General features: G+C 71.0%; 101 protein-coding genes, 2 tRNA genes and 1 riboswitch (1 of these 104 running past the window's edge). Of the genes, 50 read left to right on the top strand and 53 right to left on the bottom strand.

The window, feature by feature from the left end:
• Positions 1-217 precede the first annotated feature (217 nt).
• Together FH608_RS35055 and FH608_RS35050 are read left to right on the top strand one after the other, a co-directional pair.
• Positions 218-598: a DUF5655 domain-containing protein gene (locus FH608_RS35055; RefSeq protein ID WP_139634658.1), complete on the top strand. Its 381-nt coding sequence runs from the start codon at positions 218-220 to the stop codon at positions 596-598.
• A gap of 775 nt (positions 599-1,373) precedes the next feature.
• A complete protein-coding gene (locus FH608_RS35050) occupies positions 1,374-1,715 on the top strand; it encodes a DUF5713 family protein (RefSeq protein ID WP_139634657.1) in 342 nt (113 codons plus the stop codon).
• Here FH608_RS35050 and FH608_RS54520 read toward each other — a convergent pair.
• The 4 genes from FH608_RS54520 to FH608_RS35030 all read right to left on the bottom strand — a co-directional run bounded on the left by FH608_RS54520 (position 1,661) and on the right by FH608_RS35030 (position 5,636).
• Complete coding sequence (locus FH608_RS54520) at positions 1,661-2,101, bottom strand: UTRA domain-containing protein (RefSeq protein ID WP_139634656.1); 441 nt, start codon at positions 2,099-2,101, stop codon at positions 1,661-1,663. The two genes, FH608_RS35050 and FH608_RS54520, sit on opposite strands and share 55 nt — an antisense overlap.
• A gap of 1,860 nt (positions 2,102-3,961) precedes the next feature.
• Positions 3,962-4,375: a type II toxin-antitoxin system VapC family toxin gene (locus FH608_RS35040; RefSeq protein WP_139634655.1), complete on the bottom strand. Its 414-nt coding sequence runs from the start codon at positions 4,373-4,375 to the stop codon at positions 3,962-3,964.
• Positions 4,372-4,632, bottom strand: coding sequence for a CopG family transcriptional regulator (locus FH608_RS35035; protein ID WP_139634654.1), 261 nt, complete (start codon positions 4,630-4,632; stop codon positions 4,372-4,374). The genes FH608_RS35040 and FH608_RS35035 overlap by 4 nt, the downstream gene beginning before the upstream one ends.
• A 407-nt stretch (positions 4,633-5,039) precedes the next feature.
• Complete coding sequence (locus tag FH608_RS35030; RefSeq protein WP_139634653.1) at positions 5,040-5,636, bottom strand: hypothetical protein; 597 nt, start codon at positions 5,634-5,636, stop codon at positions 5,040-5,042.
• 1,139 nt (positions 5,637-6,775) lie between these two features.
• Here FH608_RS35030 and FH608_RS35020 point away from each other — a divergent pair.
• The 3 genes from FH608_RS35020 to FH608_RS35010 all read left to right on the top strand — a co-directional run bounded on the left by FH608_RS35020 (position 6,776) and on the right by FH608_RS35010 (position 11,328).
• On the top strand, positions 6,776-7,486 hold the full coding sequence (locus FH608_RS35020) for a hypothetical protein (protein ID WP_226900165.1): 711 nt from the start codon (positions 6,776-6,778) through the stop codon (positions 7,484-7,486).
• A gap of 744 nt (positions 7,487-8,230) precedes the next feature.
• Positions 8,231-9,709, top strand: coding sequence for a family 43 glycosylhydrolase (locus FH608_RS35015; RefSeq protein ID WP_226900164.1), 1,479 nt, complete (start codon positions 8,231-8,233; stop codon positions 9,707-9,709).
• Between the two features lie 62 nt (positions 9,710-9,771).
• Entirely contained in the window at positions 9,772-11,328 is a 1,557-nt protein-coding gene (locus tag FH608_RS35010) for an alpha-L-arabinofuranosidase B (RefSeq protein WP_139634650.1), read from the top strand.
• A 91-nt stretch (positions 11,329-11,419) separates the two neighbouring features.
• Here FH608_RS35010 and FH608_RS51835 read toward each other — a convergent pair whose 3' ends face one another.
• A complete protein-coding gene (locus FH608_RS51835) occupies positions 11,420-11,560 on the bottom strand; it encodes a hypothetical protein (RefSeq protein ID WP_153260973.1) in 141 nt (46 codons plus the stop codon).
• 239 nt (positions 11,561-11,799) lie between these two features.
• On the opposite strand from FH608_RS51835, the gene FH608_RS35005 reads away from it, so the two are divergent.
• Genes FH608_RS35005 through FH608_RS34985 form a run of 5 tightly spaced genes read left to right on the top strand, consistent with a single transcriptional unit; the run spans position 11,800 to position 18,126 of the window.
• On the top strand, positions 11,800-12,741 hold the full coding sequence (locus FH608_RS35005; RefSeq protein WP_226900163.1) for a carbohydrate ABC transporter permease: 942 nt from the start codon (positions 11,800-11,802) through the stop codon (positions 12,739-12,741).
• Between the two features lie 8 nt (positions 12,742-12,749).
• Positions 12,750-13,559 (top strand): carbohydrate ABC transporter permease, encoded by an 810-nt coding sequence (locus FH608_RS35000; RefSeq protein ID WP_139634649.1) that lies wholly within the window; start codon positions 12,750-12,752, stop codon positions 13,557-13,559.
• 30 nt (positions 13,560-13,589) lie between these two features.
• Positions 13,590-14,933 (top strand): ABC transporter substrate-binding protein, encoded by a 1,344-nt coding sequence (locus FH608_RS34995; RefSeq protein ID WP_139634648.1) that lies wholly within the window; start codon positions 13,590-13,592, stop codon positions 14,931-14,933.
• Between the two features lie 11 nt (positions 14,934-14,944).
• Positions 14,945-15,991, top strand: a complete 1,047-nt coding sequence (locus FH608_RS34990) for a LacI family DNA-binding transcriptional regulator (protein WP_139634647.1) — start codon at positions 14,945-14,947, stop codon at positions 15,989-15,991.
• A gap of 59 nt (positions 15,992-16,050) precedes the next feature.
• A complete protein-coding gene (locus FH608_RS34985) occupies positions 16,051-18,126 on the top strand; it encodes an alpha-galactosidase (protein WP_139634646.1) in 2,076 nt (691 codons plus the stop codon).
• Positions 18,127-18,194: 68 nt separating this feature from the next.
• Here the strand turns inward: FH608_RS34985 and FH608_RS34980 are convergent, their stop codons facing one another.
• A complete protein-coding gene (locus tag FH608_RS34980) occupies positions 18,195-19,886 on the bottom strand; it encodes a lectin (protein ID WP_139634645.1) in 1,692 nt (563 codons plus the stop codon).
• A gap of 234 nt (positions 19,887-20,120) precedes the next feature.
• On the opposite strand from FH608_RS34980, the gene FH608_RS34975 reads away from it, so the two are divergent.
• The 4 genes from FH608_RS34975 (at position 20,121) to FH608_RS34960 (ending at position 22,399) form a co-directional block, all read left to right on the top strand.
• The gene (locus tag FH608_RS34975; protein WP_139634644.1) at positions 20,121-20,432 is read left to right on the top strand and encodes a hypothetical protein; all 312 of its coding nucleotides are present in this window, start codon (positions 20,121-20,123) and stop codon (positions 20,430-20,432) included.
• Positions 20,433-20,496: 64 nt separating this feature from the next.
• Positions 20,497-20,943: a GNAT family N-acetyltransferase gene (locus FH608_RS34970; protein ID WP_139634643.1), complete on the top strand. Its 447-nt coding sequence runs from the start codon at positions 20,497-20,499 to the stop codon at positions 20,941-20,943.
• A 104-nt stretch (positions 20,944-21,047) separates the two neighbouring features.
• Positions 21,048-21,671 carry a DJ-1/PfpI family protein gene (locus FH608_RS34965; RefSeq protein ID WP_139634642.1) on the top strand — a complete coding sequence of 208 codons (624 nt, stop codon included), beginning with the start codon at positions 21,048-21,050 and terminating at the stop codon, positions 21,669-21,671.
• Positions 21,672-21,703: 32 nt separating this feature from the next.
• A complete protein-coding gene (locus tag FH608_RS34960) occupies positions 21,704-22,399 on the top strand; it encodes a class I SAM-dependent methyltransferase (protein ID WP_226900162.1) in 696 nt (231 codons plus the stop codon).
• Between the two features lie 30 nt (positions 22,400-22,429).
• Here the strand turns inward: FH608_RS34960 and FH608_RS34955 are convergent, their stop codons facing one another.
• Both FH608_RS34955 and FH608_RS34950 read right to left on the bottom strand, forming a co-directional pair.
• On the bottom strand, positions 22,430-23,425 hold the full coding sequence (locus FH608_RS34955; protein ID WP_139634641.1) for a DUF418 domain-containing protein: 996 nt from the start codon (positions 23,423-23,425) through the stop codon (positions 22,430-22,432).
• 139 nt (positions 23,426-23,564) lie between these two features.
• Complete coding sequence (locus tag FH608_RS34950) at positions 23,565-24,959, bottom strand: MFS transporter (protein WP_139634640.1); 1,395 nt, start codon at positions 24,957-24,959, stop codon at positions 23,565-23,567.
• A 128-nt stretch (positions 24,960-25,087) separates the two neighbouring features.
• Here FH608_RS34950 and FH608_RS34945 point away from each other — a divergent pair, with 128 nt between their 5' ends.
• Positions 25,088-26,488, top strand: a complete 1,401-nt coding sequence (locus FH608_RS34945; RefSeq protein WP_139634639.1) for a purine-cytosine permease family protein — start codon at positions 25,088-25,090, stop codon at positions 26,486-26,488.
• A gap of 7 nt (positions 26,489-26,495) precedes the next feature.
• Here FH608_RS34945 and FH608_RS34940 read toward each other — a convergent pair whose 3' ends face one another.
• Positions 26,496-28,295, bottom strand: a complete 1,800-nt coding sequence (locus tag FH608_RS34940; RefSeq protein ID WP_139634638.1) for an alkyl/aryl-sulfatase — start codon at positions 28,293-28,295, stop codon at positions 26,496-26,498.
• 108 nt (positions 28,296-28,403) lie between these two features.
• Between FH608_RS34940 and FH608_RS34935 the strand changes: the two genes are divergently transcribed.
• Positions 28,404-29,030 (top strand): HAD family hydrolase, encoded by a 627-nt coding sequence (locus tag FH608_RS34935; RefSeq protein ID WP_139634637.1) that lies wholly within the window; start codon positions 28,404-28,406, stop codon positions 29,028-29,030.
• 124 nt (positions 29,031-29,154) lie between these two features.
• Entirely contained in the window at positions 29,155-30,093 is a 939-nt protein-coding gene (locus tag FH608_RS34930; protein ID WP_139634636.1) for a ribose-phosphate diphosphokinase, read from the top strand.
• A gap of 18 nt (positions 30,094-30,111) precedes the next feature.
• Here FH608_RS34930 and FH608_RS34925 read toward each other — a convergent pair whose 3' ends face one another.
• Positions 30,112-30,927, bottom strand: a complete 816-nt coding sequence (locus tag FH608_RS34925) for an SDR family NAD(P)-dependent oxidoreductase (RefSeq protein WP_139634635.1) — start codon at positions 30,925-30,927, stop codon at positions 30,112-30,114.
• 9 nt (positions 30,928-30,936) lie between these two features.
• Here FH608_RS34925 and FH608_RS34920 point away from each other — a divergent pair, with 9 nt between their 5' ends.
• Both FH608_RS34920 and FH608_RS34915 read left to right on the top strand, forming a co-directional pair.
• Positions 30,937-31,662, top strand: coding sequence for a nucleotidyltransferase domain-containing protein (locus FH608_RS34920; protein ID WP_139634634.1), 726 nt, complete (start codon positions 30,937-30,939; stop codon positions 31,660-31,662).
• A gap of 67 nt (positions 31,663-31,729) precedes the next feature.
• A complete protein-coding gene (locus FH608_RS34915) occupies positions 31,730-32,368 on the top strand; it encodes a maleylpyruvate isomerase N-terminal domain-containing protein (protein WP_139634633.1) in 639 nt (212 codons plus the stop codon).
• Between the two features lie 10 nt (positions 32,369-32,378).
• On the opposite strand, the gene FH608_RS34910 is transcribed toward FH608_RS34915, so the two are convergent.
• Positions 32,379-32,945 (bottom strand): TetR/AcrR family transcriptional regulator, encoded by a 567-nt coding sequence (locus tag FH608_RS34910; protein WP_139634632.1) that lies wholly within the window; start codon positions 32,943-32,945, stop codon positions 32,379-32,381.
• Between the two features lie 60 nt (positions 32,946-33,005).
• Here FH608_RS34910 and FH608_RS34905 point away from each other — a divergent pair, with 60 nt between their 5' ends.
• Positions 33,006-34,211, top strand: coding sequence for an FAD-dependent monooxygenase (locus FH608_RS34905; protein ID WP_139634631.1), 1,206 nt, complete (start codon positions 33,006-33,008; stop codon positions 34,209-34,211).
• Here the strand turns inward: FH608_RS34905 and FH608_RS34900 are convergent.
• Positions 34,169-35,260: an alpha/beta hydrolase family protein gene (locus FH608_RS34900; RefSeq protein WP_139634630.1), complete on the bottom strand. Its 1,092-nt coding sequence runs from the start codon at positions 35,258-35,260 to the stop codon at positions 34,169-34,171. The genes FH608_RS34905 and FH608_RS34900 overlap by 43 nt on opposite strands.
• Positions 35,261-35,369: 109 nt before the next feature.
• Here FH608_RS34900 and FH608_RS34895 point away from each other — a divergent pair, with 109 nt between their 5' ends.
• Together FH608_RS34895 and FH608_RS34890 are read left to right on the top strand one after the other, a co-directional pair.
• A complete protein-coding gene (locus FH608_RS34895; RefSeq protein WP_139634629.1) occupies positions 35,370-36,497 on the top strand; it encodes a sensor histidine kinase in 1,128 nt (375 codons plus the stop codon).
• Positions 36,494-37,141: a response regulator gene (locus FH608_RS34890; protein ID WP_139634628.1), complete on the top strand. Its 648-nt coding sequence runs from the start codon at positions 36,494-36,496 to the stop codon at positions 37,139-37,141. Before FH608_RS34895 ends, FH608_RS34890 begins: the two co-directional genes overlap by 4 nt.
• On the opposite strand, the gene FH608_RS34885 is transcribed toward FH608_RS34890, so the two are convergent.
• Genes FH608_RS34885 through FH608_RS34865 form a run of 5 tightly spaced genes read right to left on the bottom strand, consistent with a single transcriptional unit; the run spans position 37,138 to position 42,854 of the window.
• Positions 37,138-38,142 (bottom strand): ABC transporter ATP-binding protein, encoded by a 1,005-nt coding sequence (locus FH608_RS34885; protein ID WP_139634627.1) that lies wholly within the window; start codon positions 38,140-38,142, stop codon positions 37,138-37,140. The two genes, FH608_RS34890 and FH608_RS34885, sit on opposite strands and share 4 nt — an antisense overlap.
• Positions 38,139-39,113, bottom strand: a complete 975-nt coding sequence (locus tag FH608_RS34880) for an ABC transporter ATP-binding protein (protein ID WP_139634626.1) — start codon at positions 39,111-39,113, stop codon at positions 38,139-38,141. Before FH608_RS34880 ends, FH608_RS34885 begins: the two co-directional genes overlap by 4 nt.
• On the bottom strand, positions 39,110-39,991 hold the full coding sequence (locus FH608_RS34875) for an ABC transporter permease (RefSeq protein ID WP_139634625.1): 882 nt from the start codon (positions 39,989-39,991) through the stop codon (positions 39,110-39,112). The genes FH608_RS34880 and FH608_RS34875 overlap by 4 nt, the downstream gene beginning before the upstream one ends.
• A complete protein-coding gene (locus FH608_RS34870) occupies positions 39,988-41,040 on the bottom strand; it encodes an ABC transporter permease (protein ID WP_139634624.1) in 1,053 nt (350 codons plus the stop codon). The genes FH608_RS34875 and FH608_RS34870 overlap by 4 nt, the downstream gene beginning before the upstream one ends.
• Entirely contained in the window at positions 41,037-42,854 is a 1,818-nt protein-coding gene (locus FH608_RS34865) for an ABC transporter substrate-binding protein (protein ID WP_139634623.1), read from the bottom strand. The genes FH608_RS34870 and FH608_RS34865 overlap by 4 nt, the downstream gene beginning before the upstream one ends.
• Positions 42,855-43,064: 210 nt before the next feature.
• Here FH608_RS34865 and FH608_RS34860 point away from each other — a divergent pair, with 210 nt between their 5' ends.
• Positions 43,065-43,610 (top strand): type 1 glutamine amidotransferase domain-containing protein, encoded by a 546-nt coding sequence (locus FH608_RS34860; RefSeq protein ID WP_139634622.1) that lies wholly within the window; start codon positions 43,065-43,067, stop codon positions 43,608-43,610.
• Positions 43,611-43,768: 158 nt separating this feature from the next.
• Positions 43,769-45,298: an amino acid permease gene (locus FH608_RS34855; protein ID WP_139634621.1), complete on the top strand. Its 1,530-nt coding sequence runs from the start codon at positions 43,769-43,771 to the stop codon at positions 45,296-45,298.
• An 84-nt stretch (positions 45,299-45,382) separates the two neighbouring features.
• Here FH608_RS34855 and lipB read toward each other — a convergent pair whose 3' ends face one another.
• Positions 45,383-46,018, bottom strand: a complete 636-nt coding sequence (gene lipB, locus FH608_RS34850) for a lipoyl(octanoyl) transferase LipB (RefSeq protein ID WP_139634620.1) — start codon at positions 46,016-46,018, stop codon at positions 45,383-45,385.
• 186 nt (positions 46,019-46,204) lie between these two features.
• Between lipB and FH608_RS34845 the strand changes: the two genes are divergently transcribed.
• Together FH608_RS34845 and FH608_RS34840 are read left to right on the top strand one after the other, a co-directional pair.
• Positions 46,205-46,756, top strand: a complete 552-nt coding sequence (locus FH608_RS34845) for an RNA polymerase sigma factor (protein WP_226900160.1) — start codon at positions 46,205-46,207, stop codon at positions 46,754-46,756.
• Entirely contained in the window at positions 46,753-47,346 is a 594-nt protein-coding gene (locus FH608_RS34840) for a hypothetical protein (RefSeq protein WP_139634618.1), read from the top strand. Before FH608_RS34845 ends, FH608_RS34840 begins: the two co-directional genes overlap by 4 nt.
• A gap of 88 nt (positions 47,347-47,434) precedes the next feature.
• On the opposite strand, the gene FH608_RS34835 is transcribed toward FH608_RS34840, so the two are convergent.
• The 3 genes from FH608_RS34835 to FH608_RS34825 all read right to left on the bottom strand — a co-directional run bounded on the left by FH608_RS34835 (position 47,435) and on the right by FH608_RS34825 (position 49,108).
• On the bottom strand, positions 47,435-47,626 hold the full coding sequence (locus FH608_RS34835) for a PspC domain-containing protein (RefSeq protein ID WP_139634617.1): 192 nt from the start codon (positions 47,624-47,626) through the stop codon (positions 47,435-47,437).
• 61 nt (positions 47,627-47,687) lie between these two features.
• Positions 47,688-48,194: an HAD domain-containing protein gene (locus FH608_RS34830; RefSeq protein WP_193318801.1), complete on the bottom strand. Its 507-nt coding sequence runs from the start codon at positions 48,192-48,194 to the stop codon at positions 47,688-47,690.
• Entirely contained in the window at positions 48,191-49,108 is a 918-nt protein-coding gene (locus FH608_RS34825; protein WP_139634616.1) for an AraC family transcriptional regulator, read from the bottom strand. The genes FH608_RS34830 and FH608_RS34825 overlap by 4 nt, the downstream gene beginning before the upstream one ends.
• A gap of 75 nt (positions 49,109-49,183) precedes the next feature.
• Between FH608_RS34825 and FH608_RS34820 the strand changes: the two genes are divergently transcribed.
• Positions 49,184-49,984 carry an NmrA family NAD(P)-binding protein gene (locus tag FH608_RS34820; protein ID WP_139634615.1) on the top strand — a complete coding sequence of 267 codons (801 nt, stop codon included), beginning with the start codon at positions 49,184-49,186 and terminating at the stop codon, positions 49,982-49,984.
• A gap of 95 nt (positions 49,985-50,079) precedes the next feature.
• A complete protein-coding gene (locus FH608_RS34815; protein WP_139634614.1) occupies positions 50,080-50,910 on the top strand; it encodes an undecaprenyl-diphosphate phosphatase in 831 nt (276 codons plus the stop codon).
• Positions 50,911-50,916: 6 nt separating this feature from the next.
• Here the strand turns inward: FH608_RS34815 and FH608_RS34810 are convergent, their stop codons facing one another.
• Complete coding sequence (locus FH608_RS34810; protein ID WP_139634613.1) at positions 50,917-52,065, bottom strand: MFS transporter; 1,149 nt, start codon at positions 52,063-52,065, stop codon at positions 50,917-50,919.
• Between the two features lie 82 nt (positions 52,066-52,147).
• Here FH608_RS34810 and FH608_RS34805 point away from each other — a divergent pair, with 82 nt between their 5' ends.
• The 3 genes from FH608_RS34805 to FH608_RS34795 are packed head-to-tail and all read left to right on the top strand — an operon-like array spanning position 52,148 to position 55,532.
• The gene (locus tag FH608_RS34805) at positions 52,148-52,477 is read left to right on the top strand and encodes an ArsR/SmtB family transcription factor (protein ID WP_139634612.1); all 330 of its coding nucleotides are present in this window, start codon (positions 52,148-52,150) and stop codon (positions 52,475-52,477) included.
• A complete protein-coding gene (gene hrpB, locus FH608_RS34800; RefSeq protein WP_139634611.1) occupies positions 52,477-54,867 on the top strand; it encodes an ATP-dependent helicase HrpB in 2,391 nt (796 codons plus the stop codon). Before FH608_RS34805 ends, hrpB begins: the two co-directional genes overlap by 1 nt.
• The gene (locus FH608_RS34795) at positions 54,864-55,532 is read left to right on the top strand and encodes a hypothetical protein (RefSeq protein WP_139634610.1); all 669 of its coding nucleotides are present in this window, start codon (positions 54,864-54,866) and stop codon (positions 55,530-55,532) included. The genes hrpB and FH608_RS34795 overlap by 4 nt, the downstream gene beginning before the upstream one ends.
• Here the strand turns inward: FH608_RS34795 and FH608_RS34790 are convergent.
• Complete coding sequence (locus FH608_RS34790) at positions 55,506-56,690, bottom strand: threonine synthase (protein WP_139634609.1); 1,185 nt, start codon at positions 56,688-56,690, stop codon at positions 55,506-55,508. The two genes, FH608_RS34795 and FH608_RS34790, sit on opposite strands and share 27 nt — an antisense overlap.
• Positions 56,691-56,737: 47 nt before the next feature.
• On the opposite strand from FH608_RS34790, the gene FH608_RS34785 reads away from it, so the two are divergent.
• A complete protein-coding gene (locus FH608_RS34785) occupies positions 56,738-58,180 on the top strand; it encodes an amidase (RefSeq protein WP_139634608.1) in 1,443 nt (480 codons plus the stop codon).
• A gap of 18 nt (positions 58,181-58,198) precedes the next feature.
• On the opposite strand, the gene FH608_RS34780 is transcribed toward FH608_RS34785, so the two are convergent.
• Genes FH608_RS34780 through deoC form a run of 4 tightly spaced genes read right to left on the bottom strand, consistent with a single transcriptional unit; the run spans position 58,199 to position 61,632 of the window.
• Positions 58,199-59,044, bottom strand: a complete 846-nt coding sequence (locus tag FH608_RS34780; protein ID WP_139634684.1) for an aldehyde dehydrogenase family protein — start codon at positions 59,042-59,044, stop codon at positions 58,199-58,201.
• On the bottom strand, positions 59,041-59,235 hold the full coding sequence (locus FH608_RS34775) for a hypothetical protein (RefSeq protein WP_139634607.1): 195 nt from the start codon (positions 59,233-59,235) through the stop codon (positions 59,041-59,043). The genes FH608_RS34780 and FH608_RS34775 overlap by 4 nt, the downstream gene beginning before the upstream one ends.
• The gene (locus FH608_RS34770) at positions 59,225-60,679 is read right to left on the bottom strand and encodes an aldehyde dehydrogenase family protein (protein WP_139634606.1); all 1,455 of its coding nucleotides are present in this window, start codon (positions 60,677-60,679) and stop codon (positions 59,225-59,227) included. The genes FH608_RS34775 and FH608_RS34770 overlap by 11 nt, the downstream gene beginning before the upstream one ends.
• A complete protein-coding gene (gene deoC / locus FH608_RS34765; protein ID WP_139634605.1) occupies positions 60,679-61,632 on the bottom strand; it encodes a deoxyribose-phosphate aldolase in 954 nt (317 codons plus the stop codon). The genes FH608_RS34770 and deoC overlap by 1 nt, the downstream gene beginning before the upstream one ends.
• 180 nt (positions 61,633-61,812) lie before the next feature.
• Here deoC and FH608_RS51830 point away from each other — a divergent pair, with 180 nt between their 5' ends.
• Together FH608_RS51830 and FH608_RS54235 are read left to right on the top strand one after the other, a co-directional pair.
• Complete coding sequence (locus FH608_RS51830; protein ID WP_153260952.1) at positions 61,813-61,968, top strand: hypothetical protein; 156 nt, start codon at positions 61,813-61,815, stop codon at positions 61,966-61,968.
• 110 nt (positions 61,969-62,078) lie between these two features.
• Complete coding sequence (locus FH608_RS54235; RefSeq protein ID WP_317135598.1) at positions 62,079-64,934, top strand: ATP-binding protein; 2,856 nt, start codon at positions 62,079-62,081, stop codon at positions 64,932-64,934.
• 53 nt (positions 64,935-64,987) lie between these two features.
• On the opposite strand, the gene FH608_RS34755 is transcribed toward FH608_RS54235, so the two are convergent.
• From FH608_RS34755 to FH608_RS34735, 5 genes are all read right to left on the bottom strand, one after another.
• Positions 64,988-65,554 (bottom strand): TMEM165/GDT1 family protein, encoded by a 567-nt coding sequence (locus tag FH608_RS34755; protein WP_139634603.1) that lies wholly within the window; start codon positions 65,552-65,554, stop codon positions 64,988-64,990.
• A 225-nt stretch (positions 65,555-65,779) separates the two neighbouring features.
• A complete protein-coding gene (locus FH608_RS34750) occupies positions 65,780-66,817 on the bottom strand; it encodes a UDP-N-acetylmuramate dehydrogenase (RefSeq protein ID WP_226900159.1) in 1,038 nt (345 codons plus the stop codon).
• An 11-nt stretch (positions 66,818-66,828) separates the two neighbouring features.
• The gene (locus FH608_RS34745) at positions 66,829-68,007 is read right to left on the bottom strand and encodes a hypothetical protein (protein WP_139634602.1); all 1,179 of its coding nucleotides are present in this window, start codon (positions 68,005-68,007) and stop codon (positions 66,829-66,831) included.
• 53 nt (positions 68,008-68,060) lie between these two features.
• Entirely contained in the window at positions 68,061-68,489 is a 429-nt protein-coding gene (locus FH608_RS34740; protein ID WP_139634601.1) for a MaoC family dehydratase, read from the bottom strand.
• Positions 68,489-68,938 (bottom strand): MaoC family dehydratase N-terminal domain-containing protein, encoded by a 450-nt coding sequence (locus FH608_RS34735; protein ID WP_139634600.1) that lies wholly within the window; start codon positions 68,936-68,938, stop codon positions 68,489-68,491. Before FH608_RS34735 ends, FH608_RS34740 begins: the two co-directional genes overlap by 1 nt.
• Positions 68,939-69,279: 341 nt before the next feature.
• On the opposite strand from FH608_RS34735, the gene FH608_RS54515 reads away from it, so the two are divergent.
• On the top strand, positions 69,280-70,350 hold the full coding sequence (locus tag FH608_RS54515; RefSeq protein ID WP_139634599.1) for an AfsR/SARP family transcriptional regulator: 1,071 nt from the start codon (positions 69,280-69,282) through the stop codon (positions 70,348-70,350).
• A 277-nt stretch (positions 70,351-70,627) separates the two neighbouring features.
• Positions 70,628-72,214, top strand: coding sequence for an ATP-binding protein (locus FH608_RS53950; RefSeq protein ID WP_394367721.1), 1,587 nt, complete (start codon positions 70,628-70,630; stop codon positions 72,212-72,214).
• 135 nt (positions 72,215-72,349) lie between these two features.
• Here the strand turns inward: FH608_RS53950 and rpmG are convergent, their stop codons facing one another.
• The 6 genes from rpmG to FH608_RS34695 form a co-directional block, all read right to left on the bottom strand.
• Entirely contained in the window at positions 72,350-72,514 is a 165-nt protein-coding gene (gene rpmG, locus FH608_RS34720) for a 50S ribosomal protein L33 (protein WP_019632658.1), read from the bottom strand.
• Between the two features lie 71 nt (positions 72,515-72,585).
• Positions 72,586-72,659: transfer RNA gene (locus FH608_RS34715), tRNA-Met, on the bottom strand.
• 338 nt (positions 72,660-72,997) lie between these two features.
• Positions 72,998-73,070: transfer RNA gene (locus FH608_RS34710), tRNA-Thr, on the bottom strand.
• 39 nt (positions 73,071-73,109) lie between these two features.
• The gene (locus FH608_RS34705) at positions 73,110-73,340 is read right to left on the bottom strand and encodes a transposase (RefSeq protein WP_139634597.1); all 231 of its coding nucleotides are present in this window, start codon (positions 73,338-73,340) and stop codon (positions 73,110-73,112) included.
• Between the two features lie 100 nt (positions 73,341-73,440).
• A complete protein-coding gene (locus FH608_RS34700; RefSeq protein WP_193318800.1) occupies positions 73,441-74,403 on the bottom strand; it encodes a lysozyme in 963 nt (320 codons plus the stop codon).
• 50 nt (positions 74,404-74,453) lie between these two features.
• Positions 74,454-74,996 (bottom strand): AAA family ATPase, encoded by a 543-nt coding sequence (locus tag FH608_RS34695; protein WP_226900158.1) that lies wholly within the window; start codon positions 74,994-74,996, stop codon positions 74,454-74,456.
• Between the two features lie 238 nt (positions 74,997-75,234).
• Between FH608_RS34695 and FH608_RS34690 the strand changes: the two genes are divergently transcribed.
• From FH608_RS34690 to FH608_RS34680, 3 genes are read left to right on the top strand one after another with little or no spacing between them, the layout of a single operon-like run.
• Positions 75,235-76,176: an ATP-binding cassette domain-containing protein gene (locus FH608_RS34690; protein ID WP_139634595.1), complete on the top strand. Its 942-nt coding sequence runs from the start codon at positions 75,235-75,237 to the stop codon at positions 76,174-76,176.
• Positions 76,157-76,900, top strand: a complete 744-nt coding sequence (locus FH608_RS34685; protein ID WP_139634594.1) for an ABC transporter permease — start codon at positions 76,157-76,159, stop codon at positions 76,898-76,900. Before FH608_RS34690 ends, FH608_RS34685 begins: the two co-directional genes overlap by 20 nt.
• Before the next feature lie 12 nt (positions 76,901-76,912).
• The gene (locus tag FH608_RS34680) at positions 76,913-77,431 is read left to right on the top strand and encodes an NUDIX domain-containing protein (RefSeq protein WP_139634593.1); all 519 of its coding nucleotides are present in this window, start codon (positions 76,913-76,915) and stop codon (positions 77,429-77,431) included.
• On the opposite strand, the gene FH608_RS34675 is transcribed toward FH608_RS34680, so the two are convergent.
• The 4 genes from FH608_RS34675 to FH608_RS34660 all read right to left on the bottom strand — a co-directional run bounded on the left by FH608_RS34675 (position 77,408) and on the right by FH608_RS34660 (position 80,201).
• On the bottom strand, positions 77,408-78,076 hold the full coding sequence (locus FH608_RS34675) for a flavin reductase family protein (RefSeq protein ID WP_139634592.1): 669 nt from the start codon (positions 78,074-78,076) through the stop codon (positions 77,408-77,410). The genes FH608_RS34680 and FH608_RS34675 overlap by 24 nt on opposite strands.
• Before the next feature lie 21 nt (positions 78,077-78,097).
• Entirely contained in the window at positions 78,098-78,733 is a 636-nt protein-coding gene (locus FH608_RS34670) for a GNAT family N-acetyltransferase (RefSeq protein ID WP_139634591.1), read from the bottom strand.
• A gap of 7 nt (positions 78,734-78,740) precedes the next feature.
• Positions 78,741-78,835, bottom strand: a riboswitch (SAM riboswitch).
• A 59-nt stretch (positions 78,836-78,894) separates the two neighbouring features.
• Positions 78,895-79,506 carry a dihydrofolate reductase family protein gene (locus FH608_RS34665; protein ID WP_139634590.1) on the bottom strand — a complete coding sequence of 204 codons (612 nt, stop codon included), beginning with the start codon at positions 79,504-79,506 and terminating at the stop codon, positions 78,895-78,897.
• A 62-nt stretch (positions 79,507-79,568) separates the two neighbouring features.
• Positions 79,569-80,201, bottom strand: coding sequence for a TetR/AcrR family transcriptional regulator (locus FH608_RS34660; RefSeq protein ID WP_139634589.1), 633 nt, complete (start codon positions 80,199-80,201; stop codon positions 79,569-79,571).
• 96 nt (positions 80,202-80,297) lie between these two features.
• On the opposite strand from FH608_RS34660, the gene FH608_RS34655 reads away from it, so the two are divergent.
• Positions 80,298-81,500 carry an FAD-dependent oxidoreductase gene (locus FH608_RS34655; RefSeq protein WP_139634588.1) on the top strand — a complete coding sequence of 401 codons (1,203 nt, stop codon included), beginning with the start codon at positions 80,298-80,300 and terminating at the stop codon, positions 81,498-81,500.
• 39 nt (positions 81,501-81,539) lie between these two features.
• Here FH608_RS34655 and FH608_RS34650 read toward each other — a convergent pair whose 3' ends face one another.
• On the bottom strand, positions 81,540-82,487 hold the full coding sequence (locus FH608_RS34650) for a helix-turn-helix transcriptional regulator (RefSeq protein WP_139634587.1): 948 nt from the start codon (positions 82,485-82,487) through the stop codon (positions 81,540-81,542).
• A 61-nt stretch (positions 82,488-82,548) separates the two neighbouring features.
• Between FH608_RS34650 and FH608_RS34645 the strand changes: the two genes are divergently transcribed.
• Positions 82,549-83,109: a DinB family protein gene (locus FH608_RS34645; protein ID WP_139634586.1), complete on the top strand. Its 561-nt coding sequence runs from the start codon at positions 82,549-82,551 to the stop codon at positions 83,107-83,109.
• Here the strand turns inward: FH608_RS34645 and FH608_RS54510 are convergent.
• Both FH608_RS54510 and FH608_RS34635 read right to left on the bottom strand, forming a co-directional pair.
• The gene (locus FH608_RS54510) at positions 83,036-83,503 is read right to left on the bottom strand and encodes an HIT family protein (RefSeq protein WP_139634585.1); all 468 of its coding nucleotides are present in this window, start codon (positions 83,501-83,503) and stop codon (positions 83,036-83,038) included. The two genes, FH608_RS34645 and FH608_RS54510, sit on opposite strands and share 74 nt — an antisense overlap.
• A 39-nt stretch (positions 83,504-83,542) precedes the next feature.
• Positions 83,543-83,947 carry a DUF7144 family membrane protein gene (locus FH608_RS34635; RefSeq protein ID WP_139634584.1) on the bottom strand — a complete coding sequence of 135 codons (405 nt, stop codon included), beginning with the start codon at positions 83,945-83,947 and terminating at the stop codon, positions 83,543-83,545.
• Positions 83,948-84,065: 118 nt separating this feature from the next.
• On the opposite strand from FH608_RS34635, the gene FH608_RS34630 reads away from it, so the two are divergent.
• The 4 genes from FH608_RS34630 (at position 84,066) to FH608_RS34615 (ending at position 87,435) form a co-directional block, all read left to right on the top strand.
• A complete protein-coding gene (locus FH608_RS34630) occupies positions 84,066-84,248 on the top strand; it encodes a hypothetical protein (RefSeq protein ID WP_139634583.1) in 183 nt (60 codons plus the stop codon).
• 82 nt (positions 84,249-84,330) lie between these two features.
• On the top strand, positions 84,331-86,142 hold the full coding sequence (locus tag FH608_RS34625; RefSeq protein WP_139634582.1) for an alkyl/aryl-sulfatase: 1,812 nt from the start codon (positions 84,331-84,333) through the stop codon (positions 86,140-86,142).
• Between the two features lie 23 nt (positions 86,143-86,165).
• A complete protein-coding gene (locus tag FH608_RS34620; protein ID WP_139634581.1) occupies positions 86,166-86,666 on the top strand; it encodes a DUF1269 domain-containing protein in 501 nt (166 codons plus the stop codon).
• A gap of 169 nt (positions 86,667-86,835) precedes the next feature.
• Positions 86,836-87,435 carry a TetR/AcrR family transcriptional regulator gene (locus FH608_RS34615; RefSeq protein ID WP_193318799.1) on the top strand — a complete coding sequence of 200 codons (600 nt, stop codon included), beginning with the start codon at positions 86,836-86,838 and terminating at the stop codon, positions 87,433-87,435.
• Positions 87,436-87,505: 70 nt separating this feature from the next.
• On the opposite strand, the gene FH608_RS34610 is transcribed toward FH608_RS34615, so the two are convergent.
• Positions 87,506-88,543, bottom strand: coding sequence for a saccharopine dehydrogenase family protein (locus FH608_RS34610; protein WP_139634579.1), 1,038 nt, complete (start codon positions 88,541-88,543; stop codon positions 87,506-87,508).
• Between the two features lie 105 nt (positions 88,544-88,648).
• On the opposite strand from FH608_RS34610, the gene FH608_RS34605 reads away from it, so the two are divergent.
• A complete protein-coding gene (locus FH608_RS34605; protein ID WP_139634578.1) occupies positions 88,649-89,596 on the top strand; it encodes a helix-turn-helix domain-containing protein in 948 nt (315 codons plus the stop codon).
• A 9-nt stretch (positions 89,597-89,605) separates the two neighbouring features.
• Here FH608_RS34605 and FH608_RS34600 read toward each other — a convergent pair whose 3' ends face one another.
• Complete coding sequence (locus FH608_RS34600; RefSeq protein ID WP_139634577.1) at positions 89,606-90,046, bottom strand: hypothetical protein; 441 nt, start codon at positions 90,044-90,046, stop codon at positions 89,606-89,608.
• A gap of 331 nt (positions 90,047-90,377) precedes the next feature.
• Here FH608_RS34600 and FH608_RS34595 point away from each other — a divergent pair, with 331 nt between their 5' ends.
• Both FH608_RS34595 and FH608_RS34590 read left to right on the top strand, forming a co-directional pair.
• Positions 90,378-91,022 carry a TetR/AcrR family transcriptional regulator gene (locus tag FH608_RS34595; protein ID WP_226900157.1) on the top strand — a complete coding sequence of 215 codons (645 nt, stop codon included), beginning with the start codon at positions 90,378-90,380 and terminating at the stop codon, positions 91,020-91,022.
• 253 nt (positions 91,023-91,275) lie between these two features.
• Entirely contained in the window at positions 91,276-93,243 is a 1,968-nt protein-coding gene (locus tag FH608_RS34590; RefSeq protein WP_139634576.1) for a helix-turn-helix domain-containing protein, read from the top strand.
• Here FH608_RS34590 and FH608_RS34585 read toward each other — a convergent pair.
• From FH608_RS34585 to FH608_RS34565, 5 genes are read right to left on the bottom strand one after another with little or no spacing between them, the layout of a single operon-like run.
• Positions 93,125-94,183: a branched-chain amino acid ABC transporter permease gene (locus FH608_RS34585; protein WP_139634680.1), complete on the bottom strand. Its 1,059-nt coding sequence runs from the start codon at positions 94,181-94,183 to the stop codon at positions 93,125-93,127. The two genes, FH608_RS34590 and FH608_RS34585, sit on opposite strands and share 119 nt — an antisense overlap.
• A gap of 2 nt (positions 94,184-94,185) precedes the next feature.
• Positions 94,186-95,049 (bottom strand): branched-chain amino acid ABC transporter permease, encoded by an 864-nt coding sequence (locus FH608_RS34580; protein WP_139634575.1) that lies wholly within the window; start codon positions 95,047-95,049, stop codon positions 94,186-94,188.
• A gap of 9 nt (positions 95,050-95,058) precedes the next feature.
• The gene (locus FH608_RS34575) at positions 95,059-96,297 is read right to left on the bottom strand and encodes an ABC transporter substrate-binding protein (protein ID WP_139634574.1); all 1,239 of its coding nucleotides are present in this window, start codon (positions 96,295-96,297) and stop codon (positions 95,059-95,061) included.
• 36 nt (positions 96,298-96,333) lie between these two features.
• Positions 96,334-97,053 (bottom strand): ABC transporter ATP-binding protein, encoded by a 720-nt coding sequence (locus tag FH608_RS34570; RefSeq protein ID WP_139634573.1) that lies wholly within the window; start codon positions 97,051-97,053, stop codon positions 96,334-96,336.
• Positions 97,040-97,831, bottom strand: coding sequence for an ABC transporter ATP-binding protein (locus FH608_RS34565; RefSeq protein ID WP_139634572.1), 792 nt, complete (start codon positions 97,829-97,831; stop codon positions 97,040-97,042). Before FH608_RS34565 ends, FH608_RS34570 begins: the two co-directional genes overlap by 14 nt.
• Before the next feature lie 314 nt (positions 97,832-98,145).
• Here FH608_RS34565 and FH608_RS34560 point away from each other — a divergent pair, with 314 nt between their 5' ends.
• On the top strand, positions 98,146-99,525 hold the full coding sequence (locus tag FH608_RS34560; protein ID WP_139634571.1) for a tannase/feruloyl esterase family alpha/beta hydrolase: 1,380 nt from the start codon (positions 98,146-98,148) through the stop codon (positions 99,523-99,525).
• Positions 99,526-99,540: 15 nt separating this feature from the next.
• Here the strand turns inward: FH608_RS34560 and FH608_RS34555 are convergent, their stop codons facing one another.
• Positions 99,541-100,473 carry a LysR family transcriptional regulator gene (locus tag FH608_RS34555; protein WP_139634570.1) on the bottom strand — a complete coding sequence of 311 codons (933 nt, stop codon included), beginning with the start codon at positions 100,471-100,473 and terminating at the stop codon, positions 99,541-99,543.
• Positions 100,474-100,552: 79 nt separating this feature from the next.
• Here FH608_RS34555 and FH608_RS34550 point away from each other — a divergent pair, with 79 nt between their 5' ends.
• Positions 100,553-101,641 carry the 5' portion of a CaiB/BaiF CoA transferase family protein gene (locus FH608_RS34550; RefSeq protein WP_139634569.1) on the top strand. Its footprint extends 99 nt past the window's final position, so 1,089 of the gene's 1,188 nt are visible here — the first part of the coding sequence; the start codon lies at positions 100,553-100,555; the stop codon falls past the right edge of the window.

Genomic DNA, 101,641 nt, shown 5'->3' with positions numbered 1-101,641 from the left:
AGAAACGCCGCCACATCCGCCGACTCCAAGCCCTTGGCTACAGCGTCACTGTCGAACCCGCCAACTGACCACGCATCACCCCGAAACGCCCGACCCTGCTGGCGTTCGCTGCCGCTTGCCCACTGAATCACCGATTTTCGGATCAGCGTCAGGCAGGGGAGAACGCACGAGTTCGCAGCCCGAAAACCGTCGCTACCGCCTGCTACTTTCTCGGTCCATGAAACAGAAGACGTGGACGATCGACGATCACCTTGACGGCAAGCCCGACACATCGGTAGCCCTGTACCACGAATTCGTCAGGCTCGTTGAGGCATGCGGACCCTTCACGTATGCGGTGTCCAAGAGCATGATCACCGTCAAAGGGACACGTCGAGGGTTCGCCGGGGCAAAGCCAGACGCGCGAGGGCTCCGAGGGTACTTCGACATCCAGCGCACGATCAGCGACGACGCTCGCATCACCAGCGTGTCTCCGTACACGAAGCGGCTATACGTTCATGCCTTCCGCATCTCTGACCTCGCCGGGCTTGATGAGGAATTCGCTGGTTGGCTCCGCGAGGCGTACGAAGTGGGCCAAGGCGGACACCTAGGAACTTCATGAGAAGGCCGGCCCGACACGAGGTGTGAAGTCCCTGGTCGTTGGCTGATCGTCGTGCAGATAGCGTGCAACTAGACAGGGCAACGAGGGGTCAGCCACGGACACTCACGACCGGCCTTCCGTCCAGCTCAGCGCCCCGACGCCGGGTGATCGATGCAGTTCCCAAGTTGACAGCGCGGGTCCGATTCCCGTTACCCGCTCTCAGCGCGAAAGCCCAGGTAGACCGATGGATTCGGCGCTTGGGTCTTGATCTTGTCTGAGGTTATTGATCTCCGCGTGCCATTGGCGTGCCACTAGGACTCCCCGGGCCGCCCTTGAGCCCGGCGAAGATCAGCGCCCCCGCTTCGGGCTTCACGTACAGTCGCAGGTGTTCTCTTAGAGCCGGGATGATCGCTCGTGGGATGCCGACGATGCGCTTGTCCGCCTTGGACTTGGGTGGACCGAGAACCAACTCCCCGTGGAGGGTCCACGTAGGCCAGGCGCACGCGGACCGTACCCGCGCCGAGGTCGAGATCGGCTCAGGTAAGTGCGGTGATCTCCCCCATCGCAGGCTCGCAAAGGTGGCCAGGAGCACGAAAGCCGGTAGCGCCGATCGTTCGTGCAGTCGGCCTGCCCGTACGATCAGCTGCCACAGCGGCCGCTCGGCTTCTGCTCGCGTCGAGAGGACCTCCAGATAGGTCCGTATGCGACAACCGCCGGACCGATAAGAACGCCTTCGTTGTCGGTGACATGGTGCAGTATCGGCACACCGGGTCACGGTGAGAACAGGGAGATCAGGGTGCCGCCCACCAACCAGCAGATAGTCAGCCACACCTTCCTCAAAGGCATGTACCACGACGGCTACTATCCCGACCACGTCGTTGACAAGGGCAGAGACATCCTGCTGCGTCTGTGCGAACGCATCGAGGATGAGCGCCCGTCGGACCTCGCGGCGTTGTACGCCCTTACCCATACGGCGACGGAGGAGTTCAACGAGCTGGAGGCCGAATTCGATGCGGCCGGCAGCGAGATAGAGACCGTGGCCCGCGAGGTGATCGCCGAGGACTTCTGGTTTGTGGCGTCGGCCTACGGGTTCGCGGACGCGGACGTAGAAGAGTTGATCGCGACTCGCGATTGGTGACACGCTCGCCCTCTGGCCAGTGCACCTTCAGGAGCGGACGCCGAGGGCGCACAGCTCGGCGTGCCCCTCAGCGCCCACAGTCGAGGTCGAACGGGTCGCAGCAGAGCCGACCACGAATGCCGCATACGCAATAGAGCGGATGAGAGTCCTCTGACTCGTGAAGGTCGCCAGGCGGCACCAAGTCCATTCACAACGAGCACGGGTCGCCCTCCGCCGTTGAACACGCTTGCCAGGACCCCGAGGACTGGCGTGGCCTTGCGGATCTTCATGAGCTTGGCCTCGTCCGCTGAAGGATGCCGGGCACCCAGACGTTCGACGGCGTGTTGAAGCCTGAGGTCCTTGCTCGCACGAAGATGCTGCCCGATACCAGCGGTGAGCGGCTGCATCTACAGCTTCCAGACATCCGGCGAGCCTGTCTAGTTCCTCCGCCGCTTCCGAGCTCGCTGGCTCCCGGTGAAGTCCGTAAAGCGCCCTCGTCGGGCTTCGCGTAGAGCCGCAGGCGCTCCTTGAAGGCAGGCATGATCGCTTGCGCGATACCGACCACACGCCTGTCCGCCTTGGACCGGGGGCCTGAGGACGAACTCTCTTGTGGAGTACTCCACGTACGTTAGCCAGGCGCGCTCGCACCGTCCCCCGGCAAACGGCGTCCAACGCGCCCCGTTCGGTGTGCCGCCCGCCCCGCCGGTCGGGCTTGCGCGCCTCCGCACGTTCCGGGGCGGCGTGGGCCTCAGGGCCCCCCTCCGTACTCACGACCCGCCGTGCACACTCATCCCGCCGCACGAAGGCCGCACGGCCGCAGATTCAGCCGCTGTTGTCTCCGAAGTACGGACGGCGCCGCTGTCGCCACCACGGCCAGTCAGGCGAGGCGCGCGGGTCCTGGGACGTTCTGGCGATAAAACTCCGGTCGATCGGAAGCACTAGAGCGTAGAGGTACGGTCTGGCCCAATCAGGGAGTGCGGTGAGTATCCGCTCCAGGTCTCCGCGTGGATCGATCTCCCAAGAGCACCCAGGGCACGAACACGTGGGCGGGAGTTGGGTCGTGGTGCCGGGAATCACGTCCTGGGTCCAGGCCAAGAGCGTCGCCGCCACTTCGCCCGGTTGCAGGATCGTGTGTTCCAGGGCGATCACGGCCGCCATGGTCCGGGCCGTGAGTCCGGGAACCTGATGAACTGAAGGCCTGTGGGTTCCGCACCACAAACGTCGTGGGCGAACCGCGGACGAGCGCCTACGCGGCATGGCCCTTTCTGATCGTCGTCATGGTTGCGATGATCCCACTCCACCAAGCTGCAACGGAACGAAATGGCCTGACTATCCGTGAGATGTCTCCGGGGTCGTAACGGCCAAGGGCGAGCAAGATATGGCGACCGAGGTGACTGCGCCGTGCCACTCCTCGGCATCCGTTACACCGCCGTCGAAGGAGCAGGCCACCATGGTCAACATCGACGGCAGCCGGCACACGACGAACAAGTTCCGCAGCGACAGCCTATGAGTCGCCATCGTCGACCCTGTCCGGCTCATCCACCTCCCTACGCGCCCACCACCGAATGACCAGCATCCCACCGAGCCAGAAAACTCCCAGCACAGCAGGTCGCGCGGTGAGATACGCGGCGGTGATCCTCTCGGGACCCTCGCTGATGAGATCGATGCACAGCATCGCCACGAAAAAGCCCACCACGTAGCAGGTCCAGCCCACCACCATCTTGCGCGACTTCCGAATCCACGCCCCTCGACGACCGGCCACCCGCCCCGCCTCCACCTGAATGCGATCAAACAGCCATCCCGTACGGCTACGAACCGTCGCCTCCAGCAGGGGCCCTCCGGCTCCGAGATGATCGCCCTCCTCTGGCCAGGCCCGAAGGTGAGCTGACGTGGATGCCTGAACACCCCGTCCACCATCGACCCGGGACCAGCCGAGCAGATCAGGGCTAAGGGGTCAAGGTCGTTCGTTCCAGTGAGGCGCTCCATCTCGGCCCCGGGGCTCTGGTCTGCTTCCCCTTACGGGCGGGTCGGCGACAGGCGGGATGATCAATCGGGCGGAATGCGGGTGCCGCGCGAGCACCACAAGGTCATGGGCTGATCACCGGGCAAAGCGTACGACGGGACGGGGTAACAAGGGACCAATCATCATCGCGGACACCTAAGCGGACCGATGGATTCAGTGCGTGCGCTCTGATGTCTGCTTGCTGATCTTCGTGTGATCAGGCCGGGTGATCGGGCTGTGGGAAACAGCAAGCCTGGAGCACAACCTAGATCTTGATAACAGTGACGCGTGGACCGCACAGGGCCGCGACGTCCTCGGGGTCCGAGGTCAGGACCGTGACGGGACCTGGGGCAGCGAGGGCGGTGGCGCTGAGCATGGCATCGATGGCGTACTCATGCCCGTGCAGGCCGGCATCGGACAAGAGTGTGGCGGCGTGGCGGGCGATCGGTTCGGTAACCGGCTCGATGACGAGGCGGGATAGCGTCCACTCCAGGGCCGGACGGTTGACGCGAGGGTGGACCACCTCGACGAGGGTGGCGGCGGAGGTGATGACGCGGAGGTCGTCCGCACGGGCGAGAGCGAGCCAGGCGGTGACCGTACGGTCGCGCAGGACGGCCTTGGCGAGTCCCTCGCTGTCGAGGACGAGGGTGCCGCCGGGAGTCGCGGGGGAACGGGTCACGCAGCCGCCCCACCATCGGCCTGTTCCCGCCGGGCCTGGTGGAGTTGGTCGCGCAGTGCCTGGATCTCGTCGTCGGTGATGGGGCCGTGCTCGGCCTCGGCGACCTGGATGAGTTCGTTGAGATTGTCGCGCTCGATCTGGCGGGCGACAGCTGCGGCGACGTAGGCGGACAGGCCGGAAGGGCCGCTCCGGGAGCGGGCGGCCTCGGCGATGTCACGTGGCATGGTGATCGAATACTTGCCAGTAGGCTCGCTCATGCTCTCTATCCTACCTAGGATCCTCCTGCGTCGCGGTGACCGTCGGGAGGACCGCGGCCTGGTCCGGGTTTCTGCGCCAAGCGGGAAACAGAGATCACTGATGATCATCGGGGCATCACGAGGGGTGGCGAGGGGCCAAGGCGCACGCGGACTGTACGCATGTTGAGGTCGAGATCTGATCGGGTCAGTGTGGTGATCTCATCGGCAGCACGACATTCGCCGCTGCATGGATGGCCACCGTAGTTTGCTGCGGGCGATCGACAGGCCGAGACTCCGTCCATCAGCCTCGGCCCGCCGAAGGAGGTGAGACCTCCTGGGCGCCGCGTGCCAGAACGGGCGCGGTGTCCCGGTCGTTCACGGCTACTCAGAAGGGTGATTGTCACCCGGTCGATCACTCGTGACGTGTGTCAGAACTTGCCCGTCTGGACCTCGATGCGGTGCCCCAGTTGCTTGCTCAGTTCCGCGTGGAAGCCGGTGTTCAGAGGTGGCCATCCCCAGAAGTCGAATGCGAGCGCCCCGAGGGCGAACTCGGAGGCGAACCGCCACTCGGTGACCGGGACGGAGGCTCCGCAGGAAGAGCAGATGACACTGCCTTCACCAGTTTCCTTCCACGTGTCGATGCCGTCGCTGAACGGCTGCCAGACCTCCTGGTCCGCCTCCCACTCCTCCGGATAGTCGATGATCACGGTTCTCGCTTCACATCGCGGGCAGGTCGCGGAGTCCGCCTCGCTCATCCCCTGTCCCCCGACGTGGTAGTCCCGCCCGACGATGACCGCCACCGGGCCCGGCATCCACGTCGGGTCCGACGAATCAGCCACTGCCCGTTCCCAGTTGGGGCCAGGCTTGTACCCATCGTCCACTTGCAGGCTGTACACCCCGTCGCTGGACCTTTCACGCGTGATCAGCCCCTCGGCGACCATCCAGCCGACCACACGCTCTGCGAGCAACCCCGCCTCTTCGCTGGTCGCCTCGACATCCACGATCCGCTCGAAGTAGTCACCCATCGTCCCTCAACTCCTCCTCGATCACTGGCGCCCACTGTGCCACCATCTCCGAGAGCCGGCGACGCCGCCCTCTCGATCGCCCGCGGCCGCCACCTGCGTGCGCTGATACATCAGCACAGCTCAGGGTGGTCGAGTTCGACGCTGACAGCCAGCTATCCGTACTGGCACGGACCTGACGTGCCACACGATGTGTCTCTCGAATGTGGCCGCCAGCCCGGAAAACGGATCGATCGAGGGCCGGTGGCGGATCTAGCCTGGGCGCATGGCTCATGCGAAGACGTCATTCGTCTGCCTGCCTTGCCGCGCCTCATACAAGCAGGCTTACCCGCACCCCGGAAACGGCGACCGGTCGTGCCCGCGCTGCGCCGAGCCGCTCATTCATGTCGGCTCCGCCTTCGCGGCTCCGCGTCGGCGGGACAGCGCGGCCTGGCGAGTGCTCTCGCTGTTGCTGCACGCGGGTGTCCGCTTCCACAAGAGTTGTTGCGGCGGCCCCGGCTACCGGCCGCGTACGCTCAGCGAAGTACGCGCCCGGATGGCGTACGCACGAGCCACCGGAGAGCCGTTCGCCAAAGCGCTGGTGCGCTACGAAGTGCCTTGATACGGCGTTGGCCAAGCTCTGATGGGTTGCGTGGATCACCACGATTGTGGAGTCAGCGGGCTTGGCCTGGTGGTGGCGTCGCCAGGCTGACGCCAGTGGGCGGCGGCAAAAGCGACGAACTGGATCCCAAGGCTCAGCTGATCGCCTATATCGGAGATCGTCGCATGCGACCGTAGCGGAGTACGGGCCTGTCCCAGCTGCGTGCTCGACGAATCCGACCGAATGCTAGTGCGAGGAATTCATGTACGCCCCCCGATAGGACTTACAAAGGCATCACCGGATACGAAATGCCCGAGGCACCGAGGCGTATCCGGGGTGGGACTCCTGAGACGTCGAGGAGAGCGCCGGCGGTACCCGCGCTTGTCGGCACTGCTGGATGAGTGCTGACACGGCCGGCTCGTCGGCTTAGGGGCTGAGCGCAGGGCGATTCGCAGGCGGGCGATTCTGAAAGGATCGGGGTGCCGGGGCGTTACTTTCGGCAGGGGTGTGGGTTGACCATCGGCAGATGATCGGCGCGGCTCGCCTTGGCAGGCTCGCTTACGTGAACTCCCTGTTTCCCGGACGGTGGATCGGCGGCGTGGCGCTCATTCTGGGGCCCGTGGTCATGTGTGCCGGCTACCTGCTGCGTTACGTGAGTACGGTCACCGCCCTCACCTCTCAGCAGCAGGCGTGGGCCGAGCAGCAGCCGTTCGCCGCCTACGGTCAGCTCGTCGCCTACACCTCGGAACCCACCCTGCTCACCGTCTCCTACGCGGTCTTCGCGCTGGGGGCGGTGCTGCTCTTCCCCGCGTTCATCGCCCTGGGCCAACGCGTGGGCGGCGGGCTGGCCTTCTGGGGTGCGGGGCTGCTGGTCGCCGGGCTCTTCGCCCGCCTGTACTTCGCCGGCGCCGACCAGGCCGCGTTCCAGCTCACCGAGGTGCTCGGGGTGGAGCACGCGACGAACGCGGTCATGGAGGAGTATGTCGACATCTCGTACGGGCCGTGGCGCGTGCCGGTCTGGGCCTCGGTCGGTCAGTACGCGGGCTCGCTCCTCCTGGCCATCGCCGCCTGGCGTTCAGGCGTCTTCGGCACCGCCCGCGCCGTGATGGTGCTGTTGGCTGGTGGCACCTGGATGGGCGTGCTGAAGGGGGCCTCCATCCCCGACGTGCTGGTCAGTGGTCTGCTGTGCGTGGCGCTCATCCCGCTGGGCGCGCAGGTGTTGCGTGAGCGGTTGCCGGTCCCGGCAGGGCGGTCGAAGGTGCTGAGCTGGTGAGAGGTGTGGGGTGGCGGCCGCAACCATGGGGCCGAATCCGGGAACGTTGCGTCGAGTACGGCAGGGCCGAGGGCGGTAGCCGGGTGGTGTCCGAGCACCGGCCAGAGGATAAAACATTTCGACATTGCCCCGAAAGTTAACTCAAAGCGTCGGATCGACCTATTTCCGCATGTTATCCCGCCCAGCGAACGGCCGCCTGACAAGCGAAAACGACCAGGCAGTCTTTATCGCCGACATTCGCCGGGCCTGCAATTTTCGCCGACCACCCGAAAGTTACCGGCATCACGCATTTTTGAAAGTTTCACACTCCCCCGCCCCACCAAAGGCCACCGCCCATGAACGAGGATTCGCGAGGCGGCGCCGCCAATCGCGGCCGCGGCCGCCCCCAGCTCAGGGGCCGCTCCGGCCCTGGTCCGCCCCTGAGCCTTGACGCACTTCCGCTCCGGGCTCATAGTGATGGCGATCGCACCGCTCCCCCACTCCGGAGGCTGTCCACCCCGAATCCCGTCGCAAGTGTTAACGCAAACAATCAGTGAGCACGTAACGCCCCGCATGCCCTGTCGTTCGGGCTCATATGCGCATGGGCCGAGATATTCATGCCATCCCATAAAACGGCGCATGAGGTTGACAGTGATTGCAAGGCGGCTTCCAGCATTGACCCCCACCCTGGCAGGCAACGGCCAGGTCGTCAGCCTGCCCGCATGCAAGAGACCGGCAAATTGTTAACGCTCACAGGAGGTATCCGTGCACAGATCCCCCAGCCCGCCCTTACGGCGAATGGGCAGGCGGTCCAGGACGGCCGTCACGCTGGTCGTCGTGGCGCTGCTGGCGCTCTGCCAGGCCCTCGTCTCCGCCGGCCCCGCGGCGGCCGCGACGATCGACACGAACGCGTCGTACGTGCTGGTCAACCGCAACAGCGGCAAGGCGCTGGACGTCTACAACCTGGCCACCGACAACGGCGCCCCGCTGGTGCAGTGGGCCCGCCACGACGGCACCAACCAGCAGTGGCAGTTCGTCGACTCCGGCGGCGGCTACTACCGCCTGAAGTCCCGCCTCAGCGGCAAGGTCGTCGACATCTCCGGCCGCTCCACCGCTGACGGCGCCGACGTCATCCAGTACACCGACCTCAACGGCACCAACCAGCAGTTCCGCGTGGTCGACACCGACAGCGGCCACGTGAAGCTGGTCAACCGCAACAGCGGCAAGGCGTTGGAGGTCTGGGAGTGGTCCACCGCCGACGGCGGCCGGATCTCGCAGTACACCGACCTCAACGGCGCCAACCAGCAGTGGCAGCTCGTCAAGCTCGGCGACTCCGGCGGCGACCCGACCACGCCGCCCGGCTCGTACCCCGACCCGGGCTACGTGACCGGTGACATCAACGTCCACGACCCCGAGGTGACCAAGCGGCCGGACGGCACCTACCTGCTCGCGCACACCGGCAACAACATCGTGCTCAAGACCAGCACCGACCGGACCGCCTGGCGCAACGCGGGGGTGGCGTTCCCCGGCGGGGCCTCCTGGGCGCACGCCTACACCGACGGCAGCGACAACCTTTGGGCGCCGGACATCACGTACGCCAACGGCAAGTACTACATGTACTACTCGGCCTCCACCTTCGGCTCCAACCACTCGGGCATCTTCCTGGCCACCAGCACGACCGGCGCGTCCGGTTCGTGGAGCAACCAGGGCCTGGTCATCGAGTCGCGCACCTCCGACAACTGGAACGCCATCGACCCCAACCTGATCATCGACGACCAGGGCCGCTGGTGGCTCGGCTTCGGCTCGTTCTGGTCGGGCATCAAGATGGTCCAGCTCGACCCGGCGACCGGCAAGCGCCTGGACTCGACGATCCGCAGCATCGCCGGCCGGGGCGGCGGCGCGATCGAGGCGCCGTTCATCTACCGGCACGGCGGCTACTACTACCAGTTCGTCTCCTTCGATCTGTGCTGCAGGGGCGCGTCCAGCACGTACCGGATCATGGTGGGCCGCTCCACCTCCGTCACCGGCCCGTACGTCGACCGGAACGGGACGGCGCTGACGTCGGGAGGCGGCACGCAGGTGCTGGCCGGCCACGGGAGCATCCACGGCCCCGGGCACGAGGCGGTCCTGCAGGACAACGACGGCGACGTCCTCTTCTACCACTGGTACGCCGACGACGGCTCCTCGCGCCTCGGCATCAACAAGCTCGGCTGGGACAGCGCGGGGTGGCCCTTCGTGTACTGACCCCCCTCAGAAAAGGCGCTCTCAGAAAGGCGCTCGACTCACAGAGAGGCACGCAGATCCCGATGACCAAATTACGCCACCTCAAGAGGGCATTAGTGTCCACCGGTGCGGCGGTCGCGCTCGCCGCCGGCCTGCTCGCCGGCTTCTCCGCACCGTCGCAGGCCGCCACGCAGGGCCCGTGTGACATCTATGCCGCCGGCGGCACGCCGTGCGTGGCGGCGCACAGCACGACCCGCGCTCTGTACGCCGGCTACAACGGCCCGCTCTACCAGGTGCGGCGCTCCTCGGACAACGCCACCCGCGACATCGGCGTGCTGAGCACGGGCGGGGTCGCCAACGCCGGCACGCAGGACTCGTTCTGCGCCAACACGACCTGCCTCATCTCGATCATCTACGACCAGTCCGGCCGGAACAACCGCCTCACCCAGGCGCCTCCCGGCGGGTTCTCCGGCCCGGCGCCGGGCGGCTACGACAACCTGGCCGTCGCGACCGCGGCGCCGATCACGGTCGGCGGGCACAAGGCGTACGGCGTCTACGTGGCTCCCGGCACCGGCTACCGCAACAACAACACCAACGGCGTGGCGACCGGGGACCAGCCGGAGGGCATGTACGCCATCTTCGACGGCACCCACTACAACGGCGGCTGCTGCTTCGACTACGGCAACGCCGAGACCAACAGCCGCGACAACGGCAACGGCCGCATGGAGGCCATCTACTTCGGCAACAACAAGGTCTGGGGCTACGGCGCCGGCAATGGCCCCTGGATCATGGCCGACCTCGAGAACGGCCTGTTCTCCGGTGTGAACCAGCACTACAACGCCAACGACCCGAGCATCAGCCACCGCTTCCTGACGGCCATCGTCAAGGGCGAGCCCAACCACTGGGCCATCCGCGGCGGCAACGCCCGGTCGGGCAACCTGTCGACCTTCTACAACGGGCCGCGGCCCAACGTCTCGGGCTACAACCCGATGCGGAAGGAAGGCGCGATCATCCTCGGCATCGGCGGCGACAACAGCGTCGGCGCCCGCGGCACCTTCTACGAGGGCGTGATGACCTCCGGCTATCCGTCGGACGCCACCGAGAACGCGGTGCAGGCCAACATCGTCGCCGCCGGGTACGACACCTCCGGCGACAGCAACCCGGGCGGGACGCTCACCCCCGGGTCGGCCATCTCGCTGCGCGCGACGACGGCCTGCTGCACCGACCGCTACATCCGCCACCAGAACGACAACGCCGTCACGTCGGTGATCACCTCGTCCAGCTCGTCGCTCGACAAGAACGACGCCACCTGGATCGTGCGCAGCGGCCTGGCCAGCAGCTCGTGCGTGTCGTTCGAGTCGAAGAACTACCCCGGCGACTACCTGCGGCACCAGAACTACCAGCTCTACCGGCACCGCGACGACGGCAGCTCGCTGTTCGCCGCGGACGCCACCTTCTGCCCCCAGGCCGGCAAGAACGGCCAGGGCACCTCGTTCGCCTCGTACAACTTCCCGGACCGCTTCATCCGCCACTACGACAACACCGTCTACATCGCCAGCAACGGCGGCTCCCACACGTTCGACAGCTCCAGCCTGTGGAGTGACGACGTGAGCTGGGTCGTCAGCCAGCCCTGGGCATAGACCTCGGGCTGGATCGTCAGCCGGCCCTGGGCGTGGAGCCCGGCATGAACGAGGCCGCCCCCGGTCACGGGGGCGGCCATGTCATGCGGTGTCACGCCACGATGCCGTCGATCCGGAACGTCTGCACCTGATCGGCGCCGCACGGGACGCGCAGCAGCTTTCCGTCGAGCCGGGTGTCCTGGCGCTGGGTGGAGCGGTCGGCGCCGGCGGGGACGGTCGACCAGCGTGGCACCACGCACCGTGCCGTGCTCAGGCCGCTGCCGTGGCCGTCGCCGTGCTCGGAGTTCGCATAGCGCCCCGCAAGCCAGGAGCGGCCCCGCGCCCCCTCCCATGATCTTGCTAGTACGGAACCCCTTGACGGAGGCGATGTTATCGGTAACCCTTCTCTCCATCACATAGGCGGCAACGCCAGATCTCCCCGGGCGGTCCAGCGCTTCCACGGCCATCGGGGCGGGCGTACGGAGTGACAACGTGATCAACCACACAGCCTCTCGCGTTTCCCCGCGAAGGCGGCGGCGAGCCGAGCGCAGGCTCGTGCGGCGCCTGCGCGACACGGCCGAGGCGTACGCGCTGCTCGCGCCGAGCCTGTTCGGGTTCCTGCTGTTCCTGGTCGCGCCCATCTTCGGGGTGGCGGCGCTGAGCCTGTTCGACTGGAACCTGATGGGCGCGCCCTCGTTCGTCGGGCTCGACAACTACCGGGAGCTCTCCGCCGACCCCGAGGTCTGGCGGGCCGTGCTCAACACGGTCTACTACGTGCTGCTGAACATCCCGGCGCAGACCGTGCTGGCGCTGCTGCTGGCCCTCGCCCTGAACCGGCGGATACGGGGCGGCAAGGTGTTCCGCGTGGCCTTCGTCCTGCCCTGGATGGCCATGCCCGTGGCCCTCGGCATCATCTGGTCCTGGGTGTTCGACCCCCGGTACGGCGCGGTCAACCAGGTGCTGGGCATGGTGGGGATCGACGGGCCGAACTGGCTGACCGACCCGGCGTGGGCAATGCCGGTGATCGCCTCGGTGAACGTCTGGCAGTACACCGGCTACACGATGCTGATCCTGCTGGCCGGGCTGCAGGCGATCCCGCACCAGTTGCACGAGGCCGCGATGATCGACGGCACGTCACCGGCGCAGCGGTTCTTCCGGGTCACGCTGCCGCTGCTGCGGCCGTCGCTGTCCTTCGTGCTGGTGACCAACACGATCGGGTCGTTCCAGGTCTTCGACACCGTCTTCGTGATGACCCAGGGCGGCCCGGGAGGGGCCACCGACGTGCTGAACTTCCACATCTACCAGCAGGGCTTCCAGCTCTTCCGCACGGGGTTCGCCTCGGCGCTGGCGATGGTGCTGTTCGGGCTGATCCTGCTGGTCACGGCGGCGCAGCTCGTCTACTTCCGCAAGCGCACCGTCTACGACTTCTCGTGAGGACCCCGATGAAGAAGATCGCGCTCTACCTCGTGCTCCTCGCGGGCGCCGTGGTCTCGGTCGCGCCGTACCTCATGACGTTGAACTCGGCGTTCAAGCAGCCGGCGCAGGTGCTCACCACGCCCGCCTGGGACCCGGCGCTCCCCGTGACGCTGGAGAACATCGCACAGGTGTGGACGGAGTACGACATGGCCCACTTCCTGATGAACTCGCTGATCTACGCGGGGCTCGTCACCCTGGGGCAGGTCGTGTTCAGCACGATGGCCGCGTACGCCTTCGGGCGGATGTCGTTCCCCGGCCGGGACGTGCTGTTCTGGGGCTACCTCGCGACGATGATGGTGCCGCAGATCGTCACGCTCGTCCCGCTCTTCCTGATCATGCGGGAGTTCGGGCTGATCGACAGCTATCTCGGGCTGATCCTGCCGACCGCGTTCGGCACGCCGTACGGGATCTTCCTGGTCCGCCAGTACTTCCGCACCATCCCCAAAGACGTGGAGCTGGCGGCGCGCATCGACGGGGCGGGGACCTGGACGGTGCTGACCCGCGTCGTGCTCCCGCTGAGCCGGCCGATCCTGGCGACCCTCGCGACGATCACGTTCATCACGACCTGGAACACGCTGCTGTGGCCGCTGATCATCACCAACAGCGACGCGACCCGGGTGGTCACGCTCGGCATCTCCGCCCTGAAGGGCCAGTACTCCTCCCAGTACCACCTCATCCTGGCGGCGGCCGCGCTGGCGCTGCTGCCGCTCATCGCGATCTTCCTGCTGTTCCAGCGGCACATCGTCCGCTCCATCGCCCTCACCGGGCTGAAGTAATCACCCCCCACGGAAGAACGGCATGCGCATATGTCTAGAAGAATTGCCATACCTGCCATAGCGGCTGCGGCCCTGCTGTCAATCACCGCGTGCGGCGGCGGAGGGAGCGGCGACTCCGGCTCCTCCGGCGGCACCGTCACGCTCCGCTACGCCCTGTGGGACGAGGTGCAGAAGCCGCCGATCGAGCAGTCGATCCGCGAGTTCGAGAAGGCCCACCCCACCATCAAGGTGCAGATGGAGCTGAACAACTGGAACGACTACTGGAGCAAGCTGCAGACCCAGCTCGCCGGCCGCTCGGCCCCCGACGTCTTCTGGGACCACGTCTCGTACTTCCCCAAGTTCAGCAAGGAAGGCGTGCTCACCGACCTCGCGCCGCTCATCGCCCAGGACAAGGTCGACACCTCCGTCTACGACCCCAAGCTCGCCGAGGGCTGGAAGGTGGACGGCAAGGTGTACGGCCTGCCCAAGGACTGGGACACGATCGGGCTCTTCTACAGCGCCAAGGCCCTGAAGGACGCCGGGCTCACCCCCGCCGACCTCGACGGCCTCACCTGGAACCCGGACGACGGCGGCACGTTCGTCAAGACGCTGCAGAAGCTGACGGTCGACGAGAACGGCAAGCGCGCCGGCGAGCCGGGCTTCGACCCCAAGAAGGTCAAGCAGTACGGCCTGGCCATGCAGGCGCCCACCGGCCAGCAGGACTGGTGGAACTTCGCCCTGCAGAACGGCTGCAAGCTCCAGGACCGGCCATGGGGCCGGTGGACCATCGACCAGCCCGCGTGCGTCCAGGCCATCCAGTTCGTCCAGGACCTGCGGCTGAAGTACCACGTCGCGGTGCCCGCCACGGTCACCAACCCGCCCAACGGCCCGTCCCTGGACCAGGTCGTCGGCCGTGGCGAGGCGGCCACGGCGATGGACGGGAGCTGGATGCTGCGCGCCTTCGACACCGCGCTGCCCGACGGCGGTTTCGGCGTCGCCGACCTCCCGGCGGGCCCGGTCGGCAAGGGCAGCGTCTACAACGGCCTGACCGAGGCCATCTACGCCGGCACCGAGCACCCGAAGGAAGCGTGGGAACTGCTCAAGTGGCTGACCTCCGAACGCCACCAGAGGTCCGTCGCGCAGGCCGGCGCCGTCTGGCCGGGCATCACCTCGCTCAACGGGGTCTTCGCCGAGGCGTGGCAGGCCAAGGGCGTGGACGTCAGCGGGTTCAAGAAGGCGGCCGAGGGCACCACGATGGGCTACCCGCTGACCGAGGCGGCCGACACCTACAACGTGAAGGCGCTCGACATCTTCAACCAGGTGTGGCTGGGCCAGCTCTCGGCGCAGGACGCGGCGAAGAGAATCAACGACGAGGCGAACGCCGCCATCAAGTAGGCTCTGACGTCATGGGGGTTATCGGTCACACACCAGCCGAAGACGCTTCACGCGGCAGGTCCGCGAGCATCTGGGACGTCGCGCGTGTGGCCGGTGTCTCCCAGCAGACCGTCTCTCGCGTCATCAACGGCAAGGGCCGGGTCAGCGAGGCGACCCGGGCCAAGGTCCTCCAGGTCATCGCCGAGCTCGGCTACCGCCCCAACAAGCTGGCGCGGATGCTGGCCGGGGGCCCGGTGCGGTCGGTCACCGTGCTCACCTCCGACACCGCCCTGTACGGCGCGGCCGCCACGCTACGCGGCATGGAGGAGGCGGCCAGGACGGCCGGCTTCTCCGTGGGCATCAGCGTGCTGGAGCGCGACACCGTCCAGCCCGACGTCACCGTGCGGCTCAACCGTCCAGGAGAGGCCGTCATGGTGATCGCCTTCGACGACGCCGGGGTGCGGGCGCTCACGTCGCTGCCCCCCGACGTCCCCGTCGCGGCGGCCGTGGAGCGCCGTCCCGACACGGAGGCCCCCGACCCCTGGCAGGTCTGGCTGGACGACCGGGCGGCCGCCGCCCACGCCACCCGCTACCTGCTGAGCCTCGGTCACCGCACGGTCCACTACGTCGCCATCCCGTCCTCCACCAGCGACCTGCCCCAGCGCACCCAGGGCTGGATGGACGCGCTGAAGGCCGCGGGACGGCCGGTGCCCGAGCCGCTGCAGGGTGGCTGGACCCCGCGCTCCGGCTACCTGGCCGTCCGTGACCAGGTGGCCGACCGCTCGGTCACCGCGATCCTGTGCGGCAACGACGACCTGGCGCTGGGCGTGATGCGGGCCGCCCGCGAGGCCGGACGGGACATCCCCGGCGACCTCAGCGTGGTCGGCTTCGACGACTCGCCGCCCTCGGCCTACCTCAACCCCTCGCTCACCACCGTCCGGCTCGACTTCGAGGGGCTCGGCCGGGCCTGCTTCGACCTGCTCCACCGCAGGCTGGAGCCGCAGACCGCCCCGGCCTTCCCCACCTGGAGCGAGCCCGAGCTCATCGTCAGGGAGAGCAGCGGCCCCGCGCCCGCCTGACCTCCCGCTTCCCGTGATCCTCCCCCGCCCGGCGCGGGCGGAGGAGTCGAAAGGCCGAGATGATCCACCACGACTCCGCGCACCGCCTGTGGGTGCTGTCCGGGCCGTCCTCCTCCTACGTCCTGCACCTCGACGACGGCGACAGACCGCGCGTGCTGCACTGGGGACCGCGGCTCACGCCCGAGCAGGCGGCCTCGCTCCTGCTGCTGCCGCAACCGCCGTTCCGGCCGGTGGAGGACACCGCGGAGGGCACGCTGGACCTGACCGCCGCGGGCGGCCTGCGCTACGGGCAGGCGGGCCTTCAGGTGCGCTTCGCCGACGGCACCCGCGACCTCGAACTCGTCCTCACCGGGCAGCGCCGTACCGATCGGGAGCTGGTGCTGGCGTACGCCGACCGTCACTACCCGCTGGCCGTGGAGTGCCACTACCGGATCCACGAGGACGGCGACGTCATCGAGCGCCACCTGGTCCTGCGCAACGAGGGGGAGCCCGTCACCGTCGTACGGGCCGACTCCGCCACCTGGGTGCTGCCCCGTCTGGGCGGCTACCGGCTCAGCTCCGTACGCGGCCAGTGGGGCGCCGAGACCCGGCTGCACCGCACCGAGCTGCCGTACGGCGAGACCGTCCTGACCAGCCGCAGGGGCGTCACCGGTCACCAGGCCAACCCCTGGGTGATGGTCGACGACGGCACGGCGGGCGAGGAGCACGGCGCGGTCCACTCCTGCGCGCTGGCGTGGAGCGGGAGCTGGCGGCTCACCGCGCAGCGGCTGCCGACCGAACGGGTGACGCTGTCCGCCGGCGCCGGGCACGACCCCGTGACCTGGGAGCTCGGCACCGGCGAGGAACTGGTCACCCCCGTGTGCGCGGGGCTGTACACCGAGGGCGGCTTCGGCGCCGCCAGCCGCGCCTGGCACGACCACCAGCTGCGGCACGTGCTGCCGCACCCCGAGGAGACGCGGCCCGTGCTCTACAACTCCTGGGAGGCCACCGGCTTCGACGTCTCCCTGGAGGGCCAGCTCCGGCTCGCCGGGCAGGCCGCGCGGATGGGCGTCGAGCTGTTCGTGGTGGACGACGGCTGGTTCGGCGCCCGCACCCACGACGCCGCCGGGCTCGGCGACTGGCATCCCAACCCGGACCGGTTCCCCGACGGGCTCGGCCCGCTGATCGACCGGGTCCACGAGCTGGGCATGCGGTTCGGGCTGTGGGTGGAGCCGGAGATGGTCAACCCCGACAGCGACCTGTATCGGGCGCACCCCGACTGGGTGATCCACCGGCCGCACCGCGCCCGCACCGAGCACCGCAACCAGCTCGTGCTCGACCTGAGCAGGCCGGAGGTGGCGGGCTGGCTCTACCGCACCCTCGACGAGCTGCTCTCCAAGAACGACATCGACTTCCTCAAATGGGACATGAACCGCCCCTTCACCGAGGCGGGCCCCGACGAGCGGCTGTGGCTCGGCCACGTCCACACCCTGTACGACGTGCTCGACCGGCTGCGCGCCGCCCACCCCCACGTACGCGTCGAGTCGTGCGGCAGCGGCGGCGGCCGGGTGGACCTCGGCATCCTGCGGCGTACCGACCAGGTGTGGACCTCCGACAACACCGACGCCCTCGACCGGCTGGAGATCCAGCACGGCTTCTCCCAGCTCTACCCGGCCCGCGTCATGGGCGCCTGGGTCACCGACAGCCCCAACCCCTACACCGGCCGGGAGATCCCGCTCGACTTCCGCTTCCACGTGGCCATGGCCGGCGTGCTCGCGATCGGCGGCGCCCTCACCGAGTGGAGCGAGGCCGAGGTGGCGCGGGCGGCGGAGCTGGTCACCGCCTACAAGGAGATCCGCCCGCTCGTCCAGCACGGCCGGCAGTACCGCCTGCTGCCGCCGGACGGGGAGCTGTCGGCCGTGCAGTACCTCGCGCCCGACGGGGGCGAGGCCGCGGTGCTCGTGTTCCGCCGCGCCCGCCGCTTCGGCCACGCCGAGCCGGGGATCCGGCTGCGCGCCCTCGACCCGGACGCCCGCTACCGCGACCGGTCCACCGGCCGGATCCACCACGGCGCCGTCCTGCTCGCCCACGGCCTCTTCCCCGGCCTGGCGCCCGGCGACTACGCCAGCGCCCTGATCCACCTCGTGCGCGAGTAGCGCGCACGACGGCAAGGGCCGCCCGGCGGGACCTCACCTCGGCGAGGTCCCGGCGGGCGGCCCGGTGATCAGCGCGGCGTCAGGACCAGGCGGTAGGCCCCGAAGGGATCCTCGTTCGCGATCGGGACCGTGACGCTGCCGTTGGTGACGGTGTAGGCGTTCGACCACACCCGCGTCACCCCCGACACGTTCGTCGTACGGCCGGAGCCCGGGACGTACTCGAGCGTGGCGGTGACGGAGGAGCCCAGCCCGCCGATCCCGTCCACGCGGACCGAGTTGTTCCCGGCCTGCCCGCCGAAGACCAGGCTGAACGTGCTGCCGTCGTAGGCGGCCACGCCGTCGTTGTTCGCGGTCGGGGTCACCCTGACGACGTTGCCGGTCTGGTCGCCGTACCACTTGTACATCCAGTACGACGCCGTCGGCTGCCCGTTGTGCAGCAGGCCGTTGAGGGTGCCCGCCTCGAACCAGAACGCCCGCTCCGCGTCGCGCACGCCCTCGCGCTCGAACTGCGCGACGTAGTGGTTGACGCTGCTCGGCACGTCGATCTCGTCAGGGGTGGCGTACTCGTTGATCGAGATGGGCAGCGGCGAGATGCCGAGCTCGCGCTCCAGCGCCCGGTAGGCGCGGACGTTGCCGGTCACCTGCTGCCATCCGCTCAGCTCGTGCCACGACACCACCTGCGGCAGCGTGTTCGTCGCCTTCGCGTTGTTCAGGAAGGAGCGCATCGAGTTGACGTCCCAGTGCGAGTAGCTCGGGCCCATGATGGGCTTGTTCGGCTCGCTCTGCCGGATCCGCCGGTAGGTGCGCACCCATCCCTCGTTGAAGGAGACGCCGGCCCCCGAGGGCCAGGTCCAGTCAGGCTCGTTCCACGGCTCCCAGGAGTCGATGTTGGTGACGCCCGCCGACTTGGCCGCGGCGATCATCTTGTCGATCCGGCTGTACCAGTCGTTCCAGTTCGTCCACCAGTACGGGAAGCCGTCGAAGCTGTCGGCCATGTCCACGGTGATCACCCCGCCGACGGCCGCGGCGTTGCGCCAGACGTCCAGCGTGTCGCCGATCGGGGCGGGAACGCCGTTCGGGCGGTGCTCGTGCAGCGGCGGCGGCTGCCTGAACTGGTGCGGCTTCAGCGGCTGCATGATCGACACCGGTGGCGTGTTCTCGTCGGCCAGGCCGTAGAGGGTGCCCGAGCCGACGCGGGTGACCGGCCGCACGACGCTGCCCGCGTCCACGACGAGCGTGCTGCCGCCGCCTCCGGGGGTGGTGCTCCACTTCTGGTTGCTCTGGCCGTTGCAGGTCCACAGGATGACGGCGGTGCCGTTGGCCGTGCCCGCGTGGTCGACGTCCAGGCAGAGCCCTGACTGCGTCCCGGTGATCGAACCGTCGGAGTTCTGCCGCCACTTCTGGTTGCTCTGCCCGTTGCAGGACCAGATGATCACCTGCGTGCCGGGCGAGGTCTGGTTCTCGTACGCGTCCACGCACCGGGTGCCGTTCATCGTCCGCAGCTCACCCGCCGAGGTGAACTCGAACGCCTGGTTGGGCTGGCCGTTGCAGTCCCAGATGTCCAGGATCGTGCCCAGCGTGTCGACGTTCCCCTCGACGTCGAGGCAGCGGCCGGAGGCAGCGCTGACCAGCGGCGCCGCCGCGGCCGAGGCCGGCGGCGCCCAGACGAGCACCGTGGCCAGAAGGGTGGCGAGCACCGTCAGCAGGCTCGCGACGCGAGCGGGCGGGCGCGCGGATAAGCGGGCTGGTGAGTCGTGCATGTGTTCTCCCTCGGGGGGTGTGAGAGGCGGCGAGAACGACCGCGACAGGTGGGATTGTTGTGCGTTACCGATAACATCACGGTTTAGATGCTCCGCCTGGGCCTGTCAAGACCCGCCCGCTCGGGGCGAGTCCGAACTGTGGGTTTCTCCGGCGGCCCGCGTCGCGACCCGGACAGGGCGAGGTGTTATCGCGAACACTCCAGAAACCCGACCCTGAGGATGCATCATGGCCGCATGGTCAATGTCACCTTGGACGAGGCGGGCGGCTCCGTGGCCGTGGTGAAGCTCCAGACGGAAATGTGGGAGCTCAACATCCGGGCACCCGTCGACGACCTGGTACGGCTGCGCGCGATCAGGGATGCGGACTGGGACGCGCGCCGCTCCCTCCCCATCGGCACCTGCGCAGGAGCTCAGGTGTTCTGGGCTACCAGCGAGGGCAGACCGGTGATCCTCGTCGGCCGGGACGACGAGACGTGGGACATCGCGGTCACGATCCCGGTGGCGGCTGTGGACGAGATCGCGCGCCTCGCCGGGGGCCACGGATGATCGCCTTCGGGCGGGCATGGACCAGCCGCCGGTCGGGGCAGTGCTGGGCGATAACATCGCGACCGTGGCGGATTGGGAGCTTCGGCCGGGTTCGGCGGCGGATGTCGAGATCGTCGCCGAGTTGCGGGCCGTGGTGATGCGCCCGGACCTCGAGCGGCTCGGAAGGTACGACGAGCATCGCGTACGGCAGCGCTTCCGCGACGGGTTCACGCCGGCGCACACCTGGATGATCGAGGTGGGCGGCGCCTTCGCCGGCTGCGTGGCGTTGCGGCCCGCCGAGGGCTGCCACTGGCTGGAGCACTTCTACCTCGCCACGGACGTGCAGGGCAGGGGCATCGGTTCGGCCGTGCTGCGCGCGCTGCTGGAGCGGTGCGACCGCGAGGGCGCCGTGGTCCGGCTGAACGTGTTGCAGGGCAGCCCGGCGCGCCGGCTGTACGAGCGGCACGGGTTCACGGTCGAGACCGAGGACGAGGTGGACGTGTTCCTGGTCCGCGCCCCGGCCCCCGCCTGACGGGAGCGGGGCAGCCCGGCGGCATTCCCAGGGCCGGGCCGGTCGGCCGCAGAATGGGGAGCGCCGGAGAACCGGCTTCATCGCGTTCGGTGAGGAGAGCCGCTGTGCGTATCGTCATACCGCTGTTCGACCGATTCACCGCCCTCGACGCGGTCGGCCCGTACGAGGTGCTCAAGTTCCTGCCCGGCGCCGAGATCCTGTTCGTGGCGGCCGAAACGGGAGCCGTACGGGATGTCCCCCGGTCGCTGGCCCTCACCGCCGACGCGACGCTCGACGACGTCGACTCGTGCGACGTGCTGCTCGTTCCCGGGGGCCCGGGCGCCCGCGCGCTGCTGGAGGAGGAGCACCTCCTTGGCTGGATCCGCCGCATGCACGGGGGCAGCACGTGGACGACGTCCGTCTGCACGGGGTCGCTGCTGCTCGCCGCCGCCGGACTGCTGAAGGGGCTCGCCGCGACGACGCACTGGGGGGCGGTCGACGTGCTGGAGTCGTTCGGGGCCTCGTACACGCCGGAGAGAGTCGTCTTCCAGGGGAAGATCGTGACCGCCGCCGGGGTCTCCTCCGGGATCGACATGGCGCTCGCCCTGGCCGCGCGCCTCGCGGATCGGACGACGGCGGAGGCCGTCCAGCTGGCGATCGAGTACGACCCGCAACCGCCGTTCGACGCCGGCTCCCCCGCCAAAGCCCCTCAGGCCGCCAAGGACCTGCTCGCCAGAGGCATCCGCTGACCCGGTGGGGAGCCGTGCGGGATCATGAGGGGATGACGACGTGGGATGAGGGGTTCGCGAACAGGTACGAGGAATGGTCGGCGCACATGGTGGCCGATGTCGTCTTCTACGTGGATCTGGCGCGGGAGGCGGACGGGCCGGTGGTGGAGCTGGCGGTCGGGAACGGGCGCGTGGCGATCCCCGTGGCGCGGGCGACCGGGCGGCGGGTCGTCGGGATCGACGCCTCCCCGGCGATGCTCCGGCAGGCGCGCGAGCAGGCTGCCCGGGCGGGCGTGGAGCTCGACCTCCGCCAGGCCGACCTGCGCGATCTGGCGCTGGACGAGCCCGCGGCGCTGGTCTACTGCCCGTTCCGGTCCCTCCAGCACCTCCCGACCTGGGCCGACTGGCGGCGGGTCTTCGAGCGGGTGGCCGGCGCGCTGCGGCCCGGCGGGCGGTTCGCGTGGAACGCCATCGCCTTCGACCACCATCTCGCCGCCCGCCTCGACGGCGGGCGCGAGGAGGAGCCCGTGCCGCACGTCACGAGGTTCGCCGTGGGCGACAACCGGATCGACATCGTGCTGGACGACGGCGCCACGAGCTCGTCCTGGTGGGCGACGAAGAACGAGTGGCTGGGGCTGATCGACGTCGCGGGGCTGGAGGTCGAGGCGCTGTACGGCGGTTTCGGCCGGGAGCCCTTCACCGAGGACAGCCGTGAGTACGTGTTCGTCGCCCGGCGGCCGACCGGATGACCGGCGGAAACACCGGGTGGACGTCCGGGCTCATGACGTCCTGGCCCGGCTGAGGGGCGGGCGGCGGGCCCAGGTGGCCCAGCGCCAGAGCCACTCGACGGGGCCCTGACGGCAGCGGCGCAGCCAGAGGGTGCAGAACAGCCACTGGGCCGTGAGGATGGCTGCTGCGGTCCAGTACGCCGTCGTCAGGTGCCGGTCGATCGGCAGGCCGAGGATGTGGCCGGCCGCGAGAACGAGGAGTGTGGCGGTCAGATAATTCGTCAGCGCCATCCGGCCCATCGGCGCGAAGACGAACTCCAGCACCGGCCGCAGCGGCGTTCTGAGCAGGAAGATCAGGCCGCACACGTACACGCCGACGAGCAGCAGATCGGCAAGGCTGGACACCGCGGACAGGTACGTCGTGGCACCGACGGCTCGCATGCTGTCCTGTGCCCACAGCGCGGCGGCCAGTCCCGCCGCGAAGACCAGGCCCAGCAGGAGCGGCCCCTGGGTGGAACTCTCGATCTTGTCGACCACTCCGTAGCGGACCAGTGCCGAGCCCAGCAGGAACAGTCCCGCGATCAGGAGGGGACCGCCCCCGCCGAAGATCAGCGCCCCCGGGATGAGTGCGGCGGCGAGGCCGGCCATGGCCCATCGCGGCAGCCAGGTCGAGGGCAGCAGCACCAGCATGCCGACGACGGCGTAGTCGGCCAGGACCTCGCCCGGCCACAGCAGCATGTGCGCGAGGCCGATCCCGAGCAGCGCCCCGAGCCGGCGCAGCAGGACCAGGCGTGGGCGGGGGACGCGGTTCGCGGCGGAGTCCAGCAGCAGCGCGAACCCGATGCCGAACAGCAAGGAGAAGATCGGCAGTCCGAGCCACGGGTCCCAGTCGCCCATGGGCTGCACCGCGACGGCGGAGGTTCCGGTGGCCATGAGCTGGATGTTGGCGAGCAGGATCTCGCACAGCGCGAACCCGCGCAGCACGTCGAGCGCGATGATCCGCGGCCGGCTGGGAGGAGGTTCCTGGTGGCGATCTTCGCTTGGCATGGAGCCTCATCCTGCAGGGCCACCCAGGGGAGAGCACCGGCCGAAAGCAGGATCCGTAGCGCCCGAGATCATACTTTCGGCCTGAATCGCCTCGGCAAGACTCCGGACGGCACTGCGGAGCGTTGGAGCAACCCGCGGATCAGGGCGTGTGGCGGGTACGGACGAGGTCGTAGACGGCCGCCGCCAGGGCCAGGAGGATGAAGAGCAGCACCACCGACAGCCCGTGCCGGAACGCCATCGGCCACCCCTCCCCCAGGCCGGCGAAGAAGGTCGAGCCCGCCGCCGCGATCCCGATGGCGGAGCCCAGCCGCTGCCCCGTCTGCAGCACCCCCGCCGCGCTGCCGCCGCCCGCGGGCGGCACCTCCGACAGGGTGATGGCCTGGTTGGGGGAGATGACGAGGCCGCTGCCCATGCCCGCGACCAGCAGCGGCAGGGCGGTGGCCAGGCCGACGCCGCGGCCGGGCACCAGGACGGTGGCGGCCATCGTCGCGGCGAGGCCGATGATCACGGTGGTCAGGCCGATGGCGACCAGGCGGCGGCCGAGGCGGTGCACGAGCCGCCCGCCGACCACGCTGGCCGAGGCGGAGCCGAGGGCGAAGGGGGTGATCGAGAGGCCGGCCAGCAGGGGGCTGTAGTGCAGGCCGCTCTGCAGGTAGAGGGTGAAGATGAAGAAGATGCCGGTGAATCCGGCGAAGTAGAACAGGGCGAGGGCCGAGCCCATGCTGTACGAGCGCTTCCTGAACAGCGACAGGTCGACCAGGGGCTCGCGCCGGTAGAGGCGTTCCCACGTCACGAACCCCGCCAGGAGGAGCAGCGAGGCGGGGACGAGCAGCCACTTGGTGTTGCCCTCCCACTGGGTGCGCTGGATGAAGGGCAGCAGCAGGCCCGCCACTCCCGTGCCAAGGAGCAGCACGCCGACCGGGTCCATGCTCTCGCGCCGCCCCGTCCGCGGCACGGCGTCGGGGGCCGGCAGCAAGCGCCAGGCGAGGGGCAGCAGGAGCGCCCCGATCGGCAGGTTCACGAGGAACACCCAGCGCCACCCGTGGTCGGGCCCGAAGAGCGCGACGAGGGCGCCGCCGATCAGCGGGCCCGCGGCCGTGGAGACGCCGATGGTGGCGCCGAGCGCGCCGAACGCCCGGCCCCGCTCGTACCCCTGGAACATCTGCTGGATCAGCCCGGAGACCTGCGGGTTCAGCATGCCGGCCGCCAGGCCCTGCACGAGCCGGGCCACGATGAGCACGGTCATGTTCCCGGCGAAGCCGCACGCGGCGCTGGAGAGCGTGAACAGCACCACGCCGCCCATGAACAGCGCCCGGCGGCTCCGCGCGTCGCCGAGCCGGCCGGCCGGGACGAGCAGCAGCCCGAACGTCAGCGCGTAGCCGGACAGGATCCACTGCAGGCCGCCCTCAGAGGCGTGCAGGCCGGCGCGGATCGAGGGCAGCGCCACGTTGACGATGCTCACGTCCAGGCCGGACATGAACGCCGCCACCAGGCACACGGCGAGCGCGCGCCTTCGCGTGTCCGACGCCCCCATCACCGCAACCTCACTGCGCTCATCGTTCCCCGGAGGTCAGGAAATATCGCCACGTGGAGGGTATCGCCGCACGCCCCGGCACCGTTAAGGGGTTCTGTTTCACCCTAAAAGGCGAGTAATGTCCGATCATGGACACGATGACCGTCGAGCAGAACGGCATCAACGCGGTCCCCGAGGCCGAGCGGCGCGGCCGGCCCGGGGATCTCTTCTGGCCCTGGGCGGGCTCGAACCTCTCCCTGTTCGGCGTCGCCTTCGGCGTGTACATCGTCGGCCTCGGCCTGGGCGTGATCCCCGCGATCATCACCGGCGCCGTCGGGTACGCGCTGTCGTTCCTGCTGGTCGGCCTGGTCGCCGTCGGCGGAACGCGGTCCGGCGTGCCGACGATGACGCTGGGCCGGGCGCCGTTCGGCTACCAGGGCAACAAGCTGCCCGCCGTCTTCTCGTACATCTCGAACGTGGGCTGGGAGATCGTGCTCGTCACGCTCTCCGCGCAGAGCGGCGCCGCCATCCTGGCGCGGCTCGCGCCGGGCATCCCCGCCACCACGGCCACCGCCGTGTGCTTCGCCGTCGCCGCCGTCGTGGTGATCGCGGTCGGCGTGTACGGGCACGCGATGATCATGGCGGTGCAGCGCTACCTCACGTACGGGTTCGTCGTGCTGACCGTCGTCTACATGGTCCTCATGGTGCCGCGCCTCGGCGGGTCACTGGAGACGACGGCCGGGCCGGGCGGATGGGTGGGCGGGGTCATCTTCGCCATGACGCTGCTCGGGCTGGGCTGGGTCAACTGCGGCGCCGACTACTCCCGCTACCTGCCGGCGAACTCCCGGCCGAGGTCGGTGGCGCTCTGGACGACGCTGGGCGGGGCGCTGCCGCCGATGGTGCTGCTGGTGTTCGGCGTGCTGCTCGCGGGCGGCGATCCGGAGCTGGCCGAGGCCGCGGGCGCCGATCCGGTGGCGGCGCTGGCCGGGGCTTTGCCGACGTGGTTCCTGCTGCCGTACCTGCTGACCGCGATCGGCGGCTTCCTGGCCGGCGCGATCATGGACATCTACTCGTCGGGGCTGTCGATGCTGGCGCTGGGCGTGCCGGTCAGGCGGCACTACGCGGTGCTGATCGACGGCGTGCTCATGGTGCTCGGCGGCTACTACCTCCTGTTCGTGTCCACCAGCTTCCTCGGCACCTTCCAGGCGTTCCTCGCGATCATCGGGGTGGTGATGGCGGCCTGGGTGGCGATCTTCCTGGTGGACATGTGGCGGCTGCGGGCCGGCGGCAGGGCGTACGACGAGCGGCTGCTGCGGCCGGGCGCGCCCGCGCTCAACTGGGCCGGGCTGGTGTCGCTGGTCGTGGCGTCGATCGTGGGGCTCGGGCTCATCACCTCGGCCGACCAGAACATCGCCAGGGTCGTCGGCTTCCTCATGAGCGACGAGCTGGAGTCCAGCACGTTCGGGGCGGCGAACATCGGCGTGGTCATCGCCCTGGTGCTGGCCGGCGTCCTGTACTACCTGCTCACCGCCGCTCGCCGCCGTACCTAGGGGGTGACTACGCGGTCACGATGGCGAAGTCCGGCGCCGGGCGGTCGAGCACGGCCACCAGGCGCTGGAGCGCCGCCGTGTCGCCCTCGCGCTCCACGCCCCCGACTCCCTTGCCCGCCACCAGCCCCACGAGCTGCTCCTTCGTCAGCCGGAGCGTCAGGTCCGCGCTCTCGTCCGCGGGCTCGCGCTGGTGGATGAGCGCGCCGTTGGACAGCGTCGTACGGTGCCGCTCCCCCAGGTCGCTCAGGTGCCAGTCGATCGAGAGCCGCTCGTGCCAGGCACGCGGCCCGTCCACGCGGATGGCCAGCGAGTCGAAGATCTGCTCCACGGACAGGACGGAGAGCAGGTCGAACGAGGATGTCTCCACGCTCGCCGGCACGATGCCCTCCGACAGCTCCAGCGCGCCCATGAGGTAGAAGTTGCGCCACGCGGCGTTCTCGGCGCCGTGGCCGAGCCGCGTGTAGACCTCGGCGAGCAGGTCGCGGGCCTCCTTGTTGCCCTCGTCGGCGAAGACGGCGTGGTTGAGCAGCTGGGCGGCGAAGCGCAGGTCGTTCTCGTCGATGTAGCGCCTGGCGAACGCGACCACGGCCGAGCCGCCGCCCAGGCAGTCGACGTAGCGCAGCGCGCTCTCGCGCGGCGGGTGCTCCCACAGGTGGGCCGGGTTCCCGTCGAACCACCCCAGGTAGCGCTGGTAGACGGCCTTGGCGTTGTGGCTGAGCGAGCCGTAGTAGCCGCGCGCGTGCCATGACTGCTCCAGCTCGGGCGGCAGGTGCAGCACCTCGGCGATCTCCGCTCCGGTCAGGCCCTTGTTGAGCAGCCGCACGGTCTGGTCGTGCAGGTAGGCGTACAGGTCCCGCTGCTGCCCGAGGAACCGTACGATGCCGTCGCGGCCCCAGGTGGGCCAGTGGTGCGAGGCGAACGCGACGTCGGCGCGGTCGGCGAAGAGCGCGAGCGCCTCGTCCAGGTAGCGCGCCCAGGCGCGGGCGTCGCGGACCGTGGCGCCGCGCAGCGTGAGCACGTTGTGCTGGTTGTGGGTGGCGTTCTCGGCCAGGCACAGGGCGCGGTGGTCGGGAAAGAGGAAGGTCATCTCGGCGGGGGCCTCCGCGCCGGGGGTGAGCTGGAAGACCATGCGGATCCCGTCGACGGTCTCCTCCTGGCCGGTACGGGTGACGTCCAGCGTGGGAGACAGGAGCGACACGGTGCCCGTCGAGGTGGTCAGGCCGAGGCCGCAGCCGATCTGGCCCTCGGGGGCGCGGGGCAGCGCGAAGCCGTACATGTAGACCGCCCGGCGGGTCATGGCGGGGCCGGCGTAGACGTTCTCCGCCACGGCGTGGTCCATGAAGCCGGCGGGGGCCAGGATCGGCACGTCTCCGTCGGTGACGCCGCGCACGCCGCCGAAGTGGTCGACGTGCGAGTGCGTGTAGACGACGCCGGTGACGGGGCGGTCGCCGCGGTGGGCGCGGTAGAGCTTCAGCGCGGCGGCGGCGCACTCGGTGGAGATCAGCGGGTCGATCACGAGGACGCCGCGCTCGCCCTCGACCAGGGTCATGTTCGACAGGTCCAGGCCGCGTACCTGGTAGATGCCCTCGGCGACCTCGTACAGACCCTGCCTGGCGCACAGCTGGCTCTGCCGCCAGAGGCTCGGATGGGCGCTGTCAGGGCACTCTCCCTGGAGGAAGTCGTAGGAGTCGTTGTCCCAGATGACCCGGCCGTCCGCCGTCTTGATCACTGCCGGGCTGAGCTTCGCGACGAACCCGCGGTCCGCATCCACGAAGTCGCCCTTGTCGTGAAATGGAAGGTCTGCCATGCCAAGCGGAATGCCCGGGAATCGAGGGATATAGCTCAACAAACTTCCCTAATCGGGCAATATGGACACTTGTCGGTCGTGTGATTGGCTTGCCGGGTGGATGCGTGCGTGTTCGACCTCGATGGCGTGCTGGTGGACTCCGAGCCGGTGTGGGAGGAGGTGCGGCGGGCCTTCGTCGCCGAGCACGGCGGCACCTGGCAGCCCGACACGCAGTCCAGGCTCATGGGCATGAGCACCGCCGAGTGGGCCTCCTACCTGCACTCCCTCGGGGTGTCCCTGCCCCCCGCCGAGATCGCGCGCGGCGTGGTGGAGCGGATGGCCGCCCGCTACCGCGACGAGGTGCCGCTGATGCCGGGCGCCGTCGAGGTGGTGCGGCGGCTGTACGGAACGGTCACGCTCGGCCTGGCCAGCTCGTCCCCGCGCACGCTGATCGACGTCGCGCTGGACGCGGCCCGTCTGAAGGAGTGCTTCGCGGCCACCGTCTCCACCGAGGAGGTCGAGCGCGGCAAGCCGGCCCCCGACGGATACCTGGAGGCGGCCAGGCGGCTCGGGGTCGATCCGCGCGAGTGCGTGGCGGTGGAGGATTCGAGCAACGGGCTGCGCTCGGCGCACGCGGCCGGCCTGCGGGTGATCGCCGTGCCGCACCCGCGCTACCCTCCCGCGCCCGACGCGCTGGCCCTGGCCTGGCGCGTCCTGCCCGGCCTCGACGCGCTGACCGCCGAACTGCTCCCCTGACACGCCAGGACCCGTTCCCGGCGCGCCGGCGGCTGCTCCACCGCACCGGATCCGTCCTCGACACGCTGGTCACCGGCCCGCTGCCATGACCGGGGCCAGGCCGGGTGGCTATGCTTACGGAATCGTGCGAGACATCACGGTTTTCTCAGGCAGTGCCCATCCCGAGCTGGCCGAAGAGATCTGCGCCCACCTGGGCACGCGACTCCATCCCGTACGCATCGAGCGCTTCGCCAACGACGTGCTGGAGGTGCAGCTCCAGGCCAACTGCCGCGAGCGTGACGTGTTCCTCATCCAGCCGCTCGTCCCGCCCGTGCAGGAGCACCTGGTCGAGCTGCTGCTGATGCTCGACGCGGCCCGCGGCGCGTCCGCCGCCAGGACCACCGTGGTGATCCCGCACTACGCCTACGCCAGGTCGGACAAGAAGGACGCGCCGCGCATCTCGATCGGCGCGCGGCTCGTCGCCGACCTCATGGTGGCCGCGGGCGCCAGCCGGGTGCTGGCGATGACGCTGCACTCGCCGCAGGTGCACGGCTTCTTCAGCGTCCCGGTGGACCACCTGCACGCGCTGCGCGAGCTGGCCGAGCACTTCCGCCAGTACGACCTGTCGAACGCCGTCGTCGTCTCCCCCGACCTCGGCAACGCCAAGGAGGCCGCCCACTTCGCGCGCCTGCTCGGCACCGGGGTCGCCATGGGCGCCAAGCAGCGCTTCAGCGACGACCGCGTGGTGATCAGCTCCGTGATCGGCGACGTCGCCGGCAAGGACGTGATCATCCTGGACGACGAGATCGCCAAGGGCAGCACGGTCATCGAGCTGCTCGACCGGCTGCGCGAGCTCGGCGTGCGCTCGGTGCGGGTGGCCTGCACGCACGGGCTGTTCTCCGGCGGCGCGATCGAGCGGCTGAGCGCGCTGCCCGAGGTCGCGGAGATCGTCTGCACGAACACCGTGCCGCCGCCCAAGGCCGGCGACAAGCTCACGGTGCTGTCGATCGCGCCGGCCCTGGCCGAGGCCATGCGCCGCATCCACGACGGCGAGTCCGTGAGCGCCCTGTTCAGCACGTCATGATCTTTCCGTGGATGACGGTCAGGACATCTTGACGACCTGCGCGGTCACGCGCCGCCCCTGGTGGGAGGCGAGGAAGGTGATCACCTCGGCCACGTCCTCCGGCTGCCCGACCGACCGCAGCGGGCCGTGGACGCGGGCGAGCTTCTCCACCTCCTCGTTGATCCAGCCGGTGTCGGTGATGGGCGGGTGGACCATGTTGGCCGTGATCCCGTACGGGCCGAGCTCGTGCGCTGCCGACATCGTGTAGCTCTCCTGGGCCGCCTTCGAGGCGCCGTAGGAGACCTCGGACGGGAAGCCCCGCGGCCCTTCCGAGGTCAGGCCGATGATGCGGCCCCAGGTCGCGCCCCGCTCGATGTGCCGCCGGGCGAACTCGGCGATCAGCAGGGCGGGCGCGCGCACGTCCACCGCGAACTGCCCGTCGTGGGTCTCGGCGTCGACCGGCCTGAGCGGGCGGCCGAACCCGTCGCTCTCGGCCGGCGTGAACGTGTCGCTGCCCCAGCCGCTCGCGTTGTTGACCAGGATGTCCACCGGCCCGAACGCCTTCTCCGCCTGGTCGAACAGGGTCTTCGGCACCGCCGGGTCGGTCAGGTCGGCCTCGCCCGACGCGGCCCTGCCGCCCGCCTCGCGGATGCGCCGCACCACGCCGTCGGCGCCTTCCGCGCGCGCCCGGTCATATGCCTCGGGGTAGGCGGGGTGGCGCAGCGGGTCGAGGCGCTTGTAGGTCAGGAAGACGGAGACGCCCTCGGCCGCCAGCGCCACGGCGGCCGCGGCGCCTATGCCGTGATTGGCCCCTGTGATCAGGGCGACTTTCCCATCCAGCCGGGTATCGATCATAGTGCCACTATGCACGGAGCCACGGAACGACTGCTAAAGGATTTCCTCCAGGGGGTGGAGCCGATCGTTCCGCTGGTCGCGGTGTGGGCGCACGGCTCGCTGGCGACCGGCGACTACCAGGAGGGCCGCAGCGACCTCGATCTGGTCGCCGTCATCGACTCGCCGGTGACGATGGAGCAGTGGCGGCGCATCAAGGCCGCCCACCGGGCGCTCGACCGGCCGCTCGCGGCCCTGCTGCACTGCTCGTACCTGGCGAGGGAGGAGCTGGCCGACCACGCCGTCGAGCACGTCACCTGGGCGCACGAGCGCATTTTCCGCCGGCCCGTCACCGCGATCACCCGGCGCGAGCTGCACGAGGGCGCCCGCCTGCTGTACGGCCCGCCGCCCGCCGGCCTGCTGCCTGCGGTCTCCGACGCGGAGGTGACCGCGTTCGTACGGGCCGACCTGCGCGACTACTGGCTGCCCAAGACCCGCGGGCGGCGGCGCTGGCTGCGCGACATCTGGGTCGACCTCGGCGTGCTGACCGTCGCCAGGGCCACGGTCACGCTGCGGGACGGGCGGCTGATCACCAAGAAGGAGGCGCTGGACGTGCTGGCCGAGCTGGGCGCGCCGGAGACCGTGGTGGCCGACATCCGGGCCCGCCGGTACGGCACGCCTCCCCCGGTGCTGAGCCGCTTCAGGAGGGGCCGGCTGGCCCGGGCGTTCGTCCGGTCGTCGATCAAGGGAGCCCTATGAAGGCGCTGGATGCCGGGGGATAGTCTTGGCCCCGAATTACCACCCGATACCAGGGGAAGGTCGGCAAATGGGGGAAATCAGGCAGTCCTATCTGGTGGCCGCGGCGTCGGCGGTGACGCTGCTGCGTGACCCCGCGGTGGCGGCGGCCTGGGACAAGCCGAGCGCGCTCACCGAGTTCAGCATCGGGGGCCTGGCCGGGCACCTGGCCCACCAGCTCGTCAGGGTGCGTGACGTGCTCGTGCCGAACGGCCGGATCGAGGAGCCCATCGAGCTGCTCGAACACTACTCCCGCTCGCCGTGGGTGCAGGCGGGGCTCGACCACGAGAGCAACGTGAGCATCAGGCGTGGCGGCCAGGCGGCCGCGGCGGACGGGGCCGCGGCGCTGGCGGACCGGGCGCAGGGCTTCCTCGACACGCAGAGCGCCGCCCTGCCCGCCGAGCCCGCCGACCGGGTCGTGGACCTGCCCTGGGCGGGGTGGACCCTGCGGCTCGACGACTTCCTGCTCACGCGGCTGGTGGAGCTGGTCGTGCACTCCGACGACCTGGCTGCCAGCGTGGGGCTGGAGACGCCCGAACTGCCCTCGTCGGTCATCGACCCGGTGGTGGAGATGCTGGCCCGGCTGGCCGTCTATCGGCACGGGCCGACGGCGGTCATCCGCACGCTGAGCCGCGCCGAGCGCGCACCGGCCACCATAAGCGCCTTCTGAAACTCATCGGTCAGGAGACGATCAGGCGGAGGGCCGCGGCCACCTCGCGGCCCGACAGCGCCGACTCCGGGTCCAGCAGCCACTGCGACAGGAACCCCGCCAGCATGGCCTGGTAGAACGTCCCCAGCAGCCGCCGGCGCTCCGGATCGCCGGTCGCCTCCACCCCCTGGAACAGCTCCGCCAGCCCCTCCCGCGCCTCCGCCATGGCGCGCACCAGTTGCTCGCGCACGTCGGGCACGTGGTCGATCTGCCCCAGCAACTCGAACTGCGTCGCCCACAGCGGCCTGATCGTGGCGAACGACTCCACCACCCGGTCCCAGGCCGCCTCGAAGCGCTCCAGCGGGGTCGCGTCCGCCTTGACCGCGGCCGACAGGGTGCCGGCCATCTCGTCGCCCCACTCCCGCATCGCCTCGAACAGCGCCTCGTTCATCAGCGTTTCCTTGGACCCGAAGTGGTATCCGATGCCCGCCAGGCTCACCCCTGAGGCGGTGGCGATGTCACGCGCCGTCGTCCGCGAGTAGCCCTTCTCGATCAGGCACCGTTTCGCACCGGCCAGCAGATCTTCCCTGTTTCCCATGCCCAAAGACTAGCACAATTGTCCTAGACAAGCGTCTGAGACATGTGTACCTTAAGGGGCATGAGGAACATCCTGATCTCCGGCGCGAGCATCGCCGGCACCGCGACGGCGTACTGGCTCAGGCGGCACGGCTTCGACGTGACCGTGGTCGAGCGGGCCCCCGCGATCCGCGAGGGCGGTTACAAGGTGGACATCCGGGGCGCCGCCCTCCGGGTCGTCGAGCGCATGGGGCTCATGGACGCGATCCGCGCCGCGAGCACCGACATGCGCGTCGCCACCCACTACGACGCCAGGGGCAGGAAGGTCGCGACGATGGACGCCGACCTGTTCGGCGGGCGCACGGGCGACGACGTCGAGATCATGCGCGGCGACCTCAACGAGCTGCTGTACGACCTGACGCGGCACGACGTCGAATACGTCTTCGGCGACTCGATCACGGACATCGCGGACGACGGCACGGTGACGTTCGAGCGCTCCGCGCCGCGCAGGTTCGACCTGGTCGTCGGCGCCGACGGCGCCCACTCCGTCACCAGGCGGATCGCCTTCGGCGAGGAGTCGCGCTACGCCCGCGACCTCGGCTACTACATCTCGATCTGCACCGTGCCCAACACGCTGGGCCTGGACCGCGAGGAGGCCGTGCACGCGGCCCCCGGCAGGACCGCGAACGTCTACAGCACCAGGCAGGACACCCGCGCCAAGGCCTGCTTCATGTGGTCGTCGGAGCCGCTGGCCTACGACCACCGCGACACGGAGGCCCAGAAGGACCTGCTGATCAAGGCCATGGAGGGCACCGGATGGGAGGTGCCGGCGCTGCTGGCGTCCGTACGCGACGCCGAGGACTTCTACTTCGACTCGGTCACCCAGATCCACATGGACCGCTGGTCGAAGGGGCGGGTCGTGCTCGTGGGCGATGCCGGCTACTGCGCCTCGCCCGCCTCGGGGCAGGGCACCAGCCTGGCGCTGGTGGGCGCGTACGTGCTGGCGGGCGAGCTGGCGACGGGCGGCGGGACCGAGGGCTACGAGCGGGAGCTGCGCGCTTTCGTCGAGGCCAACCAGGCGCTCGGGCCCGCCAACGTCAAGGGCATGGTGATCGCGTCGCGGGCGGCCCTCTGGTTCCAGCTCCGGATGATCAAGCTGCTGCCCCACCTGCCCGGACGCGACCGGATGATCGACAAGGTCGCCGGCCCCATCCACCGCGCCGCCAACGCCATCGTGCTCAAGGACTACGCGGGGTCGAGCCTGCCCACGCTCTCGTCCGACGAGTGATCGGTGACCTCGGGATAGTCCTCGACCGTGCTGTCCTTGCCGAGCAGATGCTTGTCCAGGAAGCCGACCAGGTGAGCACGGGTGATCTTCAGCGCCCGCGCGCCGTCCAGCTCCTGCGCGGGCAGGCCGAGCGACGGCCTCAGCACCGCGTAGTCGACGAACGCCGCGTGGTCGGTCCCCGCCACCGTGATCCAGCGCTTCTGACCCGTCAGATTGGCCCAGGCCGCGTCCCACGAGCCGTAGCCGGGCGCGTGCTTCGCCGTCCCGACCAGCATGAACGGCCGGTCGAGCGGCTGCTCCACCTTGAACGTGCCGTCCAGGTTGACGCCGGCCTTGATCCTGGTGTCGGCGAGCATGGTCTGGGCGGCGGCGTACCCGCCCATCGAGTGGCCCACCATGGCGATCCTCGACCGGTCGGCCACCTTGCCCCACCGGCCGTCGAGCAGCTCGTCGAGCACGAACCGCATGTCCTTCACCCGGCTCTTCGCCACCTTGTCGCCGTCCTGGCCCTTCACGCAGGCGAGGCACGTGGTGGTGCGGCCGTCGGGGAACGTCGTCCCGGCCGACTCGTACGTGTGCTCCACCGCCGCCACCAGATACCCCCTGCTCGCCAGCTCCTCGGCCAGCGAGGTCAGGGTGGCGCGCGGGAAGGAGAAGCCCGGCGACATGAGCACCAGCGGCAGCCGGCCCGGCCGGACGGGGGCGCCGACCCTGGCGTGCGTCCTGACCTTGGTGAGCGCGGCCGGCGGGACGTCCGGGTAGCTCTCGAGGACGGCGGCGGACTCCGCGCGCGACATGTACGGCTTGGGCCGCCCGGCGGCCTTCCTGGCCGGGTACCAGAGCGAGACCAGCAGCTCCCGCTTGGACGCCTCGGGGTTCCACGGGTCGGGACGGCTCTCGTCCACCAGATACAGGTCGGTCGTGCCGACGGGCCGCGCCCCGGTCGGCTCGGGCAGGGCGAGGCGGGCGGGGCGGGCCGCGAGCGCCGGGGCGGCGGCGCCCGCGACGACGGCAAGGGACATCGTGACAGTCAGAAGAGTTCTCCGCATGCGGCCAGCCTGGTGCCGGAGGCCGCCGTCCCGGACGCCCCGATGGTCGACCGGCGATTGCTACTTTCGTCGTAATGCGCTGCGCCGGCCGCCCCATACGCTGTGAGTCATGCGGTTCGTGCTGCTCGGCGGGGGTGTGTTCGCGTCCGGTCTGTTCGTGGTGCAGGGACAGATGGGGATGCCGTCGAGCCTGCCGCTCCCCGTGCTCCTCGCGGTCGCGGCGGTCGCGGGCCTGGCCGCCTGGCACGTGCGGCGGTCGTGGTGGCCGCTGGCCGCGGTGGGCGCCGTCGCGTACGTCTGGCTGCTGATGTGGCCGCCGCTGCTGGTCGCCTCCTACTACGCGGGCCTGACGCTGACGAGGGGCCGCATCGCCGCCTACCTCGGCGGCTGCCTGGCCGTGTGCGGGGCCGGCGCGGTGGTGGGCCGGATCGAGGGCGGCCTGCGCGAGACGTTGAGCGCCGTCCCCGGCAACGCCGGGTTCATGGCGCTGGCCATGATGGGCCTGCCGCTCGCCGCCGGCCTCGTGGTGCGCGCCACGCGGGAGGCCGCCGCCGAGCGGGCCAAGCGCCTCGAACGCGAGCAGGTCATGCGGGCCGAGCAGGTCAGGGCGCAGGAGCGGGCCAGGATCGCCAGGGAGATGCACGACGTGGTCGCGCACCGCGTCTCGCTCATCGTGCTGCACGCGGGCGCGCTGGAGGTCCGGTCCGGCGACGAGGAGACGGCCCAGGCGGCCGCCCTGATCGGCGGCATCGGGCGCGAGGCGCTGGCGAACCTGCGCGACGTCCTGGGCGTCCTGCGCTCCCCCGCGGGTGAGGCTCTCCGGCCGCTCTCCCCTTCGGAGGACGCCCTCCGGCCGCTGCCCACCCTGGAGGACCTCGACCGGCTCCTCGACCAGTCCCGCGCCCTCGGCATCGCAGTGACCAGGCACGACGAGGGCGAGGCGCGGCCGGTCGAGCCGGCCGTGGAGCGCACGGCGTACCGCGTGGTCCAGGAGGCGCTGACCAACGTGCACAAACACGCGGGAGACGCCGCCACGGCGGTGCGCATCCGCTACGGGAGCGACGAACTGGAGGTCGAGGTGCGCAACGAGGGCCCGGAGGCGCCGGGCGAGGAGCTGCCCGGCTCGGGGTGGGGGCTGGTGGGCCTGCGCGAGCGGGTCGAGCTGCTCGGCGGCACCCTGCGCACGAGCGCCCAGGACGGCGGCGGCTTCCTCGTGGCCGCGCGGATCCCGGCATGATCCGGGTGCTGGTCGTGGACGACGAGGAGCTCGTCCGGTCGGGGCTGCGGCTGATCCTGGAGGCGTCGGGCGACATCGCCGTCGCCGGGGAGGCGCGCGACGGCGCCGAGGCGGTCTCCGCCGTACGGCGGCTGCGGCCCGAAGTGGTGCTGATGGACGTGCGCATGCCCGGCACGGACGGCCTGACCGCCGCCGCCCGCGTGCTGGCCGAGCCGGACCCGCCCAAGCTGATCATGCTGACCACGTTCGACCTCGACGAGTACGTGCACGAGGCGCTGCGCCTGGGCGCGGTCGGGTTCCTGCTCAAGGACACCCCGCCCAGGGAGCTGGCCGCCGCCGTCCGCACGGTGGCCGGGGGCCAGGCGATGCTCTCCCCGTCGGTCACCAAGCGCCTGCTCGCCGCGTACGTGGACCGCGCCCCCTCCCGCGCCGAGGCGGCCCGCACGCAACTCGACCGGCTTACCGGCCGGGAGGAGGACGTGATCAGGGCCGTGGCCCGCGGCCTGTCCAACGCGGAGATCGGCCGCGAGCTACGCCTGACGGAGGCGACGGTGAAGGCGCACGTCAGCCGCGTGCTGGCCAAGCTGGGCCTGGCCAACCGCGTCCAGGCCGCCATCCTCGTCCACGACGCCGACCTGCCCTAGCCCGCGACCTCCGCGTAGTGGCAGGCGGCCTGCGCGCCGGGGACGGCGGGCAGGACGTCCAGCAGCTCGGAGCGGCACTTCCCGTCCACCCCGGCCTCGGCCGCCTTCCCGGAGGCGAGCACCTGGCAGCGGGCGTGGAAGCGGCACCCGCCCGGGATCCTGGTCGGGTCCGGCGGCTCGCCGGTCAGCACCACCCGCTCGGGAGACTCCGGCAGCACCGACATCAGAGCCTGCGTGTACGGGTGGCGCGGCGCGGTCAGCACCTGCTCCACCGGCCCCGACTCGACGATCCTGCCGAGGTACATGACCGCCACCCGGTCGGCGATGTTCCAGGCCAGGCCCAGGTCGTGGGTGACGACCAGCGCAGACAGCCCCAGCTCCTCGCGCAGCCTGAGCAGCAGGGCCAGGATCTCGCCGCGTACGGAGGCGTCCAGCGAGGCCACCGGCTCGTCGGCGACCAGCACCTTGGGGTTCAGCGCCAGCGCCCCGGCGATCACCACGCGCTGCCGCTGCCCACCCGACAGCTCGTGCGGGTAGCGCAGGAAGAACCGGTCCGGCGGCCGCAGCCCGGCCCGCGACAGCGCCTCGGTCACGACCTCCCGCTCGTCCGGCAGGCCGTGGATGCGCGGCCCCTCGGCCACGGCCTCGTACACCGTGTGCCGGGGGTTGAGCGAGCCCGTCGGGTCCTGCAGGACCAGCTGGACCTGCCTGCGGTACGCCTTGAGCGCCCTGGAGCCGTAGTCCAGCGCGGCGCCGTCGTAGCGGACCTCGCCCGAGGTGGGGCGTTCGAGGCCGAGCAGCGTGCGCGCCAGCGTGGTCTTGCCGCAGCCGGACTCGCCGACCAGCGCCACGATCTCGCCCTCGCCGATCGCCAGGTTGACGCCGTCCACGGCCCTGGCGCGGCGCCCGCGCGAGGCGAACTCCACGTGCAGGTCGCGGGCCTCCAGCAGGCTCGGCCGGGCCGTCGAGACCGCCTCCGCGGCGGCCTGCGTCTCGGTCACTGGGCCCCCTCCCTCTCCTTGACGTGCACGCAGGCGGCGCTATGGTGCTCGCCCGCCGGCCACAGCTCGACGTCCAGCGTCGCGCACTCGTCCAGCGCCACCGGGCAGCGCGGGTGGAACGAGCAGCCGCCCGGCAGCCGCATCGGGTCGGGCGGGTCGCCGCCGAGGCCCTTCGGCGCCAGCCGCGAGACCGGGTCGCCGACCGTCGGGAACGCCGCCGCCAGCGCCCTGCTGTAGGGGTGCCTGGCGTCGTGGAACACCTCGGCGGACGGGCCGTGCTCGACGAGGCGGCCCGCGTACATGACCGCCAGCCTGTCGCACACGTCCGACAGCACCGACAGGTCGTGCGAGATCATGATGAGCGAGATGCCCTGCTCGGCGACCAGCTCCTTGATCAGCGTCAGCACCTGCGCCTGCACCATCACGTCGAGCGCCGTGGTCGGCTCGTCCGCGATGATCAGCCGCGGCTTGCAGCCCAGCGCCATCGCGATCATCACGCGCTGGCGCTGCCCGCCCGACAGCTCGTGCGGGTAGCTGCGGGCCCGCCAGGCCGGCAGGCCGACCTGATCGAGCAGCTCGGCCACCCGCCTGCGGGCCGCGTCCGGCTTGGCCAGACCGTGCACCAGCAGCGGCTCGGCGATCTGGTCGCCGATCCTGCGCACCGGGTTGAGCCCGTGCTGCGCGCCCTGGAACACGATCGAGGCCTCGGCCCACCGCACGGCGCGCATGCGGCCCCACTTCATGGTGATGACGTCCTCGCCGTCGAGCAGGATCCGGCCGCCGACGCGCGCGTCGCGGGGCAGGAGCCGCAACAGCGCCATGGCCAGCGTCGACTTGCCGGACCCCGACTCGCCGGCGACTCCGAGTGCCGCTCCGGAGTCGAGGGTCAGCGACACACCGCGCACGGCGGGCACCTCGCCCGAGGCGATGCGGTACGTCACCGACAGGTCGTCGAGTTCGAGCAGACTCATGCGGCCCTCCTCAGCCTCGGGTTCAGCACGGCCTCCAGCGCCCGTCCCACCAGGGTGAACGCCATGACCACGACGAGGATGGCCAGGCCGGGGATGAGGATGTACCACCACGCGCCCTGGGTGGCGGCGCCCCAGTCGTAGGAGCCACGCAGCATCGAACCCCACGAGGTCCGGTTGGAGCTGGCGCCGAGGAAGGCCAGCGTGGACTCCGCGACGATCGCGCTGGCCACCTCCAGCGTGGTGCTGGCCAGCAGCAGCGGCGCCACGTTGGGCAGCACGTGCCGGGTGGTGATGTGCCAGTGACCGGCACCCAGCGCCTTCGAGCGCTCGATGTAGGGCCTGGCCTCCACGGACAGCGTCTGGGCCCGGATCAGCCGGGCCGTCGAGGGCCACGTCGTGACCCCGATCGCCATGACGATCGTGAACGTGGTGCCGCCCAGGATGGCCGCCAGCACCAGCGCCGTCACCAGCGAGGGCAGCACCAGGAACCAGTCGGTGACCCGCATGAGCAGGGCGCTGAGCCAGCCGCGGAAGTGCCCGGCGGTGATGCCGACGACCGTGCCGATCACGATGCTGAGCAGGGCGGCGAGGAAGCCGATGAACAGCGACGTGCGCGAGCCCCACCAGACCATCAGCAGGATCGAGCGGCCCGACTCGTCGGTGCCGAACGGCTCGCCGAGGCTCGGCGCGGCCCAGCGCTCGCCCGTGCCCTTGACGACGCTGGTCACGCTCTCGTCGATGAACACCGGCGCGACCAGCGCGAGCACCACGGCGGCGAGGAGCACGACCATCCCGATGACGCCGGCGCGATGGGTGCGGAAGTCGGCCCAGAAACGGCTCAGGGCGAGCCGCCTGCGGGCCGCGGCGACACTGGTCATGCCGACCTCACTCTCGGGTCGAGCATGCGGTAGACCACGTCGGCCAGGGTGTTCATGACGATCACGGCGACGGTGATCAGCATGAACGTGCCCTGCATGAGCGTGAAGTCCGGCACGCTGATCGCCTCGTAGAACAGCTGGCCCAGACCGGGCCAGGTGAAGATGGTCTCGACGGTGACCGCGCCGCCGACCACGAAGCCGATGCGCATGAAGACCAGCGTCACCGTGGGCAGCAGCGCGTTGGGCACCGCGTGGCGGCGGCGCACCTCGTCGTCCCGCAGGCCCTTCGCGCGGGCCACGGTCACGTAGTCCTGGCTGACCTCCTCCAGCAGCGACGAGCGCATGACCAGGAGGTACTGCGCGTACACCACGGCCACGAGGGTCAGGCAGGGCAGCACCATGTGCGAGCCCACGTCGATGAAGTACGCGAACCCGTCGGGCGCGTCGACGCTCTCGATGCCCCGGAAGGGCAGGACGCCCGGAATGGGGCCGATGCCGACGCCGAAGACCATCATCAGCAGCAGGCCGAGCCAGAACGTCGGCACCGACCAGAGCACCAGCGACGCGCCGGTCGAGAACCGGTCGAACCGGCTGCCGTGCCGCCACCCCGCCCGCGTGCCCTGCCAGATCCCCAGGCTGACCGCGATGACCAGGCCCGTGCCCGCCAGCAGCAGGGTCGGGCCGATGCGCTCGCCGATCATGTCGAGCACCGGCCGCTTGTACTCGTACGACGTGCCCAGGTCGAGCCTGAGCGTGTCGCCCACGAACTGGAAGAACTGGTCGATCAGCGGCTTGTCGAGGCCGAGCCGGTGGCGTTCGAGGTCGAGTTGCTCCGGGGTCATGTTGCGGCCCTGGGCCAGGTTGCGCACCGGGTCGCCGGGCAGCAGCCGGAACACGAAGAACGTGCCGACGATCACCATGGCGATACTGAACAGCGCCCCGCCCGCCTTCGACAGCGCGTACTGCAGCGTGCCGCGGCGGGTGGGGCGCTCGTCACCAGGGCCCGCCGCCTGGGCGGCGGGCTCTGCTGCTTCCAGCTGACTTGTCATTCGCGCTCGTCGGCGACGCTCTTGCGCCGCCTGCTCAGGAGGAAGCCCGCCAGCGCGATGATCACGACGCCGCCCACGACGCCCACGATGAGGCCCGTGTTGGAGCCGCCGTCGCCGCCGCTGCCGCCGCTCGCCGCCACGGGCTTGACGTCCACGGTGTAGAACGGCCAGTAGCCGCTGCCGCCGTACAGGAGACCCTTGTCCTCGGGGATCGGGGTGATGCTGGTGATCCGGTCCTTGCGGTAGGCCTCGAGGTCGTTCGTGTAGTAGATCGCGATGACGGGGGCCTGGGTGTACAGGCGCTCCTGCATCTGCTTGATGATCTCGGCGCGCTTGGGCCGGTCGAGCTCCTTGAGCTGCTCCTGGTAGAGCTTCTCGTAGGTGTCGTCACAGAAGAACGACTCGGTGCCGCCGCCCTCGCCGCCCGGGGCCGGCCGCCGGCTGCACAGGTGCGTGGCCAGGACCTCCTCGGGGTCGGGGTTGACCGACCAGCCGCTGATCGCGATGTCGAACAGGCCGGTGACGCCCGTCTCCTCCGTGAACTTGCTGGACTCGAGCTTCTTGGTGGTCAGCGTGATGCCGATCTCCTTGAAGAAGCCGGTCAGGTACTCGGCGAGCTTGTCCTCGATCGGGGTGTCGGTGTGGATGCTGAAGCGGAACTCCAGCTTGCGCTTGCCGTCGGGCATCGTGCGGACGCCGTCGGGGCCCTTCTTGTAGCCGGCGTCGTCGAGGATCTGGTTGGCCTTGGCCGGGTCGTAGGTGACCTTCTCGTCGCCCGTCGCCTCCCAGAAGAAGTCCTGGTACATCGGCGGCACGATCGAGCCGTCCGCCGGCTTGGCCAGGCCGTTCTGGACCTCGTCGACCAGCTTCTGCTTGTCGATGGCGTAGTGCAGCGCCTGGCGCACCTTGACGTCCTTCAGCGCCGGGTGGCCGTCGCCGACGGGCTTGCCATCCGTGGTGGTGGCGCCGTGGTTGATCTGCAGGTACGCCGCCCGGCGGCCCTGGGTGTTCCACGCCTCGATGTTGGGGTCGTTCTGGATGGCCTCGAACTCCGGCGGGTTGAGCCGGCCGATCAGGTCGATGTCACCCTTCTTCAGGCCCGCGATCGCGGCCTGCGGGTTGTCGTAGAAGATGACCTGCAGCTCGTCGACCTTGGGCTTGCCCCGCCAGTAGTTGGGGTTGGCCTGCAGCTTGACGTACTGGTCCTTCTTGTGCTCGACCGCGAAGTACGGGCCGCTGCTGACGGTCGGGTACTTCTCGGCGTCGTAGTTCGCCATGTCGGTGACCGACTCCCAGGCATGCTTCGGCATGATCGGGATCGGGTTCTCCAGCATGGACGCCTGCGGGTTCTTGAGCTTGATCGTGAGCTCCTGGCCGTTGGCCGTGACGCTCTCGAAGTTCTCGACCGCCGGGCCGTTGGCCGTCTTGGCGGCCTCGTCCGTCATGATCTTGTTGAACGTCCAGGCCGCGTCCTCGGCCGTGATCGGCTGGCCGTCCGACCACTTGGCCTGGCGGATCTTGAACGTCCACGTGAGCCCGTCGTCCGACGCGGTCCACGACTCGGCCAGGTCCGCGCTGGGCTGCAGCGTCTTGGAGTCGGGCACCGTGAGGAAGCCGTACATCCAGCGGTGGATGGACGTCGACACCAGGCGGACGGCCAGGAACGGGTTCATCGAGTCCATGGACTGGGTGGCCCCGATGCGGACGACCTTCTTCCCCGCCGCGGGCTCCTGGGCATGGGCCGCCGTCGCGCCCTGACCTGCCACTAACAGCGCGACACCCAGCGCTGCCAGGCGCGCGAACCATTTCCTCATAAGTGCCTCACCTTCAGGCGGGGGTTTCCCTGTGTAGAGAAAGGCACACCATACGGAGTCCGCATGTCAACGCGTGGCGGAAAATTGTTTCAGTCTCGTTTCCTTTCCCGGTGTAAATTTTCACTCACCGCATCATCCCCATGCTGCCGCATACAACCCGCCTGCTCGGAAAGGGGGCTGGGGAGACATGCAGCCCAAGGGGGAGTTCACATGTTGGAGGGCAAGACCATCGCGTTCCTGGTCGCTCCCGAGGGGGTGGAGCAGGTGGAGCTCACCGAGCCGTGGAAGGCCGTCAAGCAGGCCGGCGGCACTCCCAGGCTCGTCTCCACGCAACCGGGCCAGATCCAGGCATTCAACCATCTGGACAAGGGTGACAGGTTCGCCGTGGACGACACGGTGGACGACGCCGACCCGGCCTCGTTCGACGGCCTCGTGCTCCCCGGAGGCGTCGCGAACCCCGACTTCCTGCGCATGGTGCCGCAGGCGGTCCAGTTCGCCCGCGCCTTCTTCGACATGGGGAAGCCGGTGGCCGCCATCTGCCACGCGCCGTGGACGCTGGTGGAGGCCGACGTCGTACGCGGCCGTACCGTCACCTCCTGGCCGAGCCTGCAGACCGACCTGCGCAACGCGGGCGCGACGTGGGTCGACAGGGAGGTCACGGTGTGCACGGCGGGGCCGAACATGCTGGTCACCAGCCGCAAGCCGGACGACCTCAAGGCGTTCTGCCAGGCCGCGACCGACGCGTTCGGCGCGTAACGCGGCGACATGATCCCGGGGGCCTCGATCGAGGCCCCCGTCGCCGTTCAGGGGCCCTGACAGGGCGGAAACTCGCCCGTAACGCCTTGTTCTCGAGGAAGGAATGGTCTAGATGTAGACCAAATAGAGCGTCCTCCGCGCCCCCCAGGGAGACCTCAATGACCACTGAAGAGGATTCCAGGCGACTCGCCGAGCTCGGCTACAAGCAGGAGCTGGCCCGGACCTGGAGCGGATTCTCGAACTTCGCCATCTCCTTCTCGATCATCTCCATCCTCGCCGGCTGCTTCACCACGTTCGGGCAGGCCTGGAACAACGGCGGTCCCATCGCGATCTCGTGGGGCTGGCCGCTGATCTCCCTGTTCATCCTGATCATCGGGTTCTGCATGTCGGAGCTGGTGTCGGCGTACCCGACGGCGGGCGGCATCTACTGGTGGGCCGCCACCCTGGGCAAGCCGATCCACGGCTGGTTCACCGGCTGGCTCAACCTGATCGGCCTCATCGCCGTCACCGCGTCGGTCGACTACGGCTGCGCCACGTTCCTCAACATCACCCTCACCCGGCTCACCGCCGGCGCGTGGGAGGGCACGCTGCCGCAGGCGTTCCTGCTGTTCGTGCTCGTCCTCGCGGCGCACGCGCTGATCAACGTCTACAGCCACAAGCTCATCGCGCTGCTGCAGAACGTCTCCGTGTGGTGGCACGTCGTGGGCGCGGCCATCGTGATCGCCATCCTGATCTTCGCGCCTGACCACCACCAGACGCTCGGCTTCGTCTTCGGCGGCACCAACGACAACTCCGGCTTCGACACCAATGCCGAAGGGGTGCCCTTCTGGCTGTACGTGCTCCCGCTCGGCTTCCTGCTCACCCAGTACACGATCACCGGCTTCGACGCCTGCGCGCACGTGTCGGAGGAGACCCAGGGCGCGGCCAGGAGCGCGGCCCGCGGGCTCTGGCAGTCGATCTTCTACTCGGCGATCGGCGGCTGGATCCTGCTGCTGTCGTTCCTGTTCGCGGCCACCAACGTGGACGAGATCAACAAGCAGTCCGGCTTCGTGGGGGCCATCTTCGAGACCGCCCTGTCGTCCGGCTGGGCCACGGCGATCTTCGCGATCTCCACGATCGGCCAGTTCTTCTGCGGCATGAGCTGCGTGACGTCGATGTCGCGCATGACGTACGCGTTCTCCCGCGACGGCGCGGTGCCCGGCTGGCGGGCCTGGTCGAAGGTCGACCGCAACCGCACCCCGGTCAACGCGATCATCGCCGGCTGCGTCGTGGCCGCCCTCATCACCCTGCCCGCCCTCTACGCCCCTCCCGGGCTGACCACGCCGGTCGCCTTCTACGCCGTCGTGTCGATCGCGGTCATCGGGCTCTACCTGGCCTTCCTCATCCCGATCTGGCTCCGGCTGCGCATGGGCGACGCCTTCAAGCCGGGGCCGTGGACGCTCGGCAGGAAGTACAAGGCGCTGTGCTGGATCGCCTGCGTCGAGATCGTCGTCGTGTCGATCTACTTCATCATGCCGTTCACGCCGGCGGGCGTGCCGGGCAACAAGGACTTCGCCTGGACCTCGGTCAACTACGCGCCGATCGCGGTAGGCGTGGTGCTGATCGGCATCGCCCTGTGGTGGGGGCTGTCGGCCAAGCACTGGTTCAAGGGCCCTCGCCGCACGATCGACGACGTCCCCGTCGCCTGAAGGCCGCGGGCACGGCCGGCCGGGGCCGTGCCCGCCACGGTCGAGCCTGCCGGGGTCGTGCTCGCCGGTCCGTTCCGGACCGGCTCAGGAGGCCTCGAAAGCGGCGGACACCGCCGCGCGGACCTCGCCCATCGAGGCCGTGCCGAGCTCGCGCTTGAGCGAGGTCATGTCCACGTCGGGCATCCCGCACGCGACCGCCCAGTCCCACGGCGTCAGGTCGCCGTCGACGTTGAGCGCGAACCCGTGGCTCGTGACGCCCCGGCTCTGCCGCATGCCGATCGAAATGATCTTGCGGTCGGTCTCGGTGGTCCAGACGCCGGTCAGCAGCTCCGAGCCCGGCGGCGTGTCGCGCCGCTCGGCCGGCAGCCCCAGCTTGCCCAGCGCCTCGACCAGCCGCAACTCAACCTCGCGCACGTAGTCGACGATGCCCTGGTCCTGGTCCAGCTTGACGATGAGGTAGCCGACGAGCTGGCCCGGCCCGTGGTAGGTGAGCTGGCCGCCGCGCCCGGTCTCCATGACGGGGATGCCGCGCGAGGGGTCGGGCAGGTGGGCCATCGGGGTGCGGCGGCCGATCGTGTAGACGGGGGGGTGGCTGAGCAGCCACAGCGTGTCGGGGCGGGCGTCCTGCTGGCGCTCGCCGACCATGGCGGTCATGCGCTCCATCGCCACGTCGTACGCGACGAGATCGTCCTGGATGAGTGTCAGCGGCCTTGCCCTCATCCTTCGAGGATAAGCCGCATCCCGGGCACCGGCGCACGGGGGCTGGTACCTGTCCCCGCCCGGGCCCGCCACCCGCGCGAGCCGCACGACGGCTACGGCTTCCTCTTCGCTGACGCGAGTCACCCTTGTAACCCTTTTTCCGCTTCTTACCAAGCAGGGGCGTGAAACGACGAAGGGAGCATGGCCGTGCGTCGCAAACAGGCGAAGATCGCCACAGATCCCGTGGCATTCGAGGCCTTCTACCGGCGGCACGTCGACGCGGTCACCCGCTTCCTGTCCCGCCGGGTCGACGACCCGCACACCGTCGCCGACCTGGTGGCTGAGGTGTTCGTGGCGGTGCTCGACTCCGCCCACACCTACCGCGCCGACCTGGGCGCGGAGATCGCCTGGCTGTACGGCGTGGCGAGGAAGACCATCTCGGCCGAGCGGCGGCGGGCGTACAAGCAGTACCAGCTGACCGACCGGGTGAGCGGGCGGCGGACGCTGCACGACGACGACGTCGCCAGGCTCGAGGAGCGGATCGACGCGGAGCGGCCCGCGAGGCGGGCCTTCGAGGCCATGGCCGACCTGCCCGAGGGAGAGCGCGCCGTGCTGGAGCTCGTCGTCATCGACCAGCTCACGGTCACGGAGGCGGCGCACGCCCTCGGCATCCGGCCGGGCACCGCCAAGGTACGCCTCCACCGCGCGCGCCGGACCCTGCGCGACCTGCCCTTCGTCATGGACGGAGCACCACGATGAGATTCGAGGAGCAACTGCTGATGGAGCTCAAGGAAGAAGTGGGCGCGCGGGCCGAACGGCGGCGCCGCGCCACCCGCCGGCTGTTCGCCGGGGGCGCGGTGGCCGCGCTGGCCGCCGCGGCGGCGGTCGCGGTCCCGCTGCTGACCGGGTCGGAGCCGCCCGCGTACGCGGTCAGCAAGGCCGGCGACGGCACGATCAGGGTCGAGATCAAGGAGTTCAGGGACGCCGACCAGCTGGAGCGGGACCTGAGGCAGGCGGGCGTCAGCACCGACGTCACCTACCTCGAGTACGGGACCAGGTGCGAGGACGACAGGGGCCGGATCGTCGGGGGCGCCGAGTCCGTCGCCACCCATGACGCGTTCCGCGACTCCGCCTCCGCCAAGGCCGCCCGTCCCTCGGGCGCCGGGGTGGACATCCACCCCGAGTTCGTCGGCCAGGGCCGGACGCTGGTGCTGGACTTCTCCGAGAACCCGGCCTGGACCCCTGGTGCGCCGACCGTCCGCTGGCAGTACCGGGCCCGCGTGATCGAGGGTCAGGTCAAGCCCTGCGTCGTCGTCGACGACCCGGACGCGGCCGCGAGCGGTTCGTAGGGGCAGCCGCTCTCGTCAGTCTGGGATCAGCAGGCCGTCCGCCCGGCGGGCGGCCTGCCGTCGTGCCGCGGCGGCCCGGCCGGGCCGGCTACGCCGCACGGTAGCCCTTCGGCTCCTCCGGGATGAGGATCCACATGGCGACGTAGACGACCCAGAGCGGCCCCGGGATGAGCGACAGCAGCAGCCAGAGGATCCGGACGAGGGTGGGCGGCAGGCCCATCTTGTCGGCGAGCCCGCCGCAGACGCCGGCCAGAATCCTGTGCTCTCGTGAGCGGTACATGGTGTGTCCTCCTGTGTGACGACCTACCCGTGCAACGAACGGTCAGGCCGGGGGACTCCCGTCAGGGACCCTGAGAAAACCCTGTAAGGGTCAGCCATTCGCGGGCCATGCCCAGATGGCGGCTGGTCAGGCCCCTCGCGGGATCCACGTGGATGAGCAGGAAATTCTCCAGACCCTGACTGCCCCTGAGATACTCCTCGTCCTCCGCCCACACCTGGTCGTCGAACCAGACGAACGGCCGCCGCCCCGCGTACGCGGCCACGTGCGGGGTCTTGAACATCTCCCCGCGCTCGGACGGCACGTCGGGGTCGAGGGGGATGACGGGCAGCGTGGGCAGGCCGATCCTGGGGGCGATCCACTCGTTGGCGTGGTGTTCCCAGGTCGTCGCCCAGACCAGTTCGGAGCCGGTCGCCAGGGCCAGTTCGAGCAGCCGGCGGCCGTGCCGGGGGTTGAGGTGCACGACGTACACCTCGGAGCCGATCGTGCAGCGGTAGCTCCTGAAGTCGGGGGTGATCCGCCCCATCGGGTTGAGCACGCCGTCGACGTCCAGCAGCAGCAGAGGTTTCATCCGGCGCGGTACTCCTGGGGACTCATGCCCCGTACCCGCTTGAAGGCGGCGCTGAGCGCGAACGGGCTGCCGTACCCCACCTTCCTCGCCACCGACCCGATCGTGGCGTCCGGCTCGCGCAGCAGGTCGGCGGCGAGCGCCAGGCGCCAGTCCGTGAGGAAGGCCATCGGCGGCTCGCCGACCAGCTCGGTGAAGCGCCTGGCCAGCGACGCCCTGGAGACGCCGGCCTGGGACGCGAGGGCGGCGACCGTCCAGGGGTGGGCCGGGTTGTGCTGCATCAGGCGCATGGCCCGCCCCACCACCGGGTCGCCCATCGCGCGGTACCAGCCCGGCGCCCGGCTCGCGTGGGCGGCGAACCAGGAGCGCAGCACCGTGATGAGCAGCAGGTCGAGCAGCCGGTCGAGGACCGCCTCCTGGCCGGGCTCGTCCCTGGCGATCTCGGCGCCGAGCAGCGAGATGACCGGGTCGCCCGGCTGCGTGAGCAGCGGCGGCAGCGCCTCCAGCAGCCGCCTGCTGACCTCGCCCTCCAGGTTGTACGTGCCGGTGAGCACCACCGTGCTCCCCGCGGGGTCGTTGCCCCACGTCCGCACGCCGAGGTCCATCTCGTCGTGCAGCGACCGCCCGTCGGGCGTCGCGCAGCGCTGGCCGGGGTGGATGACGATCTGCGGCGCCAGCCCGGGATCCGAGGCCACCGTGTACGGCTCAGGCCCCCGGCTGATCGCGACCTCGCCCGGCGCGAGGCGTACGGGCTCGGCGTCGTCGGGCACGATCCACGACTCCCCGCGCACCTGGGCGATCAACGACAGCGGGGCCTCGTCCTGAATCCGCAGCGACCAGGGCGGATGGAGGATCGACCGGAGCAGGAAGGCGCCACGGGCCCGCGGGCCGTCGAGCAACGCCGCGAGGTGATCCATGGGGTAGACGATTGCATATGCCTATGCGCTTCTCAACCATGGAGAGTCTTATGCGTATGGCGGCTTACTGGACACATGACAATTTTGGTGCTGGGCGGCACGGGCAAGACCGGCCGCCGTGTGGCTGACCGGCTGACCGCTCTCGACCTGCCCGTGCGCATCGGGTCCAGGCCGCTCTTCGACTGGCAGGACCGCGCGACGTGGCCGGCGGCGCTCGACGGCGTGACGGCCGTCTACCTCTCCTACTACCCCGACCTCGCCTTCCCCGGCGCGTACGACGACATCAAGGCGTTCACCGAGCTGGCCGTGCGCGGCGGCGTGCGGCGGCTGGTCCTGCTGTCCGGGCGGGGCGAGCCTGAGGCGCAGGCCAGCGAGCGGACCGTCCAGGAGTCGGGCGCCGAGTGGACGGTGGTCCGCTGCAGCTGGTTCATGCAGAACTTCAGCGAGAGCTTCCTGCTGGAGCCGGTGCTCGAAGGCGTCGTGGCGCTCCCGGCCCCCGACGTGCCCGAGCCGTTCGTGGACGCGGAGGACATCGCGGACGTGGCCGCGGCCGCGCTCAGCCAGGACGGCCACGCCGGCAAGGTGTACGAGCTGACCGGGCCGAGGCTGCTGACGTTCGCCCAGGTCGCCGCCGAGCTGTCGAAGGCGACGGGCAGGCCGATCGCGTTCGTCCGGGTGACGCCGGAGGAGTACGTGGCCGCCGCCGTCGCGCAGGGCCTGCCCCGGGAGGAGGCCGAGGGCCTGGCCGCGCTGTTCACCGGCATCCTGGACGGCCGCAACGCCCACGTGGCGGACGGCGTGCGGCAGGCGCTCGGCCGCCCGGCCCGCGACTTCGCCGACTACGCCGCCGCCAACGCCGCGATCTGGAAGTCCTGACTCGTAACCGTCCGGACACGCGACGTTAACGATCGCCGGCCCCCGGCATCCGCTAGCCTCACCTCGTCAGTGCCGGGTGCTGGGAAGGTGTCGTCGTGATCGGCTGGCTCGAAGCGGTGGTTCTGGGGTTGGTCCAAGGGCTCACGGAGTTCCTGCCGATCTCCTCCAGCGCCCACATCCGGGTGGTCTCCGCCCTCGCCGGCTGGCAGGACCCGGGGGCGGCGTTCACGGCGGTCATCCAGCTCGGCACGGAGGCCGCCGTGCTGATCTACTTCCGCCAGGAGATCTGGGAGATCGTCTCCACCTGGGTGCGCTCCCTGTTCGTCAAGGAGCTGCGCACCCACTGGGCCGCCCGCATGGGCTGGTACGTCATCGTCGGCTCGATCCCCATCGGCGTGCTCGGCCTGGTGTTCAAGGACCAGATCGAGACCGTCTTCCGCGACCTGCGCCTGGTGGGCACGACGCTGATCGTGTTCGGCTGCATCCTCTGGTTCGCCGACCGCACCGCCCGCAACAAGCTCACGCTGGAGAAGCACCTGAACTTCACGCACGCCCTCGTGTACGGCTGCGCCCAGGCGCTCGCCCTCATCCCCGGCGTGTCGCGCTCGGGCGGCACCATCACCGCCGGCCTGCTGCTCGACTACCGGCGCGAGGACGCGGCCAAATACTCGTTCCTGCTGGCCATCCCGGCCGTGCTGTCGTCGGGGCTGCTGGAGGTGGCCCAGATCGGCGAGGGCCCGGCGCCCGCCTGGGGGCCGACGATCCTGGCCACGGCCATCTCGTTCGTCATCGGCTACGCGGCGGTGGCCTGGTTCCTGCGCTACATCAGCCACCACCGCTTCACCGGCTTCGTGATCTATCGCATCCTGCTCGGCCTTTTCGTGATCTTCGCGGTCTCCCTGGGCAAGATCCCGGCCATGGGGTGACACCGTCTACCCCACGGGCACGGTCTCCTCGGCGGTGATCCGCGCCGGGCGGTAGGTGGCCAGCGTGAACAGCAGTCCCAGGAGTCCGAGCGCCGTGGAGAACACGATCACGCCGGTCCTGCCGTACCAGTCGAGCGCCGCGCCGCCGGCCAGCCCGGCCACGAAGATGCCGATGTACTGCGCGGACGACAGCAGCCCGAGGCCGATCGACACGTTGCCGGGCACGACGCCGACGATCCTGAACTGCTGGGCGGGGGCCACCAGCCAGCCGAGCGCCCCCCACAGGAACGCCCACACCAGGGCGACCGGCAGGGCGAGGTTCGCGACGGGGATGAGGACCAGGAACGCGGTGCTCGATGCCAGGGCGATCAGCACCATCCTGCGCGGCCCGTACCGGTCGGTGAAGCGCCCGCCGAGCTGGTTGCCGACGATGCCGCCCAGCCCCCACGCCCACAGCAGGGCGGGCAGCGGCAGGTCGAAGAGCGAGCCGATATAGGTGTACGCGGCGAACGCCCCGCCGAACATCAGCAGCTGGGTCGTCAGCACCGACAGCACCCGGCGGTCGCCCAGCGGCGCGAGCCGCTCGCGCAGCCGTCCCGACGCCGGGATGCGGACCGCGGGCACGGTGGCCGCGACGCCCACGAGCCCGATCACGCCCAGCGCCACCACCAGCCAGATCGTGGCCCGCCAGCTGGAGGCCGCGCCGAGCCAGGTGCCCAGCGGCACGCCGATGGCGGATGAGACGGACAATCCGCCCATGACCAGCGCGAGCGCACGCCCGCGCCGCTCGGGCTCGGTGAGCGCGTTCGCCACGGCCGAGGCGGTCGGGGTGAACATCGCGGCCCCCGCCGCCGCGATCACCCGGGTGGCCATGACCAGCGGGTACGTTGGAGCCAGCGCGGTCAGCAGGTTGCCCAGCACGAACACGCTCATGGCGATCAGCAGCAGGTTCCGCCGCGACAGGCGGGCGGTGAGGGCGGCGAGCAGGGGCGACAGCACCGCGTAGGCCAGCGCGAACACGGTCATGAGCTGTCCCGCCGCCGACGACGAGATCCCGAGGTCCGCCGAGATGGGCGCCAGGAGCCCGGCGGTCACGAACATGCCCGTACCGATCGCGAAATTTCCGACAGCAAGCGGGTAGAGCCGCGAATTCATGCAACCTCCAAAGTTTGACCCCCATCAAACTGTCGTAAGGTTGGATGGATGTCAAACAATAAACCGGAGGTAGGGTTTGACCATGCGCCTGCTCCCGCACCCCGAGACGGAGGACATCGAGCTCACCGAGGTCCTGCGGGCGCTGTCCGACCCCGTGCGCCTGGAGATCGTCGTACGCCTCGCCCTCGGCGGCGAGATGACGTGCGGAAACGCGGGCGGCGAGCTCGGCGTGCACAAGTCGACCGCCTCACACCACTACCGCACGCTGCGCGAGGCCGGCGTCGTCCTCTCCAAGCAGGAGGGCCGGCTGGTCTACATGAGCCTGCGCCGCGACGACCTCGAGTCCCGCTTCCCCGGCCTGCTCGACTCGGTGCTCGCCGCCGCCGAGCGCCCGCCGGTCGGCCTGCCCTGATGCCGCTCGACGCGCTGCCCATCCGGCACGTCCTGCCCGAGCTGCTCGCCGTCCTCGACCGGCACGGCAGCGGCGTGCTCACCGCCCCTCCCGGCACCGGCAAGACCACGGTGGTGCCCCTGGCACTGGCCGAGGAGGGCCTGCGGGTGCTGGTGGCCGAGCCGCGCCGCCTGGCCGTGCGCGCGGCGGCCCGGCGGATGGGCGTGAGCTACACCATCAGGGGCGAGCGGCACACCGGCGCCAACCCCATGGTCGAGGTCGTCACGACCGGCGTGCTGCTCCAGCGCCTCCAGCGGGACCAGGAGCTGGCCGGGGTCGACGCGGTCGTGCTCGACGAGTGCCACGAACGCCACCTCGACGCCGACACCGCCCTGGCCTTCCTCCTCGACGTACGCGACACGCTCCGGCCCGACCTGCGCCTGCTGGCCACGTCCGCCACCGCCGACGCCGGGCCGTGGTCCCGGCTGCTCGGCGGGCCCGTCGTCGCCGCCGCCGGAGCCGCCCACCCGGTCGAGACCGTGTGGGCGCCGCCCGCCCGCCCGGTCGCCCCGCCCCACGGCCTGCGCGTCGACCCGGCGCTGCTCTCGCACGTGGCCTCGGTGGTGCGCAGGGCGCTGGCCGAGCGCGACGGCGACGTGCTCTGCTTCCTCCCCGGCGTGGGCGAGATCGCCAAGGTCGCGGGGATGCTGGACGGCGTCGAGGTGCTGCAGGTGCACGGCCAGGCCCCGGCCCACGTCCAGGACGCCGTGCTCGCCCCCGGCCGGGCCAGGAGGGTGGTGCTGGCCACGTCCGTCGCCGAGTCGAGCCTGACCGTCCCGGGAGTGCGCGTGGTGGTCGACTCGGGGCTGGCCCGCGAGCCGCGCACCGACCACGCCCGCGGCCTCGGCTCCCTCACCACGGTCAGGGTCTCCAAGGCCTCGGCCGGCCAGCGCGCCGGCCGGGCCGGGCGCGAGGCGCCGGGGACGGTCTACCGGTGCTGGCCGTCGGCCGAGCACGAGCGGCTGGCCGACCACGCCCGGCCGGAGATCGTGCTCGCCGACCTGACCGGGTTCGCGTTGCAGGCCGCCTGCTGGGGCACGCCCGACGCCTCCGGCCTGGCCCTGCTCGACCCGCCCCCGCCCGCGGCGATGGCCGCCGCCGCCCGCACGCTCGAGACGCTGGGCGCGATCGACGGCGCCCGGGTGACCGCGCGGGGGCGCCGCATGGCGCTCGCGGGCGTGCATCCCCGCCTGGCCAGGGCCCTGCTCGATCTCGGCCCGGCCGCCGCCGAGGTGGTGGCGCTGCTGTCGGAGCAGCTGCCCCGGGACGCGAGCGACGATCTGGTGGAGGTGTGGCGTACGGCCCGGCGGGGCGGCACCGGCTTCGCCGCCCGCTGGCGCCAGGAGACCGGCCGCCTCCGCCGCACCGCCGCGCAGGCTTCTTCGCAGGACCGCCCCGTGCCCGGTGACGCGGCGGCCGGGGAGGCGGTGGCGCTGGCGTTCCCGGAGCGGGTGGCGCGCCGGCGGGGCGGCGGCTACCTGATGGCCTCCGGCACCCAGGCCCGGCTCCCCGAGGGTTCCCGGCTGCACACCGCCGAGTGGCTGGCCATCGCCGTCGCCGACCGCCCCACGGGCTCGGCGTCGGCCCGCATCAGACAGGCCGTCGCCATCGACGAGGAGACCGCCAGGCGGGCCCACCCCGTCACCGTCCAGGACGAGGTCACCTGGCACGTCCCGCCCGGCGAGCGTCGCGGCGACGTGCTGGCCCGCACCGTCGAGCGGCTGGGCGCGATCGAGCTGTCCGCCACCCCGCTCAAGGACGCCGACGTACGCGCGGCCGTCCTGCACGGGCTGCGCACCGAGCCCGACGTCCTGATCTGGACGAGAGCGGCCAGAGAGCTGAGAGACCGCCTGGCCTTCTGCCACCGCGCCCTCGGCGATCCCTGGCCGCCCATGGACGCCCTGGTCGACCTGGCCGACCGGTGGCTGGAGCCCGAGCTGTCCAGGGCCCGCCGCCGCGCCGACCTGGAGCGCATCGACGTGGCCGCCGCCCTGAAACGCCTCGTCCCGTGGAGCGGGCGCCTGGAGGTGGCCGCCCCCGAACGCATCGAGGTGCCGAGCGGCTCCCGCGTCCGCGTCGACTACTCGGGCGAGCAGCCGGTGCTCGCGGTCAAGCTGCAGGAGCTGTTCGGCTGGCAGGAGACGCCCGAGATCTCCGGCGTGCCCGTCCTGGTGCACCTGCTGTCCCCGGCGGGCCGCCCGGTGGCCGTCACCGCGGACCTGGCGTCGTTCTGGCGGGAGGGCTACCGTTCCGTACGCGCGGAGCTGCGCGGCCGCTACCCCAAGCACCCGTGGCCGGAAGACCCGCTGACCGCCGCACCCACCCGACGGACGAAGGCGAGCAGGACATGACGAGCGTCGCGATCGCCGCCCGCGACAACGCCGGATGGTGCGACACGATGTGCCGCGCGCACGGCCTCCCCGGCACGTTCGGCCCGCGAGCCTGGACCAACCCCGCCAGGACCCCCACCCTCTACCCCGACGCCGTCACCCTCTCGCCCGACGCGACGGCGGCCGACGTGCTCCCCCACATCGATTCCGGCCCCGGCGCGTCGGTCAAGGACAGCTTCGCCACGCTCGACCTGCCGGGCTTCGAGGTGCTGTTCGAGGCGCAGTGGATCTTCCGCGCCCCGCCGGAGCCGCGACCGGCCGCGATCGCCTGGGAGGCCGTCAAGGACGCCGAGACCCTGCGCGACTGGGAGCAGGCGTGCTTCGCGGGCGGCGTCAGCGGTCTGTTCCCGCCGGCGCTGCTGGAGGAGGTCACGATCGTCTGCGGCCGGATCGAGGGCGACATCGTGTGCGGCTCGGTGCTCTCGCCCCGTGACGAGGTCGTGGGCGTCTCCAACGTGTTCGCGTCCGGCTGCGACATGGGCACCGCCTGGGAGGGCACGCTGTCCATGGCGGCCGGGCTCTTCCCCGGGCGCCCGCTGGTGGGCTGGGAGATCGACCCGGCGGACGCCGTGCGCCAGGGCTTCACCACGATCGGCCCGCTACGCGTCTGGAGCAAGATCGCCTAGGGTCGGCTCGGCCACGACGGGGAACCGCTCGGCCCCCACCCCCACGTCCTTGAACCCGCTCGACGTGGCGACGCACACCACGGGCCCGTCGAAGTCTTGTCCCAGCCTGCGGTATCCGGCCAGCCCGGCCGCGCCCGACAGCTCCTGCCACAGCCCCTGCCGGGCCAGGTCACGCTGCGCCAGCCGGAGCTCGTCGTCGCTCACGAGCAGCGCCTCGCCGCCGCTGTCGCGCACGGCCACCACGCCCCGGTGCCCGCCGACGGGACCGGCGATGCCGTACGCGTCGCTGGCGCCGAGCTCCACGATCGCGGCAGGGGCACCGGTGGCCAGCGCCCGCGCGTGCGGCCCGCCCGCGGCCGTCTCGCAGGAGAACATCCGCGGCACGCTCGCGGCCAGCCCCAGCAGGCGCAGCTCCACGAACCCCTTCCACACCCCGTAGAGCAGCTCGGCGTAGCCGGTGGGCGTGAAGACGGCCGCCGGAACCCGCCCGAGCTGCAGGAACAGCTCGTACGCGATGGTCTTGTAGCCCTCGGGCCCGAACGGGTGCCCGGTGTGCGTCACGGTCTGGTTGCTGACCGGGTGGTAGCCGAGCCGGTCGACGACCTCCCGCAGCAGCGGCCACCGCTTCTCGACGGGCACCGACATGACCGTGGCCCCGTACGCGCGCACGAAGGACTGCGCGGCGGGCGGCGAGTCGGCGGAGGTCAGCACGATCGCGGGCAGCCCGGCCCGGGCCGCGTAGGCGGCGGCCGAGGCGCCGTGGTTGCCGGAGGAGGCCACGACCACGCCCGGCGCGCCCGCGGCGACCGCGGCGCTGACCGCGACCCGGTTGAGCCGATCCTTGTGCGACCAGGTCGGGTTGCGGGACTCGTCCTTGATGTGGACCCCGTCGAACTCCACCAGCGGCGTCCCGCCCTCCCCCAGCGTGGGGGCCTCCAGCGGCGGCAGCAGCGGCGACCACCGCGCGATGTCCGCGCCCGGCTCCTGCTCGAACAGGCGCGTGTCCACCCGCGCGTAGTCGTAGGTGACATCGAGGGGATAGGCGATCTCGCCGGTGCTGGTCTCGGGACAGCCCCGCGTCAGCGGCGGGAACAGCGGGAACTCGATCACGGGATCGCCCAGCGAGCGCTGGCGGAGGGCGAGCGATGGTCCATTCACGCGCAATGACCCTATCGGGGCGGGCGAGCAGCATGCAGACTCTAGTCATGTTGTGGGCAGGCAGGTCCGCTGTCGAGATCGCGACGGCCGTCCGGCGTGGGGACGTCACGGCCACGACCGTCGTCGAGGAGCACCTTCACGCCATCTCGGAGCGGGATTCCAGGGTTGGGGCGTTCCGGCTGGTGAGAGAGCGGGCCGTGGAGGAGGCGCGGGCCCTGCAGAAGCGGCGCGACCTGGCGGAGCTACCGCTCGCCGGGGTGCCGGTCGCGGTGAAGGACAACCTGGAGGTGGCGGGCGAGGCCACCCGCGGCGGGTCGGGAGCCACGGCCGACACGCCCGCGCCGCGCGACCACGAGACGGTGGCGCGCCTGCGGGCGGCGGGGGCCGTGGTCGTCGGCCTGACCAACCTGCCCGAGCTGGGGCTCGTCGCGGTCGGCGACAGCGCGTACGGCATCGTCCGCAACCCCTGGAACCCGGCGCGCACGGCGGGCGGCTCGTCGGCCGGCAGCGCCGCGGCCGTGGCGGCCGGGATGGTGCCGATCGCGCTGGGCAACGACGGCATGGGCTCGCTGCGCATCCCTGCGGCCTGCTGCGGCGTGCTGGCCGTCAAGCCGGGCCCCGGGCTCGTGCCGCCGCCCACCGACGACTGGGACCGGCTGACGGAGAACGGCCCCCTGGCGACGACCGCGCCCGACCTGGCGCTGGCGCTGTCCGTGCTGGCCGCCGACCCGGCGCTGGCCGAGGCGTGGCACGGCGGGCGGCGCGTCGAGCCGCGCCCGCCCATGCTCCGCTCGGTCTGGGCGGACGACGACGAGATCTGGGAGCCGCAGCCGCCACAGGACAGCCCCGAGCCGTTCGACCTGCGGATCGCCTTCGCACCGCAGCCGCTGCCCGGCGGGCTGAGCGTCGACAAGGAGTTCCAGGCCGCGGTGCGCGCGGCGGCCGAGACGCTGCGCGTGGCCGGGCACACCGTGGTCGAGCACGGCGCCAAGCTGCCCACCTGGCTCGGCCCCGCCACGGTCGCCACCTGGCTCACCCGCGCCGCCGCCTCGACGGCCGGCCTCGACCGGGGCCGGCTCGAACGCCGCACCCGCGCCCTGGCCCGCGCCGGGCGGGTGCTGGCCGCGCTCAAGCTGGACGGCGTGCGCGGCCGGGAGCGCTGGAGCGGCTACGGGGCCGACCAGTGGTTCGGCGACGCGGACGCGCTCATCACGCCCGCGCTGGCGAGCGTCCCGCCGAAGGCCGACCGCTGGGGCCGGCGCGGTCTCGTCCGCAACGCGCTCGTCAACATCACGTACGCGCCCGCCACCGGCCCGTGGAACATGTGCGGCTGGCCCGCCATCGCCGTGCCCCTGGCCACGCACTCCAGCGCGCTGCCCATCGGCGTCCAGATCGTGGCGCCGCCCGGCGGCGAGCCGCACCTCCTCGGCCTCGCCGCCCAGCTCCAGGCGGCCCACCCCCCGATCAGGCCGCCCGGCTACACCTTCTGAACCGTCCGCCCGCCGATCTCAGATCCCCACGGGGTGCCAGACGGTCTTGGTCTCCAGGAACCGCGTCATCCGCCCGGTCCCCGGATCGGCCGCCCAGTCCTCCGCCGCCGGGCGCAGGACCCGCTTGAGGTTCTCGGCCGCCGCCTGCTCGCAGCTCAGCGCCAGGTCCGCGTCGCCGACCCCGGTCAGGTCGAGCGCGTTGACGTCCATGTGCGCCGCCAGCCACGGCGCCAGCTCGGCCTGGTGCCCGGTGAGGATGTTCACGACGCCGCCCGGCAGGTCGGACGTGGCCAGCACCTCCGCCAGCGTGATCGACGCGAGCGGCGCCCGCTCGGACGCCACGACGACGCACGTGTTGCCCGTCACGATCACGGGCGCCACCACCGACACCAGCCCGAGCAGCGGGTCGGCGGGCGCGATCACGGCCACCACGCCGGTCGGCTCGGGTGTGGACAGGTTGAAGTACGGGCCCGCGACCGGGTTGGCCGCCCCGTGCACCGCCGCGATCTTGTCGGACCATCCGGCGTACCAGACGAGCCGGTCGATCGCGGCGTCCACCTGCTCCAGCGCCGCCTTCTTGCCGCCGCCCAGCTCCTCGGCGAACTGCCCACGCCGCCCCTCCAGCATCTCGGCGACGCGGTAGAGGATCTGCCCCCTGTTGTAGGGGGTGGCGCCCGACCAGCCGGGGAACGCCTTGCGCGCGGCCACCACGGCGTCGCGGGCGTCCTTGCGCGAGGCACGGGACGCGTTGGCGAGGAACTCGCCCTTGGCCGAGGTCACGGGGTAGGACCTCCCACTCTCCGAGCGCGGGAACGCCCCTCCGATGAACAGCTTGTAGGTCTTTCTGACGGACAGCCTGCTCATCGCTCCCGGCCTCTCCACGTGGACTCCTGCGACATCTGGACCGGCACGAAGACCTGGCCGCACCGGCTCACGCCGCAGCGGTGGGCGTACCAGCCGGTGCGGACGGGCAGGCCGGCCCTGGCGAAGGCGCGGCCCCTGGTGGCCTGCGCCCGCCGCTCGGCGCGGCGGGGGCGGCGGTGCTCACACGTCAAGGTAGGCCTCCAGACCGTGCAGCCCGCCCTCGCGGCCGTACCCCGACTCCTTGTAGCCGCCGAACGGCGAGGCCGGGTCGAACTTGTTGAACGTGTTGGCCCAGACGACCCCGGCCCTGAGCCGGTCGGCCATCCACAGGATGCGCGAGCCCTTCTCGGTCCAGATGCCGGCCGACAGCCCGTACGGCGTGTTGTTGGCCTTCTCCACGGCCTCGGCGGGCGTGCGGAAGGTCAGCACGGACAGCACCGGGCCGAAGATCTCGTCGCGGGCGATGGTGTGGGACTGCGCCACCCCGGTGAAGACCGTCGGCGGGAACCAGAACCCGCGCTCCGGCAGCTCGCACGCGGGCGACCAGCGCTCGGCCCCCTCCGACTCGCCGATCTCGGACAGCTCGCGGATCTTCGCCAGCTGCTCGGCGGAGTTGATCGCGCCGACGTCGGTGTTCTTGTCGAGCGGGTCGCCGACCCGGAGGGTGGCGAGCCGGCGCTTGAGCGAGGCCAGCAGCTCCTCCTGGACGGACTCCTGGACCAGCAGCCGGGACCCCGCGCAGCACACGTGGCCCTGGTTGAAGAAGATCCCATTGACGATCCCCTCCACGGCCTGGTCGATGGCGGCGTCCTCGAACACGATGTTGGCCGCCTTGCCGCCCAGCTCCAGGGTCAGCTTCTTGTCGGTGCCCGCGACGGCCCTGGCGATGATCCGGCCGACCTCGGTGGAGCCGGTGAAGGCCACCTTGTCGACGTCGGGGTGGGACACCACGGCCGCGCCGGTCTCGCCCGCGCCGGTGACGATGTTCACCACGCCGGGTGGCAGGTCGGCCTGCCGGCAGATGTCGGCGAACAGCAGGGCGGTCAGCGGCGTCGTCTCGGCCGGCTTGAGCACGACCGTGTTGCCGCAGGCCAGCGCCGGCGCGATCTTCCAGGCCAGCATGAGCAGGGGGAAGTTCCACGGAATGACCTGCCCGGCCACGCCGAGCGGCTTCGTGCCGCTGTGCCCATTCGTCGTCCTCCGGCCGAACCCGGCGTACTCCAGCTTGTCGGCCCAGCCCGCGTAGTAGAAGAAGTGGGCAGCCACCAGCGGCACGTCCACGTCGCGCGACTCGCGGATGGGCTTGCCGTTGTCGAGCGACTCCAGCACGGCCAGCTCGCGGGCCCGCTCCTGGATGATCCGCGCGATGCGGAAGAGATATTTGGCCCGCTCGGCGCCGGGCAGCGCGCCCCAGACGCCGAACGCCTTGCGCGCCGCCTGCACGGCCCGGTCGACGTCGTCGGGGGAGGCGGTGGCGACCTCGGCCAGCGTCTCCTCGGTCGCGGGGTTGACGGTCTTGAACGGGGTGCCGGACCCGTCGACGAACTCGCCGTTGACGAACAGCCCGTATGACGGCTTGATGTCGACGATGTCGCGGGATTCGGGCGCGGGAGCGTACTCGAAGATCGCCATCATCAGTCCAGGGTGAAGTAGTCGGGGCCCGCGTAGCGGCCGGTGGCCAGCTTCTGGCGCTGCATGAGCAGGTCGTTGAGCAGCGAGGAGGCGCCCAGCCGGAACCACTCGGGCGTCAGCCAGTCGTCGCCGGCCGTCTCGTGGACGAGCACGAGGTTCTTGATGGCGTCCTTGGTGGTGCGGATGCCCCCGGCCGGCTTGACGCCCACCTGGCGGCCCGTCGCCTCGCGGAAGTCGCGCACCGCCTCCAGCATGACCAGCGTCACCGGCGGCGTCGCGGCCGGCGACACCTTGCCCGTCGAGGTCTTGATGAAGTCGGCGCCCGCCAGCATCGCCAGCCAGGACGCCCGCCGGACGTTGTCGTAGGTGGCCAGCTCGCCGGTCTCCAGGATGACCTTGAGGTGCGCGGCGCCGCAGGCGGCCTTCACCGCGACGATCTCCTCGAACACCTTCATGTAGTGGCCGGACAGGAACGCGCCCCGGTCGATCACCATGTCGATCTCGTCGGCGCCCGCGGCCACCGCCGCCGCGGTCTCGCCCACCTTGACGTCGAGAGAGGAGCGCCCGCTGGGGAACGCCGTCGCGACCGAGGCCACCTTGACCCCCGCGCCGGCCCCCGCACCACGAAGCGCCTCGACCGCCACGGCGACGAGGTCGGGATAGACGCAGACGGCCGCCACCTTGGGCGCGCCGCCGCCGGGCCGCACGGCCTTGGTGCACATCGCGCGCACCTTGCCGGCCGTGTCGGCCCCTTCGAGTGTGGTCAGGTCGACCATGGAGATGGCCAGGTCGATGGCCTGGGCCTTGGCCGTGGTCTTGATCGAACGGGTGCCCAGCATCGCCGCCCGCTGGTCCGCGCCGACCCGGTCGACACCGGGCAGGCCGTGCAGGAAAGCTCGCAGCGCGGCGTCGGACGAAGCGACGTCCGCGAGCGAGGTAGTCACTGTTGACACCATCACAGCATCGCCGACCAGGCCCGTGAGCTCCAAACCGGACCGCCCTAGGGAGGTCCGTGCCGGGTCCTAGGTAGGGCGGGGGGCGGCTGCGCACCGGAGATAGGGCATCCACCCGATGTGGGGGGAGGGGCCTTAGCCCGAGTCTTAAAGGTGTCAGGAAGAAGCACCACATTGCAGGAGATGACCTCCATGAATCCCGAGATCGAGTACGAGCTCATGAAGAACCACGCGAGCGAGCTGCGCAAGGCGGCCGCCGAGCACCGGCGGGTACGCGAGGCACAGCGGGCCAACAAGTCCGAGCGCCGCTCGGTCTTCGGCAAGCGCCGTTCCTCATGACCACCCCACGAGCGCCCGGCCACTACCTCCCTCGTGGCCGGGCCTCACGCTCACCCTGAGGCCGATAAAAGCGTCGAAAGTAATAGAACGGGCATGACATGCTGGATGACATGCGGGGACGTTCTGTCAGTCCCGTCTTCGTCGGGCGGGAAGAGGAGCTCGCGGCTCTGTCCGAAAGTCTCGACGAGGCACGAAAAGGCACGGTGACGGCGGTCCTGCTCGGCGGCGAGGCCGGGGTCGGCAAGACCCGGCTGGTCCAGCGCTTCGCCGAGCAGTGCCAGGCCGGCGGCGCGCACGTGCTGTTCGGCGGGTGCGTGGAGCTCTCCACGGAGGGCCTCGCCTACGCCCCGTTCACCGCCGCCCTCCGCCAGCTCGTCAGGGAACAGGGCCCCGCCGCCGTCGCGGGGCTGCTGCCGGACGGCGCCGAGCGCGACCTCGCCCGGCTGCTGCCCGAGTTCGGCGAGCCGAGCGGCGACGGCGAGACCGACACCGGCCGCGCCCGGCTCTTCGAGCAGTTCCTCACGCTCCTCGAACGCCTCGCGGACACCCGTCCCACCGTTCTCCTCATCGAGGACATCCACTGGGCCGACCGGTCCAGCCGCGACCTCATCGCCTTCCTCAGCCGCAACCTGCACGCCCCGCAGGTGCTGATCGTCATGACCTACCGCTCCGACGAGCTGCACCGCCAGCATCCGCTCAGGCCGGTGCTGGCCGAGCTGGGCCGGGTCAACGGCGTGCACCGGCTCGACCTGCCGCGCCTGTCGCGCGACGAGGTCGCCCAGCAGATGGCCGGCATCCTCGGCGAGGTCCCCGAGTACGGCAACGCCATGAAGGTCTACGAGCGCAGCGAGGGCATCCCCCTGTTCGTGGAGGCCCTGGTGGAGTGCGGCGTGGACTGCGCGTTCCCCGACTCCATGCAGGACCTCATCCTCAGCTCCGTCGAACGGCTGCCCGAGGAGACGCAGCGCCTGCTGCGCGTCGCCGCCGCCGGCGGCACCCGGGTCAGCCACAGGCTGCTGGCCGTCGTGAGCGGCCTGTCCGACGTCGAGCTGGAGACCGCGCTGCGCCCCGCCATCGCGCGCAACATCCTGCAGATCGCCGACAACCGCGCGTACGTCTTCAGGCACTCCCTGATCCGCGAGGCCGTGCACGACGAGCTGCTGCCCGGCGAGCACCAGCGCCTGCACGCCAGGTTCGCCGAGGAGATCTCCAAGGACCGCGGGCTCGTCCCGCCCGGCCGCGCCGCCGTCGAGCTGGCACACCACTGGTACGGTGCCCGCAACGACACCTGGGCGCTGATCTCGGCCTGGGAGGCGGCGCGAAAGTCGTTCAAGGCGTTCGCCTACACCGAGGCCGTCCCGCTGCTCGAACGCGTGCTCATGCTCTGGGACCGCGTGCCCGACGCGGAACGGCTCATCGACGCCGACCACACCGCCGTGCTGGAGCGCGCGTCCGAGGCCGCCAACGCCGTCGGCGACGTCGACAAGGGCGTGAAGTTCATCAAGGCCGCCCTGTCCCAGCTGGACGAGACCGAGGAGCCGGCGCGCGTCGCCCAGCTCATCGTGCGGCGGGCCGCGTTCAAGAACGCCAAGGGGCAGCTCGGCGTCATCGACGACCTCAGGCACGCGCTGCGGCTCGTCCCCCGCGACACCCTCGACCGGGCCCAGGTCGTCACGACGCTCAGCCGTCACCTCATGCTGCGTGGCGAGATCGCCGAGGCGAGCGAGCTGATCGCCGAGGGCCTGCGGCTGGCCAGGGAGCACGGCGACCGCTGCCTCGAATCCGACCTGCTGATGAACCTGGGGCTCGGCCACTCGCTCAACGGCGAGAACGAGTCCACGATCGTCGTCAACGAGCAGGCGCTGGAGATCGGCTACCAGGAGGGCTCGGGACGCCTGATCACCCGCGCCATCGGCAACAACGTGGACGCCCTGATCGACATGGGCCGCCACGAGGAGGCGCTCGACCTGGCGCGGGACGGCTGGAAGCTGTCCAAGAAGTACGGCAGGCTGCGCGGCAGCGGGCTGTTCATCAAGAACAACTGGGCCGAGGCGCTGGAGTCGATCGGCCGCTGGGACGAGGCCATAGAGATCGTCGACGGCGCGCTCAGCCACGGCCCCGCCCTGCGCACCAGATACGCGCTGCTCCGCATCCGCGCCGACATCGCGCTGGCCAGGGGCGAGCTGCAACTGGTCGAGGGCATCCTGTCCGAGGTCGGCGTGCTGAAGGACCGCCCCGAGGAGTTCGTCCAGGACATCACCAACAACGCCCGCCTGCACATCGGCTGGCACCTGACCCGGGGCGAGCCGGCCGCCGCGCTCAGCGTGGCGGAGCGCGTGCTCGCGCAGAACCAGCAGTTGAGCAAGGCCATGCTCGGCTGGCGGCTGCTGTCGCTGCTGCGCACCGTCTGCGACGCCGCCGAGACGACCGAGCCCGAGCGGACCGCCAGGGTGCGCGAGCTGGCCGCCGAAGTGGCCGCCGAGCTGTCGGTCATCGGGCCGGTCGTGGAGGCGTACCGGCTGTCCTACCGGGGCGACTTCGACGCCGCCGCGGCGGCCTGGGAACGGCTCAACCGGCCCCACAACCACTCCAAGTCGCTCCTGCGGGCCGCCAACGTGGCCGCCCGCGCGGGCGATCGCGAGGGGGCGGCGGCCCGGCTGAAGGTGGCGCTCCCGCTGGCCCAGGCCCTGCGCGCGACCCCGCTCATCGAGGAGATCGAGGTCCTGTCGCGCCGGGTGGGCGGGGCGGCGCCCGCGCAGGAGCCCTCCGAGCTGCTGACGCCCCGGGAGCTGGAGGTGCTGCGGCTGGTCACCCAGGGCAGGACCAACCGGGACATCGCCGGTGAGCTGTTCATCTCGGCCAAGACGGTGAGCGTGCACGTGTCCAACATCCTGGCCAAGCTCGGGGTCACCTCGCGCGGCGAGGCCGCCGCCGCGGCCCACCGCCTCTCGCTGCTGTCGCGCTAGCGCCTGCCTGCCTGCCTGCCTGCCCATCTGTCTGGCAGAGGCTCGTTCCTGGGTCAGAGGATCGCCTGGGCGAGGAGCACGACGCCGAAGACGGCGAACGCCGCCGCCGCGCCGTACCGGACGGCCTTCTCCGGCAGGTGCCTGCCCAGCAGCCGCCCCACCAGGATGGCCAGCGCGTCCGCCGCCACCATGCCGACCGTCGAGCCGATCCACGTGCCGAGCCAGCCGTGCTGCGTCGCCAGCGTGATCGTGGCCAGCATGGTCTTGTCGCCCAGCTCGCTCAGGAAGAACGCCACGGTCACCGCGACCAGGGCGTTCCTGGTGGTGCGCTGGGCCTTGCGCGACTCGTCCTCGGTCAGTTCGTCGCCGCGCAGCGTCCACGCAGCGAAGCCGAGGAAGGCCAGCCCGGCCACCACCGAGATGGCCGTCGTCGGCAGCGCATCACCGATGAGGCCGCCCACGGCGACGCTGACCAGGTGCACCACGGTAGTGGCGATCGTGATGCCCGCGAGCACGGGCCACATCTTGAATCGGGTCGCGAACGTCATCGCCATGAGCTGGCTCTTGTCGCCGAGCTCGGCCACGAAGATGGCGACGAGACTGATCCAGAAGGCTTCCAACGGTCCTCTTCCGCGCGACCGGGCCGGAAGCAGGAACCCGGGGAGAATTCGGGCACGCGACTTCGGCCCGGCAGCGACTAGTCAACATAGCTGCCAGGCCGAAGGTCTCGTCCGCCCGCTGTGAGGCCCGCGTGACCGGGCGCCGGAGCGCCAGTGTGTCGATCACGCGATTGGGACTACTCCCCTTCGGTTACTCACCCACCTTAACAGCCACCTCGACATGCCCTATTCCGGAAGCGAGCAGCCGACCAGAACGGGCTCGTTGACCAGCGTGACCCCGAACTTCTCGCGCACTCCGTCGCGGACCTCCTGCGCGAGGGCGAGCAGGTCGCCGGTGGTGGCGGCCCCGTCGGGGTTGGTCAGCGCCAGCGTGTGCTTGGTGGAGATGCGGACGGGCCCGCGTTCGTACCCCTTGGGGTAGCCCGCCTGCTCGATCAGCCACGCGGCGGACACCTTGACCGACCCGCCGGGCAGCTCCCAGCGCGGATGCCCGGGGGCGCGGACGGCCAGCTCCCGCGCCTGCTCGGCCGAGAGGACCGGGTTGGTGAAGAACGAGCCGGCGCTGCGGCTGTCGGGATCGTCCGGGTCGAGCAGCATGCCCTTGCCGCGCCGCAGCTCCAGCACCGCCTCGCGGGCCCTGGCCAGCGGCACCCGGCCGCCGACCTCGGTGCGCAGCCGCCGGGCCAGCTCCTCGTATGCCACCGGACCCGACATTTCCGAAATATCCAGCGCGTACGTCACCGCCAGCACCACGTACCGGGCCGGCTCGCGCTTGAACAGGCTGTCACGGTAGGCGAACCCGCACCGCCGGGCCTCCAGGTCCACCACCTGCCTGGTGCGCCGGTCATAGGCCCGCACGCACCGGATCGTCTGGGCGACCTCCTGCCCGTACGCTCCGACGTTCTGGATGGGCGTCGAGCCGACCTGCCCGGGGATGCCCGACATGCACTCGATGCCGGCCCACCCCTCGGCCACCGCGCGCGCCACCAGCGGGTCCCAGTCCTCCCCCGCCTGGACCGTGACCACCGCCTGCTCGCCGTCGCGCGAGACGGCCACCCCCCGGGTCGACACCTTGACGACCAGCCCGTCGAACCCCTCGTCCGCCACCACGACGTTGCTGCCCCCGCCCAGGATCAGCGTCGGCACCGCGTTCATGTCGGCCTCGGCCACCACGGAGACCAGTTGCTCCGCCGTGGTGGCGTCGGCGAAGTCGCGGGCGGGGCCGCCGAGGCGCAGCGTGGTGTACGGCGCGAGCATCTCCATGGGCCACTAGCTTATGAGGTGCCCAGAATGCGCAGCACGGCCTCGTGGTTGCGCCGGGACTCGCGCTCGTCGTACTCGGGGTCCACCTTGTGCTCACCCAGGTGCGCGACCGGGAGGGTCTCCTCCGGGACGATCAGGTCGCCGTCGAGGGCGAGCGAGAGCTCCAGGTCGGCGTTCCTGCCGTAGTTGGCGTCCCCGGGCATCGCCCCCAACGCCGCGGCCCGCCGCACCGCCATGAGCTCCCCGCCAAGCGCCCCCACCTTCCCCGCCTTCGCCCCATCTCCGTCTGCGTCCGGGAGGTCCGCGCCGTGCCACCCGGCCGCCACCGCGCCCTGCGCCACGGCCGCCACCAGCGGGGTCAGGGCGTCGCCGCGCAGCTCCACGTCGGTCCCCATCAGCACGTGCACTTCCGCCTCGTCGAGCTGCAGCAACTTCGTCCGGCTCTCGCCCCACGTCGCCGTGCCCCCGCGCCAGTGCGGCAGCTCGGTGACGTGCCACACCGCGATCCGCTCCGGATACCGGCCGGCCAGCTCGTCCAGCACCTCGCCGGCCCCGTCGAGGCCGCCCAGGTCGAGGGCGAGCACCCGCGCGTTCGTGTGGTCGATCACCGACTGCACGCTCTTCCTGACGTCCCCCGGCCAGCCGTCGACCAGCATGCCCACGCTGACCGTGATGTCCTTGGTCTCCATGCGCCGGCGTTCCAGGTTGACGCCGAGCTCGTCGAGGCGGTTGGTGGCCAGCGTGCCGTCCCAGGTGCGCTGGGAGTGCACCATGGGTTCGGCCGCGTCGCCCTGCTCGCCCGGCGCTCCCGAGAAGCCCAGCTCGGCGGCCGGGTCGAGACGCGCGTGCGTCCCCCGATGCCGTACCCCCGCCGTCCCGACCCCGGTCGCCCCGCCGTTCGCACGACCTCCCGATGGGCGCGCGCCTTCTCCCGCTCCTGCCCTCGCGCCCGTGCCCTCGGCCTTCGCGCCCCTGCCTTCGGCCTTCGCGCCCCTGCCCTCGGCCTTCGCGCCCGTACCCTCATCGGCCGTCGCGCCCGGGCCGCCCGCCGTGTCACGCCCGGTGCCGGAGGTGCCCGCCACCCGCTCGACCCGCGCGGGCCCCAGGTGCGCGGGCGGCTTGGCGTCGGTCACAGCGGAGACCGGGATCGAGCGGACCGTGGGCCAGACCTGTCGCGCAGCTTCAGTCATAAGCTGACGCGCTACCCGCGACCCGCCGGACCTATCATCCGCGCCGGCACGGGTCAGGAGAGCTGGACCACCGCCCGGGCCTTGGACAGCACCTGCGCGTCGCCCGACTTGGCGATCAGCCCGACGACCACCCGCTTGTCGTCGAGCTTCTCCTCCACCACGCCGCTCACCGTGATCGTCGCCCCCTGGTCGTCGTCCGGGACGACCACCATCGACGAGAACCGCACCCCGAAGTCCACGACCGCCCCGGGATCCCCCACCCAGTCCGTGACGAACCGCCCGGCCTGCGCCATCGTGTACATCCCGTGCGCGATCACGTCCGGCAGCCCCACCATCTTGGCGAACCGCTCGTTCCAGTGGATCTGGTTGAAGTCCCCAGAAGCCCCCGCGTACATCACCAGGTTGAGCCTGCGCACGTGGTAGTCGGCGGCGGGGATCTCCTGCCCGACCTCGACCTCGTCGTACTTCACCGTGGCGGTCATCAACCGGCCCCTCCGCGCTCGACGATCGTGTTGTAGGTGACGCAGACCGGCTCGCCCTCGACCGTCGCCACGTCGCTCCTGACCGTCAGCAGCTCGTTGCGCCCGGCCGTGCGGATGTCGGTGATCGTCGCCGTCATGACGAGCCGGTCCCCGGCGCACACCGGGCGCACGTACTCGAAGCGCTGCTCGCCGTGGACCACCATGGCGAAGTTGAGCCCGAGGTCGGGGTCGACGAGCGCCTCGCCGCCGCTCTGGAGGCTGAACACGATGGGGAACGTCGGGGGCGCGATCACGTCGCGGTATCCGGCGGCCTGGGCGGCGTCCTTGTCGCGGTAGAGCGGGTTGTTGTCGCCGATCGCGGCGGCGAACTCCTTGATCTTCACCCGGCTGACCTCGTAGGGCGCGCTGGGCGGATATGTCCTGCCCACGAAGTCACGGTTCAAGGCCATCGGTGCCCCCTCGCACGTCCCAACGAGCGCTGCCGAGCCCGACGGTAACAGAACAACGTTCGGCTGTCCCGTCTCCTTGCTCTGTCTTTGCCCCGCGCTCCTTCTTCCCATCCTGTACGGCTCGCCGGACGCTTACGCGGCCGGCTGCGCATCCTGGCCGGACGGGGCGAGCTGCCCACGGCCGGGTGCATCGACTCCCCACTCCAGACAGCCAAAAGTCGATCTTGTTGACAGTCATCTCTGGCAGGTGACAACTGTCCCTGGGAGTCTCAGGAAGGTGCTGGAGCGGCGTGCTCGAGCGGGTGTCACTTTACTGTTGACTATGGCGTTAACCTGGCAATATGCGCTTTGGCGTGCTGGGCACGGTCCAGGTATGGACCGCGGATGGCGTACCGGTGACGGTCGCGGAGACCAAGGTGCGATCGTTGCTGGCCGCCCTGCTCGCTTGCCAGGGCCAGCCGGTCTCCGTCGAGCGGCTCATCGACAACCTCTGGGGCGACGATCCTCCCGCCAACCCCACCAGCGCGCTCCAGCTGAAGGTGTCCCGCCTGCGCCACGCGCTGAAGCAGGCCGAACCGGGCGGCGATGACCTGGTGGCCACCTACCCGCCGGGATACCGGCTCACTGCCCAACCCGGCCAGACCGACGCCGAAACCTTCGCCGAGCTGACCTCGCGGGCGCGACAGACCAGAGACGCGCGTGCCCGCGCCGCGATGCTGGCCGAGGCGCTGGCGCTGTGGCGAGGGCCGGCGTTCGCCGAGTTCGCCGACGAGAACTTCGCACGCTCGGCCGCTCAGCGCCTGGAGGAACAACGGCTGACCGCGCTGGAGGCGCAGGCCGAGGCCCGGCTGGAGCTCGACGAGTGCGGCATGCTTGTCGGCGAGCTGTCCGACCTGGTGCGGCAGCACCCGCTGCGCGAACGGCTGCGCGAGATTCAGATGCGCGCCCTGTACCGGTGTGGCCGCCCGAGCGAGGCCCTGGCCAGCTATGCCGAACTGCGCGGGCAACTGGCCGAGGAACTCGGCCTGGATCCCAGCCCGGGAACTCACCGCCCTGCAAGAGGCCATCCTGCAGCAGGACCCCGCCCTGAGCCCGGCGGCCCCGCCGGCACCTGCGCGCACCAATCTGCCCGCCCCGCTCACCAGCCTGGTCGGCCGCGACCAGGCAGTCGACGAGATCCGTTGCCTGCTGGCCGCGGGCCGGCTGGTGACTCTCACCGGCCCCGGTGGGGTGGGCAAGACCCGGCTCGCCATCGAGACCGGCAACCGGATGGTTCAAGACCTGCCCGATGGTGTCTGGCTCGTCGAGCTGGCCGGGACATGCCGGACCGGCGATGGCCGCAACGCGAGCGCATGGTCGCCTGGAGTCGAGGAGGTGGCACGTACGGTGTCGGCCTCCATCGGCCTCCGTGACGACACCTCCGAGAGCGGGATCTCCCTCCTGCCAAGCGAGAGGGTCGCTGACACCCTGCACGGCAGACGCCTGCTGCTCGTGCTGGACAACTGCGAGCACGTCATCGAACCCGTCGCCAAGCTGGCCGAACGACTGCTGCGCGCGGCGCCTGGACTGCGGATCCTGGCCACCAGCCGCGAACCGCTCGCTCTGGACGGTGAGACGGTCTGGCCGGTCCCGCCGCTCGCTCTGCCCGATCCCGCCGCATCGTCCGCGGACCTGGCCCAGAGCGGCGCCATGCAGTTGTTCGTCCAGCGCGTCACCGCGGTGTCGCCGCGCTTCACCCTGAACTCCGACAACGCCGACCAGGTCGCCGAGCTGTGCCGCCGCCTCGACGGCCTGCCCCTGGCGCTTGAGCTGGCCGCCACCCGCGTTCCAGCCTTGGGCGTCCACGAGCTGGTGAACCGTCTCGACAACCGCTTCCAGCTACTCGCCGCCGGCCGCCGCGACGCACCTGAACGTCAGCAGACCCTGCGCGGGCTGCTCGACTGGAGCTGGGACCTGCTCACCGAGCCGGACCGGATCGTGCTGCGCCGGCTGGCCGTCCACGCCGGCGGCTGCATCCTGCCCGCGGCGGAGACCGTGTGCGCAGGCGACGAGATCGCCCCCGATACGGTGATCGACGTGCTGTCCCGCCTCGTCGACCGCTCCCTGGTCGTGGTGACCGAGACCCCGGACGGCCCCCGATACCAGCTCCTGGAGACCATCGCCGAATACTGCCTGGGCCGCCTGAGTGAAGCGGGCGAGCTGGACCGCGTCCGCCGTCTCTTCCACCGCTACTACCTCGACCTGGCCAAGCGCGCTGAACCGCAGATCCGGGGCCCCGAACAACATGAGTGGCTCGACCGTGTGGCGCGCGAGAACACCAACCTGTGCACTGCGCTGGGCGGCATGATCGGCGAGAACGACGCCACCGGCGCCCTCGAACTGGTCACCAGTCTCGTGTGGTGCTGGTTCCAGCTCGGCCGGCTCAGCCTGGCCCGCGACCTGCTCCAACGGGCGCTCGCCGCCGACGGCGAGGCACCCGTCTCTCTGCGCGCCACTGCCCAGGCATGGCAGGCCGGCATCGAACTGCTGACCAACGTGGACGGCGAGGACGCGGCCCGCGCCCGCGCGTCCGCCACGGCATTCGACGACATCGACGACCCGCAGGTGCGGGCCCGGGCACGATGGTTCGTCGACTACGCCGTATACACCAGCAAGAACGACCGCACCCGAGCCGCGATCCTGCACGCGACGACGGGCATCCTCTACCAGCGCGGGCTCGACGGCGTCGGCATCGACGAACTGTGCGCCCACGCGGGGATCACGAAAGAGACGCTGTACCACCACTTCGGCTCGAAGGACGGACTCATCCGAGCAGTCCTTGAGGCGCGCAGCGACCGCGTCACACGCTGGCTGGCCCAGGCCGCCGACGACGCCGGCGACGACCCCGCCCGCCAGCTTGCAGCGATCTTCGACGCCCTTGCCCGCTGGTACGCCGACCCGGACTTCCGCGGCTGCGGAATCGGTAACGCGGCCGCCCAACGACACAGCGATCCGGCCACCGCGATCGCCGCCCGGCACCTCGGACGCTACCTCGACCTGCTCATCGACATCGCGGCCCGGGCCGGAGTCGCCGACCCCGCCGCCCTCGGCCGGCAACTCCTCGTGCTCCTCGAGGGCGCCACCACGGTCGCCGACCTCCTCAGCGACCCCGGCGCCGCCGCCCACGCCCGTGACGCCGCCCTCACCCTTCTCCGCACCACGGCCCGGCGCGACGACACGGCCCTTGGCAACACGGCGAGGGCGCCGGTCGCCGAGCCTGCCGACGCGAGGCGCTGAGCGGCTACGGCCGCCCCGGCCCAGGAACGTCCGCATGCGGCATCAGGGGGGCGGACACGACGAACCGGCGCCCTGTTGCAGGACGCCGGTTGTGCGATATGCAGGAGTAGCGGGCTGGAAGCCTGCCCGGGAGACCTAGCGGGTCTCGCGGTGCGCGCGGTGGCAGCGGCAGTTGGGGCAGTACTTCTTCAGCTCAAGCCGATCCGGGTCGTTGCGCCGGTTCTTCCGCGTGATGTAGTTGCGGTGCTTGCACTCCTGGCAGGCCAGCGTGATCTTCGGCCTAACGTCGGTGGCAGCCACTTGGGAGTGCCTTTCTACGTTCGGGACATGGACACGCCCGTGCCCAGGCCGGTCGACCTGGGGATGGGCAGTAGCGGAGGCCGGACTTGAACCGGCGACACAACGATTATGAGCCGTTTGCTCTGCCTGACTGAGCTACTCCGCCTTTGAGCCGGTAACGACCCCGGCCCCGTAGAGGATACCCGACGCGGTGAGCACCTACGTAACTCGCCCGATCGGGTGGGGTGCTCCCAGTATGCCTCAGGTCCCCCGACAACCGAAATCCATTACCCGCCGACACCCGCCGCCCCCGAGCGGCCGCCCCCGGCGCGAAGATCCCACGAACTGAGGCGGAAGCCAGCGTAGCAGCGGCCGGCCGCAACTGACGAACGGGCCGGACGGCGAACGAGCGAACAAAGAACGGGCCGAACGGCGAACGGGGCAAACGAAGAACGCCCGGCTCCGAGATCTCTCGGACCGGGCGTTTTGCCTGTTCAGAAGATGAGCCCCCAAACGGAATCGAACCGTTGACCTTCTCCTTACCATGGAGACGCTCTGCCGACTGAGCTATAGGGGCCTGTCCGGCGCTGCGGACAGGTGTAACCATACACGGCACTCACCGATGATGCGAACTCGTTCTGGCCTCCGCGCACTCCCCCGCGCGTCGCCGCGCGGGCAGGTCGATGACCTCGCACAGATCGGCCAGATCGAGGTGCCCGGCCACCTCCGCGACGGAGGTGCAGTCGGCGACCACCCGCCCGTGCCTGCGCACCCGCAGGACCTGCCGCCCGCCGCGCACCACGCCCACGACCTCGTAGCCGTCGAGGCCGACCCATCGCCTTTCCATAGCGGCACAGAGTATCCGCCGGGTCTCTCATTTTTCGCCGCGCCACAGGCGTTACATCCATACCGAACGGGTCAGGCGGCCACGGGAGGCTCCTCAGGCGTCATCGTGCCTTGAGGGTGAGTTTCACCGGCCCGACCGTGACGTTGATCCCGACCGTGCCCTTCGACCGCGACGGCCTGGTCTTGATGGTGAACGTCACCTTGTGGTTCCGCGGCACCTCCTTCACCTCGCACTTCAGCGCCGTGCCGCTGAACTTGCACCCGCGTGCCCACACCACGCGCTGCCCGCCGAAGGTGCGCCCGGAGATCTTGACGTCCTTGAGCGGGTGCGGGCCGGTGTTCGCGACCGTGATCGTGTAGGTCGTCCTGCTCTTGGCGGTGCCCGAGACCGTCGCCTTGGCGGGCGGGTTGGCCAGCTCCTTCAGCTGGGACTCCGAGCCGTTGAACGAGTTCTGCCCGCCGGCCAGCGTGCCCTTCTCCGCCGACTGCCAGAAGGTGTGCTTCTTCCAGCTCTTGGGCAGCTCACCGGGGTCGCCGCCCCAGCGGGCGAGCCAGAGCGGGTTGGCGGCGAACTTGCCGGAGTTGCCGGTGCAGGTCCGCCACCAGCTCGTGGTGGTGTAGATGATCGCGTGGCGGCCGGTCGCCTGCTGGTACTTCGTGGTGAAGTCCTTGATCCAGGTGACCATGTCCGCGGTGGACAGGCCGTAGCAGCTGTTCTTGCCGTTCTTGTCCTTGTACGGGTTGTCCTCGATATCGAGCACTCCGGGAAGCGTCAGCCCGTCCGCGACCCAGTTGCCGCCGTTCTGGAGAAAATAGTCGGCTTGGGCCGCTCCGTTGGATTCGTGCGGTTGCGCAAAGTGATATGCGCCCCGGATCAGGCCCGCGTCCGCGGCGCCGCCGTACTGCGCGTCGAAACTGGGGTTGAGGTAGTTCGTCCCCTCGGTGGCCTGGACGAACGCGAACTTCCCGCCGCCCGAGGCCACGCTCGCCCAGTCGATGTCGCCGGTCCAGTTACTGACGTCGACCCCGGGAACACCATCGGCCGCCTGCGCGACCCCGCTCATCCCAAAAGTGGCAATTACCGCGAATAACAACAGTCGTTTCACGCCGGAGATCATTGCGGAGCCTGACACAACCCCGCAAGTCCGGAAATATCAACGGGTTTTGATGTATCCACGCAAATGACGGTGCCGAGGCTCAGCGGTCGCGCCCCCGCCGCCCACTCCCGCCACCGCTCGTCGCCGACCTCGACGTCCAGATGGATGGCGTGCCGCGTGCGCCGCTCGTACCGGAGCCTGGCCAGATCGGTCGGCACCTCGCACCAGACCTCGCGCACCTCGCTCGCGGGCTCGACGCCGGCCCGCTCCAGCCCGGCGAGCACCACCGGCCGCAGCGGCGCGAGCCAGGGGCTCTCCAGGACCGCGCCTGGCCCGGCGCTGCCCAGCAGCGTCCACAGGCTCTCCCCGGCGGCGGTCCCGAGCCGCCTGCTCCAGTCGCGCGCCTCCACCCCGGGAGGGCGTTCGAGCATGTCGGCGAGCGTCTCCTTCAGGTCGTCCTTGCTGAAGACCGGCAGGCCGAGCGCCCGCCCCAGCGCACGCGCGAGCGTGGTCTTCCCCGACCCGGGCAGCCCGTTCACCAGCACCACCAATCGCCCCATGGGCCAGCATCGTGCCAGAGCCGGCGAAAATCTTCCGCCCGTCGGTGAACCCGCACCTCAGCGCCCGGAAACTCGCCGTCGCGGGCCTCGGTGCAGGACGGCGTTCGCGCAGGTCAGAGGGGTTTGTGTACGTGACATTCGCGTTTGCCAAACCGGATCAGAGCTGCACAAACTTGGGTCGATCCTCAATCACGGCCCCGACCAGGGGTTTCTTCGCCATGCCCGGAGGAGGCCGACCATGATCCACGCCCGGGGTCTGACCCGAGTGTTCAAAGTCAAGAAGCAGGCGGTGCACGCCGTACGCGGCATCGACCTGGACGTCGAAGCGGGGCGCCTCGTCGCGCTCCTCGGCCCGAACGGCGCCGGCAAGTCCACGACCCTCCGCATGCTCACCACGCTCCTCCCGCCCACCTCCGGCACCGCCACGGTGGCGGGCCACGACGTGGCCAGGGACCCGGCGGGCGTGCGCGCCCGCATCGGCTACGTCGGCCAGCGCACCAGCGCGGGCGAGAACTTCCGCGTCCGGGACGAGCTCGTCACCCAGGGCCGCTGCTACGGCCTCGGCACCCGGCAGGCCGCCGCCCGCGCCGACGAACTGCTCGGCCTGCTCGACCTGGAGCCGCTGGCCGCCCGGCTGCCCGGCACGCTGTCAGGCGGCCAGCGCCGCCGCCTGGACATCGCGCTCGGCCTCATCCACCGCCCCGACCTGCTGTTCCTCGACGAGCCCTCGACCGGCCTCGACCCGAAGAGCCGCGCGGACATCTGGCAGCACATCCTCCGGCTGCGGGAGGCGTACGGGACGACGCTGGTCCTGACCACCCACTACCTAGAGGAAGCCGACAACATGGCCGAACGCGTGGTGATCATCGACAACGGCCGGATCATCGCGGACGGCACCGCCGAGCAGCTCAAGAACGACCTGGCCGGCGACCACATCACGATCACCACCAGCGCGGAGGAGGAGGCCCGCAGGGCCGCCGGGATCGGCGGCGGCGACGCGGAGGGCACGACCGTGCGCCTGCGCGTCCCCAACGCGGCCGCCGCGCTCCCCGACTACCTCAGAGCCCTGGACGGTTCCGGCATCAAGGTCACCACCGCCGAGACCGCCCGCCCCACCCTCGACGACGTGTTCCTCGCTCTTACCGGGAGAAGCATCACCGATGACGACATTCCTGCGTGACACCGCCACCGTCTTCTCCCGCGAGTTCAAACCCGCCGTGCGCGAGCCCGCCGGGCTGCTCTTCGAGATGGGGCAGCCGCTGCTGTTCCTGTTCCTGTTCGGATCGCAACTGGACGGGGCCGTCGGGTCGTCGTGGCAGTGGTTCGTGCCGGGCATCCTGGTCATGATGTGCCTGACGGGCCCCCTGTCGGCCGGCTACACGCTGCTGGTCGAGCTGATCGGCGGCTCCATGGAGCGCATGCTGGTCACCCCGCTCAGCCGCACGGCGATGCTGGTGGGCCGCGCCATGAAGGCCGTGGTCGTGCTCCTGGCGCAGGCGGTGCTGATCGTCCTGCTGGCCCTGCCGCTGGGCTTCGTCCTGCACCCGGCCGGGGTGCTCGCGGGCCTCGCGCAACTGCTGGTCTTCAGCGTCGGGCTGGGGTCGCTGTCGTTCGTGCTGGCCATCAAGTCCGCGCCGAGCGGCACCCTCTTCTACGTCGTCAGCCAGTCCGTTCTCTTCCCGCTGCTGCTCCTGTCGGGGGTGCTGCTCCCCATGGAGACGGCTCCGGGCTGGCTCCGCGTGCTGGGGCACCTCAACCCGGTCACGTATCTCGTGGACGCCCAGCGCGCCCTCTTCTCCGGGAACCTGGCCGACCCCTCGGTCCTGTACGGCACCGCCGCCACCTGTGCGATCGCCGCGATCGGCCTCTATCTGGGCAACCGGGCCATGCGCAAGGGCGTCTGAGACCCTTGAAGGATGACTCATCTGACGGTCCCCTGGATCCCCGTGCGCCACCGGCTCGACGTGATCCTCTCCCGGAGCGTCCCTCCCCTGGACAAGACCACGTCGTCGTTCGCGTTCGTCTCGGACCTGGCCGGCAGGACCCTCATGACCCGCGTCGGCACCGAGGGCCGCGGCTGGGACATCCCCGGCGGCCACCTCGAACCCGGCGAGAGCGCCGCCGAGGCCGCGGTCCGGGAGCTGTACGAGGAGACGGGGCTGCGGCTGCCCGGCTCCGCCCTGTCCCCCTTCGCCTGGCAGCGCATCGAGCTGCTGGACGCCGCGCCCGCCGGCTACCGCTACCCGTCGCTGACGTACATGGCGATGTTCCGGGCGCGGCTGCCGCATCCGGGCCCGCCGACGCACCCGCCGGCGGGCTCGGAGAGCACCTCCGCGGCCTGGCTGCCGCCGTCGGAGATCGCCCGCCTGTGCCCCGACCGCACCTGGCTGCCCCTTTTGGACGGAACGGGGCTAGAGGGACCGGGCCCGCTCTAGATCGTCACTCCGGTAGAGGTGCTCGGGGATGCGGGCGAGCGTGGAGGGATGCACCTGGCCGCTCAGCCCGTACAACTTCTGGAAGCTCATGATCAGCGGACGCCACGCGTCGGGGTCGATGCGGTCGCTCGTCCCCGCCATCCGGATGTCCTCGTGCACCCACACCCGCTGCACCCTGACCTCGAACGCCAGGATCCCGCCGTCGTCCACCGGGTGCCGGCGCTCCAAGACGGCCTCCATGCTCACCGGGCACTCGCCCACGCGCGGCGGCGCCACCGTCTCCGACGGGACGGCGGTGAGCCCGGCCCGCCGGAACTTGTCCGCGACGAACCGGTAGCCCCGCTCCCGCTTGCGCTCCGGCACGGGATCGGAGCCGGTCGTGAGCGCCAGCCGGTCGACCGCCGCGGCGAGCCGGTCGGACGGGAGGTTGAGCACGCACTCCCCCGTCCTGACCAGGTTTCCCGCGGTCTTGGAGCGCGCGCTCAAGCCCAGCATCGCCCGCCATCCCAGCCAGAACGCCGACGACATGGGGGCGAGGTTGGGCGTCCCGTCCTCGTTCGACGACGAGATCAGGACGACGGGGGTGCCGAAGTAGAGAATGTTTGGCTCAATCCGGACATGCTGGTGTTCGACAGTCATGGTCATGGCTCTCACGGTCGCGCACGCCTAGGCCCCCGCGCTGGCGGCCTTCGGACGTCGCGTTCCGAGCACGGCGTGCAGCCGCGCCCTGACCTCCGGCCATTCCGCCTCGACCACGGAGAACATGGCCGAGTCGCGCAGCCGCCCGGCCTCGCCCGGCGCCCACGACGGCGACCAGTTGCGCAGCACGCCCTCGAAGCGGGCGCCGAGCCGCTCGATGGCCCGCCGCGACCGCTGGTTGCGGGCGTCCGTCTTGAGGTCGACGCGGGCCACCCCCAGCGTCTCGAACGCGTACGTGAACAGCAGCAGCTTCGCCTCGACGTTGAGCCCCGTCCCCTGGGCGGACGCCGCCAGCCACGTCCAGCCGATCTCGACGGCCCGCAGCGCCTCGCGCCCCGGCCACGAGCGGGGATCCCAGAATCCGGTGCAGCCCACCGCTGCCCCGTCCGCCACGCGTATCTGCGCGAACGGGGTCAGACCGGGGCGGCCGAGCTGGGTCTCCAGGTAGTCGGCCACCTCGGCGGCCCTCGGCACCATCGTGAACGCGTACGACGAGCGGTCCTCCTCGACCGCCCGGACCAGATCCGGCGCGTGGTCCATCGACAGCGGCTCCAGCCGCACGAGCGATCCGCGGAGCACGGGAACATCGAGCCGCAGGCTCATCAGGGCCTCCTCATCGCTCCTGGCCTTGGCACCTTTCCCGCTTCAACGGGCAGGTTGCCGGACCGTCGCAGGGCCAGGTCCCTCGGGTCCTCTGGATGAATCTCGGTGATGACGATCATGCCCGTGCCCCGGGAACCGCGTCAAACCGCCGGCACCGGGTTCTAGCTCTGCGGCAGGTGCGCCTTCGCCTCGTCGTAGCCGGCCTCACCGGGCGAGCCGGCGGGGGCGTAGACGAGGTTCAGCACCCCCGTCTTGAAGATCTCGGAGGACACCAGCCGCAGCGGGATCGACGGCTCGCCCTCGTCGAACAGCCGCATGCCCTTGCGGACGGCGATCGGGTGCACCATCAGGTGCAGCTCGTCCAGCAGCCCTGCCGCGAGCAGCTGCCGGACGACCGAGACCGAGCCGCTCATGCCGATGGTGCCCTCACCCGGCTCGTTCTTCAGCGCCCGGACCGCCTCGACGAGGTCGCCGTCGATCAGCTCGGAGTTGCGCCAGGTGAACTCGAGCTGCTGGCGCGACACGACGATCTTCCGCGCGTCGCCGAGGACCTTGGCGAAGGGGGCGTCCTCGCCGCCGGCCTCCTCGCGCTCCGGCCAGGCCCCGGCGAAGCTGTCGTAGGTCTTGCGGCCGAGGAGCAGCGTGTCGACCGTGCCGAGCGAGGCGGAGACGGCGGCGCCCATCTCGTCGTTGAAGTACGGGAAATGCCACTGGTCGGGGGCCTCGACCACGCCGTCGAGAGCGATGAACAGCTGCGCGACGATCTTCTTCATGGGTCCTCCACCGGAGTCGTGATGCCTGCTTACCCATAACAGACAACGCGGCCCGCCGGAAGTCATCGGTGATCCGCCTCAGGGCCGGGAGCGCCCGGGCCGGCGAGGCCGTGCAGCAGGAGCCGGGTGAGGGTGTCGATCACCACCTCGTCGTCGGGCCCGCCGACGGCGGGGTCGCCGGGGGTCAGCGCGTACGCGAGCATCGACAGCATCCCGCCCATCGCCGCCGCGACCAGCTCCGGATCGCCCGGCAGGGGGCGTCCCAGCTCGCGTAGGTGCTCCAGGTGCTCGCGCAGCATGCGGGTGTCCTCGACCAGGCGCCGCCAGCTCTCGCCCGCGCCGGGGCCCGCGGCCATCGCCGACTCGAACAGCGCGATCATGACGGGCCGGTTGTCGCGCATCAGCCGCCAGGCCACCGCCAGGTGCTCGCGGAGCTGGTCGTGGTCCGTGAGGTCGTGCGGCGGGTGCTCCTCCTCGAAGTGCTCGTGCGCCTTGCCGTGCATGTCGGCGAGCAAGGCCTGGAGCAGGTCCTCCTTGCTCGCGAAGTGGTCGTAGAAGGAGCCGGTGGCCCGGCCGGCGGCGGCCGTGATGTCGGTGATCTTCGTGTTCAGGTAGCCGCGCTCCATGAACTGCCGCCGGGCGGCCTCCTTGAGCGCCGCCTCCGTCTCCGCCGCCCTGGCCTTGCGCACTCCCACCGGAACCTCCTCTTGACGCCGTTGGCCTGCCTCAGCATACTGAGGCCAGTTTCACCGAATTCTTATTCACCGAATCCGAGTTCAGGGGGATGTGTCGTGCGGGTAGTGGTGGTGGGCGGAGGCGTGGCAGGCTCGGCGAGCGCGGTCGCGCTGGCCCGGATCGGGGCGCACGTCACGGTGTACGAGGCGTACGACGATCCCGCCGGGCCCGTCGGGTCCTTCGTCAGCCTGTCGGTCAACGGGCTGCGCGGCCTGGAGGCCCTCGGATGCCTCGAAGCGGTCCAGCGGGCGGGCTTCCCGGTCGAGCGGCAGCGCATGTGGTCAGGCCGGGACCGGCTGCTGGGCGACGTGCCGCGCGGGCGGCGAGGCGGCGACCCGCTGCACAGCGTGACGCTGATGCGCGCCGACCTGGTCAGGGCCCTGCGGGAGGAGGCGACGCGTGCCGGCGCCCGCATCGCCGTCGGCACGCGCCTCGGCCCCGCTCCCTCCGGCCCGCTCACGGCCGGAGCCGACCCGTACGGCGCGCTCAAGGCGGGGGCCGACCCGTACGGACCGCTCACGGCCGGGGCCGATCTGGTCGTCGGGGCGGACGGCATCTGGTCCGCCACCCGTCAGACGATCGACCCCACAGCCCCCTGGCCGAGCTACGCGGGCCTGTACTCGATCTCCGGCGTCACCGATCGCCCCGTACACCTGCCCGGCGACCGGCCCCAGGGCTTCAACATGGTCTTCGCCCGCCGCGGCGCCTTCATCTACCTGCCCGCCCCCGACGGCACCGTCTGGTGGTCGGCGCAGGTCGCCGCCGCCGACCCGCCCGCCGACCCCGCCGCCGTCACGCTGGGCGAGCTGGCCGGGCTGTTCGCCACGGAGCAGACCCCGCACGCGGTGATCCGCGCGTCCTCGGCGGTGACGGCCGCGACGCTGCTGCACGTCCTGCCCCCGGTGACCCGCCGCCACGACGGACGGCGCACGGTGCTCGTCGGCGACGCGGCCCATCCCGTCGGCGCCGGGCAGGGAGCCTCCATGGCCGTCGAGGACGCCATCGCCCTCGCCCGCGAGCTGTCCGCCACGGCCGACATCCCCGCCGCCCTGGCCGCCTTCGACCGGATCCGCCACGACCGTACGGGCAAGCTGGCCAGGAGCGCCGCCGCCAACCGGGACGCCAAGACCGCGGGCCCGGTCGCGGCCCGGCTCCGCGAGATCATGATGCCGTTCTTCTTCAACCGCTTCTACGAGAAGGGCACCGGCTGGCTCTACGACCACGACCTCGGACAGCTGCCGGCGGGCCGCCCGTACTGACGCCGCCGCCCCGCCCGTCCGCGGCTCGGGCGGCGGGCGTCACATCGTGGAGAGGCGGCGGGCGAGCCGGGCGGCGGCCTCGCGCAGCTCCGGCGGCTCCAGCACCTCCGCCTCGAAACCCAGCCTGGCCACGTGCATGGCCAGCCAGTCGAGATCGTCGCCGCCGGCGACGAGCAGGCACCACCCGTCGCGGTCGTCCTCCACCCTCGCCACCTGAGGCGGCACCAGCTCCCGCACCTGCTCGGGCCGGGCGCGCAGGCGTACCCGGACGAGATACCGGTACGGCGCCTCCGTCATGCCCCGCTGCACGTAGGAGACCGGGTCAGGATGCTCCCTGCGACGGAAGCGCCAGGTCGTCGCCGACACCTCGCGCATCCGGTCCAGCCGGAAGATGCGCCAGTCGTCGCGGTCGACGTCCCAGGCCATCAGGTACCAGCGACGGTTGGTGGCCACCATCCGCACCGGCTCGACCGTGCGCTCGTGCTCGTCGCCGTCGCGGCCGGCGTACCGGAAGCGCACCCGTACGGCGTCGCGGCAGGCCCGCGCGAGCGTCACCAGCAGCTCGGGGTCGATCTCGACCCCCGGGCCGACCAGGGTCTCGGTGGCGCCGTGCACCGTCCGCACCTCGGCGCGCAGCCGGGGCGGCATCACCTGGTCGAGCTTGGCGAGCGCCCGCAGCGCCGCCTCGCCCGCACCGGCGACCGTGCCCCCCGACGCCAGCCGCAGGGACACCGCCGTCGCGATCGCCTCCTCGTCGTCGAGCAGCAGCGGCGGCAGCCGGGTGCCCGCGCCGAGCTGGTAGCCGCCGCCGACGCCCGCCGCCGCGTGCACGGGGTAGCCGAGCGCGCGCAGCCGCTCCACGTCGCGGCGCACCGAGCGGTCGGTGACGCTCAGCTCGGCGGCCAGCTCGGCGGCGGTCCAGGACGGCCGCCGCTGCAGCAGCCCCAGCAGCCGCAGCACCCGCTCGGTCGTCGACTCCACACTCATACGGACATCATTCTCCCCATCACGGACCGATTCTGTCCGGTATCTGTCTCAGGATGGCACCATGACCGAGCAGAACTGGAACTCACTGATCCGCGACCAGATCTCCTGGCACTGGACCCATCAGTTGCGCGACCGCCTCGACGGGCTCACCGACGACGAGTACTTCTGGGAGCCGGTGCCCGGCTGCTGGAACGTCCGCCCGCGCGGCACCGGCACCGCGCCGGTCCAGGCCGGGTCCGGCGCGATGACCATCGACTTCGCGATGCCGATGCCCGAGCCGGCACCGGTCACGACGATCGCCTGGCGGCTTGGACACGTGATCGTCGGGGTGCTCGCGGTGCGCAACGCCACGCACTTCGGCCGCGCCTCCACCGACTACCACTCGTACGAGTACGCGGCGACCGCGTCGGAGGCGCTGGCCCAGCTCGACGCCGAGTACGCCACGTGGCTGGCCGGGGTCGAGTCGCTCGGGGAAGCCGAGCTCGCCCGCCCGTGCGGGGAGGAGGGACCGTTCGCCGACCGCTCCATGGCGGAGCTGGCGCTGCACATCAACCGCGAGCTGATCCACCACCTGGCCGAGGTGTGCCTGCTCCGCGACCTTCATCTGTGGAAGGGGAAGTGATCTGCGCGAGAACGCGTCCGAGGTGGCCGGGTGACGCCCGCTGAGCACTCCAGGGTGCCGGCAGTCCGTCCCCGTGCCATCGCGGGATCACGTGGGCGTGGAAGTGGAGGACGTCCTGCCCGGCGGCCTCGCCGGTGGCGTGCCTGACGTTCACGCCGTCGGGGTCGAGCGCCGCCTTCAGCAGCGCGGCCACGCGATGCACCATCCGGGCGACACGTCCGTGCGCGGCCTCGGAGATCGCCCAGATGCCGGGCGCGTGCTCGCGCGGTACGACCAGGGTGTGCCCGCGTGAGGCGGGACGGATGTCGAGGAACGCCAGGGTGTGCTCGTCCTCGAGGACACGGAACGAGGGGAGCCGCCCGGCGACGATCCCGCAGAAGGTGCAGTCGTCCATCCACCCGATGATCGCACTCCCAGGGCGGAGCGGCCCCGGTCAGTCGAGCTTGGCCTCGCGCCCGTGGACGATGAGCGCGTACAGCACGAGCACGTCCACCGCGATGACGGCGAGCGACCACCACGGGTTCACGGCGATCCAGGTCAGCTGGGTGAGGGCGTTCAGCATCACCAGGATGACGCCGACCATCCTGGCCCAGTCCTGTCCGCGGATGACGGCGACTCCCGTGGCCAGGATGACGATGCCCAGGCCGAGGTGGACCCAGCCCCAGCTGATGACGTCGACGAGCACGAGCCGGTTGAGCGCCTGCAGGTAGACGCGGTCGGCCAGGAGAGCCGTGAGGCCGGTGATGATGTCGAAGAACCCCGAAAGGATCATCATCATGCCGCCGAACCAGATCCAGCCGACCCAGCCGGTCACCTGTCGCGTGTGTTGGTAGGTCATCCAGGACATCTTCCCCGACCCCTCCCCGCACAACCGGACAGAAAGAACATAAAGCTACATAAACAGACATATGGGACTATGATGGCGTCCAGTCTTCCCTCCCCCTGGAGAACCGCCGATGCGCATGATCGTCCATATACGCCCCGTTGACGACAGCGTGGGGCACGAGGAATCCCCGCACTGCGCATGCGGCCCGGCGGGCCAGGAGGTCTACCTCGGGGCGGGCGAGCAGAGCCTCGGCACCATCTACCGCCACCACCCGCTCGTCCCGTGCCGGGAGTGGGAGGCGTCGGCCATCTGACCGCGCGCCCGGTCGCCCAACGTGCCCCACTCTTGGGGTGCTCCTTGCCTTCTTCGGAGCCCGCCGGGGGCACTACCGTCCCATGGCAGACCTTCCCTTTCAGGATCGGGCGGACTTCGACCGCGCCGAGCGTGGCTTCGTCGCCGCGCTGACCCCCGCGATCGTCGAGGCAGCCGACGGCACGGTGGTCTGGGACGGCGACGCCTACGACTTCCTGAACGGCGACTGCCCGCCGAGCGCGCATCCCAGCCTGTGGCGCCAGGCTCAGCTCTGCGCCAAGCAGGGCCTGTACGAGGTGACCGAGGGCATCTACCAGGTGCGCGGCCTCGACCTGTCCAACATGACCCTCGTGGAGGGCGAACGCGGCGTCATCGTCATCGACCCGCTCATCTCCACCGAGTGCGCCGCCGCAGCGCTGCGGCTCTACCGCGACCACCGGGGCGACCGGCCGGTCACCGGCCTGATCTACACCCACTCCCACGTCGACCACTTCGGCGGCGCCCGCGGCGTCACCGACGGCGCCGGCATCCCCGTCATGGCCCCCGCCCACTTCATGGAGCACACCGTCTCCGAGAACGTCCACGCCGGCACCGCCATGAACCGCCGGGCCCTGTACATGTACGGGCAGCTCCTGCCCCGCTCCCCCGAGGGCCAGCTCGGCTGCGGGCTCGGCATGGGCACCTCGTCCGGCACCGTCTCCCTCATCCCGCCCACCCTCGACATCACGCGTACCGGGCAGGAGGAGACGGTCGACGGCGTACGCATCGTCTTCCAGCTCACCCCGGGCACCGAGGCGCCGGCGGAGATGAACTTCCTGTTCCCCGATCGCCGTGCCCTGTGCATGGCCGAGAACGCCACCCACAACCTGCACAACGTGCTCACCCTGCGCGGCGCCCTGGTCCGCGACACCCGGGTCTGGGCCCGCTACCTGGACGAGGCCATCACGCTCTTCGCCGACCAGGCCGACGTCGCCTTCGCCTCCCACCACTGGCCCACCTGGGGCAGGAACGACATCGTCACGTTCCTGTCGCAGCAGCGCGACCTGTACGCCTACCTGCACGACCAGACCGTACGCCTGCTGAACCGGGGACTGACCGGCGCCGAGATCGCCGAGACCATGCAGCTGCCGCCCGCCCTGGAGCAGGCCTGGCACACCCACGGCTACTACGGCTCCGTCAGCCACAACGTGAAAGCGATCTACCAGCGCTATCTGGGCTGGTTCGACGGCAACCCCGCCCATCTGTGGGAACACCCGCCCGTCGAGCAGGCCCGCCGCTACGTCGAGTGCCTCGGCGGCACCTCCTCCGTGGTCGCGCTGGCCGAACGCTACGTCCGGGAGGGCGACCTGCGCTTCGCCGCGACCCTGCTCAACCACGCGGTGTTCGCCGACGAGAAGGACTCCGCCGCGCGCCGGCTCCTGGCCCAGGTCTACACGCGGATGGGCCACGGCGCCGAGAACGCCACCTGGCGCAACTTCTACCTCACCGGCGCCGCCGAACTGGCCGGACCGCCCTCGGCGGGCACGACCACGACGACGTCGCCGGACATGCTCCAGGCACTCACCGTCGAGCAGGTCTTCGGCTCCCTCGCCATCCGGGTGAGCGGGCCGGAGGCCTGGAACGAGCGCTTCGCGATCGACTGGCACATCACCGACCTGGACGAGCGCCACCGTACGACGATGTCCAACGGCGCCCTCATCCACCAGAGGACACCCTCCGGCGACGGAGCGGACCTGACGCTGCGGCTGAGCAGGCAGCGCCTGCTCGACCTGTTCAGCGGTGACGGTGGGGACGGCGCCGACGGCATCGATCACGACGGCGACCTGACCGTCCTGCGACGGCTGACCGCCGTACTGGAGAAGCCCGAGCCGGACTTCGCCATCGTCACACCCTGACCACACTCACAGGAAGATCACTCATGAGTCACCTGATCGCCATCTCGTACCCCGACCTCCAGACCGCCATGTCCGTACGCGACCGGCTGGGGCAGATGCAGAAGCAGAACCTCATCATGCTGGAGGACGCCGCGGTCGTCGAACGCAGGCAGGACGGCAAGATCAAGCTCCACCAGGCCACCAGCCTGGCGGGCGTGGGCGCGACCGGCGGCGCCCTCTGGGGCGGCCTCATCGGCCTGCTGTTCTTCATGCCGCTCCTCGGCATGGCGCTCGGCGCCGCGGCCGGAGCGGCGGGCGGCGCGCTCACCGACGTCGGCGTGGACGACAAGTTCATGCGCGACCTCGCCGCCGACCTCGAACCTGGCACCGCCGCCCTGTTCCTGCTGGTGGTCCGGAGCACCCCGGACAAGGTCGTGCCGGAGATCGCGCAGTACGGCGGCCACATCATGCAGACCTCGCTCAGCCACGAGCAGGAGGAGCAGCTGCGCGCCACCGTCGAAGCCGCGACCAGGACACGCGCCTAGCGGTGCGGGAAACCGTCGTCACGCGGGACCGGCAGTGTGGCCCAGGGGCACGGCGCCCCGGTGAGGCCGCCGCCGGTCCCCGGCACACGGGGCACGGGGCACGGGGCACGGGGCACGCCGAGGAGTTCACGCCGAAACGAACGTGATGGCCATGGCAGGAAGCAGTCGTATGCGTCGCTCCAGGACGGAGATGCGGGAAGGCATCGTCGAGACGGCCACCCGGCTGTTCTCGTCGCTCGGCTACGACGCGACGCCGCTCCACATGATCGCCGACGCGGCCGGGCTGGACGTCGGCACCGTCACCGACCTCCTGGGCGACAAGCGCGACATCTACCTCCAGGTGATGGAGCGGGCCTATCTGCTGCTCAAGGCGAGCCAGGACGAGGGATTCGCCCGGTTCACGCGTGACCAGGCAGGCGTCCGCCTGCTCGTGGAGCACCATCTGAGCTTCTGCATGGAGCATCCCGAAGTGCCGGAGCTGTGGATGCACCGATGGCTCTCGGACGCGGCCGACGTCACCGAGGTGGAGATCCGCTACCTCAAGCCGATCCTCGACCGGGTCGTGGACGAGCTCCAGGACCTCGTCGCCCCCAACGTCGACCTCGGCGATGCGCTGTGGACGCTGATCTGGTGCATCCGCGGTTTCGTCGTGGGCGGCATCCTCACACCGGGCGGCGAGATCACGGGGCCGCGCGACCCCGAGGCGCTGCGGCAGTTCCGCACGCACCTGAACCTGCTCGTGGACCGGATGTTCGGGCCGGGCGGCTGACACGGGCCGCGCGCTCACCGACCGTCCGCACGCACCCCTCCGGATCCGCCGCCTCCGAGTCGGCCGCCCGTCAGCCCTGGGCGTCGAGCGGGACGTGCAGCGAGAGGTGCGGGGACAGGGCGCGGAGGAAGTCCGGGGCGTCGAAGACCGCGCCCGCGGAGGCGACGCCGGTGGTCCTGGTCCGGCCGGTGAGGACGCGCTCGACGGCCTCCACCGCGAGGGGCGCGCTGATGGCGTAGATGTCCTGGCCGGCGGCGGCCGCGCGGCGTTCCGTGCCGCCGGATCGGACGCGGACGTCCACGACGAAGGTCTGCGCGGAGCGGCCGCGCTCGTCCACGGCGGTCGGCGCCGTCGGGTCGGGCGCGAACAGGTCCGCGGCCGCCCTGGCGGTCATGTACGTGCGCACCTCCGGGATGTCCAGGTGGCTGGGCACGGTGACGACGTCGGCCATGGTGAACTCCCCGATGACGCTCTGCGGGCCGAGCGGGTCCGGGAAGGGCCACTCCAGGGTCGGCAGCGCGTCATCGTGGTACTCCAGCCGTCCGCCGGTGTAGCGGACCCGCCGCCCGCCCCGCCGCTGCCCCGAGACCGCGCCCGCGGCGAGGGTGCCGGCGGTGGGATGCCAGCTGCTCAGCCCGTACGCGACGTGCGCCTCGTCCGCCGCCTCCCAGTCGCCCATCGCGGCGGTGACCAGCAGGTCGCCGAGGCCGCCGTAGAAGGCCATCGCCGGGACCACCAGGGTGCCCGCGGTGCGGGCGCGGTCGGTGAAGTGCGCGAACGTGTCGGCGTTCGCCTCGATCTCGGCCGCCACGTCGACGTACGGGATGCCGGCCCGCAGCGCCGCCTCGACCAGCGGGGCGGCGGTCGTGGCGAAGGGCCCGGCGCAGTTGATCACGGCGGCGGCGCCGTCCAGCGCGCGGTCGAGCGAGGCCGGGTCGTCGACCGACGCCGGCCGCGCCTCCAGCCCGGGCCCGGCCTCGGCCAGCAGCTTGTCGTGGTCGCGGCCGGCGAGCAGCGGGACGTGTCCGCGCTCGCGCAACTCCGCGACCACGAACCGCCCGGTGTGCCCGTAGGCGCCGTACACCGCCACAACCCGACCCGATCCCATGCCCGCTCCCACGTGCTCTTATGAAGTGACTCAGCGGCTAAATCCTGACCTCCGTGCCTCCCCGGTGCCAGCGTCCGGAACGACACGATCCGTACAATTCCCGACATGACCTCTTTCCCGCGCTCCGTCGCGCTCGCCGCCACCGACGGGATGCTCCACTTCGAGCTGGGCCTGGCCTGCGAGGTCTTCGGCTCCGCCCCGGCCGCCGTGCCGGGCCCCTGGTACGACCTCAAGGTGTGCGGCACGGGCGCCGTGCGGGTCGGCCGGTTCCTGCTGGAGCCGGACCGCGGGCTCGACTGGCTGGCGCGCGCCGGCACCGTGATCGTCCCTGCCCTGGCGGACGTGGACGAGGACCCGCCGGCCGACCTGGTCGCGGCGGTGCGCGCGGCCCACGAGGCAGGCGCGCGGGTGGTGTCCCTGTGCACGGGAGCGTTCGTGCTCGCCGCCGCCGGCCTGCTGGACGGCCTGCGCGCGACCACGCACTGGGCCCACACCCGGGAACTGGCCGCGCGCCACCCCCGGGTGGAGGTCGACCCCGACGTGCTCTACGTCGACAACGGCAGCGTGCTCACGTCGGCGGGCAAGGCCGCGGCGATGGACCTGTGCCTGCACCTGGTCCGACGCGACCACGGCTCGGCGATCGCCAACGTGGTCGCCCGCCTCCTCGTCGTGCCGCCCCACCGGGCCGGCGGCCAGGCCCAGTTCGTCGCCACGCCGGTGCCCGCCCAGGACGACCACCCCCTGGGCGAGCTGCTCACCTGGGTGATGCGGCGGCTGGACCAGCCACTCACGGTCGAGGACCTGGCCCGCCAGGCGAACATGAGCTCCCGCCACCTGGCCCGCCACTTCCGCTCGGCCACCGGCACCACACCGCTGCAGTGGCTGCTGACGCAGCGCATCCGCCACGCGCAGGAACTGCTGGAGACCACGGACGACAGCGTCGACGCCATCGCCTCGGCGGCGGGGATGGGCACGGCGACGACCCTGCGCCGCCACTTCCACCGCACGATCGGCGTGCCGCCGGACGCCTACCGCCGGACCTTCCGCGCCTGACGCGAGGGGTCAGCGGTAGGTGTGGTAGCCGCCCCAGCCGTAGTGCCCGCCGTGGCCGTAGCCGCCGCGGATGCGGAAGTCGTCGACGTGCTTGCCGAAGACGATCCTGGTGCTGAAGAAGTCCTTCGAGGTGAAGCGCTTGTAGTGGTACCAGCGGCCGTCACGCTTGTAGTAGACGTCGAAGAAGCTGTAGCTGTGGTCGTGGCGGTCACGGTCCCACATGCGGAAGTCGAGCCAGTAGCGGCCGTTGCTCCGGCCCCACCGGTACTCGAAGCGACCGTCGCCGCGCTCGAAACGCTTCCAGCCCACGAAGGTGGACTGGGAGGCAGAGACGGTGGTGGCGGCGCTCGCCGTCGCGGCGGACGCCGACGCGGCCGGCGCGGCGGCGATCCCCGTGGCCACGGCACCCGACAGGACGGTGCCGACGATCAGCTTGGCAATGGTACGCACAATTTCCTCCGTTTACGTGGGCGCCCTCGGGGAGCGAGGACGCCGGGTCACCCCGTTGCCCGGACTCGTTGGCCGGACGACGAGAACGGTAGGCGGGGATCACCGTGCCGCTCTGCGTACAACGACACACAGGACGCCGAACGTGCAGTAGTACACATACGGCACTTCGGGCTCGGCACATGACTAAGCGCATAGTCACCTCTAGAATTCGTGCAGGACGGCTCGTCGTGGCACGGCACCTCGGGCGGCGGCATCGATAGCATGCACTCGGACTCGAAGGGGGCGAGGGTCGCGGATGGCCAGACGTCAGGCGCGATTCACCGCACAGGACTTGGCGGACGATCCCCGGCTGCGGGACCACTCCCCCGACCTGTGGAGAGCGGACCTCGGGGACATGCAGCGCCGCCTGCTGTCCTCGGCGGTGCGCTGCTTCGCGGCGAACGGGTTCCACGCGACGACCACGCGCGACATCGCCGAGTGCGTCGGGCTCAGCCCGGCCGCCCTCTACGTCCACTTCCCCTCGAAGGAACTCGTCCTGTTCGAGATCATCAGGGCCGGGCACGAGCAGGTCCTGACGTACGTCCGCGACCCGGGCATCCTGGCGCTGGAGAACTCGGCGGACCGGCTGCGCGCCATCGTCTCGGCGTACACCAGGTGGCACGCCCGCCACCACGTGACCGCGCGGGTCTGCCAGATGGAGCTGAACGGCCTCACCGCCGAGCACTACGGCGAGATCGTGGAGCTGCGCCACCAGACCAACGGGTTCTTCAGGGGCGCGGTCGCGCGCGGGGTCGCCGACGGGTCTTTTGCGCGGGTGGACGTCAAGCGGGTGACGCGCGCGATGCTGTCGCTGAGCATCGATCTGGTCCGCTGGTACCGCCTCGACGGCTCCGACTCGCCGGAGCAGCTCGGCGAGTTCTACGCCGAGCTCGCGCTGAAGCTGGTCACCCCGTCCCGGGGCACGGCCGGCGGGTAGTCCTGGGCTCGCGGTCGCGCCGTGCGCAGGATTTCACCGGTTGACAAGCGGGCGCCCGCAGCCTGACTATGCGCTTAGTAACCCGCGGGCCGCTGATCAGATCCCCTGCCCGTCGCGCACTGGAGGCTCCATGCACGCCCTGATGCAGGACCCGACCTCGTGATCTCCCGATCTGCCGCAAGCACCGCCCCAAGCGGAGGCCGCTCGCATGCGTGACCACGCCGTGCCCGCGGCACGGACACCAGGTGCGACGATGGGCCGGCCCCTGGCCGACCGCACATGGACCGACGCACCGCTGACCGGGGCACCATCCCCCGTATCGTGCCGGATCTTCCTGGAGCTGCTGGCCCGCGACGCCACGCCCGTCGAGTTCGAGGAGCCCGTGGTGTCGGCCCGTGCCGCGGGCGCGCCGCCCGGGGCGCTGGCGGAGCTGGAGGCGGCGAAGCTGGCGGCGCTGCGCGTGCGCGCGGCCATGCGCCGGCAGGCCCGCCGCGAGGCCGAGCTGACCGCGCTGTTCGACATGGCCGGCGACCTGGCCGGGCTCAACGACCTCGACGCGATCCTGGAGGTGGTCGTGCGCCGCGCCCGGCGGCTGCTGAACGCCGACATCGCCTACGTGACGCTGAACGACGACGAGAGCGGCGAGACCCGCATGCGGATGACCGACGGATCGATCTCGGCGGCCTTCCGGCGGCTGCGGATCCCGCTGGGCGACGGGCTGGGCGGGCTGGTGGCTCAGACGGCGATGCCGTACAGCAGTGACCACTACCTGGCTGACCCGCAGTTCCGGCACCGCGCCTTCATCGACGACGCGGTGGCCGAGGAGGCGCTGGTGGCGATGCTGGGCGTGCCGATGCGGGTGGGCAGCCGGGTGATCGGCGTGCTGTACGCGGCCAACCGCAGCGAGCGCCCGTTCGCCCCGGAGAAGGCGGTGCTGCTGGGCTCGCTGGCGGCGCACGCGGCCCTGGCCGTCGAGAGCGCGCGGCTGCTGGCGGACACCCGTACGGCGCTGGAGGAGCTGAACGCCGCCGGCGGGAGGGCCCGGGCGCGCAGCGCGGCGATCGAGCGGGCCGCCCAGGCGCACGACCGCATGACGGCCGTGGCCGTCCGGGGCGGGGGCGCCGGTGACGTGGCCGGGGTGGTCACCGAGGTGCTCGGCGGAACGCTGCACGTCCTGGACGCGGACGGCCGGTGCCTGGTCACGTCCGGCGACCCGGTGCCGCTCGCGGAGGACGGGGCCGCCGCCGTGACGGCCGCCGCCGGCTCCCTCCACACCCGGGGCGGCGCCGTACGCCACGGCGACCTGTGGATCACCCCGGTCTCGACGCCTGGCGAGGTGCTCGGCACGCTGGTGCTGCGCACGGCGGCGGAGCTCGGCGACGCCGACCGGCGCATCCTGGAACGCGCCGCGCTGGTCACCGCGCTGCTGATGCTGCTGCGGTGCAGCGCGGCCGAGGCGGAGGCGCGGGTACGGGGCGAGCTGCTCGACGACCTGCTGGACGGGCGGGTGGACGGGCGGGTGGACGGGCGGGTGGACGGGTCAGGGGCGCTCGAACCGCGGATCCGCCGGGTGGGTCTGGACGCGGACGCGCCGCACGTCGTGCTGTCGGCCCGCTGCGCCTCGTCCAGGCATCGCGGGCGTGCCGCGTTCTGGGCGGCCTCGCACGCGGCGGCGATGCGCGGGCTGGCGACGGCCCGCGGCGAGGAGGTCGTCCTGCTGCTGCCGGGGGACGCGCCCGGCGAGACCGCGCGGCGGGTCGCCAAGGAACTGGGCGCGGCGCTGGCGGCGCCCGTGACCGTCGGCGGGGCCGGGCCGGTCCGCGGTCTCACCGGGGTCCCCGCCGCGCACCGGGAGGCGCGGAGCTGCGGCGACGCGCTGCTGGCCCTCGACCGGCTGGACGACGGCGCCGACTCCCGGGAGCTCGGATTCGTCGGCCTGCTGATCGGCGCCCACCGCGACGCCCGCGGCTTCCTGGAGACGACGCTGGGGCCGGTGCTCGACTACGACACCCGCCGCGGCACCTCCCTGGTCAGGACGCTGGAGACGTACTTCGGCACGCGGTGCGGCCTGTCCAGGACCGCCGAGCGCCTGCACGTCCACATCAACACCGTTCACCAGCGGTTGCACCGGGTGGACCGCCTGCTGGGCGAGGGCTGGCAGGAGCCCGAGCGAGCCCTGGAGATCCAGCTGGCCCTCCGCCTGAACCGCCTGCGGGGCTGAGCCCCCGGCGCCTGGCCAGGTGGCGGGCCGTTCCCCAGATGCCGCGGCGGAACAGCAGCACGATCACGATGAAGATCGAGCCCGTGACGATCCCGATGCCCTCGAACCCGGCGGTCGCGAGGAAGTCCTGGAGCTGGACGACCACGCCGGCGCCGATGGCCCCGCCCCACAGCGTGCCGATGCCGCCGAGGATGACCATCATCACGACCTGGCCGGAGGTGGTCCAGTAGAGCCCGTCGAGCGAGGCGAAGCCGTGGCCGATGGCGAAGACGCCGCCGGCCGTTCCGGAGAGCGCGGCGGACAGGACGAAGGCCAGCAGCCGGTAGCGGTCGACGGGGTAGCCGAGGGCACGCGCGCGGGCCGGGTTGTCGCGGATGGACACCAGGACCCGGCCGAACGGCGAGCGGACGATCCGCCAGGCGGCGAGCAGCCCGGCCAGCACGAACGGCAGCCCCGCGTAGTAGAAGAAGAACGGGTCGTACAGGTCGAGGCCGAACAGCTCGCGGGGGATGCCCTGCAGGCCGTTCTCCCCGCCCGTGACGTCCCGCCACTGGTTGGCCACGAAATAGATCATCTGGGCGAAGGCCAGGGTGACCATGGCGAAGTAGATGCCGGTCAGCCGGACCGACAGGAAGCCGATCGGCAGGGCCAGCAGCGCCGCGAACGCCGCGCCGCCGAGGATCGCGACCGGGAAGGGCATCCCGCCGTGCAGCGCGATCAGGCCGGTGCAGTACGCCGACCCGCCCCAGAACGCGGCGTGCCCGAACGACAGCAGGCCCGTGAAGCCCAGCAGCAGGTCCAGCGCCGCGGCGAACAGCGCCCAGCAGGCGATGTCCAGCGCCACCGGCGGGTAGATCAGCCACGGCAGCACGAGGGCGGCGAGGAGCCCGATCACGAGGAGCGCGATCCCGCCCCGGCCCGAGCGGGCCAGCCTGGACATGATCACCGGAACGCCTCCTCACGCCCGAACAGCCCGGCGGGGCGCCACAGCAGCACGGCGGCCATCAGGATGAACACCAGGATCTGGGAGAGCGCGGGCACGTACAGATTGCCCAGCGCCGACACCAGCCCGATGGCGAACCCGGCGGCGACCGAGCCGAACACCGAGCCCAGCCCTCCGATCACCACCACGGCGAAGACGGTGATGATCAGGTCGGCGCCCATCAGCGGGTTGACCGCGCGCATCGGCGCCGCCAGGACCCCGGCGAACGCGGCCAGCGCGACCCCGAACCCGAAGACCGGGGTCACCCAGCGGCCGACGTCGATGCCGAGCGCCCGGGTCAGCTCGGGCCGCTCGGTCGCGGCCCGGACGATCACCCCCACCCTGGTACGGGTGAGGACCACCCACACCACGGCGCACATGACGGCCGACACCGCCAGCACGAACACCTGGTAGGCCGGGTAGGTGAACAGCCCCAGGTCGACCGTGCCGGCCAGCTCCCGCGGCCGGGGGTAGGGCTGGGAGTTCACCCCGTACTCCCGCCTGACCAGGTCCTGGAGGATCAGCGCCAGCCCGAAGGTGAACAGGAAGTTGTAGAGCGGGTCGAGCGGCGCCAGCCGCCGGACGAACAGCCGTTCCAGGACCGCCCCGGCCACGCCCAGCAGCAGCGGGACCAGGGCCAGCGACACCCAGAAGTTCAGGCCGAACGCGTCGAGCGCGATGAACGCCCCGAAGGCGCCGAGCATGTAGAACGCGCCGTGGGCGAGGTTGACCACGCCGAGCATCCCGAAGATGACGGCCAGGCCGAGGGCGAGCAGGGCGTAGAACGACCCGCCCACCAGCCCGTTGAACGCCTGCTGGAGCACGCCGGCCGCCTACAGCTTGCACGCCGGGTCGGGCTGCGGCTGGAACGCCTCAGCGGCCGGGATGGTCCTGATGACCTTCTCGTAGTCCCACGGCTCCTTGACCTCGCTGGACGGCTTGACCTGCGAGAGGTACGCGTCGTGCAGCAGCAGGTGGTCTTGGGCGCGGATGGTGCCGTTGCGGACGAACATGTCCTCGAACGTGTGGCCCTCCAGCTGCTCGACCACCTTGTCGGAGTTGTCGGTACCGGCGCGCTGCACGGCCTCCAGGTACTGCAGGGCGGCCGAGTAGTTGGCGGCCATGTTGGAGGTGGGGCGCTTGCCGTTCCTGGCCTGGAACTTGTCGGCCCAGGCCCGGGTCTGGTCGTCCATGCTCCAGGTCCACATGGTGGTGTAGCGGGTCCCGGCCAGGGCGTCCGGTCCGAGCGAGTGGATGTCGCTGAGGGCCAGCAGCCCGAGCGCGAGCTGGACGCCCTTGTCGCGCAGCTTGTACTCGTTGTACTGCTTCACCAGGTTGACGAGGTCACCCCCGGCGTGCATGGTGCCGAGCACCTGCGGCTTGGGATCGAGACCGGGCGCCTTGAGCAGGAACGTGGAGAAGTTGTCGTTGGGGAACGGCGTCGGGTCCGACTCGACCACGGCCCCGCCGGCCGCCTTGATCGCCGCGCTGAAGGTCCTCTCCATGTCCTGCCCGAACGCGTAGTCCGGGTAGACGATGTACCAGCTCGTGCCGCCGTCCTTGGTCACCTCGGAGCCGGTGCCGTGGGCCAGCATGTAGCTGTTGTAGCCGTAGTGGAAGGTGTACTTGTTGCACGACTTGCCCTCCAGCTCGGTGCTGGCGGCACCGACGTCGATGAACACCTTCTTCTTGTTCCTGGCCACCGTGGCGACGGCGAGCGCGGCCGACGAGGTGGGCACGTCCAGGATCACGTCGGCGTGCTCGCGGTCGTAGAGCTCCTGCGCCTTGGAGTTGGCGATCTCGGGCTTGTTCTGGTGGTCGGCGGCCACCACATCGATCTTCTGGGCCACGGCCTTGTCGCCGTACCTGGCCCGGTAGTCCTCCACCGCCATCCTGACCGCCTCGATCGTGAGGCGGCCCGACGTGTCGGCGTAGATGCCCGACTGGTCGTTCAGCACGGCCAGAACCACCCCGCCGTCGCTGATCTTCCCGCCGCCGCCCGGCCCGCCCCCGCACCCCGCCAGCAGCAGCCCGGCGACGGCCAGCCCGCCGCTCCAGCCCGTGATTCTCATTCCGGCATCTCCTCTGTTCCGCGGGCTTCCGGCCGTTCAGATTCCGAGGTATTCGAGTAGTTGGTGCTCGCGTTCGCGTACCTGGTCGCGGTCCAGCGACTCGACGATCCGCCCCTCGGCGAGCAGATAGTGACGGTCGGCGACGGTGGCGGCGAAGTGCACGTTCTGCTCGACCAGCAGCACGGTCGTCCCGGCCGCCCGCACCTCGCGGAGGATCTCGCCGATCCGCTGGACGAACAGCGGCGACAGGCCCTCGGTGGGCTCGTCGCACAGCAGCAGCCGGGCGCCCGTCCGCAGCACCCGGGCGAGCACGAGCATCTGCTGCTCGCCGCCCGACAGCGTCGTCCCGGGAGAGCGGCGCCGCTCCTTCAGGTGCGGGAACGTCTCGTACACCCGCTCCAGCGACCACGGCTCCGGGCCGGCCGCCCCTCCGGCCTTCCGTACGGGTGCGAGCGTGAGGTTCTCCTCCACCGACAGGGTGGCGTAGATGCCGCGGTCGTCCGGGACGTAACCGAGACCGCCGCGAGCCCTCGCGTGCGGGGCGAGCCCGGTGATGTCCTCGTCGAACAGCGAGATCGTGCCCGCCGTCCTGCCGTACGCGCCGTGCAGGCCCATCAGGCAGCGCAGCAGCGTGGTCTTGCCCGCGCCGTTGCGGCCGACCAGCGTGACGATCTCGCCCTCGTCGACCCGCATCGACACCTCGCGCAGCGCCTGCGCCTCGCCGTACCAGGCGGACAGCCCGTCAACGCGCAGCATCGGAGTCCCCGAGGTAGGCGGTGATGACGCGGGGGTCGTGGCGGATCTCGGCGTACGGGCCCTCGATCAGCACCTTGCCGTGCTGCAGCACGGTCACCCGGTCGGCGAGGCTGGCGACCACGTTCATGTTGTGCTCGACCATGACCACGGTGCGGCCGGCGCGGATCCCGCGGACGAGCTCGATGGTGCGGTCCACGTCCTCCACGCCCATCCCGGCGGTCGGCTCGTCGAGCAGCAGCACCTTGGGGTCCAGGGCCAGGGCGAGCGCCAGCTCCAGCGCCCGCTTGCGCCCGTACGACAGCGAGCCCGCCGGGACGTCACCGTGGCCGGCCAGCCCGACCTGGGCGAGCAGTTCCGCGGCCCTCCCGGCGAAGCGGGCCAGCGCCCGGTCGGAGCGCCAGAACCGCCAGCCCAGCCCGGTGGGGCCGGCCAGCGCCAGCTCCACGTGCTGGTGCGGGGTCAGCTCGGCGAACAGGCTGGTGATCTGGAACGAGCGCGCCACTCCCAGCCGGCTGATCGCCTCGGGGCTGCGCCCGGCCAACTCCCTTCGACCCTCCAGCAGCACGCTGCCCGCAGTCGGCTTGAGGAAGCCGGTGAGCAGGTTGAACAGGGTGGTCTTGCCGGCGCCGTTGGGCCCCACCAGGGCGTGCACGCTGCCCTCGGCCACGTCGAGGTCGACGCCGTCCACGGCCCGGAAGCCGCGGAACTCCCTGACCAGCCCCCGAGCCCGCAGGACCGGTCCGGAGCCGGGCCGGCCTCCCGTGGGACCTCCTCCCATGCACCCTCCTCACGCGCCATCAGGTGACCTGGGTCACCGTGAACGCTAGGTGGCGGCCCGGACGGCGGACCAGGTGAGGTAAGCACACATTCAGGCGGCGTCCGGTATACGGCCGCGCACACCGATTCCGGGATCCGCCGGGGGACGGGCACCCGCCTGGCGCCGCGGTCACCGTCGGGCCGGGAGCGGTGGATGCCCTGACCACAGGACCCCGGCGAACAGTGGTGATCGCATACGTCGCCGTGCCCGTCGCCGTCGATCAGCATGGCGTCCACCACGGGCCTGACCGACGAGTCACCGCATGGGAGTCGCACATGCCCCTTCTTCTTCGACGATCCGCCCTCTTCTCGGCCCTGCTGGCCTCGCTCCTGACGATCCCCCTGGTGCCCGCGCGGGCGGACGCCCGCTGCTCGCACCTGGGCAGGGTGCACGTCCCGGGAGCGGAACACCAGGTCACCGCCTGCCTGGACGATCTGACCACCGCCGGTACGGTCGCCTCGGGACACACCGACGCCGCCGACTGGGCCGGGCTGCACTCGGCGAGCACCCGCAACCCGAGCGGGGTGCCGGGGATCCAGATCGACGGCTACTTCCACGACACCTCCACCTCCAACCCCACCCACGGCTGGAACCACGACGCCCAGTTCGTGATCCGGCTGCCGGAGAGGTGGAACGGCGGGCTGGTGGTCGCGGGGGCGCCGGGGAACCGCCGCCAGTACGCCAACGACTTCACGATCTCCGACTGGGTGCTGGCCAAGGGCTACGCCTACGCCTCGACCGACAAGGGCAACGGCGGCCTGGAGTTCTACAAGGACGGCAGGCGGCCCGGCGACGCCATCCTCGAGTGGTACCAGCGGATGACCCAGATCACCGTCGCCGCCAGGGCGACCGTCGCCCGCCACTACGGCAGGCCGCTCCGCAGGACGTACGCGGCGGGCATCTCCAACGGCGGCCAGCTCGTGCGGTGGGCGCTGGAGAACCACCCCGAGCTGTACGACGGCGGCATCGACGCCGAAGGCACGCTCTGGCCGCCCGACGACGGGCCGAACGCGCTGGTCTACCTGCCGGTGGCGCTGCGCAACTATCCCAAGTACGCGGCGACCGGCGACCCCGAGGCGCACGACGCGATGCTGCGGGCCGGCTTCGCCCCGGGCTCGGAGTTCCTCTGGGACTTCAACTACCGCGCCATCTGGGACGGCACGCAGCGCAGGTACCGCGAGGAGGTCGACCCGGACTACGACGGCGACCTGGAGGCGGGCATCCCGTTCTGCCAGAGCGGCACGCCGGCCTGCGATGCCGATTACGACTACTACGCGCGCCCGAGGAGCGTGCACCGGGCGGTGCGGCGGGCATCGCTGACCGGCCACATCGGCAAGCCGCTGATCACGGTGCAGGGAACGCTGGACGCCCTGCTGCCGATCAAGGTCCACGGTGACGCGTACGCCTCGTTGGTGCGCTCGGAGGGGATGGCCTGGCGGCACCGCTACTACCGGATCGAGGGCGCCTCCCACCTCGACATCGAGTACGACATGTTCCCGGACCGGATGCGGCCCCTGCTCCCCTGCATGCGAACGGCGTTCGAGGCCCTCGAACGCTGGACGGCCCGGGGCGGCGGCCAGGAGTCCCCGCCGCCCAGCGCCACCGTTCCCCGGCAGACCTCCGGCGACGTGGCCAACACCTGCGCCATCAGCTGACCGGAGCGCCTCCGGTCAGCCCGCCGGCCCGGCCAGCTCGCCGGCCCTGGCCCGGATGAGCCGCTGGACGATGAGGGCGGACGGCGAGGGCCGGCTGTCCTGGCGCTGCGTCAGGCACAGGTGGACGGGGTGCGCGTCCGAGAGGGGCAGCCAGACCAGGTCGGTGATGTCGGCCGAGGTGTCGAAGCGGGCGAGGATGCCGAGCCCGACACCCTGGCCGACCATCACCTTGACGGTCCGCGCCGACATGGCCTGCACGACGACGTCCGGAGCCGCCACGTGCCGGTGCAGCGTCTCCCACATCACGGTGCCCGCCCGCATGGTGACGATGGGCCAGGTCTCGAGATCACGCCACTGGACCCGGTCGCGGCCCGCCAGCGGATGGTCGGTACGCGCGTACACCCCGACGGGGGCGGAGATGAGCGGGATCCGGCGCAGCCCCGGCGCGGCCGGGCTCAGCGGCATGGTGATCACCCCGAAGTCCAGCTCGCCGTCGAGCACGGCGGCCTCGATGGCGACCGAGGCTCCCTCGCGGACGGCGAACCGCAGCCCGGGGTGGTGGCGGCGCAACCGGCCCACGACCGGCGCGATGATGGTCTCCACGGTCACCGTGACGCCGCCGACCTGCACCCGCCCGCGGTAGGTGCCGCTCGACTCCATCGCCGACTCGCGCACCGCCTCCTCGGCCGCGACCAGCCGGCGCAGCGGCTCGATCAGGGCCTGCCCGGCCGGTGTCGGGCGCACGCCGTGCCGGCTGCGCGTGAGCAGGACGACGTCGAGCTCCTCCTCCAGCAGCGCGACCTGCTGCCCTAACGTGGGCTGGCTGACGCCGCACCGGTGGGCCGCCGCACGCAGCGATCCCGTCTCGACGGCGGCCAGGAAGTAGCGCGCCCGTTCCACCCGCACCGCGCCACCATAAAGGCAGAACCTGTCACCTGTGAACTCCATTCATGTCTTCCCCACGCTCCTGCGGCGCGGCATGGTGACGTCAGTCACATCGACGGACCCGAGGTGAAAGGAATCCCCAGTGGCCAACCGCCCGCTCAGCGGAGTGCGCGTCCTGGACATGTCGACGATCCTGGCCGCCCCCCTGGCGTCCTCGCTGCTCGGCGAGTTCGGCGCCGAGGTGATCAAGATCGAGCACCCCGTCATGGGCGACCCGGCACGCCACTACCCGCCGCTGGAGGACGGCGAGTCGGCCGCCTGGGCGATGCTCGGCCGGGGCAAGCGGAGCGTCACGATCGACCTGCACCACGACGAGGCCGCCGAACTGGTCGGGCGGCTGGTCGCGGCCGTGGACATCGTGGTGACCAACTTCCGCCCGGCGACGCTGCGCCGGTTCCGCGTCGACTTCGACGACCTCCGGGCCTACCGGCCGGACCTCGTGATGGTCCAGGTGAGCGCCTTCGGCCGCACCGGCCCGTACGCCGACCGCCCCGGCTTCGCCCGCGTCGCGGAGGCCTTCGCCGGCCTGACCTACCGCACGGGCGTCCCGGAATGGCCGCCCGTCTTCGCCGGCTACCCCGTGGCCGACGGCGTCACCGGCATCTACGCCGCGTTCGCCGCCATGCTCGCGCTGCGCCAGCGGGACCTCACCGGGCAGGCACAGCTCGCCGACATCCCCCTCTACGAGCCGCTGCTGCGGATGATGGAGGACTTCATCGTCGAGTACGGCGCGACCGGCGAGAACCGCGAGCGCCAGGGCAACCAGAACCCGCACATCAGCCCCAACGACCTCTACCGCACCCGAGACGGCCGCTGGCTGGCCCTGCCCGCCTCGACCGAGCAGATGTGGCGCCGGCTGGTCAAGGTCATGGACGCCGCCGACCTCGCCGTACACGACTCCATGACCGCCCGGCTGGAGCACCGCGACGAGATCGAGGCGCGGGTCGCCGCCTTCGTCGCGGCGCACGACCTCGAACCGCTGATGTCGCTGCTCGCCGACGCCGGGGTGGCCGCCGGGCCGGTGAACTCGGCCGCGGACATCTGCGCCGACCCGCACGTCCGCGCCCGCGGCTCCGTGGTGGAGGTACGGGACGACAGGACGGGCCGCACCCGGCTCATGCAGGCCCCGGCCGGGCGCTTCTCCGGCTTCGACGCCACGATCGGCCACGCC

The organism is Nonomuraea phyllanthi (assembly GCF_006334985.2).
Classification (GTDB): domain Bacteria; phylum Actinomycetota; class Actinomycetes; order Streptosporangiales; family Streptosporangiaceae; genus Nonomuraea; species Nonomuraea phyllanthi.
This window is presented reverse-complemented; position numbering and strand designations above follow the sequence as displayed.

Coding starts and splice junctions, on each gene's coding strand:
- FH608_RS34950 (WP_139634640.1), bottom strand. CDS start 24,959: ATGGGGGCGTCGGACACGCGAAGGCGCGCGCTCGCCGTGTGCCTGGTG.
- FH608_RS34840 (WP_139634618.1), top strand. CDS start 46,753: ATGAGATTCGAGGAGCAACTGCTGATGGAGCTCAAGGAAGAAGTGGGC.
- FH608_RS34740 (WP_139634601.1), bottom strand. CDS start 68,489: ATGACCGCCACGGTGAAGTACGACGAGGTCGAGGTCGGGCAGGAGATC.
- FH608_RS34900 (WP_139634630.1), bottom strand. CDS start 35,260: ATGCGGAGAACTCTTCTGACTGTCACGATGTCCCTTGCCGTCGTCGCG.
- FH608_RS34675 (WP_139634592.1), bottom strand. CDS start 78,076: ATGACCATGACTGTCGAACACCAGCATGTCCGGATTGAGCCAAACATT.
- FH608_RS35010 (WP_139634650.1), top strand. CDS start 9,772: ATGACCAAATTACGCCACCTCAAGAGGGCATTAGTGTCCACCGGTGCG.
- FH608_RS34695 (WP_226900158.1), bottom strand. CDS start 74,996: ATGGGGCGATTGGTGGTGCTGGTGAACGGGCTGCCCGGGTCGGGGAAG.
- FH608_RS34785 (WP_139634608.1), top strand. CDS start 56,738: ATGTTGTGGGCAGGCAGGTCCGCTGTCGAGATCGCGACGGCCGTCCGG.
- FH608_RS54515 (WP_139634599.1), top strand. CDS start 69,280: ATGCGCTTTGGCGTGCTGGGCACGGTCCAGGTATGGACCGCGGATGGC.
- FH608_RS34735 (WP_139634600.1), bottom strand. CDS start 68,938: ATGGCCTTGAACCGTGACTTCGTGGGCAGGACATATCCGCCCAGCGCG.
- FH608_RS34880 (WP_139634626.1), bottom strand. CDS start 39,113: ATGAGTCTGCTCGAACTCGACGACCTGTCGGTGACGTACCGCATCGCC.
- FH608_RS34985 (WP_139634646.1), top strand. CDS start 16,051: ATGATCCACCACGACTCCGCGCACCGCCTGTGGGTGCTGTCCGGGCCG.
- FH608_RS34975 (WP_139634644.1), top strand. CDS start 20,121: ATGGTCAATGTCACCTTGGACGAGGCGGGCGGCTCCGTGGCCGTGGTG.
- FH608_RS34610 (WP_139634579.1), bottom strand. CDS start 88,543: ATGGGATCGGGTCGGGTTGTGGCGGTGTACGGCGCCTACGGGCACACC.
- FH608_RS34875 (WP_139634625.1), bottom strand. CDS start 39,991: ATGACCAGTGTCGCCGCGGCCCGCAGGCGGCTCGCCCTGAGCCGTTTC.
- FH608_RS54235 (WP_317135598.1), top strand. CDS start 62,079: ATGCGGGGACGTTCTGTCAGTCCCGTCTTCGTCGGGCGGGAAGAGGAG.
- FH608_RS54520 (WP_139634656.1), bottom strand. CDS start 2,101: ATGCAGCCGCTCACCGCTGGTATCGGGCAGCATCTTCGTGCGAGCAAG.
- hrpB (WP_139634611.1), top strand. CDS start 52,477: ATGCCGCTCGACGCGCTGCCCATCCGGCACGTCCTGCCCGAGCTGCTC.
- FH608_RS34870 (WP_139634624.1), bottom strand. CDS start 41,040: ATGACAAGTCAGCTGGAAGCAGCAGAGCCCGCCGCCCAGGCGGCGGGC.
- FH608_RS34835 (WP_139634617.1), bottom strand. CDS start 47,626: ATGTACCGCTCACGAGAGCACAGGATTCTGGCCGGCGTCTGCGGCGGG.
- FH608_RS34980 (WP_139634645.1), bottom strand. CDS start 19,886: ATGCACGACTCACCAGCCCGCTTATCCGCGCGCCCGCCCGCTCGCGTC.
- FH608_RS34685 (WP_139634594.1), top strand. CDS start 76,157: ATGACGACATTCCTGCGTGACACCGCCACCGTCTTCTCCCGCGAGTTC.
- FH608_RS34905 (WP_139634631.1), top strand. CDS start 33,006: ATGAGGAACATCCTGATCTCCGGCGCGAGCATCGCCGGCACCGCGACG.
- FH608_RS34650 (WP_139634587.1), bottom strand. CDS start 82,487: ATGAGTGTGGAGTCGACGACCGAGCGGGTGCTGCGGCTGCTGGGGCTG.
- FH608_RS35035 (WP_139634654.1), bottom strand. CDS start 4,632: ATGAGCGAGCCTACTGGCAAGTATTCGATCACCATGCCACGTGACATC.
- FH608_RS34700 (WP_193318800.1), bottom strand. CDS start 74,403: ATGAGCGGGGTCGCGCAGGCGGCCGATGGTGTTCCCGGGGTCGACGTC.
- lipB (WP_139634620.1), bottom strand. CDS start 46,018: ATGAGGGCAAGGCCGCTGACACTCATCCAGGACGATCTCGTCGCGTAC.
- FH608_RS34705 (WP_139634597.1), bottom strand. CDS start 73,340: ATGGAAAGGCGATGGGTCGGCCTCGACGGCTACGAGGTCGTGGGCGTG.
- FH608_RS34770 (WP_139634606.1), bottom strand. CDS start 60,679: ATGATGGCGATCTTCGAGTACGCTCCCGCGCCCGAATCCCGCGACATC.
- FH608_RS34645 (WP_139634586.1), top strand. CDS start 82,549: ATGACCGAGCAGAACTGGAACTCACTGATCCGCGACCAGATCTCCTGG.
- FH608_RS34810 (WP_139634613.1), bottom strand. CDS start 52,065: ATGAATTCGCGGCTCTACCCGCTTGCTGTCGGAAATTTCGCGATCGGT.
- FH608_RS34865 (WP_139634623.1), bottom strand. CDS start 42,854: ATGAGGAAATGGTTCGCGCGCCTGGCAGCGCTGGGTGTCGCGCTGTTA.
- FH608_RS34805 (WP_139634612.1), top strand. CDS start 52,148: ATGCGCCTGCTCCCGCACCCCGAGACGGAGGACATCGAGCTCACCGAG.
- FH608_RS34745 (WP_139634602.1), bottom strand. CDS start 68,007: ATGACTGAAGCTGCGCGACAGGTCTGGCCCACGGTCCGCTCGATCCCG.
- FH608_RS34635 (WP_139634584.1), bottom strand. CDS start 83,947: ATGACCTACCAACACACGCGACAGGTGACCGGCTGGGTCGGCTGGATC.
- deoC (WP_139634605.1), bottom strand. CDS start 61,632: ATGGTGTCAACAGTGACTACCTCGCTCGCGGACGTCGCTTCGTCCGAC.
- FH608_RS35030 (WP_139634653.1), bottom strand. CDS start 5,636: ATGGGTGACTACTTCGAGCGGATCGTGGATGTCGAGGCGACCAGCGAA.
- FH608_RS34590 (WP_139634576.1), top strand. CDS start 91,276: ATGGGCCGGCCCCTGGCCGACCGCACATGGACCGACGCACCGCTGACC.
- FH608_RS34585 (WP_139634680.1), bottom strand. CDS start 94,183: ATGTCCAGGCTGGCCCGCTCGGGCCGGGGCGGGATCGCGCTCCTCGTG.
- FH608_RS34910 (WP_139634632.1), bottom strand. CDS start 32,945: ATGGGAAACAGGGAAGATCTGCTGGCCGGTGCGAAACGGTGCCTGATC.
- FH608_RS34795 (WP_139634610.1), top strand. CDS start 54,864: ATGACGAGCGTCGCGATCGCCGCCCGCGACAACGCCGGATGGTGCGAC.
- FH608_RS34750 (WP_226900159.1), bottom strand. CDS start 66,817: ATGGAGATGCTCGCGCCGTACACCACGCTGCGCCTCGGCGGCCCCGCC.
- FH608_RS34915 (WP_139634633.1), top strand. CDS start 31,730: ATGGGGGAAATCAGGCAGTCCTATCTGGTGGCCGCGGCGTCGGCGGTG.
- FH608_RS34620 (WP_139634581.1), top strand. CDS start 86,166: ATGAGTCACCTGATCGCCATCTCGTACCCCGACCTCCAGACCGCCATG.
- FH608_RS34955 (WP_139634641.1), bottom strand. CDS start 23,425: ATGCCAAGCGAAGATCGCCACCAGGAACCTCCTCCCAGCCGGCCGCGG.
- FH608_RS34690 (WP_139634595.1), top strand. CDS start 75,235: ATGATCCACGCCCGGGGTCTGACCCGAGTGTTCAAAGTCAAGAAGCAG.
- FH608_RS34925 (WP_139634635.1), bottom strand. CDS start 30,927: ATGATCGATACCCGGCTGGATGGGAAAGTCGCCCTGATCACAGGGGCC.
- FH608_RS54510 (WP_139634585.1), bottom strand. CDS start 83,503: ATGGACGACTGCACCTTCTGCGGGATCGTCGCCGGGCGGCTCCCCTCG.
- FH608_RS34990 (WP_139634647.1), top strand. CDS start 14,945: ATGGGGGTTATCGGTCACACACCAGCCGAAGACGCTTCACGCGGCAGG.
- FH608_RS34940 (WP_139634638.1), bottom strand. CDS start 28,295: ATGGCAGACCTTCCATTTCACGACAAGGGCGACTTCGTGGATGCGGAC.
- FH608_RS34895 (WP_139634629.1), top strand. CDS start 35,370: ATGCGGTTCGTGCTGCTCGGCGGGGGTGTGTTCGCGTCCGGTCTGTTC.
- FH608_RS34780 (WP_139634684.1), bottom strand. CDS start 59,044: ATGAGCAGGCTGTCCGTCAGAAAGACCTACAAGCTGTTCATCGGAGGG.
- FH608_RS34820 (WP_139634615.1), top strand. CDS start 49,184: ATGACAATTTTGGTGCTGGGCGGCACGGGCAAGACCGGCCGCCGTGTG.
- FH608_RS35055 (WP_139634658.1), top strand. CDS start 218: ATGAAACAGAAGACGTGGACGATCGACGATCACCTTGACGGCAAGCCC.
- FH608_RS53950 (WP_394367721.1), top strand. CDS start 70,628: ATGCAGTTGTTCGTCCAGCGCGTCACCGCGGTGTCGCCGCGCTTCACC.
- FH608_RS34960 (WP_226900162.1), top strand. CDS start 21,704: ATGACGACGTGGGATGAGGGGTTCGCGAACAGGTACGAGGAATGGTCG.
- FH608_RS51830 (WP_153260952.1), top strand. CDS start 61,813: ATGACCTCCATGAATCCCGAGATCGAGTACGAGCTCATGAAGAACCAC.
- FH608_RS34630 (WP_139634583.1), top strand. CDS start 84,066: ATGCGCATGATCGTCCATATACGCCCCGTTGACGACAGCGTGGGGCAC.
- FH608_RS34680 (WP_139634593.1), top strand. CDS start 76,913: ATGACTCATCTGACGGTCCCCTGGATCCCCGTGCGCCACCGGCTCGAC.
- FH608_RS34945 (WP_139634639.1), top strand. CDS start 25,088: ATGGACACGATGACCGTCGAGCAGAACGGCATCAACGCGGTCCCCGAG.
- FH608_RS34625 (WP_139634582.1), top strand. CDS start 84,331: ATGGCAGACCTTCCCTTTCAGGATCGGGCGGACTTCGACCGCGCCGAG.
- FH608_RS34825 (WP_139634616.1), bottom strand. CDS start 49,108: ATGGATCACCTCGCGGCGTTGCTCGACGGCCCGCGGGCCCGTGGCGCC.
- FH608_RS34605 (WP_139634578.1), top strand. CDS start 88,649: ATGACCTCTTTCCCGCGCTCCGTCGCGCTCGCCGCCACCGACGGGATG.
- FH608_RS34855 (WP_139634621.1), top strand. CDS start 43,769: ATGACCACTGAAGAGGATTCCAGGCGACTCGCCGAGCTCGGCTACAAG.
- FH608_RS34615 (WP_193318799.1), top strand. CDS start 86,836: ATGCGTCGCTCCAGGACGGAGATGCGGGAAGGCATCGTCGAGACGGCC.
- FH608_RS34670 (WP_139634591.1), bottom strand. CDS start 78,733: ATGAGCCTGCGGCTCGATGTTCCCGTGCTCCGCGGATCGCTCGTGCGG.
- FH608_RS34920 (WP_139634634.1), top strand. CDS start 30,937: ATGCACGGAGCCACGGAACGACTGCTAAAGGATTTCCTCCAGGGGGTG.
- FH608_RS34560 (WP_139634571.1), top strand. CDS start 98,146: ATGCCCCTTCTTCTTCGACGATCCGCCCTCTTCTCGGCCCTGCTGGCC.
- FH608_RS34995 (WP_139634648.1), top strand. CDS start 13,590: ATGTCTAGAAGAATTGCCATACCTGCCATAGCGGCTGCGGCCCTGCTG.
- FH608_RS34575 (WP_139634574.1), bottom strand. CDS start 96,297: ATGAGAATCACGGGCTGGAGCGGCGGGCTGGCCGTCGCCGGGCTGCTG.
- FH608_RS34830 (WP_193318801.1), bottom strand. CDS start 48,194: ATGAAACCTCTGCTGCTGCTGGACGTCGACGGCGTGCTCAACCCGATG.
- FH608_RS34565 (WP_139634572.1), bottom strand. CDS start 97,831: ATGGGAGGAGGTCCCACGGGAGGCCGGCCCGGCTCCGGACCGGTCCTG.
- FH608_RS34555 (WP_139634570.1), bottom strand. CDS start 100,473: ATGGAGTTCACAGGTGACAGGTTCTGCCTTTATGGTGGCGCGGTGCGG.
- FH608_RS34570 (WP_139634573.1), bottom strand. CDS start 97,053: ATGCTGCGCGTTGACGGGCTGTCCGCCTGGTACGGCGAGGCGCAGGCG.
- FH608_RS34890 (WP_139634628.1), top strand. CDS start 36,494: ATGATCCGGGTGCTGGTCGTGGACGACGAGGAGCTCGTCCGGTCGGGG.
- FH608_RS34665 (WP_139634590.1), bottom strand. CDS start 79,506: ATGAAGAAGATCGTCGCGCAGCTGTTCATCGCTCTCGACGGCGTGGTC.
- FH608_RS35000 (WP_139634649.1), top strand. CDS start 12,750: ATGAAGAAGATCGCGCTCTACCTCGTGCTCCTCGCGGGCGCCGTGGTC.
- FH608_RS34860 (WP_139634622.1), top strand. CDS start 43,065: ATGTTGGAGGGCAAGACCATCGCGTTCCTGGTCGCTCCCGAGGGGGTG.